Below are 115,343 nucleotides of genomic sequence, written 5' to 3'. Positions count from 1 at the left end.
CCACTCCTGCAGGTTCTAGATCAGAAATTGTAAGAGCCGAAGAAGTAGGTCAAAACGTAAAGTCTGCTGTAAATACAGTAACTACCGTTGTCAATGTGCCAAGTGCGAGTGCTCTTTATGCGCAACCTATTACAAATGGTTTTCAATTAGTAGATAGTACACCAAGTGTTGTAATGAAAATACAAAAAACAGCTAAAGTAGATTATTTTCTTGCGCAGAAAGGGAATACAAATGGTGTAATGTATAAAAAGGATAACGATTGGTTTTTTGAATATTACCAAGGAGAAACTTTAATGTCTGAAAAAGTAGATGTAAAGTTTTAAAAGTAATTTGTCATAAAGCAAAAGAGCAAGTACCATAAGTGCTTGCTCTTTTTGTTTAATAATTATATTTGTTTCCCCATCGATTTTTAAGGAACTCTCTTGTGGTGTTTTCTCTCGAATTGTTGCCAGGTATGTAAATTGGGGTGTCTTTCAAAGCATCGGGTAGATATTCCTGCTCAGCAAAATTATTTTGATAATCGTGTGAGTATTTATATTCTTCACCGTAACCTAGCTCTTTCATGAGTTTTGTAGGTGCGTTTCTTAAATGAATAGGTACAGATAAATCACCTGTTTGTTTCACTAATTGCTGTGCTGTACCTATCGCTAGGTAGGAAGCATTACTTTTAGGTGATGTAGCTAAATAGATAGCACATTGACTTAGAATAATTCGGCTTTCAGGATATCCTATGGTAGCTACCGCCTGAAAAGTATTGTTAGCCATAATAAAAGCCGTAGGGTTTGAATTGCCAATATCCTCACTCGACAAAATAAGCATTCTGCGTGCAATAAACTTAACATCTTCTCCTCCTTCAATCATTCGTGCTAACCAATAAACCGCTCCATTAGGGTCACTTCCTCTTATCGATTTTATAAATGCGGAAACAATGTCATAATGTTGCTCTCCACTTTTGTCATATAAAACCGTATTTTGTTGTACTAGCGATAAAACGCGGTCATTTGTTATAATAATTTGGTCATCAATGGATGCATTGATTACAAGTTCAAATAAATTCAACAGTTTACGACCGTCTCCACCTGATAATCGTAGCAAAGCCTCTGTTTCTCTAAGTTCAATAGATTTATTTTGTAGGTATAAATCTTTTGTCATTGCCCTTTCTAATAATGATTCTAAATCTGCTTTTGTAAAAGCATTCAAAACGTAAACTTGACACCTTGATAGCAAAGCAGGGATTACTTCAAAACTGGGGTTCTCTGTGGTAGCACCTATCAAAGTTATCCAACCTTTCTCAACGGCAGCTAGTAATGAATCTTGTTGTGATTTACTAAAGCGGTGAATCTCATCAATAAATAAAATAGGGTTTTTAGTAGTAAACATGCCACCACTTTGTTTCGCCTTATCAATTACCTCTCGTATGTCCTTTACACCAGAGTTAATAGCACTTAGGATAAAAAACGGACGTTCTGATTCTTGTGCAATAATTTGTGCTAAAGTTGTTTTGCCTGTTCCTGGTGGTCCCCAAAATATAAGCGAAGGAATGATTCCCTTTGCTATTTGATTAGTCAATGATCCTTTAGGACCTACCAAGTGGGATTGACTTATGTAATCAGTAAGTTTTTGTGGTCGTATACGCTCTGCTAATGGTGCTTCCATAGTGCAAAATTACTCTTTTTTATTTGAAGCTATTCCAGCTCTCCACTATATCTTTAAGGATTTATCTCGTTTTTTCAAACGAGCCAATTCCTTAAAGGATGCCGTTTCGATCTGGGCTAAAAAAGGAATACGATATTTAATCATGTGTAGGGGATTATCAATAGCTGACAAATTAGCATTATCTTGGCTTTGGTCAAATAATTGAGTCTTCTATTCAAAATCAAAGCAATGGACAAACATTTTAGATTCACGAACGCACTGCTTGCACTTCCACTTTTTTTTGTGCTGCTATTATGGTTCGTTTATTGGTTAGAAATACGATTTGATTACGACTTCGTAGAAAACGGAATTTATCCAAGAACCTTAAATGGTTTGCAAGGCGTGCTGTTTAGTCCTTTTATTCACAGTGATTTGGATCATCTTTATAATAATTCGGTTCCTCTGTTAATTCTACTGGCAGCATTGCAATTTTTTTATCCTAAGCAAACCATTGGTGTATTAGGTTTCGGAATACTACTTTCAGGAAGTATAACATGGTTAATAGGTAGGCCTAGTTTTCATATTGGTGCAAGTGGACTAATTTATGTGTTGTTTAGCTTTATTTTTTTTAAAGGATTGCTCACTAAATATTTCAGACTAATAGCCTTATCGCTAACCGTTATTATGATTTATGGAGGTATGGTTTGGTATGTTTTTCCAAAAGTTGACGAAGCTATTTCTTGGGAAGGGCATTTAGGAGGTTTTATTACGGGATGCTTCTTAGCTGTTATGTATAAAACAGAAGAATATAAGAAGGTGTATAAGTATGAATGGGAGCATCCAAATTATGATGCAACACACGACCGCTTTATGCAGCGTTTTGATGTTCATGGTAATTTCGTCAATTTACCCGTAGAAGACGAGGATGAAGTTGCCTATTTTTCAAGTGATACATCAGTTAATTATGAATATATCGAAAATAAAAAAACGAACTAGAGCACACGCTTTAGTTCGTTTTTTAGTAATGATAGAATTTGCTTCCTATTTATTTTCTTGAGCTAAAATTAGGCACAATTTAACTCATCTTATAGAGATAAAAAAAACCGTCTAAAATTTAATTTAGACGGTTTTTATACTATTTAACGAATCAATTTAATAGCCAGGATTTTGTTGGGCTCTTAAAGTTGGGTTTGAATTAGTTTCTAATATCGGTATTGGCCATATAAATTTAAAATCTGTATAAGGAATTGCATTAACAGTTAATGCACCAGTGTAAGGTGTTCCTAATGCATAAGCAGGTGTAGCAAGAGCTAGACTTGAAAAACCACCATTTGCTACCTTTGCAGGTATACCAACAATAGGGGCAAGGTTGTCATTTTGCAACCTGCTAATATCTGCCCATCTGCGTCCCTCCATTACAAATTCAATTCTTCTTTCAGTCAGAACTGATCTTAATAATGCAACATTGTCTGTAAGTCCGAATGTTGCTAAAGTGTAAGCTTGTGTCGCTGGTAATGCTAGTGAACGGTTACGCACTGAATTTAATCTTGCTAAACCATTAATCATGTCATTTTCTCTTGCGTATGCTTCAGCCATGTTTAATGCTACTTCAGCATATCTGATAATCGGTGAAGCGTCAGTCTTATTTACAGCATCTTTATACTTTTTAGTAAATTTAGTTCCAGGATAGTAACCAGTTACTCCTGTTACAACCATAGTTCCTTCTTCTCTACGTTTATCATCAGATAACCAGCTTGAGTTTCTCCAAATTATTGGGCTAATGGCTACTAGACCTCTACCATTTGTGGCAGCTGGAACTGGAGGATGATACATATTTGCTAATGCACCGTTTGCTCCAGGATTGTTAACTGCACTTTGAGCTAGAGAGAAAATTGACTCAGAGTTGCCTAAGTTATTTGAGAAAGGAGTATTTGGACTAGCCTCCATTGCATACAGTCCATTTAGTTTAACTCCTTCTGAGATTACCTTGTCCCATCTGCGCATATGCAAGTATACTCTAGTTTTGTATGCGATCGCAGCTTCTTTTGTTATTCTCTCAATTTTAGCTGTACCCGCTCTAGCGCTTTTAGATGCAGTTAAAGTTTCCGCATCATCAAGGTCTTTTAAAATTTTAGTATAACATTCAGCTACCGTATTTCTACCTTGCGCCAAGCTTAAATCAATATTGGGTTTTGTATTATTAGGAATTTCTCTGTAAGGAATCCCAGGATTATTACCTCCATTATCTTGAAACGGTCTAGCATGGTGAATTAAGATTTCGTGGTGTGCAATAGCTCTAAAAAACTTGGCCTGCCCAAGGTAATCATTTGCAACCGCTTGAGTAATCGTACCAGCTTGTAGTGCGGCTGTCACTCCTTCAATAATAATATTGGCTCTGTTTATTAAACGATATCCATCTGCCCAATAATAAGTATTGTTGGCAGTAGTAGTGTCATAAGTCCCTGTGTAGGTTAATTGATAAAAAGTAGCTAAGTTAAGCGCATCTTCACCTCTATTGTCTCCTTGTTGCACGAATGCAGCACCAAAGATATAGCCTCGGGGATTTCCGCCATTATAGTCTCCTAATGCGGCCGCGTTGTACATACCAGTTACTGATAATTGTACTAACTCAGGTGTAGTAAATGCAACTCCCTCTGCTATGCTGTTAAAAGGCTCAAGTTCTATTGTTTTTTCTTCACTACATGAAGTGAGCAGTATTGTAGTTAAAAAAATGGAAGCAATTAATCTTGGACTCCATTTGTTTATGAATTTATTTTTATTTTTCATTTTTTTTAATTTTAAATTAGAAACTAACATTAAGTCCCATCGTAAATATTGTCGATCTTGGAGTTCCGTTTAAATCCACTCCTAGAATTTCCATCTCTGGATCTAAACCTTTATACTTGGTAATAACCAGTAGATTTTGACCTTGTACGTACAATCTAAATTTATCAATTTTTAATTTGTCTGTAAAGTTTCTTGCGAAACTGTAACCAAGCGTTATGTTGTCTAATTTTATAAAGTCACCATTCTCTAAGAATCTTGTTGAAGCTTGATTTATATTAATAAAAGTCTCTCTGTCATCTCTAAGCCTTGGTGTCCATCCATCTCCAGGATTTGCAGCACTTTGCCATCTACCTAGTATTTCAGTACTGTTATTGTTAAAGTTTTGTCCTAAACCTTCTCTTCTTGTAGAGTTGAAAATTTTGTTTCCACCACTAAAACGGAACATAAATGTGAAATCTAAATTTTTATATTTCATTGTATTAATAATCGATCCAAAGTATGTAGGTAATACATTTCCTAATACACTTTTATCTGCTGCCGTTAACGATGATGCAACAGAGATATCAGCTGGAGTAGCTGGGTTGTAAACCCTGTAGGATTGAGTATCGATATTTCCTTGAACTAAAGATCCATCACTTTTATAATATACGGGGTTTCCGTTTGCAGGATTCACTCCGAAATAATTATATCCAAAAATCGCATTTGGAGATTCACCTTCTCTAAGTAAATTATCTCCAGTTAAAATATCTTGTCCATTAACCAATGTCACTACTTTACTTTTGACAAATGATACATTTGCGTTGATATTCCAAGTGAATTTTTCTCCTCTAACAGCATCAAAATCTGCTGATATTTCATGCCCAGTGTTTTTAAGAGCTCCTATGTTTTGAGATATTGAGTTTCCTGGTACACCTAGAGAAATTGGTTGTGGTACTGCTAAAATTAAGCCATTCTGATTATTTATGAAATAGTCATAAGTTAATTTTAAGCGACTATTAAATAAACTTAAATCAACTCCGTAATCTGTCTTTAAAGATGTTTCCCATCTTAACTGTGCATTTTGTGCTTGAGAGTAAGCGATACCGTTGTAGTCTGCATATTTTGCATTATTGTACAATCCTAGATAAGGGTAGTTACCTATGTTAACATTACCAACTTCAGCATACGAAGCTCTCAATTTAAAGTCAGATACTACATTCTCTATATCTTTCATAAATGATTCTTTGCTTACAGTCCATCCTGCAGATACCCCTGGGAAAGTTCCCCATTTATTTGCTGTAGGTAATGAAGAAATTCCATCTGTACGAATCGATCCTTGTATGAAATATTTCTCTTTAAAGTTGTAGTTTAATCTAGCAGCATAAGATATAATACCATTTTCTGACAATGAACCTCCTGAAATAGGAGTAGTGTAAGAACCAGATATCACATTTTGATTAAAGAAAGTTGATGATAATCCATTACCACCTGCAAAAAAGTTACTTACTCTTTGTTGTTGTGCTTCGTAAATTCCTGTTGCTGAAACGTTATGAGATTCTCCAAATGTTTTATTGTAAGATAAAACGTTTTGTACATTCCAACGAGTTAAATTAGAAAAGTCATTACGAATTAATCCCGCTACTCCAACTCCGTCTCCATTGATCGGGTTTAAGTATGTAAATCCTTCAGTTCCAATTGCATCTACACTTGCCTGTGTCTTAAAGTTTAAGCTGTTCGATAATCTAAAATTAGCGTATACGCTTGCTAGAGTTCTATCTATTTTAGAACGCAAAACATTATTGTCTAAAACATATCTAATGTTTGGGATGTTATTTGCAATTATTGAAAAATTTTCTGCTTGTCCAACAGATGGTCCACTTATGTTGTAACCAGTTGGATTTGCTGCATCATAAATAGGTGTGTTTGGTAATTGTCTTGCGGCATTAAACATCAATCCTGACAAACTGTTTGTACCTACATTTAGTCCTGTGTTTGTAGTTCTAGAAACGGCAATATTTGTTCCTATTGTTAACCAAGGTTTGATCTTTTGATCAACATTAGCTCTTACATTATATCTCGTTTGCTCATTAGCTAATGCAACACCTTCTTGATTGTTGTAACCTAACGAGAAGTAGTAACTCGTTTTATCTGTAGATCCAGATAATGATAAGTTGTGATCTATTTGCAACGCACTTGATCTAAGAACAGCTTTTTGCCAATCCGTATCAAATGCAGTTCCGTTAGCCCATGCTGAAACCCCTCTGTTACTTCTTTTCTCGTTTGAAATTGTAATGAAATCCGGTGTTTTAAGTAAATCTAGGAATTTTATTGGTTGCAAAGAACCAATGTAGGTGTTGTAGTTTGCTGTAAATCTACCACCTTTACCTTTTTTTGTTGTAATTAAAATTACCCCGTTTGCAGCTCTAGATCCGTAGATAGCTGTTGCTGATCCATCTTTTAAAACTTCTGTTGATTCGATATCAGCAGGATTAATATCTCCTAATGCATTTGTATTAGCATATCCTCCTACATCACCAGTGAAAATAGGTACTCCGTCAACCACAACTAAAGGGAAAGTTCCAGAAGAGATAGACCCAACTCCACGTATACGAATAACAGGTGCTTGACCTAAAACTCCCGAGTTAGTTGTAACCTGCACTCCCGCAGCTCTACCAGCAAGTTGAGATTCAAAACTTGGCGTAGCTAAATTAGCAATAGCACTTCCTTTAATGGATGTGATGGAACCTGTTACATCTTTTTTCTTTTGTGTTCCATAACCCACGACCACAACTTCATCGAGTGATTGTGAAGAATTCTTCATTTTAACATTAGCCACTGTATTTGTGGCTTTAACTTCTTGTGTTTCTGTCCCCACGAAACTAAAAACTAGAATGTCAGATGCTGACGCCTTAATAGCGTATTTTCCATCAAAATCAGTCTGAGTTCCTTTTTGTGTTCCCTTAATAAGGACACTTGCTCCCGGAAGCGGTAAGCCTGAATTGTCGGTGACAGTTCCGCTCACTGTCCTTTCTTGCGCGATGGTGAATTGCGCTACCAGTGCTACTAATAGCACTAAAATTTGTTTAAATCTTAGTTTCATTGATAGTTAAATTAAATTAGGGTGTAAATATCTTAATTAAAAGTTAAATATAATCATGCGTGAACTGTTGTTTATTAATAATTTTTTTCATATCAGTCAGTAATTTTGTGAATATTATAATTTTGATGTTAATAGTTTGTCTAAAATGAGATGCCATACTCTGTGCTTTCTAGTAAGTACGTTATTTTTTAGCTCCGTATTACTCCGTTTTTAGATATGACGACAAAAAAAAGGGGAAGCAATATTTAAATTGTTTCCCCTTTTTTAATTTTTATGATTAGTAACCTAATTGCGCTGTCTTACTGCTTCATACAAAAAAGCTCCACAGGCTACTGATACGTTTAGCGATCCTATAGTCCCAAACATAGGAAGTTTAGCTTTTTCGTCTACAATTTTTAGAACAGATGGATTAACTCCTCGGTCTTCAGATCCCATAATGATGGCCACGGGTTCATTAAGGGAAATATCATAAATATTTTGGTCTGTTTTTTCTGTTGCTGCTACCGTTTTGATGCCGCTTGCTTGTAGTAAAAAAATAGCATCTTTTATATGTTCTACTTTGCAAATAGGAATGTTAAATACTGCTCCGGCAGAAGTTTTTACGGTGTCGCCATTGACAGGAGCTGAGCCAGCTTTTTGAACAATTATACCATTAACTCCAGTGCACTCTGCTGTTCTTATGATAGCTCCAAAATTTCTTGCATCAGATATTTGGTCTAATACCAAGAATAATGGTTTTTTACCGTTTTCAACTACCGCATTTATTAAAGTTTCTAAGTCGAAAAATGAAATAGGAGAGATGCTCGCTACAGCACCTTGATGGTTATTAGGAGTAAGGCGATTTAGTTTTTCAACAGGAACGTAGGAGAAGTTAATGTTGGCTCTTTTCATGACTTTCATCAAGTCTTTCATTAATTCACCACTTGCTTCTTTTTGTATGTACACTTTGTCCACAGTGCTTCCTGCTTGGATTGCTTCAATTATAGCTCTAATCCCAAAAATTTGATGTTCTTTTTCCATGCCGCAAAGATATAAAAAAAAACCATCAGTGTTAACTGATGGTTTTAATTTTGATACGAATATTAACTAGTTATGTACTGATGTTTTTACCGTTATTTTTGGTATCGGGTTTGGTGTATTTGGATTGGCATTCACTTCTACCTGCGGATAAAGTAATCTTTGCGGCGTACCTGCATATCCGGGCTTTAATTGAATGTTAGCCATGTTATTTGATCTTCCAAAATCGTTTAACGTTTCATAAGTCCCCATGAAGTAGATGTATCTTTCTTGAAATATTTCTCTTAATAGTGCATTTTGCTGAGAAATACTTGGCGAAGGATTCTCTATGCCGCCTGCAAGGAAGTCATCTGCTATATATGCTTCATATTTAAATGGCTGTACCACTTCAACATCTAAGTCATAGTTAAAAAGAGCATAGCCTGAATTATTTATACCTATTGAGTATCCAGTATTCAATAATGCTCTATAATTGTTATATGAAGCTAAACCAGTATTGAAAGAAACTCTTCCATCTACTTCAGCAATAATTAAAAGCATTTCTCCGTAAGTAATAAGTGGTATTGCGGAATCACTTCCGAATTTCCCATTAGAAAAAGCATAATCAGAACCATAAATATTTAGCCCATAAGGAGAAAAATACTCTGCGTTATCATCACCTAAGTACGTAAAAGCAAATCGTGCAGATTCATTCGTTTTAGCATTTCCTCTGTATAGTGTGGCAGTCGGATCTAATAGACGCGCTGCATAGCTATCTCCTGACATATACGAATCTCTGTCATAAACCAAGAAAGAATAAAAAGGATTAAAACTTTGAAGGTAAGAATTTTGAAATTTTGCTTTGAAATCATCCTCAGCATTGTTTATGCCTAGTATTGCATTATCTTTTGCAAGGGGATATTCCTTGGTATGCAGATAATATCTAGCTTTCAATGAGTAAGCAAGCTTGATCCATTTTGAAGCATCTCCATTGTAGTATATATCCTTGTCCGCAGGTATTACCGGTCCAGTTGTTTTTTGAAGGTTTAAGATTGCTTTATCAAGTAAAAGTTGAATACTAGTGTATACGGATGCTTGAGGATCAAATTTAGGTGTTAAATTGTTTCCTGTTATGTCTAGTTCAGAGTAGGGAACATCTCCCCAAAGAGAAGTAACCGTTCCTATACAATGCGCCTCAATAACTTGTGCGGCTCCTGCTAATCTCGGGCTACCTTCAACTAGTGCTTTAGAAGAGGTGATTTTTGCCTGTGTTATAGTATTAACATAGGCATTATTCCAGCTATCATCAAAAGAAGAGGCTGCTGAATTGTTCCAGTTGTTTAATGCAACATACTGCCTGTCTTCTCCATTAGCTTGGTTCAACCAAATCATTACGTCTCTAGTGTTAGAGCTAGTTTGAAAAAATTGATTTGCTAGTAAAACCCCTTGAAAAAGGTTTTTTGCATCAGAATCGAGTAAATTGTCAGGATCAACATTCAAGTCATCCACATAACTTGTGCAACCAACTATTGTAGCAAGTACTGTACAGAGTGCTACTAATTTTATATTAATATTTTTCATTTGCTTAGAATTTTAAATTTACACTAAAGATTAGAGACTTAGAGTTTGGACTATTAAAGTATTGCAGCCCTCTTCCGTTTGATCCTCCTGTAAGATTTGTTTCAGGATCTTGTCCTAAAGTTTTGTCTTCAGTCCATAACCATAAATTTCTTCCTGTCCCGGTAAAAGTTATGCTCTCAATTCCGATGTTCTCTTTTTTAAATTTTAAAAGATAGGATAAGCTTAATTCTCTCCACTTAACCCATGAAGCTGATTTTACGAATTGTTCACTAACCGGTCCAAATCCTCCTCCTAATTGTGTGTACCAAGATTCATCTAGTAATACGTTTCCAGCACCAAAATCTCTTAAGTTACCTCTTACAGTTCCTGCAGGAATGACAGCTCCGTTGTAGTTTGTAGTTGGACTTGTAAGTGTAACTTCGTTTGCTGATTCTAAGGTTTTACCGAAGTTATTTAAAGCTCCATTTGTACCATCCCAAAGTTGACCTCCTATAGAAGCGTCGAAAAGGGTACTAAGAGTTACGTTTTTGAAACTAATTGATGTTCCAATGGCACCTCTCCAATTTGGATTAGGATCCCCTATAACGCCTTCAATTGGTGCTACTGTTGGAAACCCATTTGAGTCAAGAATTAGTGTTCCATTAGTATCTGTTGCAAATTTACCACCCCACAAGACTCCTAGTGGTTGTCCTAAAACTGCACGTGATGATGATCCCGCAAAACCATCTAGGAATAGTGATTCTGTTCCTTGTAGTTCAGTTACTTTATTTCTGTTTCTGCTCCAGTTACCAAATACATTCCATTTGATAGGAGAGTTAGAAGATAGTAAGTTAGCGTCAAATTCAATTTCAAATCCTTTATTTTCGATTGTAGCGAAATTTCCATAAAGACTACCGAATGTTGATGAGCCATTTAAAGGTACGTCAACAAGTAAATCTTTTGTCTCATTTGAGTAAAAGGTTGCGTTAATTGTAATTCTATTAAAGAATTCTAAATCTGCTCCAAATTCTACTTCCGTTTTGATTTCTGGTTTTAGGTTTGGATTTCCTCTACTTGCTGATCTTTGAAAAGAACCATTATAAGCTCCTGAGTCATAAGCTGGGCCATAACCCTCTAAGCCTGCTGCAGAATTGAAATAAGTGCTTCCTGCATATGCTCTAGGGATAGACGCGATTTGACCAAAAGTAGCTCTTAATTTACCGTTAGTCAATATCTCACTACTCATGTTATTTGTGAACTTATACGCTACCTCTGCAGTAGGATAAAAATAAGACTTTAAGGAAGGGCTATAAGTCGAAGAAGTTTCTAGTCGTCCTCCAACAGTTAAATATAAATAGTTCTTGTAATCAAATGCTGTAGAGAAATAAGCTCCACTGAGTTTAGAGTATCTTCTGTCTAAAAATGTTGTTTTGTCAAGGATTAATGCATTGTCGTAAGAAAAAGCGTTGTTGTCAATCAAGAAATTTTTATAAGTTCCTCCTCTTTGATCGTATTCACTTGATGAAAAGTTAATACCCGTAAGGTAATTCAATCCTATATCGTCATTGATTTGTAAATCGCCCAATGCAATAATGTCAACGTTGTACGATTTAAAGTCGGTAACACTTTCAGTAGCGAATCCATTTCCTCCATTTTCCGATGAATTCATTGGGAACATACTGATTCTTTTATCAGAGTATCCATCTAATCCAAGTCTCCCAAGTAGTGTCATCCAATTTGTTACCTCTTGCTTTATTTCGAATCCTGCAATATATCTTTCAACTGTATTTGGATTTTTTTGAACGTCTGTAGTCCACAAAGGGTTATTGTAGCTAGGATTTCTGTCTGCTGCGGTGGTCCCTACTGCTTGTCTATATGCTCTGTGGCTATTTAGCGAAGGAACTCCATTAACGAAGCTTGTACCTTTGTAGTCGGTGATGTCAAAATCAGCAGGATTACGGTAAAGTCCTAAAAACAATCCTGATAAATTAGACCCTGTCTGTACTCTGTTTGAATTGCTTGAAGAGTAACTAAACTTGCTTTTAAATGAAAGTTTATCACCTATTTTTGAGTCAGATGTAAAATCAACACTCGTTCTTTCGTAATCAGACCCTCTGACAATTCCTTCTTGAACATTACTACCTAATCCTAAGTAGAAACTTGTGGTTTCGCTACCACCACTTATAGCTACGTGGTTATTCAATGATTGCCCGTTATTTATCACTGCATCGTAATTTGAATCATTAAAATTAGCAGTGCTGTTTTTAGTTGTTATTGGGAAAATTGTATTTCCTCTGTCAGAAACAAAAGATTGCCCCGATGTATTGAATACGTCGGAAGCACCTGACCTTGTGGAGATTTTATCCCCAAACGAACCTGCTCTGTTTGAAGCTCCGCTCCAAACACCACCTGTACCTTGGCCATAGATATCCTGAGTTTTGAATTTGATATTAACTTTGTCAAAAGACACACTAGAGTTAATGTCTACAGATATTTTTCCTTTTTTTCCTTTTTTAGTAGTTATTAAAACCACCCCATTTGATGCTCTGTATCCCCATAACGCTGCAGCAGAAGCTCCTTTGAGCACTTTTACGGATTCGATATCATTAGGGTTGATGTCATTCATTCTACTTTGTTGACCTACACCATCTACTCCGCTTCCAATCTCATCGCTAGATACTGGAATACCATCTATAACATATAAAGGTTGTGTAGAGCCTGTAATAGAGTTTTGACCTCTAATTTGTACATAAGCTCCTGATCCTGGATCTCCAGAGTTAGAGACAATACTTACTCCTGATGCTTTAGCAGACAATCCTTTTAATAAAGATGTTTCACCTGAATTGGTAAGTACATCACCCTTTACTTTTGAGAATGCTGAGGCTGCTTCATTTTTCTTAACTTCAATACCTAAAACGTTAATAGTAACTCCTTCAAGTTCCAACGCGCTACTTATCATTTTGATGTTTATTAATGAAGAAGTAGCTTTTACTTCCTGTGTCTTTAGCCCTATATAGCTAAAAAGTAAAACTTGTGTTGGAGATGCTTTAATAGCAAATTTACCATCAAAATCAGTTTGTGTTCCTGAAGTAGTTCCTTTCAATAATACACTTACGCCGGGTATTGGCATGCCTGATTCATCAGAAACAACACCAGTAACGGTTCTTTCTTGCGCAAATGTTAATTGCGCTACAAGTACTAGTAATAGCACTAAGATTCCATTGAACTTTAGTTTCATTTTTTAATGTTTTTAATTAGTAAAACAAAAATCTTAATAATTTGTTAAAAAACCTAATAATGTTTGTTAATTTTTAAGTTTTTGTTAAAACTTAACATTATAACTAAAATTAATAATTGTGTTGTAAAAATTCGTTTTCACTTCATTGTTGTAATTATTTACTGCGGAAAACCGTAAAAGTCCATTTTGTGTTTGTAGTGAAAATCCTAAGCCGTAGCTGAGTTCATTAGTGTTATAAGCTGTTGTATTTGAAACTTTTGGCAGACTAAAACTCGCGAAATCAATTACGGTATTTACATAAAAATTCTCGTTAAGTAAGTATCTGTATTCTGTCGCTAGAACAAAAAAAGTTTTAGCTTGGAGACTATTCTCTAGAAAGCCTCTAATAGAATTATTTCCACCAAAACGATAAAGTTCATTTGTACTGTAGTTAGTGCTGTTGAGATTTTGAAAAATACCCTTTAAATTGAAGTGGTTTTTTTTGGATAAATAGAAGGTGTAGTTGGATGTTAGTTCGATGTAGTTTTGTGTATCTAAATTATCAGTTATTTGAGTACTTGTGTTTTCTCTTGTTCCAAATCCAAGTTTCATGGTGGTGCTTGCTTTGTTAGGATTGATGTTGTTGTTGTCTCTTTTGTTGTATGTGAATGTTGCGGTAATAAAATTACTTTTATAATCACTCACGATGTTGTTGTTTGTTTTTTGTATATCACTTGAGGTGGTTGATTCGTAGCCTAAGTAGAGTCGTGTGTTGTATTTTATGAAATAACTCAGTTCGATGCCTGTTTTTGTATTTTGGAAGGTGCTGTCTTGTTTAAATATATTAATTTGTCCTTTTAGTCCAATTGGACTTTTGAAAAGGTAGGGAAGTTCGAGGCCTATATTGAATATTCTTTGGTCATTGCCGTCGCTTTTCCAAATCAATTTAAATTCTTCTCCTGTATTTAGGATGTTCTGTAGTTTAAGATCTAGGTAGCCGCTTAATGTTATTTTTTGACTTTCGTTGTTATTGAAACCTATGAATCCATCAAAACTGTTTGCGTTTTGTTTTTCGAGATAAACATAAACTTTTGTTGAGTCAGTTGTAAAAAGTGTTTCAGGAGATTTTATTTGTTGTATGAAATTGTATTTATGAAATTCTTCACTGATTTTATTTAGATTGTTTTGCGAAACAATCATACTTTTAAATTGTCTGTTAATTTGTTTTAGATGGCCTTGAGGAAATTTTGCTTGCTTATTACTGTTCTCGACAACTTGTATTTTATCAATTATTTTTTGCTTATTTTCGGTTATTTCTAAATCTGCGAACAATGTACCTTCTTTTTTTGAAATGTTGCTTAATTTAAAAACCGAAAGTGCGAAGCCTGCGTTTTCCAGCTTTGTCTTTTGTTCGTTTAAAAATGATTCTACAAGAGGGTAAGGTACGGTTATGGAATCTTTATTGTTTGAAATCAATTTTTTAACCGCTTGATTTGAGTGAATCAATAATTTTATTGTTTTTGTTTTGGAACCTAAGCTAATGATCGAAACGAAAGAGCTGTCGTTGACTTGATTGTTTGAAACCTCTTTGTTTTCTAAATATCCTTGTTTCGATAGTGATTTTTGGATACGTGCTGTTTCTTGAATTAAAGATAATTTGTCGCGGTGTGTTTTATCATACTGAATTGAGTCTATTATTTGTGTTTCAGTTTTTGTGAGGCCTTCAAATTTCAGGTGGTAATTCTGAGCGTAGCAACTCACACTTGTTATTGTTATGAGAAGTATAAGGAGTAGCTTTTTCAATCAAGTTTAGGTATAAGTAAATGGAATACAAATATCTAATCTTTGTGGTTAAAATCAAATAGCTAAATAATCTTATTGAAAATTAATGAATTAACATTTGTAGAGTAAAAAATAATTTATACATTTGCAACCCCGTAAAAAGCGGGAATTAAATATACATAATAAATTTTTAGTATTAATTATGCCAACAATTCAACAATTAGTAAGAACAGGAAGAACTCAGATAACTAAGAAGAGTAAATCGGTTGCTTTAGATTCTTGTCCTCAAAGAAGAGGGGTTTGTACGCGTGTTTACACTACAACACCAAAAAAACCAAACTCTGCAATGCGTAAAGTAGCGCGTGTACGTTTGACAAATGGTAATGAAGTGAATGCTTACATCCCTGGTGAAGGACACAATTTACAAGAGCACTCGATAGTATTAGTTAGGGGTGGAAGGGTAAAAGATTTACCAGGAGTTAGATATCACATCGTTCGTGGTGCACTTGATACGTCAGGAGTAGCAGGAAGAACGCAAAGGAGATCTAAGTATGGTGCTAAACGCCCAAAAGAAGCAAAAAAGTAATTTAAAAGGAAATTTTTGTAGAGGCGCAATTTATTGTGACTAGATAATTATGAAATTTTATTAAAAAAAAGACATGAGAAAAAGAGCGGCAAAGAAAAGACCACTTTTACCAGATCCAAGGTTTAGTGACCAACTGGTAACACGTTTTGTGAACAACTTAATGTGGGATGGAAAAAAATCGACAGCGTTTAAAGTATTTTATGATGCTATTGACATCATTGAGTCTAAAAAACAAGATGCTGAAAAGCCATCGTTAGAGATTTGGAAAGATGCGTTGACAAACGTTATGCCTCACGTAGAAGTACGTAGTCGTAGAGTAGGTGGAGCGACATTTCAAATCCCGATGCAAATTCGTCCAGACAGAAAAATTTCTATGGCAATGAAATGGTTAATTCTTTATTCAAGAAGAAGAAACGAAAAATCAATGGCTCAGAGATTGGCAAACGAATGTTTAGCTGCGGCTAAAGAAGAAGGTGCTGCTGTTAAGAAAAGAATGGATACTCACAAAATGGCAGAAGCTAACAAAGCATTCTCTCACTTTAGATTTTAATTCTTAAGAAATGGCTAGAGAACTTAAATATACAAGAAATATAGGAATTGCTGCTCACATTGATGCTGGTAAAACAACAACAACGGAGCGCATATTATTCTATACAGGAAAATCACATAAAATTGGTGAAGTACATGATGGTGCTGCAACAATGGACTGGATGGCACAAGAGCAAGAAAGAGGTATTACAATTACTTCTGCTGCTACAACTTGTGAATGGAATTTCCCAACTACTCAAGGTAAAATTTTACCTGAAACATTACCTTATCACTTCAATATTATTGATACTCCGGGACACGTTGACTTTACAGTTGAAGTAAACCGTTCTTTACGTGTACTTGATGGTTTGGTTTTCTTATTTAGTGCTGTTGATGGTGTTGAGCCGCAATCAGAAACTAACTGGAGACTTGCTGATCAATATAGAGTGCCTCGTATTGGGTTTGTTAATAAGATGGACAGACAAGGATCTAACTTTTTGATGGTATGTCAGCAAGTAAGAGATATGTTGAAATCAAATGCAGTTGCGATCACTTTACCAATTGGTGAAGAAAATGATTTCAAAGGTGTTGTAGATTTAGTAAGAAACCAAGCTATTGTTTGGGATGATGCAGGAATGGGAGCAACGTATGAAGTTGTAGAAATCCCTGCTGATATGGTTGAAGAAGTTAAAGAGTACAGAGATATTCTTATCGAGGCTGTAGCTGATTACGATGAGAATTTGCTTGACAAGTATATGGAAAATCCAGATTCTATTACAGAAGAGGAAATCAATACTGCTTTAAGAGCTGCTGTGATGGATATGGCTATCATTCCTATGATTGCTGGTTCTTCTTTTAAAAACAAAGGTGTTCAGTTCATGTTAGATGCAGTATGTAAGTACTTGCCATCTCCAATGGATAAAGAAGGAATTGAAGGAATTCATCCTGATGATGCTGAATTGTTAGAAGAAGATCAAACTAAAATCTTGCGTAAGCCAGACGTAAAAGAGCCGTTTGCTGCTCTTGCGTTTAAGATTGCTACAGACCCATTTGTTGGTCGTTTAGCTTTCTTCCGTGCTTATTCAGGAAGATTAGATGCTGGTTCTTATGTCTTGAACACACGTTCAGGAAACAAAGAAAGAATTTCTCGTATCTACCAAATGCATGCTAACAAACAAAATCCAATCGATTACATCGAAGCTGGAGATATTGGAGCAGCGGTTGGATTTAAAGATATCAAAACAGGAGATACATTGTGTGATGAGAAACACCCAATTATTCTTGAGTCTATGAAATTCCCTGCGCCAGTAATTGGTATTGCTATTGAGCCTAAAACTAAGGCTGACGTAGATAAAATGGGTATGGCTTTGGCTAAATTAGCTGAGGAAGATCCAACGTTTACAGTTAGAACAGATGAGGCTTCGGGTCAAACTATTATCTCTGGTATGGGTGAGCTTCACTTAGATATCTTAGTTGATAGAATGAGACGTGAATTTAAAGTTGAAGTGAACCAAGGTGAGCCTCAAGTTGAATACAAGGAAGCTTTTACAAGAAGTGCTCAGCACAGAGAAACTTACAAGAAACAATCTGGAGGTCGTGGTAAATTCGGTGATATCGTATTTGTATTAGAGCCTGCTGATGAAGTAGATGGTAAAGCTCCAGTTGGACTACAGTTCGTTAACTCTGTAAAAGGGGGTAACGTTCCTAAAGAATATATTCCTTCTGTTGAGAAAGGATTTAGAGAAGCAATGAAAACGGGTCCTTTAGCAGGATACCAAGTAGATAGTTTAAAAGTTACACTTTTAGATGGATCTTTCCACCCTGTGGATTCAGATGCTTTGTCTTTTGAATTAGCTGCAAGAATGGGGTACAGAGAAGTAGCAAAAGCTGCTGGTGCTGTAATCCTTGAGCCTATCATGAAAATGGAAGTTATTACACCTGAAGAAAACATGGGAGATATCGTTGGTGATATTAACCGTCGTAGAGGTCAAGTAAATGATATGGGTGATAGAAATGGAGCTAAAACTATTAAAGCGGATGTGCCATTATCTGAAATGTTTGGATATGTTACAACTTTAAGAACCTTATCTTCAGGTCGTGCAACTTCAACTATGGAATTTTCACACTACGCAGAAACACCTTCAAACATCTCTGAAGCAGTAATCAAAAAAGCAAAAGGAAACGCTTAATTTTAAGAAAATGAGTCAAAAAATCAGAATAAAACTAAAATCTTACGATCACATGTTGGTAGATAAGTCTGCTGAAAAGATTGTAAAGACGGTTAAGAGTACCGGTGCAGTAGTAACAGGACCAATTCCATTACCTACTCACAAGAAACTTTTTACAGTATTGCGTTCTCCGCACGTTAACAAAAAAGCAAGAGAACAATTTGAAGTAATGTCATATAAGAGATTAATTGATATTTATTCATCTTCATCTAAAACTATTGATGCTTTAATGAAATTAGAATTGCCTAGTGGAGTTGAAGTAGAGATCAAAGTTTAAGTATCTTTCAAGAGTAAAAAGAGCACTTCATTTAAGTGAAAAGTTTTTTTTGGTTTGTGTGTAAATAAGTTATACTTTTGCACCACTAAAAAAAATAGGTCACTTAAATGATTGTGTTCTATTTTTATATTTAATAATTAATAATTAATATTTATGTCTGGGTTAATTGGTAGAAAAATCGGCATGACTAGTCTTTTTGATGAGAACGGGAAAAACATTCCTTGTACTGTAATTGAGGCTGGACCATGTGTTGTTACCCAAGTCAGAACCAAAGGTGTTGACGGGTACGAAGCGTTGCAGTTGGGTTTCGATGACAAAAACGAGAAACATTCCACAAAAGCGGCTTTAGGTCACTTTAAAAAAGCGGGAACTGTAGCTAAGAAAAAAGTCGTTGAATTTCAAAATTTTGCAACAGAACAAAAATTAGGAGATCTTGTAGATGTTTCTATGTTTGTTGAAGGAGAATTTGTAGATGTACAAGGTGTATCTAAAGGTAAAGGTTTTCAGGGGGTTGTAAAACGTCACGGTTTTGGTGGTGTTGGTCAAGCAACTCACGGTCAACACAACCGTTTAAGAGCTCCAGGTTCTGTAGGAGCTTCTTCTTATCCATCTAGAGTATTCAAAGGAATGCGTATGGCTGGACGTATGGGAGGAGAAAATGTAAACATTCAAAACCTTAGAGTTTTAAAAGTAGTTGCTGAGAAGAATCTACTAGTTATCAAAGGATGTGTTCCTGGGCATAACAACTCTTATGTAATCATTCACAAGTAATGGAAGCAAAAGTATTAGATTTCAACGGAAAAGATACTGGAAGAAAAGTTCAACTTTCTGATTCAGTATTTGGTATAGAGCCAAACAATCACGCGGTATATCTTGATGTTAAGCAATATCTTGCTAATCAACGCCAAGGGACGCACAAAGCTAAAGAAAGAGCTGAAGTAGCGGGAAGTACACGTAAGATTAAAAAACAAAAAGGAACAGGTACTGCTCGTGCGGGTAGTGCAAAAAATCCTTTGTTTAAAGGAGGAGGAACAGTTTTTGGACCAAGACCAAGAAGTTATTCATTCAAATTGAATAAAAGCTTGAAAAGATTGGCAAGAAAATCTGCTTTCTCGATCAAAGCAAAAGAATCAAACATTATCGTTCTTGAAGACTTTAATTTTGAAACTCCAAACACTAAAAATTTCATTAATGTTTTGAAAGCTTTAGAGTTAGAAAATAAAAAATCACTATTTGTATTGGGTGCTTCAAATAAAAATGTATATTTGTCGTCACGCAATTTAAAGGCAGCTAGCGTTGTAAGTAGCTTAGAATTAAGTACTTATGCTATATTAAATGCTAATAATTTAGTGCTTTTGGAGAGTTCTTTGGAAGTAATTGAAGAAAATTTAAGTAAATAATAGGATATGAGCATCATAATTAAACCTATAGTAACGGAAAAAGTAACCAAAGAAAGTGAAGTTTTAAACCGCTTCGGATTCGTTGTTAACAAAAAAGCAAATAAAGTTGAGATTAAGAAAGCTATTGAAGCTGCTTATGGTGTGACTATTTTGAGTGTTAACACGATGAACGTAAGACCGGATAGAACTACAAAATACACTAAAAGTGGTTTAATCAGTGGAAAGACGAATGCAATTAAGAAAGCAATTGTTCAAGTACAAGAAGGAGAAACAATTGATTTTTACAACAATATCTAAGATAGAAAAATGTCAGTAAGAAAATTAAAACCTATTACCCCAGGTCAGCGATTTAGAGTTGTGAATGGTTATGACGCTATTACAACTGATAAGCCGGAACGCTCTTTGATAGCGCCGATAAAAAACTCTGGAGGTAGAAATAGTCAAGGAAAGATGACCATGCGTTATACGGGTGGTGGTCACAAGCAGAGATATCGTATCATTGATTTCAAACGTACCAAGGAAGGAATTCCTGCTACAGTGAAATCTATTGAATATGATCCAAATCGTACTGCATTTATCGCTTTATTAGCTTATGCTGATGGAGAGAAAACGTATATTATCGCTCAAAATGGATTGAAAGTTGGTCAGAAATTAGTTTCTGGTCCTGAGGCTCAGCCAGAGATTGGTAATACTATGCCTTTAAGTAAAGTTCCGTTAGGAACTGTTATTTCTTGTATCGAATTGAGACCAGGACAAGGAGCTGTAATTGCTCGTTCTGCTGGAACATTTGCTCAATTAATGGCAAGAGATGGAAAATATGCTACAATTAAAATGCCGTCTGGTGAAACAAGATTGATCTTGCTAACTTGTTCTGCTACTATTGGAGCGGTATCTAATTCTGACCACCAATTAGTTGTATCTGGTAAAGCAGGTAGAACAAGATGGTTAGGTAGAAGACCTAGAACAAGACCTGTTGCAATGAACCCTGTCGATCACCCAATGGGTGGTGGTGAAGGACGTTCTTCTGGTGGACATCCACGTTCAAGAAATGGAATACCAGCAAAAGGTTATAGAACTCGTTCTAAGAAAAACCCGAGTAACAAGTATATCGTAGAACGTAGAAAGAAATAATAAGATATGGCACGTTCATTAAAAAAAGGACCTTTCGTTCATTATAAGTTAGACAAGAAAGTACAAGAAAACATCGCTGGTGGAAATAAAGGAGTAGTAAAGACTTGGTCTAGAGCTTCTATGATTACTCCAGACTTCGTTGGACAGACTATCGCAGTTCATAACGGTCGTCAATTTGTACCAGTTTACGTAACAGAAAACATGGTAGGTCACAAATTAGGAGAATTTTCACCAACTAGATCTTTTAGAGGTCATGCTGGAGCAAAAAATAAAGGTAAAAAATAAGAAGCAATGGGAGTTCGTAAAAGAGAAACAGCAGATGCGAGAAAAGAGGCTAATAAGTCTATTGCTTTCGCAAAATTGAATAACTGCCCTACTTCACCTAGAAAAATGCGCTTAGTAGCGGACTTGGTAAGAGGTCAGAAGGTAGAGAGAGCATTAAACATCCTTAGATTTAGTTCTAAAGAAGCTTCAAGAAAATTAGAAAAATTGGTTTTATCTGCAATCAACAATTGGGAGCAAAAAAATCCTGAAGCTAGTTTAGAAGAAGCAGGTTTATTTGTTAAAACGATTACAGTAGATGGTGGAATGATGTTGAAAAGACTTCGTCCAGCTCCACAGGGTCGTGCACACAGAATCAGAAAACGTTCAAATCACGTAACAATCGTGTTAGGAGCTATTAATAACACACAAGCAATTTAATACAAGATGGGACAAAAGACAAATCCAATTGGAAATAGACTTGGTATCATCAGAGGATGGGACTCAAACTGGTATGGTGGAAATGATTATGGTGATAAACTTGCCGAAGATCACAAAATCAGAAAGTATATCCATGCTCGTTTATCAAAAGCTAGTGTATCAAAAGTAATCATCGAGAGAACTTTAAAACTTGTAACCGTTACTATCACTACTGCAAGACCTGGTATCATTATCGGAAAAGGTGGACAAGAGGTAGACAAGTTGAAAGAAGAACTTAAGAAAATTACTGACAAAGAGGTTCAAATCAACATCTTTGAAATTAAAAGACCGGAGCTTGACGCGTATCTAGTTGCTACAAGCATCTGTCGTCAAATCGAAAGCCGTATTTCTTACAGACGTGCAATCAAAATGGCTATTGCTGCTTCTATGCGTATGAACGCTGAAGGTATCAAAGTTTTGATTTCTGGTCGTTTGAATGGTGCTGAGATGGCACGTTCGGAAGGTTTCAAAGAAGGAAGAGTTCCTTTATCAACTTTCAGAGCCGATATTGATTATGCATTAGCTGAGGCGCATACTACTTATGGTAGAATGGGTATCAAAGTGTGGATCATGAAAGGTGAAGTTTACGGAAAGAGAGATCTTTCTCCGCTTGCTGGAATGGACAAGAAACAATCTGGCGGAAAAGGTGGAGATTCTCCTCGTGGAAAATCTAACTTTAATAAAGGTGGAAAACCAGACGCTCGTAAAAGAAAGTAATTTTTAAATTAAAGAAAAATGTTACAGCCTAAAAGAACAAAATACCGTAAGGTACAAAAAGGTAAAATGAAAGGGAACTCTGGAAGAGGACATGAACTTTCTAATGGAATGTTTGGTATTAAATCTGTACATGAAGATGGTATGTTTCTAACTTCTCGTCAAATCGAAGCTGCACGTATCGCTGCAACTCGTTTCATGAAAAGAGAGGGACAATTATGGATCAAAATATTTCCAGACAAACCAATTACTAAGAAGCCTCTTGAGGTACGTATGGGTAAAGGTAAAGGTGCAGTTGAGTATTGGGCTGCCGTTGTTAAACCCGGAAGAATTATGTTTGAAGTTGGAGGAGTTCCTTTGTCAGTTGCAAAAGAGGCGTTACGTCTTGCGGCTCAAAAGCTTCCAGTAAAAACTAAGTTCGTCGTTGCTAGAGATTTCGAAGCATAATCTATATTATATTATGAAACAATCAGAAATAAAAGATCTTTCTGCAGCTGAGTTGCAAGAAAAGCTTAGCCAGACTAAGAAAACATATGCTGACCTAAAAATGGCTCATGCTATATCTCCAATTGAGAATCCACTTCAAATTAGAAGTGTAAGAAGAACAGTTGCAAGATTAGCTTCAGAGCTTACAAAAAGAGAGTTGCAATAATTGTAATCTGCCGAAAGATGGAAGAAAAAAGAAATTTAAGAAAAGAGAGAATAGGTGTTGTAACTTCAGACAAAATGGATAAATCTATTGTTGTTGCTGAAGTTCGTAAAGTAAAACACCCGTTATACGGTAAGTTCGTGTTAAAAACAAAGAAATACGTTGCACACGACGAAACAAACGACTGTAACATTGGAGATACTGTAAGAATTAGCGAAACGCGTCCTTTAAGTAAATCAAAATGTTGGAGATTAGTTGAAATCCTAGAAAGAGCTAAATAATTATGGTACAACAAGAATCAAGACTAAAAGTAGCAGATAACACTGGAGCAAAGGAAGTTTTAACTATCCGTGTTTTAGGAGGTACCAAAAGAAGGTATGCCTCTGTTGGTGACAAGATTGTAGTTTCTATCAAAGATACAACTCCAAACGGAAGCGTTAAAAAAGGAGCTGTTTCAACTGCAGTTGTTGTACGTACCAGAAAAGAAGTGAGAAGAGCCGATGGTTCTTATATCCGTTTCGATGATAATGCATGTGTTCTTTTGAACGCTGCAGGGGAAATGAGAGGAACTCGTGTTTTTGGACCGGTAGCAAGAGAACTTCGTGAAAAACAATTCATGAAAATTGTATCATTAGCACCAGAAGTGCTTTAATTCGTTTTAAGATGATAAAGCTAAAAATAAAAACAGGAGACATCGTAAGAGTAATTGCTGGAGACCATAAAGGTTCTGAAGGTAAGGTATTACGTGTTGACCGTGAGAAAAACAAAGCTATTGTAGAAGGTGTAAACATGGTATCGAAACATACGAAACCAAGTGCAAAAAGCCCTCAAGGTGGTATTGTAAAGAAAGAAGCTCTTATTCAAATATCTAACATCTCTTTAATTGATCCTAAAACTAAGGAAGCAACTAGAGTAGGAGTTAGAATTGAGGGAGATAAGAAAGTAAGATTTTCAAAAAAATCTAATCAAGTACTATAGTAATGGCGTATATACCTAGACTAAAAGAGGAATACAAGAACAGAGTAATCTCTGCTCTTAAAGAGGAGTACGGATACATAAACGTAATGCAAGTTCCAAAATTGGAAAAAATCGTTTTGAGCCGTGGAGTTGGAGCAGCAGTTTCTGATAAAAAATTAATTGACTATGCAGTTGATGAATTAACTAAGATTACTGGACAAAAAGCAGTTTCTACTATTTCAAAAAAGGACGTTGCGTCTTTCAAATTGAGAAAAGGAATGCCTATTGGGGCTAAAGTGACTTTACGTGGAGAAAGAATGTATGAGTTTTTAGATAGACTTATTACTTCAGCTTTACCACGTGTTAGAGACTTTAGTGGGATTAAAGCTACAGGTTTTGACGGAAGAGGAAATTATAACCTTGGAGTGTTAGAGCAAATCATTTTTCCTGAAATAGACATTGATAAAGTAAACAAAATTTCAGGAATGGATATCACTTTTGTTACTACTGCTCAGACAGATAAGGAAGCAAAATCGTTGTTGACTGAATTAGGATTACCTTTTAAAAAGAATTAAGATATGGCTAAAGAATCAATGAAAGCCCGTGAGGTGAAGAGAGAAAAAACGGTAGCAAAGTATGCTGAGAAAAGAAAAGCTTTGTTAGAGGCTGGAGATTTCGTAGGTTTGCAGAAATTACCTAAAAATGCTTCACCAGTTCGTTTGCATAACAGATGTAAATTAACAGGTAGACCAAGAGGGTACATGCGTCAATTCGGAATTTCTCGTGTTACATTTCGTGAAATGGCAAACAACGGATTGATACCAGGAGTTAAAAAAGCCAGCTGGTAAAAAATTGAATTTTAATTGGTTAAAGGTTCGATGGAGAGTCCAGAGAAAACCATAATCGCAAAATTATACATATGTATACAGATCCTATTGCGGATTATTTAACAAGAGTTAGAAACGCTGTGGCTGCAAACCACAAAGTTGTCGAAATTCCTGCATCTAATCTAAAGAAAGAAATAACTAAGATCTTATTTGATCAAGGTTATATCTTAAGTTACAAATTTGAAGACAACGCTGTTCAGGGTTCAATCAAAATTGCTTTGAAGTATGATAAAGATACTAAAGAGTCAGTAATTAAAGATATCCAAAGAATTAGTAAACCAGGTTTGCGTAAATACTCAAGTTCAGCTTCTATTCCAAGAATCCTTAACGGATTAGGAATTGCTATCGTTTCTACATCAAAAGGTTTGATGACTGGAAAGAAAGCCAAACAACTTAACGTTGGTGGAGAAGTAATTTGTTACGTATACTAATAAAAAGACTATAAGATGTCAAGAATAGGTAAAAATCCAATTGTAATCCCTGCTGGTGTAACTGTAGAAGTTAAAGACGGTATTATTACAGTTAAAGGAAAAAATGGTCAACTTACACAGGAGTTTTCGGACGTTACTGTTACAGTTGAAGATGGGATAGTTCAAGTAGACAGATCATCTGATCATAAAGACCAAAGAGCAAAACACGGTTTGTATAGATCTTTAATCAATAATATGATTTTAGGAGTAACAGATGGTTTTACTAAATCATTAGAGTTGGTTGGAGTTGGTTACAGAGCTTCAAATCAAGGTCAAAAATTAGATTTAGCTTTAGGTTTTTCTCACAATATTGTTTTAGAAGTTGCTCCAGAAGTAACATTGGAAACTATATCTGAAAAAGGTAAAAACCCAATTGTAAAGTTAACATCATTTGACAAACAACTTTTAGGTCAAGTTGCGGCAAAAATTAGAGGTTTCCGTAAACCTGAGCCGTACAAAGGAAAAGGTGTTAAATTTGTAGGTGAAGTATTAAGAAGAAAAGCAGGTAAATCAGCTTAAAAAATAACATTATGTCATTAACAAAACCTGAAAGAAGACAGAGAATTAGATTCAGAATTAGAAAGACAATTAGTGGTACTGCTACTAATCCAAGACTATCTGTGTTTAGAAGTAACAAAGAAATTTATGCTCAACTTATTGATGACGTAAACGGAGTTACTTTATTAGCTGCTTCTTCAAGAGAAAAGGAAATAGGAAAAGGTACAAACGTAGAGGTTGCAACAGCAGTTGGAAAACTTGTTGCAGAGAAAGCGTTAAAAGCTGGGATAGAGGTAGTAACATTCGATAGAGGAGGTTACTTATATCACGGTCGTATTAAATCATTAGCGGAAGGCGCGAGAGCGGCTGGACTTAAATTCTAATAAAGTATGTCTAATAGTAAATACAAGAATGTAGAGTTAGTAAAACCAAGTGGTCTTGAATTAAAAGATCGTTTGGTGAGTGTTAATCGTGTTACTAAAGTTACAAAAGGTGGTAGAGCTTTCGGTTTTTCTGCTATTGTAGTTGTAGGTGATGAAAATGGAGTAGTTGGACATGGACTAGGAAAGTCTAAAGATGTTTCTGAAGCAATTGCGAAAGCAGTAGAAGATGCTAAGAAAAATTTAGTAAAAATTCCTTTGAATGGTCAGTCTGTTCCTCACGAACAAAAAGGTAAATTTGGTGGTGCACGTGTATTCTTAATTCCTGCCTCTCATGGTACTGGAGTTATTGCTGGTGGAGCTGTTCGTTCAGTTTTAGAGTCAGTAGGTATTCACGATGTATTATCTAAATCTCAAGGATCATCAAATCCTCACAACGTAGTAAAAGCAACTTTTGATGCTTTATTACAAATGAGAAGTGCTCACACTGTTGCAAAACAAAGAGGGGTTTCTTTAGAAAAAGTTTTTAAAGGTTAATTCAAGGAAATTATGGCTAAATTATTAGTAAAACAAGTTAGAAGTAAAATCAACTGTCCACTTGATCAAAAAAGAGGATTAGAGGCTTTAGGTCTACGTAAAATGGGTCAAGTTGTAGAACATGATTCAAACCCTGCAATCCTTGGGATGATAAACAAAGTTAAACACTTAGTTTCTGTTGAAGAAACTAAATAACAAATACTGTTATGAATTTAAGTAACTTACAACCAGCTGAAGGGTCAACACACAATCAAAATAAAAGATTAGGTAGAGGAGAAGGTTCTGGAAAAGGTGGTACTTCTGCAAGAGGTCACAAAGGAGCAAAATCTCGTTCTGGTTATTCTAAAAAGATTGGTTTTGAGGGAGGGCAAATGCCACTTCAAAGACGTGTACCTAAGTTTGGTTTCACAAACATCAATCGTAAAGAATACGAAGGTGTTAATCTTGATACACTTCAATTATTGGTGGACAACGGAATCGTAACTGATTCTATCGATATGACAACTTACGTTGCTAATCGTTTGGCTACTAAAAACGAGATCGTTAAGATTTTAGGAAGAGGAGAATTGAAAGCAAAATTAAAAGTAACTGCTCACAAATTTACTGCTACTGCTAAAGCTGCTATTGAAGCTGCTGGTGGAGAAGCTGTAACAATATAATTTTTCAATTTATGAAGAAATTTATTGAATCAATAAGTAATGTTTGGAAAATCGAGGAACTAAAAAACAGAATCCTAATCACATTGGGTCTGCTTTTAGTTTATCGTTTTGGAGCACACGTTACGCTTCCAGGAATTGATGCTACTCAGTTAAATTCTTTAGCAGGTCAGACCAAAAGTGGTATAGGATCTATTTTAGATATGTTTACTGGTGGTGCTTTTTCTAAAGCGTCTGTTTTTGCTCTAGGAATCATGCCTTACATTTCAGCATCTATTGTAGTTCAGTTGATGGGAATTGCTATTCCTTATTTACAAAAATTACAAAGTGATGGTGAGAGTGGTAGAAAAAAGATCAATCAGATTACACGTTGGTTAACAATTGTTATAACCTTGTTTCAAGGTCCAACTTACATCTATAATCTTTACAGAACTTTGCCTAGTAGTGCATTTTTATTAGGGTTTAATTCTTTTGAATTCTTATTTTCTTCAGTAATTATTCTAGTTACAGGCACAATTTTTGCTATGTGGCTAGGTGAAAAGATAACTGATAAGGGAATTGGAAACGGTATCTCATTATTAATTATGGTGGGTATACTTGCTAGATTTCCTCAAGCATTTATTCAAGAGTTTACAACTAGAGTTACAAATAACAACGGTGGACCAATGTTATTGGTTATCGAAATTATTATATGGCTTTTAGTTATTATTGCTTGTGTTCTTTTAACCATGGCTATTCGAAAAATACCAGTTCAGTATGCGCGTCGTACAGCTTCAGGTGATTTTGAACAAGACATGATGGGTGGTAATAGACAATGGATTCCATTAAAGCTGAATGCTTCTGGAGTTATGCCTATTATCTTTGCTCAAGCAATTATGTTTATACCTGCTGCTGTAGCAGGATTATCAAAGTCTGATACTTCGCAATCAATCGTTGGAGCATTTAGTAATATATTTGGATTGTGGTATAATTTAGTTTTTGCAACTTTAATCGTTGTTTTTACGTACTTTTACACCGCGATTACGGTTCCTACTAATAAAATGTCTGATGATTTGAAGAGAAGTGGTGGTTTTATACCTGGTGTTAGGCCTGGTATTGAAACTAGCGATTATTTAGACAAGGTAATGTCTTTGATTACTTTTCCTGGATCTTTATTTCTTGCGTTGATTGCTGTGTTCCCAGCGATTGTAGTGAGTCTGATGGATGTTCAGCAATCATGGGCAATGTTTTTTGGGGGTACCTCATTAATCATTATGGTTGGTGTAGCAATAGACACAATTCAGCAAATCAACTCATACTTGCTTAATAAGCATTATGATGGTTTAATGAAAAGTGGTAAAAATAGAAAGGCAGTAGCTTAATTTTATGGCAAAACAATCAGCAATAGAACAAGACGGATCAATCATCGAAGCATTATCAAATGCGATGTTCCGTGTAGAATTAGAGAATGGACATATTGTTATTGCTCATATATCTGGAAAAATGCGTATGCATTACATCAAATTATTACCTGGTGATAAAGTGAAGCTAGAAATGAGCCCTTACGATTTGTCAAAAGCAAGAATTACTTATAGATATTAAAGGATATTCACAATGAAAGTTAGAGCATCAGTAAAAAAGAGAAGTCCCGAGTGCATTATTGTGCGTAGAAAAGGGAGATTATACGTTATAAACAAAAAGAATCCTAGATTTAAACAAAGACAAGGATAGTTATGGCAAGAATAGCAGGGGTAGATATCCCAAAAAATAAGAGAGGTGTTATAGCACTTACCTATATCTTTGGATTAGGAAAAAGTAGAGCTGTTGAGATTTTAGAAAAAGCTCAAGTAAGCCAAGACAAAAAAGTTCAAGATTGGAATGATGATGAGATCGGAGCAATTCGTGAGGCAGTATCTGTTTTCAAAATTGAAGGAGAATTGCGTTCTGAAGTTTCTTTAAACATCAAGCGTTTAATGGATATTGGTTGTTACAGAGGTATTCGTCACAGAACTGGTCTTCCTTTAAGAGGACAAAGAACTAAGAACAACTCTAGAACTAGAAAAGGTAAAAGAAAAACTGTTGCTAACAAGAAGAAAGCAACTAAATAATAAGTAATATGGCTAAAGCAACTGCAAAAAAACGTAAAGTTATCGTTGAATCAACGGGAGAAGCTCATATTTCTGCTACCTTCAATAACATCATCATTTCTTTGACAAACAAAAAAGGTGAAGTTATTTCTTGGTCTTCAGCTGGTAAAATGGGTTTTAGAGGTTCTAAAAAGAATACTCCATACGCAGCCCAAATGGCAGCAGAAGATTGTAGTAAAGTAGCTCTTGAAGCTGGATTGAAAAAAGTTAAGGTTTATGTTAAAGGACCAGGAAACGGACGTGAGTCTGCTATCCGTTCTTTGCATAATGGTGGAATCGAAGTAACTGAGATTATCGATGTTACTCCTATGCCACACAACGGATGTCGTCCTCCAAAGAGACGTAGAGTTTAATAATATATTTTAAGTATAACTAGGTAGAATTAACGATTATCGAAGGATATGACCTGAATTCATAGTCTCTACCTTATAAAAATTTTTAGAAATGGCAAGATATACTGGTCCAAAAACTAGAATTGCTCGTAAATTTGGCGAAGCAATATTCGGAGATGATAAAGCTTTCGAAAGAAGAAGTTACCCACCTGGACAACACGGGATGGCAAAAAAAAGAGGTAAAAAATCTGAATATGCAATCCAGTTAATGGAAAAGCAAAAAGCTAAATATTCTTACGGAATATTAGAAAAACAATTTAGAGGTTTATTCAAAAAAGCATCAGCTACTAAAGGTGTTACTGGTGAAGTTCTTTTACAATTATGTGAGGCTAGATTAGACAATGTAGTATTCAGAATGGGTATTGCTCCATCTCGTAGAGGTGCTAGACAATTAGTTTCTCACAGACATATCACTGTTAATGGTGATGTTGTAAATATTGCTTCTTACCACCTTAAACCTGGTGATAAGGTTGCAGTTCGTGAAAAATCTAAATCATTAGAGGCCATCGAACGTTCTTTATCTAATTCAAGTCATGTTTATGAATGGATTACTTGGAACAATGACGTTAAAGAAGGTACTTTTGTTACTGTACCAGCTAGACTTCAAATTCCAGAAAACATTAAAGAGCAATTAATCGTAGAGTTGTACAACAAATAATAATTGACTTAGTCGAAATTTATGGCAATATTTAATTTTCAGAAGCCCGATAAAGTTATCATGATCGATTCAACCGATTTTGAAGGTAAGTTTGAATTCAGACCTTTAGAACCTGGTTACGGATTGACCGTTGGTAATGCACTTAGAAGAGTCTTGCTTTCAGCATTAGAAGGTTATGCAATAACATCTGTTCGTATCGAAGGTGTGGATCATGAGTTTTCTACTATTGCAGGAGTTGTTGAAGATGTTACCGAAATTATCCTTAATCTTAAACAAGTACGTTTCAAACGTCAAATTGAAGATATTGATAACGAAGCAGTTACTATTTCTGTTTCAGGTAAAGATCAGTTAACCGCTGGTGATTTTCAAAAATTTATTTCAGGTTTCCAAGTTTTGAATCCAGAACTAGTTATTTGTAATTTAGATTCTAAAATCAAACTGAACTTCGATTTAACTATCGAAAAAGGTAGAGGATATGTTCCTGCTGAGGAGAACAAAAAACAAAATGCTGCAATTGGAACCATTTTTACGGATTCTATTTTTACTCCGGTAAAAAACGTAAAATATGCTATCGAAAACTTCCGTGTAGAGCAAAAAACAGATTATGAAAAATTAGTTTTTGAAATTAAAACTGATGGTTCTATTAATCCAAAAGATGCACTAACTGAAGCTGCTAAGGTTTTAATTCACCACTTCATGTTGTTCTCTGACGAAAGGATTACACTCGAGGCTGATGAGATCGCACAAACAGAATCGTATGATGAGGAATCATTGCACATGAGACAATTGCTTAAGACTAAGCTTGTTGATATGGACTTATCTGTTAGGGCATTAAATTGTTTGAAAGCGGCTGAAGTTGATACACTTGGTGATTTAGTATCGTTCAATAAAAATGACCTAATGAAATTCCGTAATTTTGGTAAAAAATCTTTAACAGAGCTAGATGAACTTGTAGCAGTTAAAAATTTAAACTTCGGTATGGATTTAGCAAAATACAAACTAGATAAAGAATAAATTACTCATATTTTGCTCTCCATAGAGGATAGTAGCAAGATGAGGGTTTAAAAAAAAACGTCATGAGACACGGAAAAAAATTCAATCACTTAAGCAGACAGACAGCACATAGAAAATCTATGTTAGCTAATATGGCTTGTTCTCTTATAGAGCACAAACGTATTAATACTACTGTTGCTAAAGCAAAAGCGCTTAAACAATTTGTTGAGCCTTTAATAACAAAATCAAAAGTAGATACTACGCACAATCGTCGTATCTGTTTTTCTTACCTACGTAGCAAATATGCGGTAACTGACCTGTTCAGAGATGTAGCTGCTAAAGTTGGTGATCGTCCAGGTGGATACACTCGTATCATTAAAGTTGGAAATCGTTTAGGAGATAATGCTGATATGGCAATGATCGAATTAGTAGATTTCAACGAAATTTACAACGGTGGTAAAAAAGAAGTTAAGAAAGCAAAAAGCCGTCGTGGTGGAAAGGCAAAAAAAGCAGATGAAGCTACTGATGCTCCTGCTGATGAAGCTGAAACTACAACTGATGCTGCTGAGTAATTATGAAAATAATCATTCAATAATATTAAAGGATAAACTATTTATAGTTTATCCTTTTTTTTTGATTTTTTGTATAATTACTTCAGCTTATTTTAGTATTCTCTAGATAAGTCTATTTTAAAACATTTTTTTTTAAAATTTGTTTTCACTCTTATTATAATTTAAATTTGCAAAATATTTAACTACACATGAAATACACAACAAGACAAAGTGCAATTTTACTACTAAGTGACGGAACTATCTTTCACGGTAAATCTATTGGGATCAGTGGTACTACTTTTGGAGAAGTATGCTTTAATACTGGTATGACTGGATATCAAGAGATATTTACAGATCCTTCTTATTTTGGTCAAATTATGGTTGCAACTAATCCTCATATTGGTAACTATGGTGTGAATGATAATGATGTTGAGTCAGATAGTATAAAAATTTCTGGTTTAGTATGTAAAAATTTTAGTTTTAATTATTCACGTGCCGATGCTTCAGGAAGCCTAGAAGATTATTTTACAAAGCAAAACCTGATCTGTATCTCAGACGTAGACACGAGAGCTTTAGTAAGTTACATTAGAGATAATGGTGCTATGAATGCCGTTATTTGTACTGATGGTACTTCAATTGAAGATTTGAAAGTAGCTCTTTCGAATGTTCCTGATATGAAAGGTTTAGAGTTGGCTTCTAAAGTTTCAACAGCAGTTCCTTATTTTTTCGGCGATGAAAATGCTACTTATAAGATAGCAGCATTAGACTTAGGAATTAAAACTAATATCTTAAGAAATTTAGCAAAAAGAGATTGTTACATAAAGGTATTTCCTTATAATGCTAGCTATAGTGACCTAAGTGAATTTAATCCAGATGGTTACTTTTTATCTAATGGTCCTGGTGATCCAGAGCCTCTCGCTAGTGCTGTACAAGTTGCCAAGGATATACTATCTAATAACAAACCTTTATTTGGAATTTGTTTAGGTCACCAAATAATAGGTTTAGCAAATGGTATATCTACTTACAAAATGTTTAATGGTCATAGAGGGATCAATCATCCCGTTAAGAATTTGTTATCAGGAAAAGGTGAGATTACCTCTCAAAATCATGGTTTTGCTGTGAATAAAGAAGAATTGGAACTAAATCCTGATTTAGAAATTACTCATTTGCATTTAAATGATGAAACAGTTGCTGGAATGCGTATGGTAAATAAGAATTGTTTTTCAGTCCAATATCATCCTGAGGCTAGTCCAGGTCCTCATGACTCTTCTTATTTGTTTGATCAATTTATTGAAAATATTAAAAAATAAAGTACATTTTTTTTATCCTTGATAGGCAGGCTTTTAGTCTGCCTATTTTTTTTTAAAAGTTTTTGATTTCGTCCTTTATCTTTGCTCTATCTCTAATTTATTCTTTGTTTGTCTCATTTGATTTACTGCATTTTGATTCTATGACTTTATTTTACAAAATTAATAACGGTAGTTTTTTTAATGTTTTTGTTTTTAACAGGTACATATAACGTTTTCGTTAATAACATTCATTATTTTCACAATATGATAACAAAAGATAGAATATATTTGTGTTATTAAATTTAAAACAAAGTAACATGAGTATTATCATTAAAATTCACGCAAGACAAATTTTTGATTCAAGAGGAAATCCGACTATCGAGGTAGATGTGATTACTGACAATGGAGTTTTAGGTAGAGCAGCAGTGCCTTCTGGAGCATCAACAGGAGAGCATGAAGCAGTTGAGTTACGTGATGGCGGAAAAGCTTTTCTAGGAAAAGGAGTTTTAAACGCGGTGAAAAATGTTAATACTATTATTGCTGACGAATTATTAGGTACATCAGTTTTCGAACAAAACTTGATAGACCAAACTATGATTAGTTTAGATGGAACTGCTAATAAATCTAACTTAGGTGCTAATGCTATTTTAGGTGTTTCTCTTGCTGTAGCAAAAGCAGCTGCAAACGAGTTAGGTTTGCCATTGTATAGATATGTTGGTGGAGTTTCTGCTAATACATTACCTGTTCCAATGATGAATATTATAAATGGTGGTTCGCATTCAGATGCGCCAATTGCTTTTCAAGAATTTATGATTTTCCCTGTTAAGGCGACTTCATTTTCTCATTCAATGCAAATGGGTACTGAAATTTTTCATAGCTTGAAAAAAGTATTACATGATAGAGGCTTGAGTACAGCAGTGGGTGATGAAGGTGGTTTTGCGCCTAATTTAGCTGGAGGTACCGAAGATGCTTTGGATACTATCAAAAAAGCAGTTGAAAATGCTGGTTACACTTTTGGTGATGAAATTATGATTGCCTTGGATTGTGCTGCTGCTGAATTTTATGTAGACGGTAAGTACGACTACTCAAAATTTGAAGGAGAAACTGGAAAAGTGAGAACTTCTGCTGAACAAGTAGAGTATTTAGCTGAATTAGCAGCTAAGTATCCTATCATCTCTATTGAAGATGGTATGGATGAAAATGACTGGGACGGTTGGAAAATGTTAACAGACAAAATAGGGGATAAAGTCCAATTAGTTGGTGATGATTTATTTGTTACTAATGTAGAGCGTTTGTCTACAGGTATCGAAAAAGGAATTGCTAATTCTATCTTGATTAAAGTAAATCAAATTGGAACCTTATCAGAGACTATTGCAGCTGTAAATATGGCTAAAAATGCAGGTTACACCTCAGTAATGTCGCATAGATCTGGAGAAACGGAAGATAACACTATTGCTGATCTTGCTGTGGCTCTAAATTGTGGTCAAATTAAGACTGGTTCTGCATCACGTTCAGATCGTATGGCAAAATACAATCAACTCTTGAGAATAGAGGAAGAATTAGGAGATACTGCTTATTTTCCAGGTATGAAAGCATTCAAAATTAAATAATTACTAAGGTTTCGATCCTTGAGCAAGCCATCCATTTAATTTGGGTGGCTTTTTTTGCTTAAATTTAACAACTTCATTGTAGATTTCTCTTTTTAATTCATGTTTTAATTCTTAGATTTGATAAATTATTAAATATTAAGATTTATTACCAAAATATTATGTCAAAAACAGCTATACTAGAAATTGATGGCAAAAAGTATGAATTTCCTATGGTTAAAGGAAGTGAAAACGAAGAAGCTATTGATATTAACAAATTAAGAGATTTATCAGGTGTAATTACTTTAGATCCAGGATATAAAAATTCTGGTTCTTGTACAAGTAAAATTACTTTTTTGGATGGGGAGTTAGGAATATTGCGCTACCGTGGATACGCGATTGAAGACTTAGCAGATAAAGCTGATTTTCTAGAAGTGTCATTTCTTTTAATCTTTGGAGAACTTCCTACTGCAACGCAGTTAGAACAGTTCGAAAACGATATTAGAAAACATACATTAGTAAATGAGGAAATGAAAAACATCATTGATGGTTTTCCTCGAACTGCGCATCCTATGGGTGTATTGGCAGCTTTGACTAGTGCGCTTACCGCATTCAATCCTAAATCAGTTAATGTTGATAATGAGAAAGAGATGTACCACGCCGTTTGTAAAACAATGGGTAAATTTCTTGTCATCGCAACTTGGACTTACAGAAAGAGTATGGGGTATCCGTTGAATTATTACGATAATACTAAAGGATACGTAGAAAACTTCATGAAATTGATGTTTGAGCTTCCTACAGGGCCATACAGCGCTAATCCTATTGTGATTGATGCCTTAGATAAATTATTTATTCTTCATGCTGATCATGAGCAAAATTGTTCGACGTCTACTGTAAGAATGGTAGGTTCGTCTCATGCCGGTCTTTTTGCATCTATTTCTGCCGGAGTGTCAGCACTTTGGGGTCCATTGCACGGAGGAGCTAATCAAGCAGTTCTTGAGATGCTTGAAGAAATCCACCAAAATGGAGGTGATGCAGATGTTTACATGGCAAAAGCAAAAGATAAGAACGATCCTTTCCGTTTGATGGGATTTGGTCACAGAGTGTATAAAAATTTTGATCCGCGTGCTAAAATCATTAAAAAAGCTGCTGACGAAGTTTTAAAAACATTAGGAGTTGATGATCCTATTCTTGCGATAGCTAAAAAGTTAGAAGCATTAGCATTAGAAGATGAATATTTCAAATCTAGAAGTTTGTATCCAAACGTAGATTTTTATTCTGGTATTATTTACAGAGCACTAGGAATTCCTACTGATATGTTTACTGTAATGTTTGCAATTGGTAGATTACCAGGTTGGATCGCTCAATGGAAAGAAATGAGAGAAAATAAAGAACCTATAGGTAGACCAAGACAAGTTTATACTGGCTCTCCATTAAGAGAGTTTCAAACTGCTGATAAAAGATAGTTTTCAAATTGTAAAAGCTTCACAACGTAGTGAAGCTTTTTTTTTACCTTTGCTTTATAAGCCAATAAAAATAATATGTTAGAATTAAATGTAAAAAATGAGTCTTCTAGGCTACGAGCAGTAGTCCTAGGAACAGCTACTAGTAGCGGTCCAGTACCAACTGTTGAAGAAGCTTACGACCCTAAATCGTTAGAACATATTGTAGCAGGAACCTATCCTGAAGAGTCAGATATGGTTGTAGAGATGGATGCATTTGAGAAAGTGCTTACTAAATACGACGTAACTGTTTATAGACCACAGCTGATAGAAAATTGCAATCAAATATTTACTAGAGATATCGGTTTTGTAATAGATGACATATTTGTAAAGTCAAATATATTACCAGAAAGAGAGTTAGAACTTGATGCTATACAATATGTTATTGATCAAATTGATCCTATGAAGGTGGTACGTCCACCGGCAGAAGTTCATATAGAAGGAGGAGACGTAATGCTTTGGAATGACTACATTTTTATTGGAACCTATAAAGGAAGCGATTATAAAGATTATATAACCGCTAGAACTAATCTAGAAGGTGTTCAATTTATAAAAGAGTTGTTTCCAAATAAAATTGTCAAAGAATTTGATCTGGTAAAATCAAAGTTAGAAGCTAGAGACAATGCATTGCATCTCGATTGTTGTTTTCAACCAGTAGGGAATGACAAAGCTATTATTTACAAAAATGGTTTTAGAGAAGAGGCGGATTATAGCTATTTAGTTAATCTTTTTGGGAAGGATAACTTATTTCATATCACAAGAGACGAAATGTATCATATGAATTCTAATGTTTTTTCTATTGATACCAATGTAGTTGTGTCAGAAAGAAATTTCACAAGATTGAACAACTGGTTGCGTGCGAATGGTTTTACCGTTGAAGAAATTCCATACGCAGAAATTTCTAAGCAAGAAGGCTTACTTCGTTGTTCGACATTACCCTTAATAAGAGACTAAAACTATTTATGGTTTAAGGTAAACTATTTTTTAAAAGTATTCTTCAAACTTATAAGCTTTAATTAAAATGATATGAAACAAACTACTAATTCTATAGTAATGATTCGTCCTGTTGCATTTAGGATGAATGAACAAACAGCTATTAATAACTATTATCAAAAAGTTTTAGATGGACTTTTGCCAGAGTCTGTTAATGCTAAGGCGCAACAAGAATTTGATGCTTTTGTCGAAAAATTGAGAGCTGTAGGTGTTCATGTGACGGTTGTTAATGATACCTTAGATCCCGATACTCCTGACAGTATTTTTCCTAATAATTGGATTTCTTTTCATGAAAATGGAGATGTGGCTTTGTTTCCTATGTTTGCTGAAAATAGAAGAGCAGAGCGTCGTGAAGAAATTTTAGATCTTTTAGAGGATGAAGGTTTTAAGATAGAAAATATCATGGATTACACTGCGGCAGAAGAGGATGGTGTTTTTTTGGAAGGAACAGGGAGCTTGTTGTTAGATAGAGCGAATGAAAAAGCATATTGTGCTCTTTCTCCTAGAGCAGATGAAGAACTTTTTATTGAGTTTTGTGAAGATTTTGATTTTGCACCAGTTTTATTCGAAGCGTTTCAAACCGTAAATGGTGAACGAAAATTAATATATCATACGAATGTTATGATGTGCTTAGGAGAAACTTTCGCTGTAATTTGTGCCGATTGCATCGATGATAAAAAAGAGCGAAAAATGGTTCTTGATAATCTAAAAAGTGATAACAAAGAAATTATTTTGATCACAGAAGATCAAGTAAATAATTTTGCAGGCAATATGTTAGAAGTTCGTGGAACTGATGATAAAAGATATTTGGTTATGAGTGAATCGGCACATCAAAGTTTAAATCCGAAACAAATAGCACAACTTGAAAAGCATGCTACTATATTAAGTTCTAGTTTAGATACTATTGAAGCTTGCGGTGGCGGAAGCGCTCGATGTATGATGGCCGAGATATTTTTGCCTAAATCGGAATAAAAAAGAAGACCTTCAAATGCTGAAGGTCTTTTTTTATAAAATATTTGTTTTCACAATTGTGATGATAGAACTTATAATGTACTGTACTCCAATTGCGATAACAATAAAACCGACGATTCTTGAAATAGCAACAATTCCCGATGCGCCAAGCATTCTTGCTAAATAATGCGCGCTTTTTAAGACGATAAAAATGGACACTGCTACTGCAAATATAGCTAGAATTGCAAATAAAATATCGCTGATACTATGGTGCTCGTGATAAAAAGCAATAAGCAGTGATATTGATCCAGGTCCTGCTAGCATAGGTATCGCTAAGGGAGTTAACGCGATATCGTTTCTTTTCTGTGCATCGTTTTCTACTTTTTTATTTACGCCCCTTTTCTTGTTGAAATTACCTGTTAGGAGAGAAAAACCAGATGTTGCAATTACAATACCCCCAGCAATTCGTAGTGCTTCGATACTGATTCCAAAAAAGGATAACACGTATTCTCCTAAAAAGAAAGAAATTATCAATATGATAAATACGTTGATAGCGGTCCACAAGGAAATTCTGGATCTTTCTTTAGCATCGTCGTCCATGGTGAGCCCAACAAAAATAGGAACTGTTCCAATGGGATTTAGAACAGAAAATAAAGCGGCAAATAAATAAATAAAAATTTCCATGTTTTTTAGGCGAAATTATAAGTTTGTTTGAGACATAGAGTCTTGTTAAGGATTAAGAAATAGTTAAAATAAATTTGTTTTTCAACCGTTAATTAAAGGTAACCTAATCGAAAGATATTAATTTTAAATGAAAACTGACTACACTATTTTATTACTTTTGTAAAAAATAAAAAATATAATGAGAAATAAAAAAACTTTAGTTTTAGGAGCAAGCACGAAACCAGATAGATATGCGTTTAAAGCGATTAATATGCTAGTTGGAAAAGGGCATTCAGTCCTTGCAATTGGTCAGAATTCTGGAGAGGTAGCAGGGATCAAAATCCAAACTAAAGCTATTCCCTTAAAAAATATCGATACCATAACACTTTACCTTAACCCGGCACGTCAGCGAGATTATTATAATTATATTATTGAAGCAAAGCCAAAACGTGTTATTTTTAATCCAGGAACAGAGAATCCTGAATTTTATCAATTGTTAGAGTTAAATGATATTAAGTCTGAAATAGCTTGTACCTTGGTTTTATTAAGTACCAATCAATATTAAATTTGGTATAGTAATTTTTCTTACTAGTGCAGTTCTAAAGTAGTTGTTTTGTGTTAAGCGCCTCTTCCTGTTATGTAGAAGTTAGTCTTGTGAATGTGATTCTTTCTTTTTTCTTTTTTTTAGCGGATAGATCTCAAATTATGTAGATGGTGTAGTGTTAATCAACTGCTTCACTTTAATCACTTTTAAGTTTGCTACAATCAAGTAATAGTTGTCTTGGATACTCTTTTGCTACTGCTTAAAATGATTCACGATATAAATGTATTGGTAAGTGCCTTAAAAGGAAAGTAAATAAATAAGTATAGTTCTCATTATGGAATTTTCTTCAAAATTATTGGAAAAAGCAGTTGCTGAAATAGCGCAGCTGCCTGGAATAGGCAAAAGGTCCGCTTTGCGATTAGCGCTGCATTTATTAAAGCAACCCAAGGATCAAATAAGTTTTTTGACGCAGGCATTATTGGATATGAGATCAGATATTAAATATTGTACAAGTTGTCATAATATTTCGGACACTGAAATTTGCGAAATTTGTGCTAACCTAAATAGAAATCATCAGTTGGTATGCGTAGTAGAAGACATTCGGGATGTAATGGCTATCGAAAATACAGGACAATTTAGAGGTATTTACCATGTTTTAGGTGGAAAAATATCTCCTATTGATGGTATAGGCCCCAGTCAGTTAAAAATAGCAAGCTTAGTAGATAAAGTGAACCAAGGTTCAGTTAGCGAAGTTATTTTTGCATTGAGCTCCACCATGGAAGGAGATACAACGAATTTTTTTATCTACAAACAAATCTCAAATGCGGCCGTTGTTATTTCAACAATAGCTAGGGGTATTGCAGTTGGTGATGAGCTAGAATATGCAGATGAAGTTACTTTGGGTAGGAGTATTTTACAAAGAGTTCCTTTCGAAAATTCTTTCAAGAATAATTAATTTACATTAAAAATTGGTATCCTTTTAATATCGTAAATGAAAAGCTATATTTGTCACCTAAAATAGAAAAATGAACAGAGGGATAATTTATTTATTGCTTATAACTAGCGCTTTAATGACGTCATGTATTTCGACGCGAGACTTAATATATTTGCAAAATAAAGATAATTCAACAGTTGAAAGTACGATTTCTCAAGTGGTAACTAAGCCATATCGTTTACAAACTAACGATGTTTTAAGTATCACTATCAAAGCAAGTGATTCTAAACTCGTAGAGATTTTTAATACCACAAACAGTGCCGAAGTTGGTAAGTCAGAGGCAGGATTGTATTTTGATGGATTTACTGTTGATGATCATGGTAATATTAGGTTTCCAGTTTTGGGAGAGCTAAATGTTTTGGGTTATACATTAGAGGAAGTCAGGATTCGTATCGAAAAGCAATTGTTAGAAGAATATTTCAAAAAAGAGGCTAATATTTTTGTAACTGCAAAATTAGCTGGTTTTAAATATACAATAAACGGAGAAATAGGAGGTACAGGAACCAAGGTATTGTTTCAGGAGCACGTTACTATTTTAGAGGCTATTGCTAATGCAGGAGATATTACGATTACTGGAGATCGAAAAGCCGTAACCATTATCAGAAAAACACCTACGGGGACTGAAATGCATGATATCGACTTAACAGATAAAAATGTTATAAAGTCTCCTTATTTTTATTTACAACCCAATGACTATGTTTATATCAAGCCACTTAAGCAAAAAACATGGGGTACTGGTAAGACAGGTATAGAATCACTAACTACATTAGTTTCTTTATTGTCACTTGCTACGACTACTTATTTTTTATTGTTTAAAAACTAAAATCCTTATCAAAGAATGTTAGATATTAAAGATTTTTCAATTTTTGAGAACCAAGTTAGTTTCGACTTTAAGGGGTTTTTAATAAAGATAGGGAGTTACTGGAAGTGGTTTTTAGTTAGTTTGTTAATTACGTATACGATTGCTTATCAGGTTAATATTCGAAAAGAAAAAATATACGCAATGGAAACGCTTATTTCTGTAAAAGAAGAAAGTAATCCCTTGTTTACATCTAATACGAGTCTAACTTTTAATTGGGGAGGGACCTCGGATCAAGTTCAAACCATCTCGACCACCCTGCAATCTCGTTCTCACAATGAGCTGGTTGTAGATAAACTACAATACTACATAGACTATCTAGCACAAGGAAAATATAATATGGTAGATGCCTATGGAGCAGTACCCTTTTATGTTACTATTGATAAAAGTAGAGGGCAAATTGCAGGTAATTTAATCAGTATCACTTTTGTTAGTGATTCAGAATATGAACTTAAGATACCTTTTGCAGGAAACTCAGTATCGCTGATCACCTATGCAGACAATTCATATAGTACTACAGCAGTTGTTTCAGGTGATTTTGTAAAGAGATATAAAGTAGGTCAACAAGTAGCCTTACCATTTCTTAACTTGAAGTTAGAGATTAAGGACAATCCCGGGACTTATAAAGGGAATGAATATTTTATTAAATTTAATGATTTTGATGGTACAGTAGGGCGTTACAAAGGAATAAATGTTAGTTCAGACGATCGAGGTGCTTCCATCATAACCCTTGGAATGCAAGGAACAAATAAGGCGCGAATGGTAGAGTACTTAAACGCTACTGTTAAGATGCTTATCAAAAGACAATTAGATAGTAAAAATCAATTTGCAACAAATACTATTAGTTTTATAGATAGTACTCTTGTTGCTATGGAGTCCCAACTGAGAGAAACAGGTGATGAATTGAAATCATTCCGAAAGGATAAAAAAATTATAGATGTCGAAGACGGAGGATCTAAATACTCTGAAAAGATTTCAGAATACGATCTTCAAAAAGATGAAATCGTTCGAAAAATAGCCTATTGTAATTCTTTAAAAGCATATTTAAAAAACACGGTCGATTATTCAAGGTTACCTGCTCCATCTGTTGCGGGAATCGATGATCCTAACATTGCAGGCAATGTGTCCAAGCTAATTGCTTTGTCTGCGCAACGATCAGAGATGGCCTACGCAGTTAAGAGCGAAAAGATTTTTAGAGACTTTGACAATCAAATGGAAGCTGTTAAAAGTGTTCTGCTAGAAAATATCGCTTCTTCAAAGGCTTCTTTACAATATGATTTAGGTATAATTAGTAGTAAGTTAAATCAAGCAGAAGGTGCTATCAGAAAATTACCAGATGATCAGCAGGAATTAATTAAAATAAAACGTAAGTATGATCTTAGTGATAATATTTACAATACATTTTTACAAAAAAGGAGTGAAGCCGACATTGTTAAGGCTGCAAATCTATCAGATATTCATTTTATTGATCCAGCCAAGGATGTGGGAGGTGGATTAATTGGGCCTAAAACCTCTGTTAATTACATATTAGCGCTATTCTTAGGTATATTGATTCCTCTTGTTTTTGTTTTTACGATTTTCTTTATCAATAATGCAATTCAAAATACCGAAGATATTTCTAAGCTTACGCAGATTCCTTTAATAGGTGTTGTAGGTCTGAGTAAGGAGTTAACGGAGTTAGCTGTTTACAATAGGCCTAAATCGGCACTATCAGAGTCCTTCAGAGCGATACGTTCTTCCTTGCAATTTCTCTATAAAAAACAAAAAGTTGATGGTGGAAAAACATTGATGATTACTTCCTCAGTGAGTGGAGAGGGTAAAACATTTTGTTCAATTAATATCGCCACAGTATTTGCTTTAAGTGAGAAAAAAACTGTGATTGTTGGTTTAGATTTACGTAAGCCAAAATTATTTAATGAATTTGATTTAACCAATGATGTAGGAATTGTGAATTACCTGATTGGTCAAAAAGAATTAGAAGATATTGTAAACCATACTCATATTCCTTATTTGGATGTAATTCTTTCTGGTCCTGTTCCTCCAAATCCTTCTGAGCTAATTTTGACCGATTCGATGAATGAGTTAATGGAGAAATTGAAGAAAGAATATGATTATATTATTTTAGATACTCCGCCCGTTGGTTTAGTTTCTGATGCCTTAGAGTTGTCTCAATTTGCAGATGTTACCTTGTATATTGTGAGACAAAATTTCTCTAAGAAAGAAATGATCACTTTATTGAACAATAGAGTTAGAAGAGGAGAGATGGCTAATACTAGCATTATATTCAATGGTTTTGAAAATAAAGCAAAATATGGCGCGGGTTATGGATACGGGTATGGCTATGGCTACGGCTACGGTCCGTATTCAAATGGATATAACGATGACGAAAAACCAAAGTCGCTATATCAAAGACTTCGAAAAGAAGTGATTAAGAGGTGGAAAAACGCTTAAAATTTAATAGATAAACTACTATGCTAACAGATACAAAAAGTACAATTTTGGTTACTGGCGGAGCGGGATTTATAGGATCCAACCTCTGTGAGTATTTTTTGTTGAAAGGAAATAATGTACTATGTCTCGATAATTTTGCAACCGGACACAAGCACAATCTAAAAGATTTTATAAATAATCCCAATTTTAAATTGATCGAAGGGGATATTCGGAATATAGACGATTGTAATAAAGCAGTAACTGGTGTCGATTATGTGTTGCATCAAGCGGCCCTTGGTTCAGTACCACGATCTATAAAAGATCCAATTACTACCAATGATGTCAATGTAAGTGGATTTTTGAATATGTTAACGGCCGCTCGTGATGCTAATGTAAAACGTTTTGTTTACGCTGCTAGTTCATCTACTTACGGAGATTCAGTGGGTCTACCTAAGGTAGAAGAAGTGATTGGCAAGCCGCTTTCTCCTTACGCTATTACAAAATATGTAAATGAGTTGTATGCCGATATTTTTAGTAGGACCTACGGTTTAGAAACGATTGGACTTCGTTATTTTAATGTTTTTGGTCGCAAGCAAGATCCTCTAGGAGCCTATGCTGCTGTGATACCAAAATTTGTAATGCAATTAATGCAACTCGAAAGTCCGCAAATAAATGGGGACGGTAACTATTCTCGCGATTTTACCTATATCGATAATGTTATTCAAATGAATGAACTAGCAATTGGTACGACGAATAAAGAAGCAGTAAATACGGTTTACAATACCGCTTTTGGTGATCGCAATACACTAAATGATTTAGTGTCTTATTTAAAAGAGTATTTGGGGACTTATGATCCAAGAATTAAAGATGTCCAAATTGTTTACGGTGCAAACAGAGAGGGAGATATTCCGCACTCATTAGCCAGTATCGACAAAGCAAAAAAAGCATTAGGATATAGCCCAAAGTTTTCGCTTCAAGAAGGTTTAAAGGAAGCTATTGATTGGTATTGGAATAATCTAAAATAAACAAGCTAGTCTAGCTACATAATAATTGAAAATTTTAATCAAATGAAAATTACTAATATCTGTTGTATTGGTGCAGGATATGTTGGAGGTCCTACTATGGCAATCATCGCACAAAAATGTCCTCACATCAATGTAACTGTTGTCGATTTGAATACAGAGCGCATAGCGGCCTGGAATGATAAAGACGTTAATAATATTCCTATATATGAGCCAGGGTTGGCAGAAGTAGTAGCTGAGGCTAGAGGAAGAAACTTATTTTTCTCTACTGAAGTTGAAAAAGCTATTGATGAGGCTCAAGTTATTTTTATTTCAGTCAATACGCCAACGAAGACTTATGGAAAAGGGAAGGGCATGGCTGCAGATTTAAAATTTATCGAATTGTGTGCTCGCCAAATTGCTAGAGTTGCCAAAGATGATAAAATTGTTGTAGAAAAATCGACTTTACCCGTTCGTACAGCCGAGGCTATCAAAAGTATTTTAGACAACACCGGAAATGGTGTTCAGTTTCAGATACTTTCTAATCCTGAATTCCTTGCTGAAGGTACTGCTGTTCAAGACTTGTTAAACCCTGATCGTATTTTGATAGGTGGTGATAGTTCTCCAGAAGGGCAAAACGCAATGCAGTTACTTGTTGATGTTTATGCAAATTGGGTTGCTAAGGATAAAATATTGACAACCAATGTATGGTCATCTGAACTTTCAAAGTTAACGGCTAATGCTTTCTTGGCGCAAAGGATATCATCTATTAATGCGATGTCTGAACTTTGTGAAAAAACAGGTGCGGATGTTAATGAAGTAGCAAGAGCTATTGGAATGGATAGTAGGATAGGTTCCAAGTTTTTAAAAGCTTCGGTAGGTTTTGGAGGGTCTTGTTTTCAAAAAGATATTTTAAATCTGGTGTACATTGCTAAATCCTATGGCCTAAATGAAGTTGCAGATTATTGGGAGCAAGTAATTATTATGAACGATTACCAAAAAAGGCGTTTTTCTAGTAATATTGTGCAAACCTTGTATAATACAGTGTCTGGAAAAAAAATAACTTTTTTGGGTTGGGCATTTAAGAAGGACACTAATGATACTAGAGAGTCAGCTGCGATTTATGTGGCAGATGATTTAATTAATGAAAATGCACATATTGCAGTGTATGACCCTAAAGTTTCTAGGAAAAAAGTATTAGCTGATTTAGATGGCCTACAAACGAGAAACGCTGCTGCAAACGAATCGAGCATTCAATCCTTTGCCGCACCTTATGAGGCCTGTAAGGATGCATACGCTATAGCTGTTTTGACAGAATGGGATGAGTTTACGGATTACGATTGGCAATCGATATATGATTCGATGCAAAAGCCTGCTTTTATTTTTGACGGTAGAAACGTTTTAGATGGTCCGGCTTTAAGAGCAATTGGTTTTGTGTATCAAGCAATTGGTTCGTAATAATGCGCAGCATGCAAAAGCGAAATTATTACAATTAGTCACAATTTTATTTTAATAAAAAGATCAAGATGAATTGGTACGTACTATATACAAAACCAAAGTGGGAAAAGAAAGTAGCAGAACAATTGAGTAAAAACGGAATTGAATGCTACTGTCCTCTGGTTGTCCAAGTGCGACAGTGGTCCGATAGGAAAAAAAAGGTGGAAGTGCCACTTTTTAATTCCTATATTTTTGTTCAATTATCTGAAGCAGACAGAAATGTGGTTTTCGATTCACCTGGGGTTGTTCGTTATCTTTTTTGGTTAGGCAAACCAGCGATTGTTAGAGATGAAGAAATTAAAGTGATAAAAAAATGGCTTAATAATACTGTTGATACTGATATCTCAGTATCTCATTATAAAGTGGGTGACAGTGTAGAAATTGAGTCAGGTCCTTTCTTGTCTCAAAAAGCAATTGTCCAGCAAGTGAATAGTAATAATTATATACTCGTCTTAGAATCCCTAGGTTGCATATTAAAGATGAAAATAAATAAAGAATAGAAGTACAGATGCTAAAGAAAAGTAATTCTTGCTTTTAGACGTTTTGGATACTCACTAAATATAGTGATTTTAAGATTCGATAATTATTCATTTATTTTGAATGAGTATTGATGTCTAGTTAGTTAAGACTTGGTGCTGTTGTGGTACCCTCTGATCTTCATTTTGTTTAACAAAAAATTAAGGATGTATGGCTTATTGTAGCTATATTTGCCTCGAAATAAATGCAATTTGAGCTCCTTTTATGTGAGTTTGAGTTGCGAAGCTGTGTAAAATTGTGAGTTATTTCTAGATTACAAAAAAATACTATGTTCAATAATTCAAAAATTGCTGTTGTAGGTCTTGGTTATGTGGGTTTGCCATTGGCTAGACTATTTGCAACCAATTATACTGTTGTTGGTTTTGATATTAATGAGGTTAGAGTAGCTGAATTAAAAACGGGTTTAGATGCTACTTTAGAAATTGATGCTATATCTTTAAATAAGGTTTTGCTTCAAGAGCTAAGTACAAGTAACGGTCTTTATGTTACAAATGAAATCGATCACATAAAGGACTGTAATTGTTATATCATCACAGTACCCACGCCAGTTGATAAAAACAATAGGCCAGATTTGACCCCTTTATTTAAAGCGAGTGAGACGGTAGGTCAAGTGTTGAAAAAAGGAGATGTTGTAATTTATGAATCTACTGTTTACCCTGGTGCTACAGAAGAGGAATGTGTTCCTGTTTTAGAAAAAATATCAGGCTTGTCTTTTAATATTGATTTTTTTGTGGGGTATTCTCCTGAAAGAATCAATCCAGGTGACAAAGAACATACGGTAGATAAAATTTTGAAAGTTACTTCTGGTTCTACGCCTGAAGTAGGATTAAAAGTAGATGCATTGTACCGCTCCGTGATTACGGCAGGTACTCATTTAGCACCCTCTATCAAAGTAGCCGAGGCAGCTAAAGTTATTGAAAATTCGCAACGGGATATCAATATCGCCTTTGTAAATGAATTAGCAAAGATATTCAACCTAATGAATATTGATACTCAAGCTGTGTTAGAAGCCGCAAGTACAAAATGGAATTTTTTACCTTTTAAACCCGGTTTGGTTGGAGGTCACTGCATTGGTGTCGATCCTTATTATTTGGCTCAAAGAGCGCAAGAATTTGGTTACCATCCAGAAATCATTTTAGCGGGAAGACGTTTGAACGATAGTATGGCGGATTATGTCGCTTCGCAAATTGTAAAATTGATGATCAAAAAAGGTATTTCTGTAAAAGGAGCCTCTTTATTGATGTTGGGTATTACTTTTAAAGAAAATTGTCCAGACGTTCGAAATACTAAAGTAATTAATGTCATCGAAGCTTTAGTCGATTATGGGATTGTAATTACAACTCATGATCCTGTTGCTGACCCAGAAGCTGTATTAAAGGAATACGGAATTACTACTTGCACTGTATTGCCAAGCGCTGCATTTGATGCAGTAGTTTTGGGAGTGTCACACCAGGCATTTTTATCGCTCGACTTTGAAGCTTTACAAAAACCTTTAAGTATTTTGTACGACGTAAAAGGTGTTTTGGGTAGTAGAGCAGACGGTCGTTTATAGTAATTAATTTTATAGATTAATAAGAGTTTTAAATTATTATGGAAAGTAAATCCATTACACATGTAATATTAACGGGAGGTGTGGGCAGTAGGTTATGGCCATTGTCTCGTAAAAGTCAACCCAAACAATATCTCGATATTTTTGATGGCAAGTCGTTATTTGAAATGACCGTAGATCGTAATAAAAATATTGCTGATAAAGTGATGGTTGTGGGTAATATAGATAATCGTCATTTAAGCGAAAAAGTATTAGAGAAATCGAATACGTCTTATATTGATATAATTGAGTCAACTCCAAGAAATACAGCTGCAGCGATTGCATTTGCTGCATTTGCCTCAGACCCTGACGAAATATTAATAGTAACGCCATCTGATCATATCATTGGCAATGCTGATTTATATGAGCAGTCTATCCAAGAAGCGATTGAAAAAGCTAATAATGGTTTTATAGTCACCTTCGGTATCGTGCCAACGAAACCAGAAACGGGTTATGGGTACATTGAACGAAAGGGAGATAGCGTAATCTCATTCAGAGAAAAACCAAACCAAGTAACGGCCACTGATTTTATAGAAAAAGGAAACTTTTTATGGAACAGCGGGATGTTTTGTTTCAAAGCAAGTGTCTTTTTAGAAGAGTTAAAAAAATACACTCCTGAAGTCTACGAGAAATCAAAAATTGTTTGGGAGAGTAATATAGAGGGTAATCTAGATTTAGTACTTTCGTTAGAGATTCCATCTATAAGTATCGATTATGCAGTGATGGAGCGCAGTAAAAAGATAAAAGTAGTTTCGGCGCAGTTCACTTGGTCTGATTTAGGTTCTTTTGAATCGGTTTATGACTATTTAAAAACAATTGGTCATCCAGTGGATAAACATGGTAATATGGTTATTGGAACGAACAATTTTACTGCATTTGTGGGAGTAAAGGACACCATTTTTGTCTATACACCCACTGCTAACTTGATATTACAAAAACAATCTTCGCAGGATGTAAAAAATGTTTACTCGGCATTAGAGAGACAACATTCTGAATTGTTAAATTAGTATGTAAAAACGCTGATTTAAATTTCTAATCACAAATAAAATATACTTCACTTATGTAACCCTATTAAGGTTGCCACTAAGTGATAAAAAATAATCCCATGAAAAAAATATTAGTGACCGGTGGAGCGGGATTCGTAGGGTCACATTTGTGTCCGCGTTTAATCAACGAAGGTCATGATGTGATTTGCTTGGATAATTATTTTACAGGGGATAAAAAAAATATTTTACACTTGATGGGTAATCCTCGTTTCGAATTGGTTCGTCACGATATTACAGAGCCTTTTTATGCCGAAGTTGATGAAATATACAATTTGGCATGCCCAGCTAGCCCGGTGCACTACCAATACAATCCTATAAAAACGATTAAGACTTCGGTTATGGGAGCGATTAACACCTTAGGATTGGCGAAGCGTGTCAAAGCTAAAATTCTGCAAGCAAGTACAAGTGAGGTGTATGGTGATCCAACCGTTCATCCGCAACCAGAAACCTATTGGGGGAATGTAAACCCTATCGGAATTCGTTCCTGCTATGACGAAGGGAAACGATGTGCAGAGACGTTATTCATGGATTACCACAATCAAAATCAGGTCAATATTAAAATCATCCGTATTTTTAATACGTACGGTCCTAATATGAACCCCGCCGATGGTCGTGTGGTTTCTAATTTTATTGTACAGGCGTTAAAAGGAGAAGACATTACTATTTTTGGAGACGGTTTACAAACTCGTTCTTTCCAGTATGTGGATGATTTAGTAGAGGGAATGATCCGCATGATGAACTCAGCCGATGGTTTTCTAGGTCCAGTAAATATTGGAAACCCAAATGAATTTACAATGCTCGAACTGGCAGAAGCAGTTATAGCTTTAACGGATTCTAAGTCTAAAATTGTTCACCTGCCTTTACCCCAAGACGATCCCAAACAACGTCAGCCCGATATTACATTAGCAAAAGCGAATCTTAATGGTTGGGAGCCTCAAATACAACTCAATGAAGGATTGATTAAAACCATAGCCTATTTTAGAGCGATAGTTTAAAAATAGTCAAGCGCGAATATGGCGCAATGCAGTTTCACTAATTACTTTTAAATAAACACAATCTTAACTCCATACATGCAAGAGCCTAATACGAGTACCGCTAGACCAGAACAAAACTGGACAGAAGAAATTAAGTCTAAGGATTCACTGTTTTCGGTTAATTTAAATGAAGTTTGGCAATATAGAGATTTGCTATTGCTACTTATAAAAAGAGATTTCATTACTTTTTATAAGCAAACCATATTAGGGCCACTTTGGTTTATCTTTCAACCATTGATAACAATGGTCATGTACGTGATTCTTTTTGGACAAATTGCTAAGTTATCTACTGACGGATTACCACAGGTTGCTTTTTACTTAGCAGGAATTACTATTTGGGGGTACTTTGCTGAGGCCTTAACTAAAACTTCCACCGTTTTTAGAGACAATGCTTCAGTTTTTGGCAAGGTGTATTTTCCAAGATTAATAATTCCATTGTCTGTTGTCTGTTCAGCTTTATTGAAATTCGCAGTTCAGTTCAGTTTGTTTGTTGTCGTGGTATTGTATTATACGTTTGTTGTCGGTTCGATTCAGCCTAATATTTGGGTTTTAGCTACTCCTTTTTTAATTTTATTGATGGCTGCTTTTGCCTTGGGATTAGGGATGATTTTTTCGGCATTGACCACCAAATATAAGGATTTAAGTTTTTTACTTGCCTTTGGGGTACAGTTAGCAATGTATGCTACTCCTGTAGTCTATCCTATTTCGGCTATGCCTGAAAAATACATGTGGATCATTAATGCGAATCCGTTAACGGGTATATTCGAATGTTTTAGATATGGATATTTGGGATCTGGTAGTTTTGAAGTATTTAACTTAGGAATGAGTACGCTACTTATTGCGATAATACTAACTATTGGGATTATCATATTTAATAAAGTAGAGAAAAGTTTCATGGATACAGTTTAAATCTGATGGAAGCAACTTACATGAAAATTATCTCAAAATCGAAAAAATTATAATGAAACAATTAGCCATTCAAGCAGAAAACATATCAAAGCAGTACCGACTTGGAGAAGTAGGGACAGGCACATTAACGCATGATTTAAATCGATTTTGGAGTAAAATCAGAGGTAAAGAGGACCCGTATTTAAAAATTGGGGATTCCAATGACCGCACAGTCAGTGGTGGTAGTGATTATGTGTGGTCTTTAAAAGATATTAATTTTGAAATAGAGCAAGGTGATGCGGTGGGTATTATTGGTCGCAACGGTGCAGGAAAGAGTACATTACTTAAGCTATTAAGCAAGGTAACTAAACCTACAACGGGTAATTTTAAAGTGAACGGTCGTATAGCATCTTTGTTAGAAGTAGGTACAGGTTTTAACCCAGAGATGACAGGTAGAGAAAATATCTATATGAACGGTGCTATTCTTGGAATGCGTCGTCATGAAATCACTCGTAAGTTTGATGAAATCGTGGCCTTCTCAGGGGTAGAGAAATACATTGACACTCCTGTAAAACGGTATTCGTCAGGGATGTTTGTTCGATTGGCTTTTGCAGTAGCAGCACATCTTGAATCTGAAATTCTAATTATTGATGAAGTTTTAGCTGTTGGAGATGCTGAATTTCAGAAGAAATGCTTAGGAAAAATGGGCGATGTTTCGAAAGGCGAAGGACGAACGGTGCTTTTTGTAAGTCATAATTTAGCCGCGGTAAAAACATTATGTAATAACGGAATTTTGCTTCAAAATGGCGGATTAAATTTTGCGGGAAATATTGACGCTACTTTAGATTCCTATTTATTGAATAATGCAGATAATGAAAATTCATCAAAATTAATTTTTGAAGTTAATGATAAAAAAGAAGCTCAAATTTTAGAAGTAGAACTTAAAGATGCCGAAGGAAACAATTGTACCGAGTATTTCACCAATCAAGAAATTTTTATTCACATTACCCTAAATAACAACTGCAAAGTAGAAGGTGCAAGACTGAACTTTTCTATTTTAGACAAATATGAAAATCTTATATTTATTACAAGGCGCGATCTTGACTTTAAGGGTGTTACAACTTGGATTGTTAAAATACCAAAAGATAATTTAATTGCAAACAACTACATCTTAGGATTAGCATTAGATATACCAAAAATTAAAGTATTAGATTTCCCTGATAAAAAGATGACTTTAAGCATAGTAGATATAGGGCAAGAAGAGTTTAAATATGGTGACACTGAAAATGGCATTTTTAAAATACCGGTAATATGGAACATGTAAATAAGAAAATTTTATTGCTTTCAACAGGTGATGTTAATGGTGCGTATGAAGCAATTTATAAGCTCAGTTTTTTTCTTAAACAAGAAGGCTTTCAAGTTGCCATGGTTGTAAAAGATAAAACCAGGTCAGATGATTTTATAAAAGCCTATAAACCGATCGAGCCTAAAGTAGATAGTTTAGTTTTTAGAATATTTCAAAAAGTAAAATATAAACTTATTAAGAGTAAACAGGCGCCTCGAATTATTCTAGAGCCTAAATATGGTTTTTTTAGTACCGACGAAACCAGTAATAACATTTCTGCTTCGTCTTTAATCGATCAAATTGGTTTCGCTCCTGATTTTATAATTACAGGAATGACCATTAATTTTATTAATTCTACTGATTTGCTGGCGCTTCAGCAGTATACTAAAGCTCAGGTTTATAATATTACTGTAGATATGAATCATTTTACAGGGGGTTGCCATTTTGCCTGGGATTGTACTGGTTATATTACAGGTTGTACAGATAATTGTCCAGCAATTCTATCAGCAGTTGCTAACGATAAAGCAAAAATCAATTTTGAAACTAAACTTAAAAATGCACAAACAGGAAATTTTAATATTATAGCTGGTTCGGGTTGGACTTTAGATCAAGCTAGAAAATCTAAAATTTATAAAGATCAGAAAACAATAATAAATATTAATAGTTTAATTGACACTACAATTTTAAATAATAAATCGCGTCATTTTGCTAAAGCCATTTTTAATTTAGAAGAGAATAAATTTTATATTTTAATGGGTTGTCAAAATGCTAATGAAGCTAGAAAAGGTTTTGATTATTTATTAGAATCTTTGAATATTTTAGATAAAAAATTATCTGTAGCACAAAAGGAAAGAATAGAAGTTTTGATTGTTTCAAGAACTAACTCTGACAACTTCTCCAAAATACCATTTGCTAAAAGACATATTGATTTTATAAAGGATTACCGTTTGTTGTCTCTGTTGTATCAGGCATCTGATGTTTTTGTTAATTCGTCTATTGAAGATTCTGGGCCGATGATGGTGTCTGAAGCTTTAGCTTGTGGGACTCCGGTTGTGGGATTTGACATGGGCGTGGTCTCAAATATGGTTATAAATGATTACAACGGATATAAAGCTGTTTTAAAAGACAGTCAAGATTTAGCAGTAGGAATTGAAAAGATTATAAGTTTATCAAAAGAGTCTTATAGCGAGTATTCGTACAATGCTGTTAAACAAGTTGAAAATTTCTCTTCAATGAATTATGCAAAAGAAGAGTTCAAAAAAATATTAAATGTTTAAATAATTCTTGCCGAGTAAGATGCAAGCCATTATGTAGATAGCACGTTTAAAAACTTAAATCTCATAAATGAATACAGCTATATTTTATCTAAATTTACAGTATTCGCAAATTTAATTTATAGTAAGTAGATAGTAATTAAAAATAAAACTAATAAAAATTAATTTAAAGCATTATGAACAAAGAACAATTTTTAATAAACTTCACAGAGCAATTTGATGAAACTGATTCAAGCTTAATAAAATTAGAATCAAAATTCAGAGATTTAGATGAGTGGAGTTCTATGATGGCACTTATAGTTATTGCCATGGTAGATCAGGAATATAATGTAAAACTTACCGGTGATGACATACGAACTTCAGAAACAGTAAGTGATTTATATGATAAAATAAGTGAAAAGTAATAATGGTAGGAATGGACTTTTCTAAGTTTGGAATAACATTCAAACCATTAAATCATGATAATTTAGAAATGGTACGGGTTTGGAGGAATTCCGATGATGTTCGTATTTTTATGCAGTTTCAGGAAATCATTACTGCAGAGCAGCAAGTAAATTGGTTCATCAACTTGGATAAAACAAAAAATTTCTACTTTGTTGCCTATAAGGATGGCAAGTCATTTGGCGTATTCAACATAAAAGATGTTGATTTTGAGAAAATGACTGGTGAGTCCGGTGTTTTTTTAAAAAATAAAGATTCATGGGAAGGTGATGCCGGGATGCGAGGAGCTCTAGTATTAATTAATTTTGCTTTCGAAAATCTAAAATTAGAAAAATTGATTTGTCATGTTCTGAAAACAAATTTGAAGGTGTTGACCTTCAATAAATATTTGGGGTTTAATATATCTAAAAGCGATTCAGAATCAATAAGTTATGAGCTAATTCTAAACCGGTTAGACTTTTACAACAACAAAAAAATAATTAAGCTTTTAAAATATTTAGCAATTAACTAAAATCTACGTAATGGGCAATTTTACAATTCAAAATGTAGTTTTAACTGGAATATCAGCTGCAGTTCCTTCCATGATCAGAAAAAATATTGATAACAATTTTTTCTCAAAAGAAGATTTGCAAAAATTCATTGACAATACGGGTGTTAAAGAGTTTAGGGTTGCCAACAAAGAAACTACTACTGCAGATTTAGGATTGGAAGCGGCAGAAAAGTTAATTGCAGAAATGCATATTGATAAAAATGAAATTGATGTTTTAATTTTTGTTTCGCAAACGCCGGATTATCTCAATATTCCCAATACTGCGCCCATATTACAACATAAATTAGGATTGCCCACATCTTGTTTAGCTTTCGACATTCCTTTAGGCTGTTCTGGATTTGTATATGGTTTAAGCGTTTTAGGAACTTTTATGCAAAATCCTAGCTTTAGAAAAGGATTGTTAATTTGTGGAGATACTTTGAGTAAAATTGTTAGTCAAGAAGACAAGAGTACCTCATTATTATTTGGGGATTGTGCAGCGGCAGCTATCTTAGAAAGGAAAAATACTAAAAATAGTATTTCATTCAATATGGGTTCGGACGGTTCTGGGCACAAAGCTATAATTATTAATGAAGGCGGTTCTAGAAATGCTATGAATAAAGAATCTCTTGAACTCGTTGCGTACGATAAAGAAATAAAAAGACGAGGTTGCGACTTATCACTAGATGGAATGGATGTCTTTAGTTTTGGAATTAATCAAGCACCAAAATCTGTAAAGGACTTAATGCAATTTGCAAGTTTTGCCACAGATGATATCGATTTTGCAATATTTCATCAAGCGAATAAAATGATGAATGAAATGATTAGAAAAAAATTAAAGTTAGTTCCTGAAAAAGTACCTTATTCATTAGAGAAATTTGGCAATACTAGTTCTGCATCAATTCCAATAACCCTAGTTACACAAGTGAAATCACAATTAGAATCTGGTAAAAAAAGACTTTTATTGTGTGGATTTGGAGTTGGTTTGTCTTGGGGAACTTGTTATTTAGAAACTGAAAATTTAACGGTATTAGATTTAATTGAAATATAAATTTTATGAGTTATAATCCATATACTTTATTAAATAAAACAATTTTAATTACTGGTGCTTCATCAGGAATAGGTAAAGCAACTGCAATTGCTTGTTCTAAAATGGGTGCCAAAATAATTATTACAGGAAGAAATGCGCAACGATTACAAGAAACATTCGATGAATTAGAGAACGGAGCGCATGCTATTATAGTTGCTGATTTATTAAGTAAATCTGACTTAGAACTACTCATTAATAGCATTGACAAATTAGACGGAATTGTCCATTCGGCTGGCATAGCTAGACATATGTTGTTTAATTTTTTAAAAGAAGAACAGTTTGATGAGATGATGGAAATAAATTTTAAAATACCAACTATTTTAACACAACAATTATTAAAACAAAAAAAAATAAACAATAAAAGTTCGATAGTTTTTCTTACTTCAATATCTGGTATCATATTCTCTTACATAGGTGGTTCTATTTATTCAGCTTCAAAAGGAGCTTTAAATGGTTTAATTAAAGGTCTTGCATTAGAATATGCGTCAAAAAACATCAGGTTCAATGGTGTTATGCCAGCAATGGTTGAAACTCATTTGATAGATGAATCTGACATCACAGATGAACAACTAAAAATGGATAGACAAAAATATCCATTAAAAAGATATGGAAGACCAGAAGAAGTAGCTTACGCAGTAATTTATTTATTATCTGATGCCTCAGCTTGGACCACAGGAACAAATATTCTTCTAGATGGAGGAAGAACAATATCTCTATAATATGAAAGCATTTATCAAAGCAATTTCTTACTATTTACCTACAAATGTGTTAAGTAATGAGGTAATTGAGAAAGATTTTCCAGAATGGAGTATTGAGAAAATTTCTGAAAAAATAGGTATAAAAAATAGATATATTGCTGCGGATGACGAAACTTCAGGTGATATGGCAGTTAAAGCTGCTACTAAACTTTTTGAAGAACATAACATTGATAAAGCAGATATAGATTTTATTATTTTATGTACTCAAAGTCCTGATTATTTTTTACCAACAACAGCATGTATAGTTCAAGATCGTTTAGGATTGTCAAATAGTGTTGGTGCATTCGATATGAATTTGGGATGTTCAGGATATGTTTATGGACTCGGATTGGCAAAAGGATTGGTCGTATCAGGACAAGCTAAAAACATATTGTTACTAACTTCTGAAACTTATTCAAAATTTATACATCCTAAAGATAAAAGTAATAAAACTATTTTTGGAGACGCAGCAGCAGCAACTTTAATTACGGCCAATGATGGATTTGCCGAAATTTTAAATTTTGAATATGGTACCGATGGAAAAGGTGCAGAAAACTTAATAGTTAAAAATGGAGGGCTTCGAAATTTTAAAAAGCAATCCACAGAAACTATCGATGAATATGACAACTATCATTCTGATGATAATTTATATATGAATGGATCTGAAATTTTTCTATTTACATTATCTGCAGTTCCTAAATTAATAACAAACACGTTATTAAAAAATCATATGGAGAAAGATAGTATTGATCTATTTATTTTACATCAAGCTAATAAGTTTATGTTAGATAATTTAAAAAAGAAAGCAAAGATTGAAGACGAAAAATTTTACATTCATCTTGAAGATTGCGGTAATACTGTATCATCAACAATTCCAATAGCATTATATCATGCGAAAAAAGAAAATAGGCTTAAAATAGAAAACAATATTTTGTTAGCAGGTTTTGGCGTTGGATATTCTTGGGGCGGCAGCGTGTTGAAAATTTTAAAATAATATCTTCTTAATATTCCGTTCAGCAAACCTTTCCTAATCGGAAGTGAACTTAAATACACAGCGGAAGCGGTCCATTTATCATTTTAGAAATAATAACTTAAATTAAAAATTTCAATATTTTGATGGGCTAAATTACTATTTTCTATTACTGCTATCTATCACTACAGTTTCAATATTTCTAGCTTCATTATCTTATTATGTGTTGGAAAAAAAATTCATATTACTAAAAAACCGTTTTTCAAAAGTTATCAGCGGTGAAAACGCCAAATAAAAAATTTATGATTCCATTCAACAAACCTTTTTTGATAGGGAGTGAACTAAAATATATAGAGGAAGCTGTGCTATCGGGTAAGATTTCGGGTAACGGTATTTTTACGCAGAAATGCCAAGCCTTTTTTGAAAATGAATATGGTTTTAAAAAAGCTTTGCTTACTACCTCATGTACTGATGCATTAGAAATGTGCGCAATTTTAGCCAATATTCAAGAAGGCGATGAAGTTATTGTACCAAGTTATACTTTTGTTTCTACAGCTATTGCATTTATTCGACAAGGTGCAAAAGTGATTTTTGCAGATTCATACGCAGACAATCCAAATATTGATGCAGATAAAATTGAAGCTTTAATCACATCTAAAACCAAAGCTATCGTTCCTGTTCACTACGCTGGCATAGCTTGTGATATGGATAAAATTATGCAGTTGGCAGCAAAGTATGATTTAATTGTAATCGAAGATGCTGCACAAGCAATAGACTCTTTCTACAATGGTAAGCCATTAGGGAGTATTGGTCATCTAGCTGCTTTTTCTTTTCATGAGACCAAGAATATTATTGCCGGAGAAGGTGGAATGTTAGCTATAAATGACTCTAACTATTGTGATAGAGCCGAAATAATTTGGGAAAAAGGTACCAACAGATCACGATTTTTTAGAGGTGAAGTCGATAAATACGGTTGGGTTGATACAGGTTCTTCCTTTTTACCATCAGAAATAATTGCAGCTTTTCTTTGGGCACAAATTGAAAATTTAAAAACCATTCAAGATAAGAGAAAAGAATTATGGCAATATTACTATGATAGTTTGGATTTAATTAAACATGATTTAAATATAAAACTTCCGGTCTTGCCGGACTATGCGACCAATAATGGCCATATGTTTTTTATATTGTTTTCAAGTATTGAGGAAAGGACGAAAGCAATTCAACGCTTAAAAGACAACGGTATTTTAGCGGTTTTTCATTACATTTCATTGCACTCAAGTCCATATTATATGGAAAAATACACTGGCGAGCCCTTGCCAAACACAGATAATTTCACTGATTGTTTGTTAAGATTACCGATGTATTATGAGTTGACTTACAAACAAATAGATACTATAGTTGCCCATTTAAAAAATAGTTGATAAACCCGTATTAATTAAAGTGTTTATTAAAATGAGATTGTTGTAAATATATGCTATCTATTATTTTATCTTCATACCAAAATGATCTTTTCGATCAATTTGAGAGCAATGTAAAAGCTACCATTGGTCTTGGTTTTCAATACGAAATTATTAGAATAGAGAATCCAGGCATCATGGGGATTTGTGAAGCTTACAATATAGGTGCTAGTAAAGCACAATATCCTTATTTATTGTTTGTTCATGAAGATGTACAATTTGAAACTCAAAATTGGGGAACTATTTTAATGGAGTATTTACAACGTCCTGAAATAGGAGTAGTTGGTTTAGCTGGTGCAACGAGAAAGTCAAAAATGCTATCCAGTTGGTATCAAATAGTAACTTCAAGTAAGGATGCTAATAGATATCATTACAAGCAAACCTATAAATTTGTAACTAGAGACACTAAATTGCAATTAAATAACCCTTTCCAAGAAAAAAGCTCATGTGTCTTAACTTTGGATGGTTTATTTTTAGCGATCGAGTCTTCAAAATTTAAGCAGTTTAGGTTTGATGAAGCATTACTAAAAAGGTTTCATGGGTACGATTTAGATTTTAGTTTAAGTGTGTCAACAAAATATCAAAATATTGTAGTTTATGATATATTAGTTCTGCATTCTTCTGAAGGAAAAACCGATGAAAGCTGGGTAAAGGAATTACTATTGGTACATAAAAAATGGATGGATTTACTTCCAAAGTATAATAATGAGCTAACTATTGAAGAGCAAACAGCATTAGAAAATAATCTTTTTTATGGAGCTATAGATGGCATTTTTAGTTATGATATAAGCAAATTGGCGAAGCTAACCCTTGTATGGCAGCTCTTAAACGCTTACAAAATGAAATCAAAACTTTTTGAACGTACTTTAGTAGTGGAACTTTTTTATAAAATATTCAAGGAATAGAAAATTGTTTTTTAAGTGTTTTAAAAATTATTTAGATTTTGATTTGACAAAATAAATAATAAGTTCTAGGCAACTAGGCTTACCTAAAATAATAAGAAGTAAGCACGAGGAGATGAAACCGCATGTTTTTTATTATCATTTCTTTAATTACAAAAAAAAGGTAATGTTGCTTAAAATCCGATGTGAAAATAATTATTTTTTGAAAACGTACGCACTAAAGTAAACTTGGTTCTACAAATATCGTTAGTATACATACTAGCACACTGAAAACAAAATGAATAATCAACTAGCAATAATAATCCCCTTTTTTAAGCTCACTTTCTTCGAAGATACTTTAGTTTCTTTAGCTAATCAAACGTCTAAAGAGTTTACGGTTTACATAGGCGATGATTCTAGCCCGGAAGATTGTTCTTTACTAATTGCTAAATACAAAGATAGGTTCAACTTGAAGTACCATCGTTTTGCTACTAATTTGGGAGGTACTGCTCTGACTCAGCAATGGGATCGATGTATTAGTTTGATGGCTATGGAGGAATGGTTCATGATCTTGGGTGATGATGATTATTTAGGTGATACTGTTGTTGAGGAATTTTATAATGCTATTGCAGTTGACACTAACGATACTTCTGTAATTCGTAATGCCAGCCTTTTAATAAATCAAGAGGGTGATCCTATCTCTCCTGTATACAAACATCCGCAATACGAGGAGGCAATTGCTTCTTATTGCAGAAAATTGAATAATGAAACGAGAAGTTCGTTGTCTGAACATATTTTCAGAACAAGTGCTTACAAAAAATATGGTTTTAAAGATTACAAATTAGCTTGGAGCAGTGATGATCGAGCCATTATCGATTTCTCTAGTGGAAAACCGATATTTTCGACGGATGCTATCGTATATGTAAGAATGTCAGATCTTAATATATCTGGTGGGAAAGACAATATTCAAGAAAAAATAAGCGGACGCCTTGCAGGAACTCATGATTTACTTAAGGATTACAGCTATAAAATGAATATAGAGCAAATCAAGCTTTTCATTGCACTTTATGAAAACTTGATTTATAGATCAGCTTCATTACAATTAAAACATAGTAACTATTTATTGCAGTTATCGATTAAGTATTTTGGAATTCATTATGTTGTTAAACAGTTGCAGTCTTTAGTTCACAAATTAGTTTCAAAACCAGAATAAAGCTACTGTTGTCTTTTATGAAAAATTACCTCTACTTAATTTATTGGATATACAGGACATTACCGTTGCGATGGAACTTTCCTAAGTATAAAGTCATGACTTTTGAGGAAACAGTGAATGATTTAGTAAACAATAAAAAAAGTATCGCCCGTTTTGGTGATGGAGAATTTATTTTGTTGTTAAAAGAAAGAGATCTTGGTTTTCAAAAACTAGATATACAATTAGCAGATAAATTAGCAGTAGTTTTAAATAATCGCAATCCTAAATTACTGGTAGCTGTGCCTCACAGTATTGTTACAACTAAAAATCATAAGCGATTTGCCAAAGTACATTGGTTGATGTTCATAAACACCTACGGTGATAGGCTTTCAAAGTTTCTGAGTGTAGATTATCACTATGGCAACGCTAATATGACTAGGCCTTACGCAGGTGCCGTAGACCAATCGCAAGCGCAACTGCTTTTTGATAAATTGAGAGCGATTTGGAATAAACAAGATATTTTAATCGTTGAGGGTGATTTATCACGATTAGGAGTAGGGAATGATTTATTTGACAACGCTAATAGTTTAAAAAGAATTATTTGTCCAGGAAAAAATACTTTTGATAGATACGATCAAATTAAAAACGCAACATTAAAATTAGGAGAGAATAATTTAATTCTGTGCGCCTTAGGACCAACAGCTACTGTACTTTGTTCAGATCTTTGTGATTTAGGCTATTGGGCGATTGACATTGGTCATATTGATATAGAATACATGTGGATGTTGATGGACTCCAAAGGAAGAACCTCAGTAAAAGGCAGGTACGTGCACGAATCACATAACACCGAAGGATACGAACTCGATCCTGAGTTTGTGGCTCCTTACAAAGAATCAATACTATTAGATTTATCGCTCTAATTAATGCTTTTATACTAAATTATGATTAACGTAACTAAAACATTTTTGCCCCCAATAGATGAGTACACAGCTCAAATACAGCGTGTATACGACAACGAGTGGCTAACAAATAGAGGCGAGTTAGTAAGGGAATTAGAAGATAAGTTAACAACGTATCTCGAACTCGAAAACAGTAAGATCTTAATAACTAATAACGGTACGATTCCACTGCAAATAGCACTAAAATTGTTAGGAAAAGGAGGCGAGATTATAACCACTCCGTTTAGTTATGTGGCTACTACTGCTGCTATTGTATGGGAAAATTGTACGCCTGTATTTGTAGATATTCATCCCGATTATCTTACAATTGATGAAAGTAAAATTGAAGCGGCTATCACTAGTAAAACAACCTGTATTTTAGCAACTCATGTTTTTGGCAATCCTTGTAATATTGAAGCCATTGAAAAAATTGCTCAAAAGCATCAATTAAAAGTAATTTATGATGCTGCTCATTGTTTTGGGATGCAATACAAGGGCAAGTCTATTTTTGAATATGGTGATATAAGTACCTGTAGTTTTCATGCTACTAAGTTGTTTCATACTGGAGAAGGTGGAGCTGTTTTTTGTAAGGATAATGATTTATTTCATCAAATTTATTACAGCCACAATTTTGGACATAACGGGCCGGTTGATTTTTTTGGTTTAGGTATTAATGGTAAAATATCAGAGCTACAAGCAGCAATGGGATTGGCGGTTTTTCCTTATATGGCAGAAATCATTAAAGGACGGAAAAAAGCAGCTGATTTTTATGATGATCATCTTGATTTTACTACCCTTTCAAAATTAAAATTACGCAGCAGTACAGTATGGAATTACAGCTATTATCCTGTTGTATTTGCAACAGAGGAAGCTTTAGTACAAGCACAGAAAGTACTAAATGAAGCGAAAATTTTCCCTAGGCGTTATTTTTATCCTTCTTTAAACACTGTTAATTATGTAGCCGCAATTGAAATGCCCGTTTCAGAAACTATTGCAACTAGGGTTTTGTGTTTACCCTTATATGTAGGCTTAGAAGAAGTGGAAACACAACTGATTTGTAAAATTATAAATAAAATATTATGTTAGTAGTTGGAGCAAAGGGATTTGCTAAAGAGGTTTTAGAAATCTTGCATCAAAACCAGGATTTGGATGATCTAGTTTTTTACGACGATGTTAATAAAGATATTTCTTCTCATTTATATAATGTGTTTCCTATTTTAACAAATAAGTTCCAAGCAGAACGTTACTTTAAAACTGTCGATAATAGATTTACAATTGGAATTGGAGATCCAATACTTAGAACTAAATTATATAAAGATTTTGTGGCAATTGGAGGGGTTTTTACTTCAACAATTAGTAAAAGTTTAATTATCGGTAGTTACGGGACAAGACTTGGTGATGGAGTTAATATTATGCAAAATGTTGTAATTACTAACGATGTTCTTATTGGTACAGGAGTTATTTTAAATCAGCTTACTTCTATCGGTCATGACGTAATAATAGGTGATTTTTCTGAAATTAGTCCTAATGTTTCCATATCTGGAAATTGTACTTTAGGATTTAATGTTATTCTAGGAACGGGTGCAATTGTTTTACCTAAAATTCTTATTGGGAACAATGTGATTGTTGGTGCTGGTGCAGTAGTTCACAAAGATCTTCCAGACAACTGTGTAGCTGTAGGTGTTCCTGCTAAAATCATTAAGTATACAATTTAGAAAGATGGGGTATCCAAAGTCGTTCAATAAATATAATAATTAATTGTATCGTTGTTAATTCTTTAAATTTTAGTAATATTTAATTCAATTTAAATGGAATACTATGAGGATTTCTCATTAAAACCTAAATAAAAATAATTGTTATACTAATTTTTGTAAATAGTTTATCGAAATAAACCAAAATAATAAAAAGCTTGATGTGTTTTTGTTAGATAAGAAAAGTAAGAAAATATTAATTTCAAACTTTGAAGAAAGTACTACGTATCGGAAAGTACAAAAAGATAAATAAAAGCTGAAATAAGTAGACATAATTAAAATTAATGTTTTTAGAATCTTAAATTCTAATAGTACCAAAAATAAATATAGATTAAATAAAAGTACACCAAAATTGACTTCAGTTAAAATTTAGAGGGTAATTTGCATTGTATTTACAATATTACTTTACGTATTCCATAAATGGAGAAAAAAAAATTAATTAGTGTTTGTATGATTACATATAATCACGAGCATTTTGTTGGAGAAGCTATATTTGGTGTATTAAATCAAGAATGCAGCTATGATATTGAGTTAGTCATAACAGATGATTGTTCTACAGATAACACTGAAGCTGTGATCAATTCTTTTAAATCGCATCCAAAAGGAAACACAATTAAATACATCAGGCAATATGAAAATATAGGTATTTTAAATAATTTAATAGGAAATCTAGAAAATTGTCAAGGCGATTATCTTGCTTTTTGTGAGGGAGATGATTATTGGACAGATCCATTAAAGTTAGAAAAGCAAATAGGTATTATGGAAGCTAATCAGGACGTTGTATTAACTTTTACCTCTCGAATTATTCAGGACGCTAATTTTGTTGAAACTAGCAGCATTTGTCAGAACAGATTTTGGACTAAAAATGATATCTATGCTTATGGCTCTGTTTTTCCAACACAAACCAAGGTCGGTAGGAATTATCAAAAGGAACTGATTACGTTCATTAGTTTATTTCCGGATAGTTTTGGTTTTGATAAAATAATTGGCTACTTCTATTGCCTAAAAGGTCAGGTGCAATCTATAGAGGATATAACAGCGGTATACAGACACAATGGTCTTGGTGTGTGGTCTCAATTCTCAAACGAGGAAAAAGTAGTATTGCACATCGATCAATCCCTACAATTTTTAACGACTATCTCTAGGGAGAAAATTGATCAAAGTGTTAGTCTAGAGGAACTAAAAGAGTTATTGTTTGTAAGAATCATAAATAACAACTTAGGCGATGCTAAATTCTTGAAACTGTTGTTCAAGAAGTATAATTTATCGAACAAGCTAAAGCTAATACTGATTCGACAAAAAGGAAAGCTAGCTATTAAAACAGCAATTAAAACATTATATAAATAGTTCTCAATGATTCCATTTAATAAGGTGTTTAGCACCGGGAAAGAATTACAATATATCGATCAAGCAATTGCTTCTGGTAAGATAGCAGGAAACGGAAAATTTTCGAAATTGTGTCAGTCTTTTTTTGAAAATAAATACGGTTTTAAAAAGACCTTATTAACCACTTCCTGCACTGATGCGCTCGAAATGTGTGCCATGTTAATCAATATAGAGCCAGGTGACGAAGTGATTGTACCTAGTTATACCTTTGTGTCTACGGCAATCGCTTTTGTAAGGCAAGGAGCTACCATCGTTTTTGCAGATTCCTGTGCTGATAACCCCAATATAGATGCTGATAAAATAGAAGCTCTTATCACCTCCAAAACCAAAGCCATTGTTCCGGTTCATTATGCTGGTGTTGCCTGCGACATGGATAAAATTATGGAAATAGCTCAGAAACACAATTTATATGTGATTGAAGATGCCGCACAAGCAATAGATAGTTTTTATATAGATAAGGCAGGTATTAGAAAACCTTTGGGATCCATAGGTCATTTAGCTGCATTTTCTTTTCATGAGACTAAAAATATTGTCGCAGGTGAAGGCGGATTACTCGCAATAAACGAGGAGAAATTCATCAAACGATCTGAAATTATTTGGGAAAAAGGGACGAATAGAGCAAGCTTTTTTAGAGGAGAAGTCAATAAGTACGGTTGGGTTGACACGGGGTCCTCGTTTTTACCATCCGATTTAATTGCCGCTTTTTTATGGGCGCAATTAGAGCAGTTAGATCAAATTCAAACCAAGAGAATTGCCCTGTGGAATACCTATTACGACTGCTTAAGTATGCTCGATTTAAAGGGGACACAATTACCTGTCATCCCATCCTACGCTACAAACAACGGTCATATGTTTTATGTGGTTACTAAAGATCTAGAAAGTAGAGATCTACTCATTCAAAAACTAAAGCAAAATGGGTTTTACGCTGTTTTCCATTATTTGTCGTTGCACAACAGCGACTATTTTATAGATAAACGCGACGACAGAGTACTTGAAAATAGTGATCGTTACACCGACTGTTTGCTAAGATTACCTCTTTTTTATGATTTAGAAGTAGCAGATGTGCAACGACTAGTAGCCACCTGCTTTTAAGAAAAAAACAAATCATGGAGAGGCCACAAATTAGTGTAATTGTACCAGTTTATAATGTCGAGAAATACATCGAAGACTGTGTAAACTCTCTGCTTAATCAAACTTTTAAGCAATGCGAGTTTATATTTGTTAATGATGGATCTACAGATAAATCAGCAGTACTAATTGCATCTTTTGCAGAAAAAGATAGTAGGATAATTCTCTTAAATCAACAAAATAAAGGAGTTAGTGTTGCCAGGAATCAAGGCCTAGCAATCGCTAGAGGAAAATACATCGGCTTTGTTGATGCTGATGATTGGGTCGAACATGATCTGTATCAAAAGTTATTTGATAACATGGAGACGCATCAGGTTGATTTAGTTCTGTACAATATGTTCAGCTATGTTGATGGTAAACAATATGATACTGCTTATGACTTTCCGGCAGCTACAGTTTTAGGTCTCGATTTTATCCAAAATGAATTATGGAGACATTTAATAGAAAAAGATGATTTGTACTCCTCTTGCAACAAGTTGTTTAAAGCTTCGATTATCAATGAAAACAAAATAATTTTTCCTCCAGGCAATGCGCTATCAGAAGATAATGTATTCAACCTGAAGTATTTCAATAAAATCAAGCAATTTTTATATTTAGATTACACAGGGTACCATTACAGGGAAGTTGCCGGTAGCGCTATGAGAAGTGTGTTGAAGAAAGATTACTTTGACAATATTATAAAATTATATCAGGTTGATTTTAAAGTGTTTCTAGATCTAAAATTATCAGAGGTAGAAATCAAAGAAATTCAATCCGAAAAATTAATTAACAATACGCTATCACTAATCCACTTCTATTTGATACCCACAACTGAGCTTTCGCTTAGAAAACGACTGTTGATTGTAAAAAAAATGGTATCAAATGAACAGGTAACTATGGTACTAGATAAACAGTATCAAAAATTGTATGCTAAAAAAGGGCGTTTTGATAAATTTATTTTAAAAGCAGTCAAAAACCAAAATATACTTCAAATTTATATAGCTACTTCATATAGTAGGCATAGAAATAAATAAAATTATGAAAATACTAATGTTCTTCCATGGAGGAAGTAAAAATAGGGGTTGTGAGGCCATAGTTCGTTCTAGTGTTGCTTTAATAAAAAAGCAAGACCCTAGTGTAACAGTTGATTTAATTTCATTAGACGCTGAATCAGATAAAATAATTCCACTAATTGATACCCTATATTCCGAAAAAAGAAGAACTATCAGGAAATTCACTTTTAATTGGTTCCTAAGTTTTATCTCTTTAAGAGTTTTTAAAGATGAAAATTTTGCCTATCGCATCATCCATAAAGATATCATTGATAAAATACCCAATTATGATTTGTTTTTATCTATAGGAGGCGATAACTATTGTTATGGTGAGCAACCAGGATTTTATGAGATCAATCGTTGTATAAAAAAAGCAGGTAAGAAATTAGTACTTTGGGGTGCTTCAATAGGTACCGAAGATTTATCAATACCAAAAATTAAAGATCTAAAGAATTTTGATTTGGTCTTAGCGAGGGAAAGCGTGACAGAGTCAATTTTAAAAAATAGTGGCATCCAAAATGTAAAGCTTTGCGCCGATGGAGCATTTACAATGAATAAAGAAGAACTACCGTTACCTGAAGGATGGCAGGAGGGTAATACAATTGGTTTCAATTACAGTCCTCTAGTATGGAAAAAGAACGAAGCTTCTCATGAAGCTGCCCTGAATTTAGTGCAGCATATTTTGAATACTACTTCAATGACTATTGCGTTTACCCCGCATGTAATAGATGAAGGGAATGACGATTATTCTTGCTTATTGGAGTTTTACAACAAATTTAAAGATACGGGAAGAGTATTAATTTTGCCTAATACTTGTAATGCCATCCAGTACAAAGGATATATTGCTAGAATGCGCTATTTTATTGGTGCAAGAACTCATGCAACGATAGCCGCTTACTCTAGTTGCGTACCTACGATGGTTTTGGGGTACAGTGTCAAATCAAAAGGTATTGCTACCGATATTTTTGGAACCGAAAAATTAGTTTTAAGTCTTGAGGAGATTGCTAATAGTGAAAAATTGATTGCGAAGTTTAACGAAATGGTTGCCGAAGAGACCCAATTAAAGACGCTATTGGAAAAGAGAATTCCAGCAGTACAAGAAATGTCATTTTTGTCTGCTAAATATCTTTTTGAGGTAAAGTAATGAAGAAAAAAATAGTCTTTGTCATACCGAGCTTGGATGCAGGTGGAGGAGAAAAGAGTTTGGTGAATCTTTTAAATTGTTTAGACTTTACGCTATACGATGTAGATTTGATTTTGTTTAAAAAACAAGGTATTTTCCTAAATTCAGTTCCAAAAGAAGTTACCATAATCTCTATTCAAGACGATTATATTCATTTCACAAAAAATGTTTTTCGATCTATTCTTGCTTTTACAATCCGGCTAAAAATCGTTTTGGCCCTGCATAGGATTTTATTTTTTTTAAAAAGTAGACGAATTAAGAATAGTGCACAAGCAGAACAATATACGTGGAACAACCTGAGTAAGTCGATAGCTCCCTTTCCAAACAAATACGATCAAGCCATTGCTTTTTTAGAAAAATCGTCTATTTATTTGACGGTCGACAAGTTAAATGCTACTAGCAAGATAGGTTGGATTCATACCAATTATGCGAGTTCAGGAATGAATTCTGATTTTGACACTAACTACTTTAGCCAACTTAATGCGTTGGTTACAGTTTCTCCCGAGTGCCATGCTAATTTGCTGTCTGTTTTCCCACAGTTTTCTGGTAAAATAAAAACGATTTATAATATTGTTTCACCATCAATTATTGAATCTTTATCATTAAAAACAGCTACTACCGACAAAAGGTTTAGCAGTTTTGAAAATACGATAGTAACAGTTGCGCGTTTAAGCTATGAAAAAGGATGTGATCTAGCCATTGATGCCAGTAGAATCATGAAGGGAAATAATATCAATTTTAAATGGTTTATCATTGGTGAAGGCAGCGAACGTTTAATTTTAGAGAAGCAGATTCAAAAATATCAATTAGAAGAAAATGTTTTCCTGATAGGACTAAAAGAAAATCCGTATCCCTATATGAAACAATGTACAGTGTATGTGCAACCTTCTCGGTATGAAGGTAAATCCATTGCAATAGAGGAAGCTAAAATTTTACAAAAACCTATAGTAGTGACTGATTTTTCTACGGCAAAAGATCAAATAATAGCTGGTAAAACGGGTGTTATTGCTGATATGACAGCTGACGGTCTTGCCTTTGCAATTTCAGATGTATTAAAAAACAGCAGTCTTCAAGTACTACTTTCTTCTAATTTAGCTAAAGAGGATTTAGGGACTGAAAATGAAATTAATAAATTATACAACATATTGAACTGCTAAAAGACATGTTTGCTTTTAAAAAAAATATCATTTAATGCATAAAATCTCAGTTATTATTCCAGTTTATAATGTTGAGTCTTACATTTCAAAATGTTTAGATACAGTCATTAATCAAGTTTATTGTAATTTAGAAATTATTATAGTTAATGATGGATCTACAGATAATAGCTCAAAAGTTATATCTGGATTTGCCGAAAAGGATAGTAGAATAAAAGTATTGAACCAAGAAAATAAAGGTGTCTCTGCAGCTAGAAATTTGGGGTTGAATAATGCTACAGGCGACTTGATTGGATTTGTTGATCCAGACGATTGGATCGACCTAAAAATGTATAAGGTTCTGACCGATTTAATGTTACAATATGAGGCGGATGTTAGTAGCTGTCACTTGAGAGGTTGTGTTTCCAGAGACTACGTAGAGGTGCCTCGTGATGATATAAAAATAGAAGTTTTTAATCACATTGAAACACTTGAAAAATTTCTCAACTCTGAATATGCTTTTAATGGATTAAATTCTGTAGTCTATAATAGAATTTACAAAAAAGAAATTTTTAGAAATTTAAGATTTAATGAAAATTTAATAAAAGGTGAGGATACTGAATTAACGCATAAATTATTTTTTGACAGTAAAAAATTAGTGTATACAGATGAGAGACTTTACTTTTATTTTAGAAGAGATGATGGACTTTCTCATTCAGAAATATCTGCAATAGAAAAGCTTAATGTCGATTTTATTATGCTTGAAATGTTTGTAAACAAAATTCAGAAAACAAAAGGTATCCTGTTATACGAAAATATTTTTAAACAATCTATTAGTAATTTATTAAGTTACAATATAGAATTATATTACAATCATACTGACTTAGAATGCAAAAGACATCTCAAAACGAAGTATAGTGAAAACTATTTGAATCTAATGTGGTTGGCTTTAAAATACTTGACACTTGGTAGGAATTTAAGATTTTTTTTATTTTTACTTTCACCGAAAGTTTATAAAAAGTTAATTTAAGGAGTAAATGAATAATTTAAGTCAGAAGAATCTATTGAGAGAGTTTTACGTACAAATCATCGTTCAATCGGAGCTCTGGAGAGCGATTATCTAATAATTATCAGATTGATGAGTTTTACACTATTTTAAATGAATAACGACAAGAAAAATATTTTGTTCATTTCACATGAACTGCAGTGCGGTGGTGCCGAAAAAGCACTTGTGTCCTTACTTCAAGTGATTGATTACGATCAGTACAATGTCTATTTACAACTTTTTTGGAATCGAGGATTATTTTTAAATCAGCTCCATGAAAAAGTGGTGCTATTACCTGCTCCTATAGAATTTCAGTATTTTGACATGCCCATCAAAAGCGCTATTGTACAATGTTTGAAATCGGGTAGAATTGATGTTATTTATAATCGAATTATGTCCAGCGTTAGACTGAAATTTGAAGATAATGTATACCGTAAGGAGCAACGCAATTGGAAATATATGAGTAGATGTATTCCTAAATTGGCCAAGAAATTTGATTATGCTGTGGGCTGTATTGAAAAAGGACCTAATTATTATTGCGTTGAAAAAGTAGATGCGGTCAAGAAATTAGGTTGGATCCATAATGATTACGACAAAATGCAAATGTCAACTAAAATTGATTTGCCTTTTTTCGAGAAAATCGATTATATATTTACCGATGCAGAAGAATGTAAATTGGTTTTAGAAAAAAATTTCCAAATGTTTGAGGGGAAATTTCAAGTGTTAAAGAACATTGTTTCTCCAAAACTGATTAACAAATTAGCTCAAGAAGCAATAGAACCTCCTTTTGCTGGCTTCAAATTGATTTCAGTAGGTCGTTTTAGTGCTCAAAAAGGCTACGATATGGCCATAGATGCTATGAGGATAGTGAAGGATAAAGGATTTGATTTTAATTGGATTATACTAGGTGATGGTGAATTAAGAGAAGAAATCAAAGGACAGATTGTAGCTAATAATTTAAGTGAGAATATCCAATTATTAGGAATTAAAGAAAATCATTATCCGTATGTGAAACAGGCTGATTTATTTATGCAAACTTCTCGTTTTGAAGGGAAGTCAATCTCCATTGATGAGGCTAAAATTTTGAATAAACCGATTCTAGTAACCAATTTTAGCACGGTAAAAGATCAAATAACGGATAACGAAACAGGAATTATTGCCGATATGAACGCAAACTCCATAGCAGATAAAGTAATTGAACTGATTACTAATAAAAATTTAAGAGATAGGTTGTCACATAATTTATCTTTAGAGAACAATGGAACTGAAGACGAAATAGAAAAGTTTTATCAATTTTTAAATTAATAAGGTGACTTTTACAGTTTTTACTCCTGCGTTTAATAGAAAAAGTTTTTTAACTCCAATTTATCAAAGTTTGTTAAGTCAAAAAAACCGCGATTTTGAGTGGTTAATAGTTGATGATGGCAGTGAAGACGATACAGCAACGACTGTTCAAGAATTGATTAATCGAAAAGAAATCGATATTCAGTATTATAATAAAGAGAATGGTGGAAAACATACTGCCATTAATCTAGGAGTTCAAAAAGCTAAGGGTAATTTGTTTGTTATTGTAGATTCTGATGATGTCTTAGTTAATAATGCACTAGAGTTACTACACGAGCAATGGGTTGCAATTAAAGACGACCAAGCAATAGGAGGGATTGTTGGTTTATCAAGCTATAAAACTGGTGAAATTGTTGGTAGTGAATTTCCAGATAAAATTTGGGATGTCTATTTTCCTGACATCTATTATAAGCATCATTTAACAGGAGACAAATCGGTAGCCTTTAAAACTACTGTTATGAAACAATTTCCTTTCCCCGAAAAACAAGGTGTCAATTTTGTCTTTGAAGCTGTAGTTTGGCATGAAATGGCAAAAAAACACAAAGTAAGATGCATTAATTCGGTGACCCAAATCGTAGAATACCAACAAGCTGGTCTTTCAGATAGTTCATATAAAACGTGGTATATCAAAGGATTGGCTTTTTCATATTTCCAGTTAATTACGAATAATACACATCCGTTTTTAAAATATCCAAAAGTGTATGTCTGGGATTACATCTATTTAGTTTTGTATGACTTACTACTAGAAGGTAAATATTTTAGTCAACTAAATAATTTTCCTGAAAAACTACTCTATCTATTGGTATATCCCAGAGCATACTTCTCGTATCGAAACATGAAAAAACTAATAAAAAATTAATTGATTTAAACTGATTAAGTAGATATGATTAAAAGAATATTAAAATCGGTCAAATTTCGTTTGGGGATGATTTCCTCGGGTGAATTAAACGTGGAAGCCTGTTTAAAGATGGGGATGAAATTGGGTAAGAACAACCATGGTGTTGCTGCCTGTATGCTTGATTATGCGCATTGCTGGTTGATAGAAATTGGTGATAATGTCACCTTTGCACCCGAGGTATATTTACTAGCGCATGATGCAAGTACTCAAAAATTAGTAGATTACACAAAAATTGCCAAAGTTATCATCGAAGACAATGTATTTATTGGCGCTAGAGCATTAATCATGCCTGGGGTAAGAGTGGGTAAAAATGCGATTGTCGCTGCAGGAAGTATAGTCACTAAATCGGTGCCAGAAAACACGGTAGTGGGTGGGAATCCCGCAAGATTCATTACTACAGTTGCCGATTACAAAAACAAACATGAAGCCATCATGAAAACGGCTCCAATTTATGATAAGTCATGGTTAATGCAGGAAGGTATTACAGAAGAAATGAGAGAGAAAATGAGTAATGATTTAGAAAACACCCTTGGCTACATCGTATAAAACGACTTTTTACTATATTCTCTACTAATAGATTAACGGTTTATAAAACGGTAGACCGCAATACTTCTAAATAATGATATTTTTTTTCATCCTACTTTTTATCTTGCTGGCAGTCATAGCTATTGATTTTGTGCCACAGTGCTACACTTGGCAAAGCCGAATTCATATTGGAAGATATGATACACTTGACAAATGGAATCTTAAAATTGTGGATAAGGCACTTGAGTGGTTACAAAAAACACCAACTATTACGCTTACTGATAATAAAAGATTAATTATTATCGATATGCTAAAGGGTGATTATAAAAGAGCAGCGATACAGCACTGGCAGGAAGCGGCACTACTTTTAGGATTAGATCAAGCCTATAGAAAAACACAAGATCCTACAGTTAAAAAAAATATAGACCAATATATTGCGCGCAAAATAGGTTCCAATGGTCATTGGAAAGAAATTCCACTGGAAGCAGATGGTGTGATACTGGCGTATGCAATTATCAACAGTGAAGCTGTAGATCATGATGCAATTAAGCCGAGCTATGACGCAATCTATAATCTAATTTTAGCTTTAAAGGGAGCAGATGGTACTGTGGCGTATAAAAAATACAGCACGAATTATCGGTATGTTGATACTATTGGTTTTATTTGCCCATTTTTAGTGAGTTATGGAGTTAAATTCCAGATCGAAGAAGCAATTTCTTTAGGATTAAAACAAATATCCGAATTTAATAAGCACGGGATGTTACAAGACAAATTTGTTCCTTGTCATGCTTATTTAGTAGACTCTAAGATCCCAGTTGGTTTATTTGGCTGGGGCAGGGGATTAGGATGGTATGCCATTGGTTTAATAGATTCTTGGACCGCATTATCCGATTCACATCCCGATAAAGAAATGCTAACAGCATCTGTGATTTCTTTTGCCAAGATGGCTATTTCATTTCAAAATGAAAATGGAAGTTGGAACTGGATCGTATCCGTAAAAGAATCAAGATCGGATTCTTCTACAACAGCAACATTAGCGTGGTTTTTAACTAACGCAGCTACATTAAAAGCGATAACGGAAGAAAGTTTAAATGCTAAAACAAAAGCATTATCGTACTTAATGATGGTAACAAGAAGAGATGGTGCAATTGATTTTTCACAAGGGGACACAAAAGGAATTGGAGTACACTCACAGGAATTTGGCATCCTACCTTTTGCTCAAGGATTTGCTCTAAGAACCACCAATTATTAATACTAATTTTAACAATGATTTATTTTCTATTTCTTTACAATGCAGTTCGTGTTTTTATTTTGAAAGTAAGGTATCGCACTTTTAAAGCCTCTATTTTACAACGAATAAGCCCTTCTGTAGAAATAAAAATTTTGGGGAATGGAAGTATGGTCTTGGGAAAGAGTACCTGTATATCAAGAAATTCTAGTCTTGTTGTTACCAATTCGGGTAGTTTGTCAATCGGGGATAAGGTGTTTATGAATCAAAATTGTATGATAAGCGCTAAATCTAAAATAAGTATTGGTGCTAATTGTAATTTTGGACCTAATGTATGTGTGTTTGACAACGATCACCAATACAATGCAGCAAATGGAGTAAGTGCTTCGGATTATTCGATTGGGGAAATACATATAGGCTCAGGTACATGGGTAGCTAGCAATGTCGTGATTTTAAGAAATACAACTATCGGCAAAAATTGTGTTATAGGTGCGGGTTGCGTAATTAAAGGTGCTATTCCGGACAATACTTTAGTGTTTATGGAAAGAAATCTTATCTATAAGAAAATTTTATAAATGAGAATCTTATACATTACTAACCAGATATCGGGTGCAGGTGGCTTAGAAAGAGTTTTGTCTATCAAAGCTACCTATTTAGCAGATAAGATGGGGTACGATGTACATATCGTTACGTTAAATCATGCTACTGATACTTTGTTTTTTGAATTTAGTAAAAATATTAAGTTTCATAACATTACTGTGCAAGGGGCTTTCTTTACTTATATAAAACAGTACTCAGTAGGATTAAGAGCTATTGTCAAATTAGTAAATCCTGATCTAATTTGTGTTTGTGATGATGGATTAAAAGCTTTTTTTCTACCATTAATTTTAAATAAGCCATGTCCAATGGTTTATGAACGCCATGTGTCGAAACAAATTGAGATTAAAACAGAAACACAACAGTTTTTCGAGCAAATAAAATCAAAATTGACTTTCGGACTGATGGAGGTTTTAGCAAAATCTTACAATCATTTTGTTGTATTAACTCACGGAAATACGTTAGAATGGCAATTGAATAATCTAGCAATCATTCCTAATCCATTATCGTTTTATCCTGAAGAAGTTTCTAGCTTAGAAAATAAGACTGTCATTGCTGTCGGGAAACAAGGCTTTCAAAAAGGCTATGACCGCTTGCTACAATCTTGGCAGCTAGTCAATCAGAAAAATCCAGATTGGAAACTTGCTATTTACGGTACTATTGATGATAGTCAAGGATTACTTGACTTAGCAAAAAATCTAAACGTACAAAATACGGTGGTTTTCTATCCTCCTGCGAGAGACATACAAAAGTATTATTTAGAGTCCTCTATTTTTGTGTTGTCTTCACGTTACGAAGGTTTTGGCATGGTATTAATCGAGGCGATGGCCTGCGGTGTTCCTTGTGTTTCCTTTGATTGTCCGCATGGTCCAAAAGACATTATTAGCCAAGGACATGATGGGTTTTTAGTCCAAAATGGAGATATATTGGCCTTTGCCAATAGTATCAATCAACTAATTGAAGACAGCAGTTTACGTAAAATAATGGGCGGTAATGCAAGAGAAAACGTGAAACGCTTTTTGCCGGAAAGGGTCTTAAGCCAGTGGAACGACTTGTTTAAAAATAGTGCCTTATGAGAATTCTATATTGTACCAATCAGCTGTATATCCATGGTGGTATAGAACGGATTTTATCTCAAAAAATAAACCATTTACTTGATGAGGGGCATGAGATTTTCTTGACGACTTTCGAACAATGCGATAGGCCTGATGTATATCCGTTAGATCATAAATTGTCCCGTTTTGATTTGCAAATTAAGTATCAAACTGGATATAGTTATTTTCATCCTAAGAATTTAAGTAAGGTCATAAAGCATTTTTTTAGACTACGCCAATTAATAAAAAAAATAAAACCAGATCTGATTATTTCAATAAGTTATACGCCAGATCAATTTTTTTTGCCATTCCTCTCCAGATCAATTCCGAAAGTAAAAGAATTGCATTCCTCAGGAGTGGTAGTGGGGATTTCAGGAAAGGAGGGGAGACAATCTATAAAAGGAAAGTTGACTTCTGTTTTTAAAAAATACAATGCGTTGGTCGTGTTAAACAAAGATGAAATTCCGTACTTTTCAGGATGTAATACGTTTGTAATACCTAATTTTACTGATTTCGAGCCTAGCTCAGATTCACTAGAATTAAAAGAAAAAACGGTTATAGCAGCGGGACGAATTGCGCCTGTTAAACAATTTCACGAATTGATTTATATTTGGAAAATGATTCATCTTGATTTTCCAGATTGGAAATTCAAATTGTTCGGAGATGGAGATGAAAAGTTGACAGCTGAACTTGAAAATTTAATTCACAGTTTAGATTTAAGCGATAGTTTCCTTCTGTTACCCTCAATTAATAATTTGGAACAAGAAATGGAAAAGGCTTCCATATATGCTATGACTTCTCAGACCGAATGCTTTCCGATGGTTCTATTAGAAGCAAAAGCATCGGCTATTCCGATCGTGAGTTACGATTGTCCTTATGGGCCTAGAAATATTATTAAAAATGATTTAGATGGCTATTTAATAGCTCCAAATGATCGTGTTTCATTTGTTTATAAGCTCACGGAACTTATGAGAAACTCGACTCTAAGAACTACCATGGCACTAAATGCAAAAAAAAACGTCAGTGATTTTTCTAAAGAGAAAGTGATGATGCAATGGAATAATCTATTTACTCAAATAAAATAAAAATTGAATACCTTAGTTCCTATACAATTTTATACGTCAGCCTATTTTAATTTACTGCTGTGCATAGTGTTATTTACTTATTTTAGAGCATCTTCACTATCAATTGATGCCACAAGAAATAAGGGTAGTATTCAAACAATAGAAAGATTTTTACTTATTATTACGGCTGTATATATTGGTTTGAGACCAATAAGCTGGCGTTTTGGAGATATGATTGTTTACAATCAATCTTTTGAGAAATATCAGTACGGGCTTCCAATGGTTCAATCTAGTGATTACATCTTTGAACTTTTTATGTTCTCAGCCTCTCAAGTAATGTCGGCTTCCATGTTTTTTTTAGTCTGTGCGTTATTGTATGTAGTGCCTTTATGGGCAGCTTGTAAAAAGTGGTTTAAGGAATACAGTTATTATGCTTTTGTGGCGTTGGTTGGTTCTTTTTCGTTTTGGGCTTATGGTACAAATGGTATTCGAAACGGTATAGCTACTTCATTATTTTTATTTGCGTTGAGTCGCGATAAAATAGTTTTTAAAGTTCTATTTATTTTCTTGGCATTGGGTTTTCATAAGTCACTTGTTATACCCACCTCGGCCTTAGTTTTAACTTATTTTTATTCAGATGTAAAAAAGTATTTTTACGGCTGGTTAGCTTGTATTCCTTTGTCATTAGTCTCAGGAGGATTTTGGGAAGGACTTTTTGCGGGATTGATGGCCGATGAACGTGTGAGCTATTTAACAGGTACCAATGAGCAAGGAGAGTTTTCTAGTACTGGTTTTCGTTGGGATTTTTTATTATACAGTGCTTTCGCCGTTTACATCGCCTATTTTTTTATTTTCAAGAAAAAATTTCAAAACACTATCTACAATCGTTTGGTTTGCGTCTACTTAGCTTCTAATGGGTTCTGGATTTTAGTTATTCGAGCTAACTTTTCCAACCGCTTTGCCTACCTCTCTTGGTTTATGATGGGGATAATAATTGTGTATCCTTTCTTAACTAAAATTCAGATCAAAAAACAACATCAAGTTTTAGCTTCTGTATTACTGGCTTATTTTTCTTTTACCTACTTAATGAATGTTATCTTAACTCAATAATTAATGAACCATTTAATTAGTGTGATAGTTCCGGTGTATAATGTTGCCTCTTACTTAAAGCAATGTTTAGACAGTATTATCAATCAAACTTATGATCAACTAGAGATCATTTTAATTAATGACGGCTCTACAGATAATAGTCTTGAAATTTGCAAAGAGTATCAACAATTGGATAGTAGAATAAAATTAATAAATCAAGAAAATAAAGGGCTGTCTGGCGCAAGAAATACTGGAATAGATTACGCAAAAGGACAATATATTCTTTTTGTAGATAGTGATGATTGGATTGATTTGGATACCTGCAAGTTTTTAATAGAGAATGTAAAAAGTACGCATGCAGATGTCGTTTTGTTCTCTTATCGTAAAGAATTTTCAAATTATACTGAAGAAAAATTTATTTTAAAAAATAATTTATTTTTTAACGAAAGTGAATCAAGAAAAATACATAGAAGAATACTTGGTTTGTTCCAATATGAATTAGCTCGTCCTGAAAATGCAGATTCAATAGTTACTGCTTGGGGAAAATTGTACAAAGCAACAATCATAAAGGATAATAAGATATATTTTACCGATTGTAAGCAAATTGGGACCGAGGACCTATTATTTAATGCTTTTGTTTTTAAATACGTGAAATCAATTTCGAACATACATCAATGTCTTTATCACTATAGAAAAAATAATTTAAGTTCCTTGACCTCTGTTTACAAGTCTAGATTAGTTGTTCAGTGGGACAGATTGTACTCAATTCTAGAGGAATTTTTAAAAAATGAACGATTGGATGAAAGCTATCAGGAAGCTTTACAAAACAGAATTTCATTAAGTATAATAGGATTGGGATTAAATGAGTTGTATTCTGCTAACTCGTTTTTTAAAAAATATAGTAATATAAAACATATACTTAATTCTAAAAGATATCGTGATGCTATAAAAAACCTTAAATTGGTTTATTTTCCGCTTCATTGGAAACTATTTTTCTTTTTCGCTAAGTATGACATGCCCCTACCCTTGTTTTTAATGTTGATGGCAATCAAAAAAATGATTAAAAAATAATTCTATGCAAGAGCCTATTCGCGTCTTACAACTTTTTACCATCTTAAATCGTGGTGGTGCTGAAACTAACGTAATGAACTATTACAGGAAGTTAGATCGTACTAAGTTTCAATTCGATTTTGCTGTGCATAGGCAGGAAAAAGGAGCTTATGATGATGAAGTAATTTCATTAGGTGGCAAAATTTTTCAGTTTTCAGCATTAGGATTAAATACGATAAAAACATATCAGTCTGAAATCACTCAGTTTTTTAATAACAACAGCTACTTGATCATTCATGGTCAATGCTCTGAATTAGGCTATTTTTTTTACAAAGAAGCACACAAGCGCGGTGTTCCAGTTATTATTGCTCATGGACACAATGCCAATCCTAAATGGGATTTCAAAACGCCTTTTAGATGGTGGCTCAAAAAAAGTATGAAGCCTTATGTTAATGCCTTTTTTACTTGTGGTGATGAGGCTAGTATTTGGCTTTTTGGTAAGAAAAATGCAGCGAAGGCGTTTACAATGACTAATGCTATCGCTGCGGACTCCTTCGCTTACAATCAAAAGAAAGCTTTAGAAACGCGAGAAAAATTAAAAGCATCCCAAACTAAAAACTTCATTCATGTAGGTCGTTTTAATGTTCAAAAAAATCATGAGTTTTTAATAGCTATTTTTAAAGAACTTATACAGCTTGATGCCAATCAAAGATTGTTTTTGGTAGGTGACGGAGAATTGAAGTCAAATGTTCAAGAACAAGTAGCTTTAATGGGAATCGAGCAGCAAGTAGTGTTTTTGGGGTTGAGAGATGATGTAAATCAGCTGCTTCAAGGTATGGATGTTTTCCTTTTTCCTTCTTTATTTGAAGGTTTACCCGTCTCTCTAGTTGAGGCACAAGCCTCAGGTATTTATTCGGTAATCTCTGATGGTATTCCAAAAGAAGCTATTTTAATTCCAGAGCAGGTTACCGTTATTTCTTTAAAAGAATCCGCTACTGCATGGGCCAATAAAATTCATGATTTAAAACAACTCCAGAAAATAGATGTTTCATCTTTGATTGTTGCGAAGGGATATGATATTGCTAATAATGTGAAGACTTTGGAAGCTAAATATACCGCACTTTTACAAAAAACAAAATGACAAAATTAACCGTTTTTACTCCTGCTTACAATCGAGCGCATTTACTACCACGATTATACAATAGTTTGTGTGAGCAAACCAATACAAATTTTGATTGGTTGATTGTTGATGATGGTTCTGTTGATGGTACAGCAGCATTGGTGTCAGCATGGATAAAAGAGCAGAAAATAGCAATTCGTTATATTTATCAAAATAATCAAGGCATGCATGGGGCACACAATACAGCCTATAAGAACATAACTGCCGAGTTAAATACATGCATCGACTCAGATGATTTTATGCCAAATAATGCAGTAGAACTTATTCTAGCAAAATGGGAAACTACTAATGATGATAAAATTGCGGGTCTTATCGGTTTGGATGCCGTTCCTACAGGACAAATTATTGGTTCTAAGTTTAATACTGCGTATACTACACTTGAAGATTTTTATCTAAACGGAGGGACGGGAGATAAAAAATTAGTGTATCGTACAGCTATTATTAATCTCTATCCTGATTATCCCGTGTTTGAAGGTGAAAAATACGTTGGACTTGGTACCAAATATTTGTTTATCGACAAAGAATACCAATTAGCAACGCTAAATGAAGTATTAGTAATTGTCGAATATCAGGAAACGGGTTCAAGTAATACCATGTTCGCTCAGTACTTAAAATATCCCAAGGGGTTTATCTACAACCGTATCACTACGATGAAGTACTCTAAATCTACTAAACGTAAGTTTATAGAGGCCGTACATTATATTTCTAGTTGTATTATTTTGAAGAAAAGAAATTTTTTGAAAGATTCGCCAGAAAAAGTATTGACACTAATGGCTATTCCTTTCGGATTTATGCTTTATCTATTAATTCAATATAAAGTAAGATTTCAATAACTTTGACAAAAATAATTCGAACATCTACAATCTCCCTATCGCTCGACTTTTTACTGAAAGGACAATTGGCTTTTTTGCAACAGCAGTATGAAGTTGTGGCTGTTTCTGGTGAGGACGATCACCTGAGAACGGTTGCTAAAAGGGAACAGGTACGAACGGTCAATATTCCAATGCAGCGTAATATCAGTCCGATCCAAGATTTGGTTTCTTTGTGGCAATTGTATGTTTTGTTCATAAAAGAAAAACCACAAATAGTACATTCTATTACGCCAAAAGCAGGGTTGTTATCTATGCTAGCCGCAAAACTAGCGGGTGTGCCGGTCAGAATGCACACCTTTACGGGGCTTGTTTTCCCAACTAAAAAAGGGTTTTTACAGCAGCTTTTAATTTCGATGGATCGGTTACTATGTTCGGCTGCCACAAATATTTATCCTGAAGGTTTGGGAGTTAAAAATGATTTGCTGGCATATAATATTACTAATAAACCGTTGAAAATACTAGCCAACGGTAATGTGAATGGTATTGATACAGCATATTTTACAAAAGAGCAAGTTTCAAATACAGAGCAGGAAGCATTGCGAAACGAGCTTGGAATTTGTAAAAATGATTTTGTTTTTATTTTTGTGGGTCGTTTAGTGGGCGATAAGGGTATTAATGAATTAGTTCATGCTTTTTCGCAACTCAATATCAGTTCGAGCGAAGTCGAGAATACTTCAACTAATGGAGAACTAAAGCTATTGCTTGTTGGGCCATTAGAATCCCAGCTAGATCCTTTGCTGCCTGAAACGCTACAAACGATGGCGAAAAATAAAAATATTATCTCGGTGGGTTTTCAATTAGAGGTGCGTTCCTACTATGCTATTGCCAATGCTTTAGTATTTCCTAGTTATCGCGAAGGTTTTCCGAATGTGGTTTTGCAAGCCGGAGCAATGGGTTTACCGTCTATCGTTACGGATATTAATGGCAGTAATGAAATTATAGTAAACGGAAAAAACGGGCTTATAATTCCAGTAAAAGATGAAGTTGCCATTTGCGAGGCAATGCAAAAAATAGTTGAGGATAGTAATTTGTACACTGAATTAAAAAGGAATAGTCGTGAAATGATAGTTTTTAGATACGAACAGCAACTGGTTTGGGATGCAATCGCAATGGAATATAAAATCGCAATGAAAAATGTATAAATCTTTTTTTAAACGAATACTAGATGTAATTCTTGCACTGACAGGATTCCTTTTGCTAAGCCCTTTGTTTTTGTTAATTACAATAGGGTTGTTTGTAGCTAATCAAGGGAAACCGTTTTTTTTTCAGTTGCGTCCTGGGAAAAGAGGGATTATTTTTAAAATCATTAAGTTCAAAACGATGAATGATAAAACGGACAGTCACGGAAATTTGCTTTCTGATGCAGTCCGTTTAACCAAAATTGGTAGTTTTGTACGCAAGACTTCCTTAGATGAGATTCCGCAATTAGTAAATGTAATAAAAGGAGATATGAGTTTGATAGGGCCTCGTCCTTTATTAGTGCAGTACTTGCATCTCTATTCAGAAACTCAAAAAAGGCGTCATGATGTAAAACCTGGAATAACGGGTTGGGCTCAAGTTAATGGCCGTAATGCGATTAGTTGGGACAAAAAGTTTGAGTTGGATGTGTGGTATGTAGATCATATTTCGTTTCTTTTGGATATGAAAATTATATTTAAAACGATTTTAAAAGTGATAAAAAGCGAAGGGATAACTGCAGCCGATGCTGCAACAATTGAGCCGTTCAATGGACAGTAGTACTTATTTATACGGAGCTAGTGGGCATTGTAAAGTGGTTATCGATATTTTGCAGGAAAATAATCAAAATATCAGCGCAATCATTGATGATGATCCTGCTAAAAAGGAACTTTTAGGGATCGCTGTTCTGCATTCTTCCGATTTAATTGCTATCGGTTCGCAAAAAATGATAATTGCTATTGGTGATAACGCGATACGCAAAAATATAGTAGAAAGAATGAGTCTACGTTTTTGTACTGCAATACATCCCTCAGCTGTTATTTCTCGCTACGCGGTCATAGAGGAAGGAACAGTTGTTATGTCGAGTGCTGTTATTAATGCCAGCGCTACTATTGGTAAACATTGCATTATCAACACCGCTGCTATCATAGAACATGACTGCCAGCTTGCTGACTTTGTTCATATTTCTCCAAATGCTACACTAAGCGGAGCAGTTCTTGTAAAAGAAGGTGCACACATAGGGGTAGGAGCCTGTGTTATTCAAGGAGTTACAATTGGTAAATGGGCTACAGTTGGAGCAGGTGCTGTAATACTAAGTGACGTTCCTGATTATGCTACAGTGGTGGGCAATCCGGGACGAATTATAAAAAATATAAAAAATGAGTAACTCAAAAATATGGCTCTCTTCACCGCATATGGGAGGAAGTGAGCAAAAGTTTGTTCAAGAAGCATTCGATACCAATTGGGTGGCTCCTTTAGGACCTAATGTAAACGGACTGGAAAAGGATTTAGAAACTTATTTAGGCAGTGACTGCCATGTGGGTGCTTTGAGTTCGGGTACGGCGGCCATACATTTAGGGCTTGTGTTATTAGGAGTGCAAAGCGGAGATGAGGTGATTTGCCAAAGTATGACCTTTAGCGCTTCAGCGAATCCTATTTTATATTTAGGTGCTACTCCTGTATTTCTAGATAGTGAAATAGATACCTGGAATTTATGTCCTACTGCATTGGAAGAAGCTATACAAGATCGAATTTTAAAGGGCAAAAAGCCAAAAGCAATTATTGCAGTGCACTTATACGGTATGCCTTATCAAGTAGAAGCGGTGCGATCCATTGCAAATAAATATGAAATTCCAATTTTAGAGGATAGTGCAGAGGCTTTAGGAAGTACCTATAAAGGGCAAAAATGTGGCAACTTTGGAGATATAGGCGTTTTGTCTTTTAATGGTAACAAGATTATAACTACTTCAGGGGGAGGAGCCATTGTAAGTCCTAACAAAGTTGTAAAGGATAAAGCTATTTTTCTAGCGACCCAAGCTAGAGACAATGCTCCCCACTACGAACATTCCGAGATAGGATATAATTACAGAATGAGCAATGTATGTGCAGGCATTGGTCGCGGTCAAATGGAAGTACTAGATAAACATATTGACCTGCGCAGGGAAATGCATGCTTTTTACAAAGAATTATTCCATGATTATGACGGGATCACCGTTTTTAATCCCATTAACGATGACTATTATTCTAATCATTGGTTGACGGCTATTTTAATAGATCCAGAAAAAAGTAACGGACTTACTGCGGAATCGATCCGTTTGGCTTTGGAACAGGAAAATATCGAATCGAGACCCTTGTGGAAACCGATGCATCTACAACCTGTTTTTAAGAAGTATCCCTATTATGGTGGTACTGTTGCTGAAACACTTTTTAACACAGGTTTATGCCTCCCTTCAGGGTCTAACCTCTCAGATAATGATCGCGAAAGAATAAAAAAGGCTTTCATAACTATCATTACTTAAAATAGAGGGGCTACATTCTTACTTAGTAATTTATTTTTAGTGAAATGCAGGTAAAACTATTTCAACTAGCAGGAGAGCAAAAAATGAGATCACTTACTAAAAAAATAGCTACAATTAAGGAGTTAATACCTATATTTGCGCGACGTTAGCCAATCAGTAGTGAAAAACACTAGTGTTTTAATGTCCAATAAAACTTTAGGAAAACAGATAACATGTCTTCAATAAACAATACAATTATTCTATGAAATATTTATTCTTATCAAAAAAATCCTTGGTACTTTTTTTGATTCCTTTTATTTTTTCTTGTACTCCGAAGAAAGATATTTTGTACTATCAAAACATTGAAACGATGGCTCAAGAAAAGTTGAATTCTTATGAAATAAGAATTCAACCGGATGACTTACTCAAAATAAATATTTCTGCTGAAGATCCAACGATTACAGCTCCTTTTAACTTGAATCCTTCCAACGTTGGTGCAACAGGTGGAGGGTCAGCTAGTAGTTCTGGGATTACTAATTATTTAGTAGATGCTGATGGTTATATTGATTTTCCAGAATTAGGAAGATTGAAATTAAGTGGTCTGACACGTTCTGAGGTTTTAGCCCTTTTCAAAAAGAAAATTTCCGCTTATATTAAAAACCCAATCATTACCATTCGTCTAGAAAATTTTAAGGTGGTAGTTCAAGGTGAAGTTGGTGGTCCCGGCGTTTTTCAAGTGAGTTCAGATCGTTTTACCTTAATTGAAGCTTTAACAATGGCAGGTGATTTAAGGCCTACTTCTAGGAGGGATAATATTTTAGTAATACGTGATATCGATGGTGTAAAATCCTACCATAGGGTAGACGTGACCAAGGCTGATTTTATCAATTCTCCTTATTACTATATGGCCCAGAATGATGTAGTATATGTGGAGCCTAAATACCGCACGATAAGTCCAGATGTCACATTGGTAACCACTTTTACCTCGTTGGCACTCACCCTACTGTCCTTTATTTTGATATTTACACGATAATTATATGGAAAAGAGTAATTTGACCGAAGAGTTTGAACAAGAATTTGACTTCAAGGCAGAAATAGGTAAATATACAATACATTGGAAATGGTTTGTTCTCAGTGTCCTAATAGCGCTTTGTTTTGCTTATTTCAAAGTGAGGTACTTTGTGCCTGTTTACAGCGCATCAGCAACAATATTAATGAAAGACACTAAAAAAGGAGGGAGGCTCTCAGAGGCTGCTGCTTTTTCCGATCTAGGTATTAATAGCGGTGCAAGGAATGTCGATGATGAAATTGAAATCATGCGTTCACGAACCTTACTAGAGGAAGTAGTTAAAAGACTCAATTTTAACATTTCGGTGATAGCAAAGGGAAACGTATTGGAAAAAGAACTTTTTTCAGATTCTCCTGTCAAAATTCAATTTATCAATCAAGTTCCTGGATTTGATCAGCAGTATATGGTGTTTAATTTTTCTGAACTTTCGTCGGGACTGTTTACGCTTGCGAACACGGAAGGTGTAATAGTATCAAAAGGGAAGTCTTTTAAATATGGGCAAAACATAAAAACGAAGTATGGTGATTTGATTATCACAAAGGTTAGTAATGTAACTATGTCTATTGATAATGCTTTGACAATCGTTGTGAGTCCTGTGCAAAGCGTTGCTGGAAGTTTTAGAGGTCGATTGAGCATAGCACCTTTATCGAAGGGAAGTGGTGTTATAGTATTAAGTTTAGTTGATCAAGTAGAGCAAAAATCGGTCTTGTTCATAGATGAATTAGTGCAAACGTATAATGAAAATGCTGTCAGTGACAAGGAATTTATTTCAAAGAATACTTCTGTTTTTGTTTCTAATAGATTGCAATTAATTAACAAAGAACTGGAAGGAGTTGAGAAAGATGTTGAAAATTTTAAAGTAAGTAACAAATTAACAGATATAGAATCTGAGGGACAGCGATATGTTACTGGATCAACTGAATTTACGAGTAAAGGAATCGACCTTCAAGTGCAATTGAATATACTAAATTCTATTGTGGAGTATGTGAAGAAGAGCACAAATGAAAATTCATTACCAGCTAACCTTTTTTCGGATGTTTCTGGGGATGCTTCTTCATTGATAGGTACGTACAATTCGATGATCATAGATAGGAACCGAATGTTGAAATCGGCAACTATTTCTAATCCAAGTCTAGTTAAATTGGATCAGCAAATTACCAGTTTAAGACAAACATTGCTTAGCAGTTTGGAAAAAAACCGTTCGGTTTTAAAAATCCAACAAAGAAATATTGAGCAAAACGAAAATTTGTTTAACAGCAAAATCCAAAAGATACCTTCTCAAGAACGTCAATTTAGAGTAATTGAGCGTCAACAAAAAGTGAAAGAAGAATTGTATTTATATTTACTGCAAAAAAGGGAAGAGACTGCTTTAGCGCTATCTTCAACGGAGCCCAACGCAAAGGTTATTGATGCTGCTCTGTCGACAGGTCCAGTTTCTACTAAACCAAGTATATTTTATCTAGGAGCTTTATTGATTGGGTTACTTATTCCTGCTGGAATTATATTTTTATTAGACTTCTTAGACACAAAAATAAAAAGTAGACTGGATTTAGAAGGGAAAACAGTAATCCCGTTTATTGGTGATGTCCCTACTTCTGTAACGCCAAATCAAATTATCCAGTCAGAGAGTAGAACAAGTTCGGCTGAGGCATTAAGAATTATAAGGACTAACTTAGAATTTATGCTAACTAAAGTGCCAGAAGGCATTGCTAAAACTATTTTTCTAACCTCTACGTTCCCTAAGGAAGGCAAAACATTTGTGTCTGTAAATTTAGCAGCCACTTTTGCTTTATCAGGAAAAAAAGTTTTGTTGATTGGTATGGATATCAGAAATCCAAAGCTGGATGAATATGTTACCTTGCCAGAGCGCGGATTTACGAATTATCTGTCGTCTAATGATCTGAAAATAGAGGATCTTATTGTTAAATATGAAGGATATGAAAATTTTCATATTTTACCTGCCGGGGTTATTCCGCCTAATCCAGCAGAGCTATTGATGAACAAAAAAGTAGACTCTTTATTCGAAAAATTGAAAAAAGAGTACGATTATATTATTGTAGATACAGCCCCAGTAAGTCTAGTGACCGATACGTTGCTAATTGCTAAAAATGCAGACACCTTTATATACGTTGCGAGAGCCAATTTCTTAGAAAAGAAAATGCTAGACATACCTAATGGTTTATATAAAGAAAACAAATTACCAAATATGTGTATCTTACTTAATGATACTGATTCTACTAAGGGTTATGGCTATGGTTATGGGTACGGTATGAACGTTGGAAATGAACCATGGTACAAGAGTATATTTAAAAAGAAATAATTTATTTGTTTATCCACTATTGTGTTAGTATTTAGTAAATTAAAAGTAAAGAATGATATTTGAAAAAACAGCTATAGCAGATCTTATTGTAGTAGAACCCTCAGTCTATAAAGATGATCGGGGTTATTTTTTTGAAGCTTTTAATAAGGAGCAGTTTGAAAAAAATGGTTTGCACTATGATTTCATTCAAGATAATCAATCATTCTCAAAACGTGGCGTAATTAGAGGCTTGCATTTTCAAATCGGAAGCTTTGCTCAAACCAAGTTAGTACGTGTGCTAGAAGGCGAAATTTTGGATGTAGCCGTAGATTTACGCGCTGACTCTGCAACCTACGGGCAGCACTTTAGTATCGTGCTAAGTGCCGAAAATAAAAAACAATTACTAGTACCAGCCGGTTTCGCCCATGGATTTTCAGTTTTAAGTGAATCGGCTTCTGTTTTATATAAAGTAGACCAATTGTACCACAAAGATAGTGAACGAGGGATACGGTACGATGACCCTACGCTTAATATCGATTGGCAGGTCGATTCAGATGAAATTATTGTATCTGAAAAGGATTTAATTTTACCTTATTTATAATTCTAGTTCTGAAATTTGAATTCTAGCCTAAAAAACAATTTTCTCAAAAGGTATTTTAAATAATGAAAAAAATAGTAGTAAGTGGTGCAAATGGTCAACTAGGATCTGAATTAAGAGAATTGTCAGTATCTTATCCTAATTATGAATGGTTCTTTGCAGATCGAACGCAGCTTAGTTTAGATAATTTAGTGGGACTAGAAGCACAATTACAATTGTTAAAGCCCGATATTCTATTTAATTGTGCCGCATACACAGCAGTAGATAAAGCTGAAAAGGAGCAAGATCTTGCTAATACAATCAATCATTTAGCTGTTGCTGCTTTAGCTAAGTACGCTCATGCAAATGACGTTTTATTTATTCATGTTTCTACTGATTACGTATTTGATGGTAGTCAAGATAAACCGCTATTAGAAGATGAGCCTACTGCCCCAATCAATGTATATGGGCATACTAAATTAGCAGGGGAAAAGGCTGCAATGTACCATAATCCTGATACTATTATAATTAGGACATCTTGGGTTTATTCAGAATTTGGAAATAACTTTGTAAAAACAATGATGCGGTTAATGGCGGAACGTGAGGAAATTAGTGTAGTCGATGATCAATTTGGTAGTCCGACTTATGCCGCTGACTTGGCCGATGTAATGATGAAAATAGTTGAGTTTCCATCATGGAAACCAGGTATCTATCATTATTCTAATGAAGGGAGAGTGAGTTGGTTTGAGTTTGCTAAAGCGATTCAGTTGATTGGTGGTTTTGAGTGTCAAATAAATGGAATTGCTACATTGAATTATCCCACTCCCGCTGCAAGACCTTCGTTCTCGCTCTTAAATAAAAGTAAAATAAAATCTACTTTTAATATAGAAATCCCGAACTACGTCACTAGTTTACAAAAATGTATGAGTAAGTTAAGGAGTAGATAGTATTAGTTTCTCATTTCAAACTAAGATGTAGTCACGATTTAAAATATGCAGTAAATTACTTTTACTCTTCAAAATATAAAAATATTTAAATGTTTTTTTAAATGAAAAAAATTATCATAACGGGAGGTGCTGGATTTATTGGATCGCACGTTGTCAGACGTTTTGTCAACAATTATCCAGATTACCAGATATTCAATTTAGACGCTTTGACCTATGCTGGAAACCTAGAAAATATTGCTGATATCGAGCAAGCACCTAATTATACTTTCATTAAGGGAGATATTGTAGATGCTGCTTTTATAGATGCCTTATTTTTAGAGCATCAGTTTGAAGGAGTGGTCCACCTAGCAGCTGAATCGCACGTAGACCGTTCGATCACTGATCCGCTAGCTTTTGTAAAAACAAATGTAATTGGTACGATGAACTTATTAAACGCCGCCAAAATGATTTGGAAAGAGAATATGGAGGGTAAGCGTTTTTATCATATTAGCACAGATGAGGTGTATGGTAGTTTAGGAGCAGAAGGATTGTTTACCGAGACCACAGCTTACGATCCTAATTCGCCTTACTCTGCCTCTAAAGCAAGTTCAGATCATTTTGTTAGAGCCTATGGAGAAACCTATGGTTTGCCGTACGTATTAACAAATTGTTCCAATAATTACGGGCCTTTTCATTTTCCAGAGAAATTAATTCCCTTATTTATTAATAATATCATACAAAATAAACCTTTACCTGTTTACGGAGATGGGAAATATACCCGCGATTGGCTGTTTGTAGAAGACCATGCCGTTGCTATTGATTTGGTTTTTCACGAAGGAATCAATCATGATACTTATAACATTGGTGGTTTCAATGAATGGCAGAATATTGATTTGGTTAAGTTGCTTTGTAAGATCATGGATGAGAAATTGGGTCGTGCAGAAGGAACATCTGAAAAATTAATAGCGTATGTTAAAGATCGCCCAGGACATGATTTGCGTTACGCCATTGATGCTAGTAAAATAAATACAGAATTAGGTTGGAAGCCATCTGTTACTTTTGAGCAAGGATTAGAGAAAACCGTCAATTGGTATTTAGATAATCAAACATGGCTCAATAATATTACATCAGGAGCCTATGCAACGTACTACGAAAAGCAGTATATGTAATGGGTGAGAGGTGAATGGTGAGAAGTGAGAAGTGAGTTGTTAGAAGTGAAGAGTGAAAAGTGAAGAGTGAAAAGTGAATGGTGAGAAGTGAGAAGTTGATAGTTAGATGTGATTAGTATCTTGTGATTTGAAAATTGATTAGTATGAAGAAGGGTTAGGGTGCAAATGGTAATTATTGAAATTAAGATATTTATAGTAACCTATTTAGCAGTAAATCAATTACAATTGTTTTGGGGGTAAAAATGCGTAACATTTTCGAGATAAACAAGCGGATGAAATTCACTAAAGAATAAATCATAAAGATTTAGCTGTATGGAAAGAATCTATGTTACTTGCAGAAAATATTTATGAACTAGCAAAACATTTTTCCTCGGATGAAAAATACGGATTATTTAGTCAGATTAAAAGAGCACTAGTATCCATTCCTAGTACTATTGCTGAAGGAGCAGCTAGAAAAGACGACAAAGAATTTGTATAATATTTATACATTGCCATGGGCTCAATTTCTGAAATAGAAACACAACTTATACTTGCAGAGCGATTACATTTTATAGATTCAATTTAAGTTTATCTACTATAAATTGAAAAAATTAAAAAAAAATGCTTTTTAGAGTAATACGATATATAAATAGTAAATAAAAATTGATTCGAAGCGCGCAATTCGCATCACAATCACGAAATAAAACATGAAAGGAATTATATTAGCCGGAGGTTCAGGAACACGTTTGCATCCATTGACGCTAGCCATGAGTAAGCAAATGATGCCAGTATACGATAAACCTATGATTTATTACCCACTGTCGACACTTATGACTGCGGGTATTAATGAAATTTTAATTATTTCGACTCCACATGATCTGCCTAATTTCAAAAAACTTTTGGGAGACGGTACTAATCTCGGTTGCACTTTTAGTTATGCTGAGCAAGCGATTCCTAACGGACTCGCACAAGCATTTGTTATCGGTGCTGATTTTATAGGACAAGATAGTGTAGCTTTAGTCCTTGGAGATAATATTTTCTTTGGTTCGAATATGGATGAGTTATTACAATCCAATACGAATCCAGAGGGAGGTGTTGTTTTTGCTTACCACGTATCGGATCCAGAAAGATACGGTGTGGTAGAATTTGATCAAGACTTGAATGCGGTATCTATTGAAGAAAAACCAGTAGCGCCTAAATCAAATTTTGCGGTACCTGGGTTATATTTTTATGATAATTCTGTAGTTTCCATCGCAAAAAACATCAAACCAAGTGCGAGGGGGGAATACGAGATCACTGATGTGAATAAAGCCTATTTAGAGCAAGGGAAGTTAAAGGTTGGTATACTAAGTCGTGGAACTGCTTGGTTAGATACGGGAACATTTAATAGCCTTATGCAAGCAGGACAATTTGTGCAAGTGATTGAAGAACGACAAGGTTTAAAAGTAGGTTGCATCGAAGAGATCGCTTGGCGACAAGGTTTTATTACTGACGAACAATTAAAACAATTATCTGAGCCGCTTAGAAAGTCTGGTTACGGCGAATATTTATTAGGATTGCTTAAATTTAGCTTGTAGTCTATATAACTAAAGGTTTTATTAATGGTATAGCTTGAAAGATGCTGGTTTTAAACTATTAAAATTTAATTAGCTTTGTTTTTTCTAGCTTTGAGTGTCTAGAACTTATTACAGATTTGTAGTTGGTCCTACATTCGTTGTTAATAATAAAGGTTGTTTTTTAACAAGAATTTAAGAAATTTAGTTTAATATTGCATTCATTAAATTTTTTTATACTTCAATTACTACTTTTTGTTTCAGTTGAAAAAATAGAATTGGTTTTGAGATACGTTTCTGATCTGTTAGTTGCACTACGCTCAATCATGGTAGTGGTAGAATTTTATCTCTGCTTTTTGGTGTTAAAAGGAAGGGTTGACTGTCAGGGTATTAGTCAATTAGATTTTTTAAATTTTACAATAAAAACATAAGATGGGCCTAAGAACATTTACTTCTCAATTTTTTTCTCACGAAAATTTAAGATTTAATATTCGGAATCTAAGCTATTTACCGCGTTGGATAATCGTCCTTTTCGATATGTCGGTACTCGTTTTAGCTTTTTTTGGTACCTATATTATCTTTCAGGGTACTGGCTTAGACTATATTATAACCAATAGAAGTTTCACCTTTGTTTCTATTTTATTTGGTGTTAACGTTTTCTTTTTTTGGCTTTTTAGAACCTATTCAGGTATTATAAGGCACTCGTCATACATCGATGCTTTAAAATTGTTGTTTTCTCAAATAGGAGTTCTCATAACGTTTATTCTGCTCAACTTTGGTCATCAAATTATGTTTGGGACTAAAATATTTTTAAATACAGCATTGTTTATAAACATGGTGCTTGCTTTTTGTGGTTTGTTCCTTTATCGAGTAGCCGTAAAGCAGGTTTTTGAGTATTATTTTGCCGAAAAAAGTAATATTAATTTAACCAGAATGATCATTTTTGGAACAGATGCTAATGCTATTTCTGTTGCTAAAGCACTTAAGTTAGAGGTGCCTAGTCGTTTTAAAATCGTAGCTTTTGTTGATAAAAACAATCAAAACGGATCGAAGCGAATGCTTGATTTACCTATTTTAACTCAAAAGAAAAAGCTACCCACTATCATGCGCTCTATTGGTGCTGAAGGTGTAATTATTGCTGATAAAAGTTTGTCTAAAGAAGAGCGATTAGTAATTGTTGAACAATGTTTAGAGTTCAATTATAAAGTCTACATCGTTCCTCTAATTACAGACTGGGAAAATCAAAAAGAGATTTCTCAAAAGGTAAAGAAATTACAAATTGAAGATTTACTCGAACGAAAACCAATTGTTTTAGATAGTAAGTCGATTTCTAAGCAGCTCAAAGATAAAACGATATTAGTCACTGGTGCGGCTGGTTCAATTGGTAGTGAGATCGTTAGACAGGTATTGCTTTTTAATCCCAAAAGAATCATTGTTTTAGACCAAGCAGAAACACCCTTGCATCATTTGTTTTTAGAATTGAATGCTTCTGAAACTAAAACGAAAATGAAGTTTGTTGTAGCCGACATAAGAAATGTAGAGGCAATGAATCATGTTTTTAAAGTGCATCAGCCTCAAGTGGTATTTCATGCAGCAGCTTACAAGCATGTTCCTTTAATGGAGGAAAATCCATCTCAAGCGATCTTAACAAATATTCAAGGTACTAAAAATATTGCTGACTTGTCCTGTCATTATAAGGTCAAGAAATTTGTTATGGTCTCTACAGATAAAGCGGTGAACCCAAGTAATGTGATGGGAGCTAGTAAAAGAATCGCAGAGAAATACGTTCAATCCTTGCATCTAATTAGTTCTAATAATAAGGACGGTCATAATACAAAATTCATCACTACTCGTTTCGGAAACGTTTTGGGTTCGAATGGTTCTGTTGTACCCTTGTTTACCAAGCAAATTGCCGCTGGTGGCCCCATCACGATTACGCATCCCGATATTATTAGGTATTTCATGACCATTCAGGAGGCTTGCCAACTTGTTTTAGAGGCAGGTGTTATGGGTAAAGGAGGCGAAATATATATATTTGACATGGGGAAACCAGTTAAAATTATCGATCTCGCTCTTAAAATGATCAAATTAGCTGGGTTTCTTCCGGAAGTAGATATTAAGATTAAAGTAGTGGGTTTGCGACCAGGCGAGAAATTATATGAAGAATTACTAAATGATACTTCAAAAACTAAACCTACTTACCACGAGAAAATCATGATTGCTGAGGAGATTGTCGAGGAATATCTAAATCTACATTGTGATATCGAAAAGCTGTTGCAATCTGCAGCGCACTATAATAATGAGGATACGGTCAGGATTATGAAAAGAATTGTGCCGGAATTCAAAAGTATGAATTCTAGTTACGAGTTATTAGATAAAGTACACAGTTCATAAAATGCAACCTCTACCTTCAGAATAAAAACTATTCTTTAAAAAACTGATTATTGCTTATTATTTCTTTTAAAGGTAAAGTATCTTTTATACTAACCTTTTGACTAAATGCGGCGATGTGATTGTCATGATGAACATCAGATCCAACATAATCATATAAGCCTTGTGATAATAGCTTTTCGGCTGTTTTATTAATTTGAGCTCCATAATAGCCTACAACTGATAGCAGATTTAGCTGAAACAAACATCCTGCTCTTTTAAGTTTTTTGTATTCGTCAAAATTATTTTGATAAAACAAATAACGCTCTGGGTGTGCTAAAATAGGAGTATAACCAGCAACCTGCAAGTCAAAAAGTATCGTGTACAACTGTATAGGAGCGTTGATGTAGGACATCTCAACCAATACATAGTTGTCTTTTAGTGTTAACAGATTTTTGGATTGAAAAAGACGTACAAACTGGTCATCCATTAGATATTCTGCAGCTGCCTTAAATGGAATTAATATGTTTTCGGTCTCTAAATTGGATTTGGTAATTGTCGAAAGCGCTTCAATATCTTCCTGACTGTTATCCCACACGTGTTGTATAATATGAGGAGTCGTGATAATTTGGGTTACCCCAAAACTTTGTAAGGCTTTGGTGAGTCTAAGACTATCCGCAAATGTTCTGGCGCCATCATCAATACCAGGCAATAAATGCGAATGTATGTCTACGTGATTATCAGGAATCAAATCCTTTAAAACTGATTTATTTTTAGAAAAGAAAAGCACAAATTACATTTTAAAGTTAGCCTACAAAGTAAGGGAATATTTGTGAGTTAATTCATTTTTACTTCATTTTAGCGTTGTTCCATTTGCCTTTTTTAGTGGTAAATGGAACGATGCTTTTTTTTGCTGGTTTGAAACGTTCTAATTGTAGGGTCTATTGCTGTCTTTCTGTTTCTATTCCGTTTATTTTGGATACTAGTTTTGGGGAGATAATGAGATGGTATTCCAAGAAATTTGCTAGTTTAATTTTTAGGAAGCGTATAGTTTAGTATCAGTTTTTTAGATGCGTCGTTACCGTCTGCTCATGCGAATTTACTAGTTTAGAAATTTACTGTTTTTATAAGATGTAATTGTTACGTCATTTCTTTTTGGATAATCAAATTAGATGCATTTTTACATAAAAAAATCGCAGTTCGAAACGCAGTGTAAGGGCATTTATCATAAATTAACTTAATTTGTTTGTAAGTAAAAAACTAAAAGCACAAAATTTTAAAATAGTATCCCCTGTTTGTTCTTTTTTGTGATTCAATTCATTTTCTTATTTGCTACTTTTTTGTGTTTCAATAAATTTATAGATTGCTAATTATCAGTTTAGTGGAGGTTGTCTGTTTCACTGATTTCAGTTGAATTGATATAGGTGCAAATTGCATCAGACGATCAAGCCAGATGTCACCTAAAAAAGGTATGTTCTTAAAAGGCCTTTTTACCTTTAAATTATTATATTTGGCTTCGGCCTCGCTTCCTATGGGAGGTAGAGGGCGTGAGCATTTATAGTAAGTGAAATCTAAACTAGATTAAGTACTTTACCATCAAAAGAATCTTCTTTTTCTTCCGATAATGAATCAATCCTCAGATAAAAATACCAATTGGCTGTTTGAAATTACACCAAAAAACAACTTTTTCTCCCTAAATTTCCGGGAGGTATGGCAATACCGGGATTTACTAACTCTTTTTGTAAAACGAGATGTGGTAACCGCATACAAGCAAACGGTTCTAGGACCGTTGTGGTATTTAATTCAACCTCTTTTTACCTCCATTACTTTTACGATTATCTTTAATAATTTGGCCGGAATTAATACCGGTGCAGTGCCTCCGTTTCTGTTTAATCTAGCGGGGATCACCATTTGGAATTATTTCACCTCTTGTCTCACAGGGACTTCTAATACTTTTGGAGCTAATGCCGGTATTTTTGGTAAAGTATATTTTCCTCGTATTATTGTTCCCATATCGATTGTGGTTTCTAATTTATTAAAGTTCGGAATTCAGTTTTTAATTTTCATTGCTTTCTATCTGTATTTTTATTTTCAGGGCGCACAGATTAGTTTCAATAGTTGGAGCCTATTATTTCCGGTTTTAATTGTTTTAATGGGAGTACTGGGATTAGGCTTAGGGATGATAATCTCATCATTAGTAACGAAATACAGAGACTTTAGTTATTTGATAAGTTTTGGAGTACAACTCTTAATGTATGTTTCGGCAGTGGTTTACCCAATCGCTTTGGTGCAAGAAAAAATGCCAGAATATGCCTGGTTGGTAAAATACAATCCACTCGCTTACATTATCGAGAGCACCCGCTATATGTTATTGAATGTAGGGGAAATTTCACTACAAGGTTTAGTTTATACGATAGTGGTTGCGATAGTTTTATTTTTATTGGGTGTGCTGCTTTTTAACAAAACAGAAAAAATTTTTATTGATACAGTTTAAGGTGGTGAGGATAGTGAGAAGTGAATAGTGAGAAGTTAATAGTGAGGAGTGAGAAGTGAGGAGGGAATAGTTAGAATAGTGAGGAGTGAGAAGTGAATAGTGAGAGGTGAATGGTGAGAATGGTGAGAAGAGAATAGTTTAATATAAAAATTAAGTAATGAACCATAAAGATTTAGATGTTTGGAAAAAAAGCATGGACTTAGTGGAGGTTATTTATAAATTGACACAACAATTTCCTGATTCCGAAAAGTTTGGCCTAAGCAGTCAGATGCGAAGAGCTGCGGTTTCGATTCCTTCGAACATAGCTGAGGGTTCCGCAAGAAAAGGGGATAAAGAATTAATTCACTTTCTTCATATAGCGCTGGGTTCTGTTGCTGAATTGGAAACACAGTATTTAATTGCCATACGACTACATTTCACAGTGAATGACGAGGCTATTGAGAACGTACTAAATGAAGTTAAGAAATTGCTTCTGGGCTTTAGAAACTATATTGATGGTAAGAAGTGAGGAGTAAGAAGTGAATAGTGAGGAGTGAATAGTTAGAATAATTTGCCTACTCACCATTCACTTCTCACCACTCACTAAAAGAGTTACAACAACAATGAGTAAAGACATTATACTAAAAGCCGAAAATATTTCTAAGCAATACCGCTTAGGTCAGGTAGGTACTGGCACCTTGAGTCATGATTTGAACCGTTGGTGGCATAAAATACGTGGTAAAGAGAACCCATATTTAAAGATAGGTGATACCAACGACCGCTCTACTAAAGGTGAAAGTGACTATGTTTGGGCTTTGCAAGACATTAATTTTGAAGTTGAGCGCGGAGAAGTATTAGGTATCATTGGTAAAAATGGTGCAGGTAAATCTACGCTCTTAAAAATATTATCACGGGTTACCGCTCCTACAACGGGCAGTATCAAGTTTGGTGGTCGTGTGGCATCCTTACTTGAAGTAGGAACGGGCTTTAATGGTGAAATGACAGGAAGAGAAAACATATTCATAAACGGCGCTATACTGGGTATGACCAAGAAAGAAATAGCCTCAAAAATTGCTGAGATTATTGAATTTTCTGGTTGTGAGCGTTATATTGACACGCCAGTAAAGCGTTATAGTTCTGGAATGACGGTGCGATTGGCTTTTGCCGTTGCCGCATTCCTTGAGCCCGAAATTCTGATCATCGATGAGGTTTTGGCAGTTGGTGATGCTGAGTTCCAGAAAAAAGCGATTGGCAAGATGCAGGATATCTCTAGACAAGGAGGTAGAACTGTTTTGTTTGTGAGTCATAATATGGCGGCGGTAAAAAGCTTGTGTACTAGAGGTATTGTATTGGAGCATGGTGGAGTTGTTTTTGAAGGAGGGATTGATGATGTAGTTGATTATTATTTAAGATTAAATATTGATCGAAAAATATTTGGTTTTAAAGAACCAGGATTTTATGATATTAGCAATCATCCTAATAAAAGTGTCAAAAACGAAGGGATAATATCTGTTGAAATACTTTGTGATAGCAGAAGAACAAGTACTTTAATTACAGGAAGCCTCGTTGAGTTCAAATTTAGATATAAAACAAATTACAAGTTTAAAGAAGGTGTTTTAGGTATTGTTATTAAAGATACCAACGATTTAGAAATTGTGGGGTTGAACAATCGAAATACAAATGATCAATTGAATTTGAAACATACAGAAGGTGTGATCACGATGACTTTTCCAGTTTTTAGATTAATTAAATCAAATCAATATAGTGTTGATATTTATTTTGGGGATGAAGAGAATAATGAAGATACTATTTTAGATGCTTTTAGTTTCGACGTTTTAAAAACGATGGACGGTAGGAAGCCGATACAAGAAAAGTTAAATTTTTTTTATGATTCTGAAATTAAATTTCAATAAAATGCAGCAAGAAGGCGTCAGATACATTCATGATGAAAGTGTTCATAATTTTACTGCCGCAAGAGAGATGGTCCCTTTTATTATGGATTTAGTAAAACCTAATTCTGTTGTAGATGTTGGATGCGGTACTGGTACTTGGTTGAAAGTATTTGAGGATAATAAAATTGCTGATTTTGTAGGTATAGATGGTGCTTATGTAGACAAAGCATCACTAAAAATTAAACTTGATTCATTTGTAGAACATGATTTAGAAACTTTCTATACGTCAAGTAGAAATTTTGATTTGGTTATTTCATTAGAAGTGGCTGAACATTTAAAAGAGCAAAGTGCTGAAGTTTTTATTAAAACGTTGGTTGGTTTAGGTGATACAGTAATTTTTTCGGCTGCAATACCTAATCAAGGGGGGCAAAACCATCTTAATGAAAGAGAACCTGCCTACTGGATATCGAAATTTGAAAAGGAACGTTATAAATGTTACGACGTTTTAAGGCCTGTTTTTTGGGATAATGAAAAAGTAGATTGTTGGTACAGACAAAATATTTTATTATTTACAAAAAACACTCAGTTGGAACAAAAGTTAAAGACCATGAAATCTTTTTTAAATGCTCATTTGGTTCATCCTGAGTTATTAAGAATAAAAGAAGGCGGATTAGAAGTGGTGAAAAGTAATTATAATAGAATTTTAGATTCAAAAGAAGCTATTAAGTTTTACCGAAATTTGATTATAAATGCAATCGAATTTAAAATAAAGAAAAGATTAAGTAGATAATTTAATGCTTAAAATGCCTCTAATATCTGTATTGTTACCAGTATATAATTGTGAATTGTATATTCAGCAAGCTATTGAAAGTGTTTTAAATCAAACTTTTGTAGATTTTGAACTCATTATTATTGATGATTGTTCTACAGATAGTACATTGCAATTGTGTAATTTATTTACAGATGAAAGGATCATAATAATTGAGAAGGATAAAAATTCGGGTTATACCAATAGTTTAAATTATGGTCTATATATTGCCAAAGGCAAGTATATTGCAAGGATGGACGGCGATGATATCTGTATGCCGGAGCGTTTTGAGAAGCAAGCTGTGTTTTTAGAAGCAAATCCAGATATTATTTTGTGTGGAGCATCATACGCTGTAATAGGTGAGAAAGGGATGTATGAATTGCCAGAAACACATGAAGAAATTAAAATTAAGTTGTTATCTGGTAACTGTATCGTTCATCCTAGTGTAATGTTCAGAAAGGATATCCTAGTTGCAAATAATTTGATGTATGACATACTAATGGAGCCAGCAGAAGATTATGATTTATGGGTTAGATTATCCAGTATGGGAAAGCTTCATAATCTTCAAGAATGTTTAGTACACTATCGGGTTCATGATGGTCAAGTATCAGCAATTAGAAATAAAAAACAAATTCAAGTAGCAAATCAAGTGCGATTAAAACTACTGCAATTATTGGGTGTTGCGTTTTCTCCCTATGAAAACGGAGTGTATTTAAAGGCTATAGAAAAGAAAGAACAATTAAGCTTTGAAGAATTTGAAATACTAGTAAATTTAAAAATAAAATTAGTCGATGCAAATCTTAATAAATTCTTTAACTCAGTTGGTTTTATTGAATATTGGAGTCAGATTGAAGACAAATTTGTAGGGCTTTTATTTAAGAATAGAACTGCCTACAATTTTACGATTTTTAAACAATATGTCATGATTTTCAGTAAATTAACTTGTAGGTTAAGTTTCAAGGAAACAGCAAAATTATTTTTAAAGTCGTTAATAAATTATAAAGTAAAGTGAATAAACTCGTCTCTATAATAGTTCCCTGTTACAACCAAGCGCAATATTTGCCTGAGGCTTTACAGTCTGTATTGGATCAAACGTATAGCGATTGGGAATGTATTATTGTCAATGATGGTAGCCCAGATGATACTGATATAGTTGCGAAAGAATGGCTGATTAAAGATATTCGTTTTAAATACATTTACAAAGAAAACGGTGGTTTGAGTAGTGCTCGAAATGCAGGGATTGAAATTGCTATAGGTGATTATATTCAGTTTTTGGATGCTGATGATTTTTTAAATAATAAAAAATTAGAATTGTCTCTCGAAGCATTGCTAACAGATCCTCAAAATAATATAGTCATTACTAATTTTCAAATGTTTGATAATCTATCAAAAAAATCAAAAGAACCATATTGTAAATTAGGTATTAATCAATTTTGTTTTGACAGCTTTTTGTATCAGTGGGGTAAAACTTTTTCAATTCCAATACATTGTGCTTTGTTTAAAAAAAGGTTATTCATAGATTTTCAGTTTCCTGAAAAGCTGCAGGCAAGAGAAGACTGGATAATGTGGGTTTATTTATTTCAACAAGAAGTGAAAGTTTTATTTATAGATAATGCTCTAGTATATTATAGACAGCATAATAAAAGCATGACTAATAACGAAAAATGGATGTCTGATTGTCATGTAGAGGCAATTTTGTATCTTAAAAATGTTGTGCCTGACGATATTTATATAGACTTTCTGCAAAATGAGGTTAAGGATAGATATCAGGAATCAACTAATTTAAAAAGGAGGATTTTTGACTATCAAAATACAGCTAGTTTCAAAATGGCTAATGCTATGAAAAATTCATTCTTAATAAGAATGATTTATAATAAAATGAAATGCTAAAAAGTTTAGCAATAGTAATTCCTTACTTTAAAATTACTTTCTTCGAGAAAACACTTGATTCATTAGCAAATCAATCGGATAAAAGTTTCCATGTCTATATAGGTAATGATGCTAGTGAACATAACCCTTTGCCTTTGTTAGCTAAATATGAAGGAATATTTAATTTTAGCTATTTCTATTTTAGAGAAAATTTAGGGAGTTCCAGTTTAGTTAAGCAATGGAACCGTTGCATTGATTTGACTGATAAAGAAGAGTGGCTAATGATTTTAGGTGATGATGACGAATTAGGGGCGGACTGTGTGGCTCATTTTTACGATAATCTAGAAGAAATTAATTTGAATAAATGTAAAGTTGTCCGTTTTGCAACTAAAATTTATTACGATGAAAACCAAAAAAAATCTAATGTTTATGTGCACCCGAAGTTAGAATTAGCAACTGATTTTTTATATCGAAAAATAACTGATAGAACTAGAAGTTCTTTATCGGAATATATATTTAAGAAAACAGCTTTTGAAAAATTTGGATTTGAAGATTATAACTTAGGTTGGTATACTGATGACAGAGCTTGGTTGGAATTTTCTGAGAATCTTCCTATTTTTAGTATTAATTCTTCCATAGTAAGTTTTAGAATAAGCAATGAAAACATTTCAAGAGCAAATTATAGAGCAAAAGAAAAATTAGAAGCTAAAGTGTCTTTCTATAAATTTGTGATAGAACACTATTTTATAAATTTTAATAAAGATCAAAAAAAAGAATTTTTGTTGCAGTATGAGCAATTAGTATATGGTAGTAATTTGGTTACCATGAATTTTATAATTTTACTCTCGAAGTTGTTTTTACTTAATAACGGTGTAATCCAAAGTGCGAAGTTTTTAAGGAGATTATTAATCAATATATTAAGTAATGGTAAATAAGCCTTTGGTATCGGTTATTATTCCAGTTTATAATTGTGAAGACTTTATATCTGAGACTTTAGATAGTATTATTAACCAAACTTATGATAATTGGGAGTGTGTTTTAATTGATGATGAAAGCACTGATAATGTATATTTGATTTTAGAAAATTACAAAAGAAAGGATAATAGATTTAGAGTATTTCGTAGACCATGCGAGCTGAAAAAGGGAGCTAATTCGTGTCGTAATTTTGGTTTAAAAATTTCAAACGGGCAATATATAAAATGGTTTGATTGTGATGATATAATGTTGCCTTCACACTTGCAGCTTTCTTACTCTACACTTATTAGTAATAATTATGATTTTGTAGTAACTGATTCTATAAACTTTGATCATGATACTGGAGATTTTTTAAAATCACCATACGACTTTGATAAAACTAATGTCTGCATAACGGCAGAAAATTTAGCTTTTAGTACAATAGGTTGGATTACTAATGATTTTTTTGCAAATAGAAAATTCATTAGTAATTTTAAATTTAATGAGGATATCACTACTTTAGGTGATGAGGTGAATTTTTTTTTAAGGTTAGTGCATCAACCTCATAAATCTTTTTTTATTAATAGTATACAAACTTTTAGAAGGGTCCATAGTAATTCAATTACTAACATAAATAATATTAAATCTGATAAGTATATTTATCATATCACGATTTTTAAAATTCAAACAGCTATTGATTTAGTTCAGTTTAACAACAAAAAATTGATTCGATGGTATTTATCCGGATACATGCAATATGGGTTTAAACTAGCGTTAAGTAAACAGAATGTTCCTTGCATTAAAAAAGCGAGTAAGTTAATATTGAAATATTATTCAATAAATAATGCACTTGCTTTTTTAATAGCAATTGTTGCTGCTAAGTATTTAGGTAAAGGCTATAATATTTTGAAATATTCAAGGTCATAAAAAAAATTTAAAGTCATAAAATTCAAAATATGAAACAATTATTAAAAAAGTGCTTTAGGAATTTAGGTTATAATATTATTAAAATAAGCCAAACCCCACTTTTAAATGATAATATTTATTTAGCTCTTAAACACAAAGTAAATCATGAAGGTGTTTTTTTTGACATTGGCGCTAATAGTGGCCAAACGATTACTAAAATTAAACAGTTCTATCCTAATTGCGATTTACATAGTTTCGAACCAAGTAAAATATGTTTTTCGTATTTAAGTCAAAATTTCGGGGAGTCAAAAAGGTTAAAATTAAACAACGTAGCCATGGGAGCTAAAAAGGAATTGTTAGATTTTAACGAATATTCATGGAGCGCCTTAAATTCGTTTTTAACTAGAGCATACACTAAGTCTAAGATAATTGATAATTATAAAGTAGAAGTTACTACTATTGATGACTATTGTTTTAACAATAAAATAAAAAGTATTTCATTATTAAAAACGGATACAGAAGGATTTGAATTAAATGTACTGAAAGGGGCAACCAATATGATGATGCAAAACCATATTCAATTTGTGTATGTTGAAATATTTTTTGATTTAAACTATGTTGGGCAGTCTTCTTTTGGGGATATTTATAATTATTTATTAGAAAAAGGCTTTGACCTCGTGCGTTTTTATGACGTAGGTTATACAGAAAGTGGTCTAGCATCAAAGACTGATGCATTATTCATCAACCAAAATTTTAATCCTGAATAGATCAAAAATGTTTTAATGAGTAGAAAATCAATACTTATAGTTTCCTATAAAATTCCTTATCCTGTCATTCAGGGAGGAGCAATAGCACAGTTCTTTTTTTTAGAGGAGTTAGTACTGCAGTTATTCATGCAATCCTAATGATAAATATTTAACGGACGGAATTCACTCATAAATAATCAAGATGGTAAAAATAATAATAGTACAGTTATGAAATCATTAGTTTCGATTATTATTCCTTGTTACAACCAAGATAAATTTTTGGATGAAACTTTGCAATCTGTTTTTAATCAATCCTGTACAAATTGGGAATGTATTATTGTAAATGATGGCAGTATAGATCGTACTGAAATTATCGCAACGGAATGGGTTGCTAAAGACAATAGGTTTATATATACTCATCAGGTAAATAAAGGCGTTAGTGCAGCAAGAAACATTGGGTTAATGCTCGCAGAAGGAGAATATATTCAGTTTTTAGATGCGGATGATGTACTAGCAGTAGATAAAATACAAGTTTCTCTTGAGGCGATATTTAAAAATAATGTTCAAGTTTGCTGTTGTAACTATTCAATGTTTACAAATTCGACGATACATGTATTACCTCCTTTCTCTAAGTTAGCCTCTTTTGAATTTAATTTTGAGAATCTTGCACGGTATTGGAATGATGGTTTTACAATTCCTATACATTGTTGGCTTTTTAAGACAGATTTATTTGCTGATGTTGCATTTCCTGATGGTCTAAATGCTCAGGAAGATTGGATAGTTTGGCTGAGAATATTTAAGAAATCCCCAAAAACATTCTATATTGACAAACATTTAGCTTTTTACCGCTTAAACCCCAATGGCAGAACCCAAACGGGAGGTTTCTTTAATGAAACTCTGGAAGCCATTCATTATTTAAAAGAGTTTTTAAATGAAACTGATTTTCGGTTATTATATGAATCCGCAATTGTTAGAAATAATATAGGTATGCTGTATTGGCGAAAACGGGAGGTAGACTTGAAAAAATCAAATACCTATCAGTTTGGTTTACTGTGTAAAAAAATAATTAAAAAAATAGGGCTGTTAAAGTCGGCTAAAGCAGTGTTTGAATTCTTGAATCCTTTAAAGTGATTAGTTGATGCTCGCAATTGTCATACCCTATTATAAAATCCGTTTTTTTAAAGCGACCTTACAATCTCTAGCGCTTCAAACAGACAAACGATTTAAAGTGTATATTGGAAATGATGCTAGTAATGAGGATCCGACTCAAATTTTAGAACAATTTCAAAATCAATTTGATTTTGAATATCAGTATTACGATACTAACTTAGGCTCCATATCGTTAACACAACAATGGGAACGTTGTATGGCTAAAGTCCAAGAAGAGGATTGGTTAATGATTTTGGGTGATGATGATACAATTGATTCCAATTGCGTGGGTCTTTTTTATGAAAATAGTGACCTAATTGAAAGTAAGAATTGCAAAGTGATTCGCTACGCAACACAAGTAATCGATCACAACAATGCAGCATTATCTGGGATATATACACATCCTAAATATGAGAATTCGACTGATTTTTTGATGCGTAAGTTTAAGGGTGGCACCCGCTCTTCGTTGAGTGAATTTATTTTTAATAAAGATGCTTTGCTCAAGCATAAATTTAAGAATCTTCCGTTGGCTTGGTTTTCGGATATTTTAGCGGTGCTAGAGGTATCAAATTTTGGATTAATTTATACGATTAATGAGGCCGTTGTGCAATTTAGGTTAAGTGGTGATAATATCACATCCAGAGTTGATAATTTAGTTTTGAAAAACGAAGGTACTTTTAAGTTTCTATATTATCTATTAGATAAAAAAGGTTCTTTTTTTGATAGTGAGCAAATTGTCGTTATTCATAGTAAGCTTGAAAAAACATTTTTAGATAATAAAAAAAACAGTCGATTTTGGGTACTTTTTACGAAGTTGTACTGGAGTAAAGGCTACTTTAAAAATTATATGAAATTCATGGGTAAAGCGGGACTAATGGTTATAAAAGGATTACAATGAAATTTTTAGTAATAGAACAAGATTTAAGAGTATCGGGTACCAGTCAAGGAGTTATTTCTCGATCTTTTTTAGCAAAATTAAGAATAGCTTATCCAGACGCTACAATTGATGTCGTTTATTTAAAACAATACGCAAGTGATGACCAATTGGATTTATTACCTGTTAATGCTATTGTAGAAAAAGTAGTAAACTTAAAAATTCCACTTTGGACGTTGTGGCGTAATAAACTCCATTGGCGATTGTTTCATGTTTCACTCAAAGAACGCCACATACAGAAAGCCTATGCAGCCGAAATCGCAAAAATTGATTATAAAAAATACGATCATATTTTTATAAGAAGTGCAGGTTTAAATCATGAAATACTATTAGCGTCGAAAGATTTACCGATTTTGAAACATGCGATTGTTAACTTTCACGAACCTTTTCCTTTTTTTTGGTGTAGTGGAGGAAAAAAAGAGCTTGCTACTTTAGAACTTTTTAGGTTGAAAGAAATGCACGAGGTTGTACAACAGGCTAAAACGTGCATGGCAACAGATTTGTTAGCAGCGGACATGCAATTTTTATATGGTTCAAGGAAAAAGTTTTACAGTTTACCGCATCAATATGTCGAAAATGTATTTGATTTATCAGATAAAGATCAGGTAATTAAAAAAAATAAAAAAGTAGCGATTAGTTACCATGGTGCCGTACAATTTGGTAGAAATATAAATATTCTTTTAGATTGTTACGAGGCGTTAGTAAATGCAAATGAACAGTATAGAGAGAATACAGAGTTTGTTCTTAGGGTGAAAGGAGTAAATTTGAATGAATTAAGAATAAGATATGCTTCAACTCCTAATATAATTGTTTTAGATTGTTTGAATTTCTCTAATTCCGCTAATGAGCAAATACATGAGACCGATATCACTATTATTCTCGAAAACGGACCTTTGTACTGTAATATTTTGGTTGGAAAAGCACCGTTTCTTGCGGCTTATAATAAACCAGTTTTGTCCATTTCTCCGTTTCGAAGTGAATTAAGAGGAATAATTAAGGATGAAAAGTATATTGCTGATTGTAATAATAAAGAAGAAATCAAGCAAAAATTGGAAACTTTAATGAGTGACAGATTAAATTCTGAAAAAGAAGTCTACCCATTTGGGGATTATTTTAGTGATGAGAATTTTAAACAGATGTTAGATTTAATATTGTACAATTAAAAATTTATGGGCATAAAAAAGAATAAATGGACAGGTGAAAGAATAGAGACTACTATTTATGGAGATGTAACAGTTGAACACCTACATAGGTATTCTTTAGCAAGATTCTTTATAAAAGATAAAATAGTTCTAGATATAGCATCAGGAGAGGGATATGGTAGTTATTTAATGGCTAAATCAGCAAAAAAAGTAATTGGTGTAGATATAGATCAAGAAGTAATTGATTTATCTAGTACAAAATATAAAAATGAAAATTTATCCTTTTTAAGAGGAAGTACTGATTTAATACCCTTAGATGATAATTCTGTTGATGTTTTAATTAGTTTTGAAACAATTGAACATCATGACAAACATCATGAGATGTTTATTGAAATAAAAAGAGTTTTAAAACCAGATGGTATTTTAATTATGTCGTCCCCCGATAAAAAGTATTATTCAGATCTGAATAAAAACAATCCATTTCACGTAAAAGAATTGTATTTAGAAGAGTTTACAAATTTAGCAAATGAATATTTTCAAACTACGACTGTTTATTTTCAAAATTGTATCAATGGTAATTCTATTATTGCTAAAACAGATGACTTTCTAAAACTAAATATCGTTACAGGAGATTATAACCATATTATTGAAAAACAATTACCTGCACTATACAATATTATAGTTGCAAGTGATAAAACATTTGATCAACCAGATCTTAGTATTTTTGATGGGCGAATTATTACGGACCAAATTATAAAGGATAAAGAAAATTATATTCTTAATTCCACAACTTTTAAGTTGGGCAAGTTGTTGTTAAAACCTTTTATAGTGGTAAAAAATAATTTCTTTAGTTAAGAAATACAATGAGTAAAGCGAGAATCATAGCGTACTATTTACCACAATTTCATCCTATAGCTGAAAATGATATCTGGTGGGGAAAGGGTTTTACCGAATGGACAAATGTTACCAAAGCCAAACCACTGTTTAAAGGTCATGATCAACCTAAACTGCCCGCAGATTTAGGGTACTATGATTTACGACTACCAGAAGTCAGAATGGAGCAAGCTAGAATGGCTAAAGAACATGGCATTGAGGGGTTTTGTTACTGGCATTATTGGTTTGGAGATGGCAAAAGATTACTCGAGAAACCATTTGAAGAAGTACTGAAAACGAAAGAGCTTGATTTCGGTTTTTGTTTAGCATGGGCTAATATTAAATGGGGAGGTTTAGATTACGGAGATCAGTACAATAGGTTACTGATGGAACAAACATATCCAGGAATTGAAGATTACACAAAACATTTTTACGAACTATTACCTGCTTTTAAAGACCCTAGGTATTTAAAAGTTGATAATAAGCCGATTTTTACAGTTTATAATCCTTTCGGTCTACCAAATTCAAAAGAGTTTATTGGGCTTTGGAATGTATTAGCTAAAGAAAATGGATTAGAAGGCATTTATTTTATTGCTTATCAGCATTTTAATTTTCCTTATAGGGAGTACGGGTTTGATGCGCTGACACCACCAAGTCCAAGTCATCTTTTTAATAGAGTTAAATTTTCATTTTTGGATCAATTACTTAATAAGTTTACAGGTTATAAGCTAAATCAATTAAGATATAGAACTTTGAAACTGAGAAATATTTATACTCACAAACAAATTGTTGAAGCGAGTGACTACAGTGATGTCGCAACCGAAATCAAGTTTTTTCCTAGTTGCAGTCCCAATTGGGATCACACACCCCGTAGTGGGAACAAAGGACAGGTTATTGTAGAAACAAATCCTGCATTGTTTTATCAAAACTTATTGAACTGTTATAAGAGAATAGAAAATTACAAAGCAGATGAAAAAATTATTTTTGTAAAAGCTTGGAATGAATGGGCAGAAGGGAATTATCTTGAGCCCGATCATAAAACAGGTTTTGATAATTTAAATCAAATTAAATTATTTCAAGAAACTTAATTTTCAATGAGAGTCGGTCATAACCCGCATAAAGATCAGCTGTTAAGTGCGCCAGATTATCTTCATCAGGTGGTTATTCCTGTGTATATTCCGCATCAAGAAGGTTATTTTAGAGATAGTTTTAAGATCTTACAATTGTGCATCAATTCGTTAGTGGCAACGGTACACGCTAAAACATGTATTAGTATTGTTAATAATGGGAGTTGTGATGAGGTAAAATTCTATCTCAATGAATTATACGAACAAAATATAATTCAGGAATTGATACACACCGAGAACATCGGTAAACTAAATGCTGTTTTAAAAGGAATTGCAGGCAATAAAATTCCGTTAGTCACTATTACAGATGCCGATGTTTTGTTTTTAAATAGTTGGCAAAGTGAAACGACCAAGATTTTTAATCAGGTACCGCAAGCGGGCGTAGTGGGTATTGTGCCTCAATTTAAAATGTACGAGAGTAATTGTGGTAATGTGCTTTTGGCAAATCTATTCAATAAAAAAATGCACTTTAGTTTAGTAAAAAATAAACAAGCCTTAATTCGTTTTTATGACAGTATAGGATGGGATAGAAATTACAATCAAGATTATTTAAAATACAATTTGGCATTAACCATTAATCCAGAACTGAAAGTATTGATAGGATCAGGACATTTTGTGGCTACTTATAAAAAAGATATTTTTGAACATATAGTGAGTTATATAGGTTACAAAATGGGAGGAGACAGCGAAGGTTATCTGGATAAATTACCTTTAAAAAAAGACTATTGGCGCTTAACAACTCAGGATAATTATGCTTTTCATATGGGTAATGTGTATGAAGATTGGATGGTCGTACCTGCAAAAAACGAGCTAAGAATAGCTGTTTCTTCCCTCAATTTTACAAAAAGAAAACCCATCAATGCAGTAGTGTATTTTGCTAAAAATAGATTGTTTGTAAAATTCTTATCGTTTGGTTGGATGAATACACTTTTTTTATGTTGGAAAAAATTACCCAAGCACATGATTAAAAGGTATTAAGAATGGAGTCGACAAAACCTTCTTTTACGATTCTAATAACTACGAAAAATAGAATTAAAGATCTTAAGATTACTTTAGCTAAATGTACCAATTTGTTTAGCTATGATCAAGTGGACTATATAATTTGTGATGATGGCTCGACTGATGGAAGCTCAGATTTTATTTCAAAACAATATCCTTTTATTCAACTAATTCAAAATAAAGAAAGTAAAGGATTAATATACAGTAGGAATAGATTACTTGATTTAGTTACAACACCATTCGCCATTTCTTTAGATGATGATGCCCACTTTATTACCCAAAATCCTTTGCAAATAATTAGCGCCTATTTCGATACCAATCCAGCCTGCGGTTTGCTTGCGTTTCGCATTTTTTGGGGACTCGAAGAACCTATTAATACCAGGACAAACGAGAAAAATCAGTTAGTTCAAAGTTTTGTAGGTTGCGGACATGTGTGGCGAATGGAGGCATGGCGTAGTATTGCAAATTACCCAGAATGGTTCGAGTTTTACGGCGAAGAGGATTTTGCTTCTTATTTATTGTTTCAGAACAATTGGTCCATTCAGTACGTACCCGATATTCTAGTTCAACATCGCGTAAGTTTAAAAGGTAGAAAAAATGATCCTGATTACAAGCCGCGTTTGAGGCGATCTTTGCGTTCAGGTTGGTATTTGCTCTTTATGTTTACTCCACTGTACCTAGTGCCTAGAAAGTTTCTGTACTCTATATGGATGCAATTGAAACTAAAAGTGTTTAAAGGGGAATTATATGTTTTGCAAGTTTTGGTTTTAGCATTAAAAGATGTTCTAATTAATTTTCCTAAACTGATCAAAGATTCCAATAGGTTAAGTCCTAAACAATGGAAAGCCTATTCTCAAATCAGTCGAGCAAAAATATACTGGCAACCCGAAAAAAATAATCCAGTACAATAATCAGTAGGATATGAAAAACATTGTCATCATACCAGCAAGAGGTGGTTCCAAACGCTTACCAAACAAAAATATCATGTTGTTGGGAGGTATTCCACTTTTGATACATTCTATCGCTTACGCCAAAAAAAATCAGAATATTGTAGATGAAATATATGTAAGTACAGATGATCTTTTGATAAAAAAAATAGCACTAGAACAAGGAGTTCTAGTAATCGACAGGCCGGTAAATATTGCGGGAGATTTAGAACCTACAATAACTGCCTTGCAACATGTTTTAGAGTCCATTGAGCATGAGGTTGCGAATGTTATCGTATTGCAGCCCACAAACCCATTACGTCCCGAAAACTTATTGAAAGAAGCCTTTGCCAAATTCAGCAACAATCAGTCGAGTAGCTTATTTACTGTAAGCCGCAACGAGCATAAACTAGGAGATATTGTTCAGGATCGTTTTATTTCAATGAATTACAAAGCGGGTCAGCGTAGTCAAGACTTAGACCCTCTTTATTTTGAAAATGGGCTATTGTATATTTGCGAAGCAAAACAAATAGTAAACGGCGAAATTATAAACGAAGACAGCTACCCTTATTTAGTAAATCATATTTTTTCTAATGTGGATATTGATACCCAAGATGATTTTGATTACGCTGAATATTTATTTCAAAAATTCCTAAAAACTCATTGATTAACACAATTATGAATCCATATATAGAAATAGCAGGAAGAAAAATAGGGCCCGATTTTCCACCTTTAGTAATAGCCGAAATTGGAATTAATCACGAAGGTTCTTTGGCTGTTGCCAAAGAAATGGTTGATGCCGCTCAGCGAGCAGGAGTGGAGGTAGTAAAACACCAAACACATATTGTAGCAGATGAAATGAGCGGTGCTGCCAAAAAAGTAATTCCAGGCAATGCTGATGTTTCTATTTATGAAATCATGGAACGTTGTTCCTTAAATGAAGCAGACGAATTAAGCCTAAAAGAGTACGTTGAAAGTAAAGGGATGCTCTTTATTTCAACACCATTTTCAAGAGCAGCGGCAAACAGATTAGAGAAATTTAATGTACCGGCTTATAAAATAGGTTCGGGAGAATGCAATAACTATCCTTTGTTAGAACACATTGCTTCGTTTGGCAAGCCCGTTATCCTGAGTACAGGAATGAATACCATAGAAAGTGTGGCAAAGGCAGTTGCCATTTTTGATAAACATAAAGTTCCCGTAGCGTTATTGCATACTACTAATTTGTATCCTACACCCATTCATTTGGTTCGTTTTGGCGCCATGACAGAACTACACAAATCTTTCCCGGATAAAGTTTTTGGTTTGTCAGATCATACTTTAAATAACAATGCCTGTTTGGGAGCAGTGGCTTTAGGTGCAAGTATCCTAGAGCGTCATTTTACGGATACCATGCAACGCACAGGTCCAGATATTGTATGTAGTATGGATGAGAGGGCAACAGAGGATTTAATTGTAAATTCCAATGAAATCTGGCAAATGCGAGGGGGCACTAAAGAACCAGCCAAAGAAGAACAAGTAACTATAGATTTTGCTTTTGCAACCGTATGTTCTATTAAACCAATAAAAAAGGGAGAACCGTTTACCATGGATAACATTTGGGTAAAACGCCCCGGAACGGGTGAAATTTTAGCCGAACGATTTAATGAGTTGTTAGGAAAAATTGCTGTGAGGGATATAGAGAATGATGAACAGTTGAAAGTGGAAGATTTTTAATAAAGGTTTTGACTCCGCCGAGAAATATCGTTTGTCAATTCGAGCGGAGTCGAGAATCTAGTTAATTGAAAACTTAATTTGATAAAATAGCTTCGACTCCGCTCAGCCTGACAATTGATAGGTTGATGAGAAATATCGTTTGTCAATTCGAGCGGAGTCGAGAATCACTTTAAGACAAAGCATGAATTTATAAGGTAGAGCTTCGACTCCGCTCAGCCTGACAATCGTGATTGAAAAATCGCATGTCAATTCGAGCGGAGTCGAGAATCTTTTTACTACAAAACATAAAAGTAGAAACAAAGGCTTCGACTCCGCTCAGCCTGACAATTGGGAGCTTGATGAAAAGTACGATGTCAATTCGAGCGGATTCGAGAATCATTTTAACACAAAGCATGAATTTATAAGGAAGGGCTTCGACTCCGCTCAGCCTGACAGTGGTGCATGAAACAATAGATGTCAATTCGAGCGGAGTCGAGAATCTAGTTTAGATGAAACGTGATTTGATAAAAGGGCTTCGACTCCGCTCAGCTTGACAATTGAGAGGTTGATAAGAAATATCGTTTGTCAATTCGAGCGGAGTCGAGAATCTAGCTAAAATAAAAAAGTACCCAAATGAAATTTTACTATGTGTATTTGTTAAAGTGCAAAGATGCCTCTTATTACGTAGGCGTCACATCAAATGTTGATAGGCGAGTTACAGAGCACAACGCAGGTAAATATCCAGATGCGTACACTTATAAACTTAGACCGGTAGAATTAGTGTGGTATCAAGATTTTCTAGATCCAAATCAGGCAATAGAATTTGAGAAGAAAATTAAAAAATGGAGTAGAGCTAAGAAAGAAGCGTTAATCAGCGGGGATTACGATCTTTTGCCTATTTTATCAGAGTGTAAAAATGAGTCACATGCCAAAAATAAGGGCTTCGACTCCGCTCAGCCTGACAATCGTGATTGAAATATCGCATTTCAATGCGAGCGGAGTCGAGAATCTTTTTACTACAAAACATAAATGTAGAAACAAAGGCTTCGACTCCACTCAGCCTGACAATTGGGAACTTGATGAAATATACGATGTCAATTCGAGCAGAGTCGAGAATCTTTTTACTACAAAACATAAATGTAGAAACAAAGGCTTCGACTCCACTCAGCCTGACAATTGGGAAC

General features: G+C 34.0%; 122 protein-coding genes (1 of these 122 running past the window's edge). 113 read left to right on the top strand and 9 right to left on the bottom strand.

What is annotated here, in order from left to right; all coding sequences use genetic code 11:
• Positions 1-323 carry the final stretch of a hypothetical protein gene (locus H8R22_RS09020; protein ID WP_187010111.1) on the top strand. Its footprint begins 436 nt before the window's first position, so 323 of the gene's 759 nt are visible here — the last part of the coding sequence; its start codon lies off the left edge, out of view; it ends in the stop codon at positions 321-323.
• Between the two features lie 55 nt (positions 324-378).
• On the opposite strand, the gene H8R22_RS09015 is transcribed toward H8R22_RS09020, so the two are convergent.
• Entirely contained in the window at positions 379-1,656 is a 1,278-nt protein-coding gene (locus H8R22_RS09015; RefSeq protein ID WP_187010110.1) for a replication-associated recombination protein A, read from the bottom strand.
• Between the two features lie 228 nt (positions 1,657-1,884).
• Between H8R22_RS09015 and H8R22_RS09010 the strand changes: the two genes are divergently transcribed.
• Complete coding sequence (locus H8R22_RS09010) at positions 1,885-2,631, top strand: rhomboid family intramembrane serine protease (RefSeq protein ID WP_187010109.1); 747 nt, start codon at positions 1,885-1,887, stop codon at positions 2,629-2,631.
• 156 nt (positions 2,632-2,787) lie between these two features.
• Here the strand turns inward: H8R22_RS09010 and H8R22_RS09005 are convergent, their stop codons facing one another.
• The 6 genes from H8R22_RS09005 to H8R22_RS08980 form a co-directional block, all read right to left on the bottom strand.
• Positions 2,788-4,422, bottom strand: a complete 1,635-nt coding sequence (locus H8R22_RS09005; protein ID WP_187010108.1) for a RagB/SusD family nutrient uptake outer membrane protein — start codon at positions 4,420-4,422, stop codon at positions 2,788-2,790.
• A 16-nt stretch (positions 4,423-4,438) separates the two neighbouring features.
• Complete coding sequence (locus tag H8R22_RS09000) at positions 4,439-7,501, bottom strand: SusC/RagA family TonB-linked outer membrane protein (protein ID WP_187010107.1); 3,063 nt, start codon at positions 7,499-7,501, stop codon at positions 4,439-4,441.
• Between the two features lie 285 nt (positions 7,502-7,786).
• The gene (gene rlmB / locus H8R22_RS08995) at positions 7,787-8,521 is read right to left on the bottom strand and encodes a 23S rRNA (guanosine(2251)-2'-O)-methyltransferase RlmB (protein WP_187010106.1); all 735 of its coding nucleotides are present in this window, start codon (positions 8,519-8,521) and stop codon (positions 7,787-7,789) included.
• Positions 8,522-8,587: 66 nt separating this feature from the next.
• Entirely contained in the window at positions 8,588-10,078 is a 1,491-nt protein-coding gene (locus tag H8R22_RS08990; RefSeq protein WP_187010105.1) for a SusD/RagB family nutrient-binding outer membrane lipoprotein, read from the bottom strand.
• Positions 10,079-10,082: 4 nt separating this feature from the next.
• Positions 10,083-13,295, bottom strand: a complete 3,213-nt coding sequence (locus H8R22_RS08985) for a SusC/RagA family TonB-linked outer membrane protein (RefSeq protein ID WP_187010104.1) — start codon at positions 13,293-13,295, stop codon at positions 10,083-10,085.
• Positions 13,296-13,379: 84 nt separating this feature from the next.
• Positions 13,380-15,035: a BamA/TamA family outer membrane protein gene (locus tag H8R22_RS08980; protein ID WP_187010103.1), complete on the bottom strand. Its 1,656-nt coding sequence runs from the start codon at positions 15,033-15,035 to the stop codon at positions 13,380-13,382.
• Between the two features lie 223 nt (positions 15,036-15,258).
• Here H8R22_RS08980 and rpsL point away from each other — a divergent pair, with 223 nt between their 5' ends.
• The 37 genes from rpsL to ctlX all read left to right on the top strand — a co-directional run bounded on the left by rpsL (position 15,259) and on the right by ctlX (position 38,757).
• Positions 15,259-15,642: a 30S ribosomal protein S12 gene (rpsL, locus tag H8R22_RS08975; RefSeq protein WP_007136570.1), complete on the top strand. Its 384-nt coding sequence runs from the start codon at positions 15,259-15,261 to the stop codon at positions 15,640-15,642.
• Positions 15,643-15,715: 73 nt separating this feature from the next.
• On the top strand, positions 15,716-16,192 hold the full coding sequence (gene rpsG, locus H8R22_RS08970) for a 30S ribosomal protein S7 (RefSeq protein ID WP_187010102.1): 477 nt from the start codon (positions 15,716-15,718) through the stop codon (positions 16,190-16,192).
• Between the two features lie 10 nt (positions 16,193-16,202).
• The gene (fusA, locus tag H8R22_RS08965) at positions 16,203-18,359 is read left to right on the top strand and encodes an elongation factor G (RefSeq protein ID WP_187010101.1); all 2,157 of its coding nucleotides are present in this window, start codon (positions 16,203-16,205) and stop codon (positions 18,357-18,359) included.
• 10 nt (positions 18,360-18,369) lie between these two features.
• Positions 18,370-18,675 carry a 30S ribosomal protein S10 gene (gene rpsJ / locus H8R22_RS08960; RefSeq protein ID WP_011963470.1) on the top strand — a complete coding sequence of 102 codons (306 nt, stop codon included), beginning with the start codon at positions 18,370-18,372 and terminating at the stop codon, positions 18,673-18,675.
• Positions 18,676-18,828: 153 nt separating this feature from the next.
• Positions 18,829-19,446 (top strand): 50S ribosomal protein L3, encoded by a 618-nt coding sequence (gene rplC / locus H8R22_RS08955; protein WP_187010100.1) that lies wholly within the window; start codon positions 18,829-18,831, stop codon positions 19,444-19,446.
• On the top strand, positions 19,446-20,075 hold the full coding sequence (gene rplD / locus H8R22_RS08950; RefSeq protein ID WP_187010099.1) for a 50S ribosomal protein L4: 630 nt from the start codon (positions 19,446-19,448) through the stop codon (positions 20,073-20,075). The genes rplC and rplD overlap by 1 nt, the downstream gene beginning before the upstream one ends.
• Positions 20,076-20,081: 6 nt before the next feature.
• Positions 20,082-20,372 carry a 50S ribosomal protein L23 gene (rplW, locus tag H8R22_RS08945; RefSeq protein WP_007136564.1) on the top strand — a complete coding sequence of 97 codons (291 nt, stop codon included), beginning with the start codon at positions 20,082-20,084 and terminating at the stop codon, positions 20,370-20,372.
• Between the two features lie 9 nt (positions 20,373-20,381).
• Positions 20,382-21,206: a 50S ribosomal protein L2 gene (gene rplB, locus H8R22_RS08940; RefSeq protein ID WP_187010098.1), complete on the top strand. Its 825-nt coding sequence runs from the start codon at positions 20,382-20,384 to the stop codon at positions 21,204-21,206.
• Positions 21,207-21,212: 6 nt separating this feature from the next.
• On the top strand, positions 21,213-21,491 hold the full coding sequence (gene rpsS, locus H8R22_RS08935) for a 30S ribosomal protein S19 (RefSeq protein WP_007136562.1): 279 nt from the start codon (positions 21,213-21,215) through the stop codon (positions 21,489-21,491).
• A 6-nt stretch (positions 21,492-21,497) separates the two neighbouring features.
• Complete coding sequence (gene rplV, locus H8R22_RS08930; protein ID WP_187010097.1) at positions 21,498-21,908, top strand: 50S ribosomal protein L22; 411 nt, start codon at positions 21,498-21,500, stop codon at positions 21,906-21,908.
• Between the two features lie 6 nt (positions 21,909-21,914).
• A complete protein-coding gene (rpsC, locus tag H8R22_RS08925; RefSeq protein WP_026707012.1) occupies positions 21,915-22,664 on the top strand; it encodes a 30S ribosomal protein S3 in 750 nt (249 codons plus the stop codon).
• Between the two features lie 18 nt (positions 22,665-22,682).
• Positions 22,683-23,108, top strand: a complete 426-nt coding sequence (rplP, locus tag H8R22_RS08920; protein WP_016989325.1) for a 50S ribosomal protein L16 — start codon at positions 22,683-22,685, stop codon at positions 23,106-23,108.
• A 13-nt stretch (positions 23,109-23,121) separates the two neighbouring features.
• Positions 23,122-23,313 carry a 50S ribosomal protein L29 gene (gene rpmC / locus H8R22_RS08915; protein WP_187010096.1) on the top strand — a complete coding sequence of 64 codons (192 nt, stop codon included), beginning with the start codon at positions 23,122-23,124 and terminating at the stop codon, positions 23,311-23,313.
• Between the two features lie 17 nt (positions 23,314-23,330).
• Positions 23,331-23,591 (top strand): 30S ribosomal protein S17, encoded by a 261-nt coding sequence (gene rpsQ / locus H8R22_RS08910; protein ID WP_072945395.1) that lies wholly within the window; start codon positions 23,331-23,333, stop codon positions 23,589-23,591.
• Between the two features lie 2 nt (positions 23,592-23,593).
• On the top strand, positions 23,594-23,962 hold the full coding sequence (gene rplN, locus H8R22_RS08905) for a 50S ribosomal protein L14 (RefSeq protein WP_007136556.1): 369 nt from the start codon (positions 23,594-23,596) through the stop codon (positions 23,960-23,962).
• Positions 23,963-23,973: 11 nt separating this feature from the next.
• Positions 23,974-24,288 carry a 50S ribosomal protein L24 gene (gene rplX / locus H8R22_RS08900; RefSeq protein ID WP_187010095.1) on the top strand — a complete coding sequence of 105 codons (315 nt, stop codon included), beginning with the start codon at positions 23,974-23,976 and terminating at the stop codon, positions 24,286-24,288.
• Between the two features lie 2 nt (positions 24,289-24,290).
• Positions 24,291-24,842, top strand: a complete 552-nt coding sequence (gene rplE, locus H8R22_RS08895; RefSeq protein WP_187010094.1) for a 50S ribosomal protein L5 — start codon at positions 24,291-24,293, stop codon at positions 24,840-24,842.
• Between the two features lie 3 nt (positions 24,843-24,845).
• Positions 24,846-25,115, top strand: a complete 270-nt coding sequence (gene rpsN / locus H8R22_RS08890) for a 30S ribosomal protein S14 (RefSeq protein WP_026707007.1) — start codon at positions 24,846-24,848, stop codon at positions 25,113-25,115.
• A 71-nt stretch (positions 25,116-25,186) separates the two neighbouring features.
• Positions 25,187-25,585, top strand: coding sequence for a 30S ribosomal protein S8 (rpsH, locus tag H8R22_RS08885; protein ID WP_072945389.1), 399 nt, complete (start codon positions 25,187-25,189; stop codon positions 25,583-25,585).
• Positions 25,586-25,600: 15 nt separating this feature from the next.
• Positions 25,601-26,143: a 50S ribosomal protein L6 gene (rplF, locus tag H8R22_RS08880; RefSeq protein WP_187010093.1), complete on the top strand. Its 543-nt coding sequence runs from the start codon at positions 25,601-25,603 to the stop codon at positions 26,141-26,143.
• A gap of 11 nt (positions 26,144-26,154) precedes the next feature.
• Positions 26,155-26,505 (top strand): 50S ribosomal protein L18, encoded by a 351-nt coding sequence (gene rplR / locus H8R22_RS08875; protein ID WP_026707004.1) that lies wholly within the window; start codon positions 26,155-26,157, stop codon positions 26,503-26,505.
• Positions 26,506-26,511: 6 nt separating this feature from the next.
• Positions 26,512-27,039 (top strand): 30S ribosomal protein S5, encoded by a 528-nt coding sequence (rpsE, locus tag H8R22_RS08870; protein ID WP_144256165.1) that lies wholly within the window; start codon positions 26,512-26,514, stop codon positions 27,037-27,039.
• A 12-nt stretch (positions 27,040-27,051) separates the two neighbouring features.
• Entirely contained in the window at positions 27,052-27,234 is a 183-nt protein-coding gene (rpmD, locus tag H8R22_RS08865; protein ID WP_187010092.1) for a 50S ribosomal protein L30, read from the top strand.
• Between the two features lie 11 nt (positions 27,235-27,245).
• Entirely contained in the window at positions 27,246-27,698 is a 453-nt protein-coding gene (gene rplO, locus H8R22_RS08860; RefSeq protein WP_187010091.1) for a 50S ribosomal protein L15, read from the top strand.
• Between the two features lie 11 nt (positions 27,699-27,709).
• On the top strand, positions 27,710-29,056 hold the full coding sequence (gene secY, locus H8R22_RS08855; protein ID WP_187010090.1) for a preprotein translocase subunit SecY: 1,347 nt from the start codon (positions 27,710-27,712) through the stop codon (positions 29,054-29,056).
• A gap of 4 nt (positions 29,057-29,060) precedes the next feature.
• Positions 29,061-29,276 (top strand): translation initiation factor IF-1, encoded by a 216-nt coding sequence (gene infA, locus H8R22_RS08850; RefSeq protein WP_007136545.1) that lies wholly within the window; start codon positions 29,061-29,063, stop codon positions 29,274-29,276.
• A gap of 12 nt (positions 29,277-29,288) precedes the next feature.
• The gene (gene ykgO, locus H8R22_RS08845; protein WP_072945378.1) at positions 29,289-29,405 is read left to right on the top strand and encodes a type B 50S ribosomal protein L36; all 117 of its coding nucleotides are present in this window, start codon (positions 29,289-29,291) and stop codon (positions 29,403-29,405) included.
• Between the two features lie 2 nt (positions 29,406-29,407).
• Positions 29,408-29,782 carry a 30S ribosomal protein S13 gene (gene rpsM / locus H8R22_RS08840; protein WP_187010089.1) on the top strand — a complete coding sequence of 125 codons (375 nt, stop codon included), beginning with the start codon at positions 29,408-29,410 and terminating at the stop codon, positions 29,780-29,782.
• An 8-nt stretch (positions 29,783-29,790) separates the two neighbouring features.
• The gene (rpsK, locus tag H8R22_RS08835; protein ID WP_024981527.1) at positions 29,791-30,174 is read left to right on the top strand and encodes a 30S ribosomal protein S11; all 384 of its coding nucleotides are present in this window, start codon (positions 29,791-29,793) and stop codon (positions 30,172-30,174) included.
• A 91-nt stretch (positions 30,175-30,265) separates the two neighbouring features.
• On the top strand, positions 30,266-30,871 hold the full coding sequence (rpsD, locus tag H8R22_RS08830) for a 30S ribosomal protein S4 (RefSeq protein ID WP_007136542.1): 606 nt from the start codon (positions 30,266-30,268) through the stop codon (positions 30,869-30,871).
• A gap of 21 nt (positions 30,872-30,892) precedes the next feature.
• Complete coding sequence (locus H8R22_RS08825) at positions 30,893-31,885, top strand: DNA-directed RNA polymerase subunit alpha (protein WP_187010088.1); 993 nt, start codon at positions 30,893-30,895, stop codon at positions 31,883-31,885.
• A gap of 62 nt (positions 31,886-31,947) precedes the next feature.
• The gene (gene rplQ / locus H8R22_RS08820; protein WP_187010087.1) at positions 31,948-32,436 is read left to right on the top strand and encodes a 50S ribosomal protein L17; all 489 of its coding nucleotides are present in this window, start codon (positions 31,948-31,950) and stop codon (positions 32,434-32,436) included.
• 188 nt (positions 32,437-32,624) lie between these two features.
• On the top strand, positions 32,625-33,725 hold the full coding sequence (carA, locus tag H8R22_RS08815) for a glutamine-hydrolyzing carbamoyl-phosphate synthase small subunit (protein WP_187010086.1): 1,101 nt from the start codon (positions 32,625-32,627) through the stop codon (positions 33,723-33,725).
• A 296-nt stretch (positions 33,726-34,021) separates the two neighbouring features.
• Complete coding sequence (gene eno, locus H8R22_RS08810) at positions 34,022-35,314, top strand: phosphopyruvate hydratase (RefSeq protein ID WP_187010085.1); 1,293 nt, start codon at positions 34,022-34,024, stop codon at positions 35,312-35,314.
• Positions 35,315-35,472: 158 nt separating this feature from the next.
• Positions 35,473-36,756 carry a citrate synthase gene (locus H8R22_RS08805; protein ID WP_187010084.1) on the top strand — a complete coding sequence of 428 codons (1,284 nt, stop codon included), beginning with the start codon at positions 35,473-35,475 and terminating at the stop codon, positions 36,754-36,756.
• Between the two features lie 75 nt (positions 36,757-36,831).
• On the top strand, positions 36,832-37,746 hold the full coding sequence (locus H8R22_RS08800; RefSeq protein ID WP_187010083.1) for a dimethylarginine dimethylaminohydrolase family protein: 915 nt from the start codon (positions 36,832-36,834) through the stop codon (positions 37,744-37,746).
• Between the two features lie 72 nt (positions 37,747-37,818).
• Entirely contained in the window at positions 37,819-38,757 is a 939-nt protein-coding gene (gene ctlX / locus H8R22_RS08795; protein ID WP_187010082.1) for a citrulline utilization hydrolase CtlX, read from the top strand.
• Between the two features lie 33 nt (positions 38,758-38,790).
• Here ctlX and H8R22_RS08790 read toward each other — a convergent pair whose 3' ends face one another.
• On the bottom strand, positions 38,791-39,420 hold the full coding sequence (locus tag H8R22_RS08790; protein WP_187010081.1) for a MarC family NAAT transporter: 630 nt from the start codon (positions 39,418-39,420) through the stop codon (positions 38,791-38,793).
• Positions 39,421-39,598: 178 nt separating this feature from the next.
• Between H8R22_RS08790 and H8R22_RS08785 the strand changes: the two genes are divergently transcribed.
• From H8R22_RS08785 to H8R22_RS08525, 53 genes are all read left to right on the top strand, one after another.
• On the top strand, positions 39,599-39,964 hold the full coding sequence (locus H8R22_RS08785) for a CoA-binding protein (protein WP_187010080.1): 366 nt from the start codon (positions 39,599-39,601) through the stop codon (positions 39,962-39,964).
• Between the two features lie 313 nt (positions 39,965-40,277).
• Entirely contained in the window at positions 40,278-40,898 is a 621-nt protein-coding gene (gene recR, locus H8R22_RS08780; RefSeq protein ID WP_187010079.1) for a recombination mediator RecR, read from the top strand.
• A 70-nt stretch (positions 40,899-40,968) separates the two neighbouring features.
• Positions 40,969-41,760: a polysaccharide biosynthesis/export family protein gene (locus tag H8R22_RS08775; protein WP_187010078.1), complete on the top strand. Its 792-nt coding sequence runs from the start codon at positions 40,969-40,971 to the stop codon at positions 41,758-41,760.
• Between the two features lie 15 nt (positions 41,761-41,775).
• On the top strand, positions 41,776-44,247 hold the full coding sequence (locus H8R22_RS08770) for a polysaccharide biosynthesis tyrosine autokinase (protein ID WP_187010077.1): 2,472 nt from the start codon (positions 41,776-41,778) through the stop codon (positions 44,245-44,247).
• Positions 44,248-44,267: 20 nt separating this feature from the next.
• Positions 44,268-45,251, top strand: coding sequence for an SDR family oxidoreductase (locus H8R22_RS08765; protein WP_187010076.1), 984 nt, complete (start codon positions 44,268-44,270; stop codon positions 45,249-45,251).
• 42 nt (positions 45,252-45,293) lie between these two features.
• Positions 45,294-46,685, top strand: coding sequence for a nucleotide sugar dehydrogenase (locus H8R22_RS08760; protein ID WP_187010075.1), 1,392 nt, complete (start codon positions 45,294-45,296; stop codon positions 46,683-46,685).
• 68 nt (positions 46,686-46,753) lie between these two features.
• Positions 46,754-47,224: a UpxY family transcription antiterminator gene (locus H8R22_RS08755; RefSeq protein WP_187010074.1), complete on the top strand. Its 471-nt coding sequence runs from the start codon at positions 46,754-46,756 to the stop codon at positions 47,222-47,224.
• Positions 47,225-47,529: 305 nt separating this feature from the next.
• Positions 47,530-48,813 (top strand): nucleotide sugar dehydrogenase, encoded by a 1,284-nt coding sequence (locus H8R22_RS08750; RefSeq protein ID WP_187010073.1) that lies wholly within the window; start codon positions 47,530-47,532, stop codon positions 48,811-48,813.
• A 38-nt stretch (positions 48,814-48,851) separates the two neighbouring features.
• Positions 48,852-49,856, top strand: coding sequence for a mannose-1-phosphate guanylyltransferase (locus H8R22_RS08745; RefSeq protein ID WP_187010072.1), 1,005 nt, complete (start codon positions 48,852-48,854; stop codon positions 49,854-49,856).
• A 98-nt stretch (positions 49,857-49,954) separates the two neighbouring features.
• Positions 49,955-50,890 (top strand): UDP-glucuronic acid decarboxylase family protein, encoded by a 936-nt coding sequence (locus H8R22_RS08740; RefSeq protein WP_187010071.1) that lies wholly within the window; start codon positions 49,955-49,957, stop codon positions 50,888-50,890.
• Positions 50,891-50,965: 75 nt separating this feature from the next.
• Positions 50,966-51,838, top strand: a complete 873-nt coding sequence (locus tag H8R22_RS08735) for an ABC transporter permease (RefSeq protein ID WP_187010070.1) — start codon at positions 50,966-50,968, stop codon at positions 51,836-51,838.
• A gap of 52 nt (positions 51,839-51,890) precedes the next feature.
• Positions 51,891-53,141: an ABC transporter ATP-binding protein gene (locus tag H8R22_RS08730; protein ID WP_187010069.1), complete on the top strand. Its 1,251-nt coding sequence runs from the start codon at positions 51,891-51,893 to the stop codon at positions 53,139-53,141.
• Positions 53,129-54,439, top strand: a complete 1,311-nt coding sequence (locus H8R22_RS08725; RefSeq protein WP_187010068.1) for a glycosyltransferase — start codon at positions 53,129-53,131, stop codon at positions 54,437-54,439. Before H8R22_RS08730 ends, H8R22_RS08725 begins: the two co-directional genes overlap by 13 nt.
• Before the next feature lie 173 nt (positions 54,440-54,612).
• Positions 54,613-54,840: a phosphopantetheine-binding protein gene (locus H8R22_RS08720; protein ID WP_187010067.1), complete on the top strand. Its 228-nt coding sequence runs from the start codon at positions 54,613-54,615 to the stop codon at positions 54,838-54,840.
• 11 nt (positions 54,841-54,851) lie between these two features.
• A complete protein-coding gene (locus tag H8R22_RS08715) occupies positions 54,852-55,388 on the top strand; it encodes a GNAT family N-acetyltransferase (RefSeq protein ID WP_187010066.1) in 537 nt (178 codons plus the stop codon).
• Positions 55,389-55,398: 10 nt separating this feature from the next.
• Positions 55,399-56,457, top strand: coding sequence for a 3-oxoacyl-ACP synthase III family protein (locus H8R22_RS08710; protein ID WP_187010065.1), 1,059 nt, complete (start codon positions 55,399-55,401; stop codon positions 56,455-56,457).
• A 5-nt stretch (positions 56,458-56,462) separates the two neighbouring features.
• Entirely contained in the window at positions 56,463-57,215 is a 753-nt protein-coding gene (locus H8R22_RS08705; protein WP_187010064.1) for an SDR family NAD(P)-dependent oxidoreductase, read from the top strand.
• Position 57,216: 1 nt separating this feature from the next.
• Positions 57,217-58,227: a ketoacyl-ACP synthase III gene (locus H8R22_RS08700; protein WP_187010063.1), complete on the top strand. Its 1,011-nt coding sequence runs from the start codon at positions 57,217-57,219 to the stop codon at positions 58,225-58,227.
• 278 nt (positions 58,228-58,505) lie between these two features.
• Complete coding sequence (gene rffA / locus H8R22_RS08695) at positions 58,506-59,624, top strand: dTDP-4-amino-4,6-dideoxygalactose transaminase (protein ID WP_187010062.1); 1,119 nt, start codon at positions 58,506-58,508, stop codon at positions 59,622-59,624.
• Between the two features lie 50 nt (positions 59,625-59,674).
• Positions 59,675-60,565 (top strand): glycosyltransferase, encoded by an 891-nt coding sequence (locus H8R22_RS08690; protein WP_187010061.1) that lies wholly within the window; start codon positions 59,675-59,677, stop codon positions 60,563-60,565.
• Positions 60,566-60,839: 274 nt separating this feature from the next.
• On the top strand, positions 60,840-61,754 hold the full coding sequence (locus tag H8R22_RS08685) for a glycosyltransferase (RefSeq protein ID WP_187010060.1): 915 nt from the start codon (positions 60,840-60,842) through the stop codon (positions 61,752-61,754).
• Positions 61,755-61,771: 17 nt separating this feature from the next.
• Positions 61,772-62,653: a GT-D fold domain-containing glycosyltransferase gene (locus H8R22_RS08680; protein WP_187010059.1), complete on the top strand. Its 882-nt coding sequence runs from the start codon at positions 61,772-61,774 to the stop codon at positions 62,651-62,653.
• 21 nt (positions 62,654-62,674) lie between these two features.
• A complete protein-coding gene (locus H8R22_RS08675; RefSeq protein WP_187010058.1) occupies positions 62,675-63,757 on the top strand; it encodes a DegT/DnrJ/EryC1/StrS family aminotransferase in 1,083 nt (360 codons plus the stop codon).
• Positions 63,751-64,386 (top strand): acetyltransferase, encoded by a 636-nt coding sequence (locus tag H8R22_RS08670; RefSeq protein ID WP_187010057.1) that lies wholly within the window; start codon positions 63,751-63,753, stop codon positions 64,384-64,386. Before H8R22_RS08675 ends, H8R22_RS08670 begins: the two co-directional genes overlap by 7 nt.
• 486 nt (positions 64,387-64,872) lie before the next feature.
• Complete coding sequence (locus H8R22_RS08665; protein WP_187010056.1) at positions 64,873-65,769, top strand: glycosyltransferase family 2 protein; 897 nt, start codon at positions 64,873-64,875, stop codon at positions 65,767-65,769.
• A 6-nt stretch (positions 65,770-65,775) separates the two neighbouring features.
• On the top strand, positions 65,776-66,900 hold the full coding sequence (rffA, locus tag H8R22_RS08660; RefSeq protein WP_187010055.1) for a dTDP-4-amino-4,6-dideoxygalactose transaminase: 1,125 nt from the start codon (positions 65,776-65,778) through the stop codon (positions 66,898-66,900).
• A 14-nt stretch (positions 66,901-66,914) separates the two neighbouring features.
• Positions 66,915-67,949, top strand: a complete 1,035-nt coding sequence (locus H8R22_RS08655) for a glycosyltransferase family 2 protein (RefSeq protein WP_187010054.1) — start codon at positions 66,915-66,917, stop codon at positions 67,947-67,949.
• 4 nt (positions 67,950-67,953) lie between these two features.
• Positions 67,954-69,111, top strand: a complete 1,158-nt coding sequence (locus H8R22_RS08650; RefSeq protein WP_187010053.1) for a polysaccharide pyruvyl transferase family protein — start codon at positions 67,954-67,956, stop codon at positions 69,109-69,111.
• Positions 69,111-70,307: a glycosyltransferase gene (locus tag H8R22_RS08645; RefSeq protein WP_187010052.1), complete on the top strand. Its 1,197-nt coding sequence runs from the start codon at positions 69,111-69,113 to the stop codon at positions 70,305-70,307. Before H8R22_RS08650 ends, H8R22_RS08645 begins: the two co-directional genes overlap by 1 nt.
• 34 nt (positions 70,308-70,341) lie before the next feature.
• Positions 70,342-71,313 carry a glycosyltransferase gene (locus H8R22_RS08640; protein WP_187010051.1) on the top strand — a complete coding sequence of 324 codons (972 nt, stop codon included), beginning with the start codon at positions 70,342-70,344 and terminating at the stop codon, positions 71,311-71,313.
• Between the two features lie 129 nt (positions 71,314-71,442).
• Positions 71,443-72,633 (top strand): glycosyltransferase, encoded by a 1,191-nt coding sequence (locus tag H8R22_RS08635; RefSeq protein WP_187010050.1) that lies wholly within the window; start codon positions 71,443-71,445, stop codon positions 72,631-72,633.
• A 4-nt stretch (positions 72,634-72,637) separates the two neighbouring features.
• Positions 72,638-73,531, top strand: a complete 894-nt coding sequence (locus H8R22_RS08630) for a glycosyltransferase family 2 protein (protein ID WP_187010049.1) — start codon at positions 72,638-72,640, stop codon at positions 73,529-73,531.
• A gap of 24 nt (positions 73,532-73,555) precedes the next feature.
• The gene (locus tag H8R22_RS08625; RefSeq protein ID WP_187010048.1) at positions 73,556-74,116 is read left to right on the top strand and encodes an acyltransferase; all 561 of its coding nucleotides are present in this window, start codon (positions 73,556-73,558) and stop codon (positions 74,114-74,116) included.
• Positions 74,117-74,189: 73 nt separating this feature from the next.
• Positions 74,190-75,347 carry a glycoside hydrolase family 88 protein gene (locus tag H8R22_RS08620; RefSeq protein WP_187010047.1) on the top strand — a complete coding sequence of 386 codons (1,158 nt, stop codon included), beginning with the start codon at positions 74,190-74,192 and terminating at the stop codon, positions 75,345-75,347.
• Between the two features lie 14 nt (positions 75,348-75,361).
• Positions 75,362-75,898, top strand: coding sequence for an acyltransferase (locus tag H8R22_RS08615; protein ID WP_187010046.1), 537 nt, complete (start codon positions 75,362-75,364; stop codon positions 75,896-75,898).
• Entirely contained in the window at positions 75,899-76,996 is a 1,098-nt protein-coding gene (locus H8R22_RS08610; protein ID WP_187010045.1) for a glycosyltransferase family 4 protein, read from the top strand.
• Positions 76,993-78,099, top strand: a complete 1,107-nt coding sequence (locus H8R22_RS08605) for a glycosyltransferase family 4 protein (protein WP_187010044.1) — start codon at positions 76,993-76,995, stop codon at positions 78,097-78,099. Before H8R22_RS08610 ends, H8R22_RS08605 begins: the two co-directional genes overlap by 4 nt.
• Positions 78,100-78,102: 3 nt before the next feature.
• A complete protein-coding gene (locus H8R22_RS08600) occupies positions 78,103-79,188 on the top strand; it encodes an EpsG family protein (protein WP_187010043.1) in 1,086 nt (361 codons plus the stop codon).
• A gap of 3 nt (positions 79,189-79,191) precedes the next feature.
• Entirely contained in the window at positions 79,192-80,238 is a 1,047-nt protein-coding gene (locus H8R22_RS08595; RefSeq protein WP_187010042.1) for a glycosyltransferase family 2 protein, read from the top strand.
• Between the two features lie 4 nt (positions 80,239-80,242).
• Positions 80,243-81,358 carry a glycosyltransferase gene (locus H8R22_RS08590; RefSeq protein WP_187010041.1) on the top strand — a complete coding sequence of 372 codons (1,116 nt, stop codon included), beginning with the start codon at positions 80,243-80,245 and terminating at the stop codon, positions 81,356-81,358.
• Positions 81,355-82,230: a glycosyltransferase family 2 protein gene (locus H8R22_RS08585; RefSeq protein WP_187010040.1), complete on the top strand. Its 876-nt coding sequence runs from the start codon at positions 81,355-81,357 to the stop codon at positions 82,228-82,230. Before H8R22_RS08590 ends, H8R22_RS08585 begins: the two co-directional genes overlap by 4 nt.
• A 2-nt stretch (positions 82,231-82,232) precedes the next feature.
• On the top strand, positions 82,233-83,411 hold the full coding sequence (locus tag H8R22_RS08580) for a glycosyltransferase family 4 protein (protein ID WP_225876008.1): 1,179 nt from the start codon (positions 82,233-82,235) through the stop codon (positions 83,409-83,411).
• Positions 83,404-84,006, top strand: a complete 603-nt coding sequence (locus tag H8R22_RS08575; protein ID WP_187010039.1) for a sugar transferase — start codon at positions 83,404-83,406, stop codon at positions 84,004-84,006. Before H8R22_RS08580 ends, H8R22_RS08575 begins: the two co-directional genes overlap by 8 nt.
• Positions 83,972-84,613 (top strand): acetyltransferase, encoded by a 642-nt coding sequence (locus tag H8R22_RS08570; RefSeq protein ID WP_225876007.1) that lies wholly within the window; start codon positions 83,972-83,974, stop codon positions 84,611-84,613. The genes H8R22_RS08575 and H8R22_RS08570 overlap by 35 nt, the downstream gene beginning before the upstream one ends.
• Positions 84,606-85,745, top strand: coding sequence for a DegT/DnrJ/EryC1/StrS family aminotransferase (locus tag H8R22_RS08565; protein WP_187010038.1), 1,140 nt, complete (start codon positions 84,606-84,608; stop codon positions 85,743-85,745). The genes H8R22_RS08570 and H8R22_RS08565 overlap by 8 nt, the downstream gene beginning before the upstream one ends.
• Positions 85,746-85,986: 241 nt before the next feature.
• On the top strand, positions 85,987-86,757 hold the full coding sequence (locus tag H8R22_RS08560) for a polysaccharide biosynthesis/export family protein (RefSeq protein WP_187010037.1): 771 nt from the start codon (positions 85,987-85,989) through the stop codon (positions 86,755-86,757).
• 4 nt (positions 86,758-86,761) lie between these two features.
• Positions 86,762-89,113 carry a GumC family protein gene (locus H8R22_RS08555; RefSeq protein ID WP_187010036.1) on the top strand — a complete coding sequence of 784 codons (2,352 nt, stop codon included), beginning with the start codon at positions 86,762-86,764 and terminating at the stop codon, positions 89,111-89,113.
• Between the two features lie 52 nt (positions 89,114-89,165).
• Entirely contained in the window at positions 89,166-89,693 is a 528-nt protein-coding gene (gene rfbC / locus H8R22_RS08550; RefSeq protein ID WP_187010035.1) for a dTDP-4-dehydrorhamnose 3,5-epimerase, read from the top strand.
• Between the two features lie 62 nt (positions 89,694-89,755).
• Positions 89,756-90,616 (top strand): dTDP-4-dehydrorhamnose reductase, encoded by an 861-nt coding sequence (gene rfbD / locus H8R22_RS08545; protein WP_187010034.1) that lies wholly within the window; start codon positions 89,756-89,758, stop codon positions 90,614-90,616.
• A 101-nt stretch (positions 90,617-90,717) separates the two neighbouring features.
• Positions 90,718-91,764 (top strand): dTDP-glucose 4,6-dehydratase, encoded by a 1,047-nt coding sequence (gene rfbB, locus H8R22_RS08540; protein ID WP_187010033.1) that lies wholly within the window; start codon positions 90,718-90,720, stop codon positions 91,762-91,764.
• A 289-nt stretch (positions 91,765-92,053) separates the two neighbouring features.
• Positions 92,054-92,242, top strand: coding sequence for a four helix bundle protein (locus tag H8R22_RS15600; RefSeq protein WP_394368136.1), 189 nt, complete (start codon positions 92,054-92,056; stop codon positions 92,240-92,242).
• Positions 92,243-92,450: 208 nt separating this feature from the next.
• On the top strand, positions 92,451-93,320 hold the full coding sequence (gene rfbA / locus H8R22_RS08530) for a glucose-1-phosphate thymidylyltransferase RfbA (protein ID WP_187010032.1): 870 nt from the start codon (positions 92,451-92,453) through the stop codon (positions 93,318-93,320).
• 408 nt (positions 93,321-93,728) lie between these two features.
• Positions 93,729-95,690, top strand: a complete 1,962-nt coding sequence (locus tag H8R22_RS08525; protein ID WP_187010031.1) for a polysaccharide biosynthesis protein — start codon at positions 93,729-93,731, stop codon at positions 95,688-95,690.
• A gap of 28 nt (positions 95,691-95,718) precedes the next feature.
• Here H8R22_RS08525 and H8R22_RS08520 read toward each other — a convergent pair whose 3' ends face one another.
• On the bottom strand, positions 95,719-96,456 hold the full coding sequence (locus H8R22_RS08520) for a tyrosine-protein phosphatase (protein WP_187010030.1): 738 nt from the start codon (positions 96,454-96,456) through the stop codon (positions 95,719-95,721).
• An 834-nt stretch (positions 96,457-97,290) separates the two neighbouring features.
• Here H8R22_RS08520 and H8R22_RS08515 point away from each other — a divergent pair.
• The 21 genes from H8R22_RS08515 to H8R22_RS15585 form a co-directional block, all read left to right on the top strand.
• Positions 97,291-98,160 (top strand): ABC transporter permease, encoded by an 870-nt coding sequence (locus tag H8R22_RS08515; RefSeq protein WP_187010029.1) that lies wholly within the window; start codon positions 97,291-97,293, stop codon positions 98,158-98,160.
• 157 nt (positions 98,161-98,317) lie between these two features.
• Positions 98,318-98,668 carry a four helix bundle protein gene (locus tag H8R22_RS08510; protein ID WP_187010028.1) on the top strand — a complete coding sequence of 117 codons (351 nt, stop codon included), beginning with the start codon at positions 98,318-98,320 and terminating at the stop codon, positions 98,666-98,668.
• 94 nt (positions 98,669-98,762) lie between these two features.
• On the top strand, positions 98,763-100,052 hold the full coding sequence (locus H8R22_RS08505; protein WP_187010027.1) for an ABC transporter ATP-binding protein: 1,290 nt from the start codon (positions 98,763-98,765) through the stop codon (positions 100,050-100,052).
• On the top strand, positions 100,027-100,821 hold the full coding sequence (locus tag H8R22_RS08500; RefSeq protein WP_187010026.1) for a class I SAM-dependent methyltransferase: 795 nt from the start codon (positions 100,027-100,029) through the stop codon (positions 100,819-100,821). Before H8R22_RS08505 ends, H8R22_RS08500 begins: the two co-directional genes overlap by 26 nt.
• Before the next feature lie 13 nt (positions 100,822-100,834).
• A complete protein-coding gene (locus H8R22_RS08495; RefSeq protein ID WP_187010025.1) occupies positions 100,835-101,851 on the top strand; it encodes a glycosyltransferase family 2 protein in 1,017 nt (338 codons plus the stop codon).
• Complete coding sequence (locus H8R22_RS08490) at positions 101,848-102,729, top strand: glycosyltransferase family 2 protein (RefSeq protein WP_187010024.1); 882 nt, start codon at positions 101,848-101,850, stop codon at positions 102,727-102,729. The genes H8R22_RS08495 and H8R22_RS08490 overlap by 4 nt, the downstream gene beginning before the upstream one ends.
• Complete coding sequence (locus H8R22_RS08485) at positions 102,723-103,643, top strand: glycosyltransferase family 2 protein (RefSeq protein ID WP_187010023.1); 921 nt, start codon at positions 102,723-102,725, stop codon at positions 103,641-103,643. The genes H8R22_RS08490 and H8R22_RS08485 overlap by 7 nt, the downstream gene beginning before the upstream one ends.
• Positions 103,633-104,589 (top strand): glycosyltransferase family 2 protein, encoded by a 957-nt coding sequence (locus H8R22_RS08480; protein WP_187010022.1) that lies wholly within the window; start codon positions 103,633-103,635, stop codon positions 104,587-104,589. The genes H8R22_RS08485 and H8R22_RS08480 overlap by 11 nt, the downstream gene beginning before the upstream one ends.
• Before the next feature lie 29 nt (positions 104,590-104,618).
• Entirely contained in the window at positions 104,619-105,335 is a 717-nt protein-coding gene (locus H8R22_RS08475) for an FkbM family methyltransferase (protein ID WP_187010021.1), read from the top strand.
• Positions 105,336-105,350: 15 nt separating this feature from the next.
• The gene (locus H8R22_RS15675) at positions 105,351-105,473 is read left to right on the top strand and encodes a hypothetical protein (RefSeq protein ID WP_262891047.1); all 123 of its coding nucleotides are present in this window, start codon (positions 105,351-105,353) and stop codon (positions 105,471-105,473) included.
• Between the two features lie 69 nt (positions 105,474-105,542).
• Entirely contained in the window at positions 105,543-106,445 is a 903-nt protein-coding gene (locus tag H8R22_RS08470) for a glycosyltransferase family 2 protein (RefSeq protein ID WP_187010020.1), read from the top strand.
• Between the two features lie 7 nt (positions 106,446-106,452).
• Complete coding sequence (locus tag H8R22_RS08465; protein ID WP_187010019.1) at positions 106,453-107,361, top strand: glycosyltransferase family A protein; 909 nt, start codon at positions 106,453-106,455, stop codon at positions 107,359-107,361.
• Positions 107,358-108,560 carry a hypothetical protein gene (locus tag H8R22_RS08460; RefSeq protein WP_187010018.1) on the top strand — a complete coding sequence of 401 codons (1,203 nt, stop codon included), beginning with the start codon at positions 107,358-107,360 and terminating at the stop codon, positions 108,558-108,560. The genes H8R22_RS08465 and H8R22_RS08460 overlap by 4 nt, the downstream gene beginning before the upstream one ends.
• A 6-nt stretch (positions 108,561-108,566) precedes the next feature.
• Positions 108,567-109,394, top strand: coding sequence for a class I SAM-dependent methyltransferase (locus H8R22_RS08455; RefSeq protein ID WP_187010017.1), 828 nt, complete (start codon positions 108,567-108,569; stop codon positions 109,392-109,394).
• 8 nt (positions 109,395-109,402) lie between these two features.
• Positions 109,403-110,500 (top strand): glycosyltransferase WbsX family protein, encoded by a 1,098-nt coding sequence (locus H8R22_RS08450; RefSeq protein ID WP_187010016.1) that lies wholly within the window; start codon positions 109,403-109,405, stop codon positions 110,498-110,500.
• Positions 110,501-110,506: 6 nt separating this feature from the next.
• Positions 110,507-111,517: a glycosyltransferase family A protein gene (locus tag H8R22_RS08445; protein WP_187010015.1), complete on the top strand. Its 1,011-nt coding sequence runs from the start codon at positions 110,507-110,509 to the stop codon at positions 111,515-111,517.
• Between the two features lie 2 nt (positions 111,518-111,519).
• Positions 111,520-112,449 carry a glycosyltransferase family 2 protein gene (locus tag H8R22_RS08440; protein ID WP_187010014.1) on the top strand — a complete coding sequence of 310 codons (930 nt, stop codon included), beginning with the start codon at positions 111,520-111,522 and terminating at the stop codon, positions 112,447-112,449.
• A gap of 10 nt (positions 112,450-112,459) precedes the next feature.
• Positions 112,460-113,131: an acylneuraminate cytidylyltransferase family protein gene (locus tag H8R22_RS08435; protein ID WP_187010013.1), complete on the top strand. Its 672-nt coding sequence runs from the start codon at positions 112,460-112,462 to the stop codon at positions 113,129-113,131.
• 11 nt (positions 113,132-113,142) lie between these two features.
• Complete coding sequence (locus H8R22_RS08430; RefSeq protein WP_187010012.1) at positions 113,143-114,180, top strand: N-acetylneuraminate synthase family protein; 1,038 nt, start codon at positions 113,143-113,145, stop codon at positions 114,178-114,180.
• 612 nt (positions 114,181-114,792) lie between these two features.
• Positions 114,793-115,134, top strand: a complete 342-nt coding sequence (locus tag H8R22_RS08425) for a GIY-YIG nuclease family protein (RefSeq protein ID WP_187010011.1) — start codon at positions 114,793-114,795, stop codon at positions 115,132-115,134.
• Positions 115,127-115,343, top strand: a 217-nt coding sequence (locus H8R22_RS15585; RefSeq protein WP_222616940.1) for a hypothetical protein, incomplete at its 3' end; no start/stop codon positions are given. The genes H8R22_RS08425 and H8R22_RS15585, both read left to right, overlap by 8 nt.

This window comes from Flavobacterium kayseriense (genome assembly GCF_014305095.1).
In the GTDB taxonomy this organism is placed as follows: domain Bacteria; phylum Bacteroidota; class Bacteroidia; order Flavobacteriales; family Flavobacteriaceae; genus Flavobacterium; species Flavobacterium kayseriense.
This window is presented reverse-complemented; position numbering and strand designations above follow the sequence as displayed.

Coding starts and splice junctions, on each gene's coding strand:
- H8R22_RS09015 (WP_187010110.1), bottom strand. CDS start 1,656: ATGGAAGCACCATTAGCAGAGCGTATACGACCACAAAAACTTACTGAT.
- H8R22_RS09010 (WP_187010109.1), top strand. CDS start 1,885: ATGGACAAACATTTTAGATTCACGAACGCACTGCTTGCACTTCCACTT.
- H8R22_RS09005 (WP_187010108.1), bottom strand. CDS start 4,422: ATGAAAAATAAAAATAAATTCATAAACAAATGGAGTCCAAGATTAATT.
- H8R22_RS09000 (WP_187010107.1), bottom strand. CDS start 7,501: ATGAAACTAAGATTTAAACAAATTTTAGTGCTATTAGTAGCACTGGTA.
- rlmB (WP_187010106.1), bottom strand. CDS start 8,521: ATGGAAAAAGAACATCAAATTTTTGGGATTAGAGCTATAATTGAAGCA.
- H8R22_RS08990 (WP_187010105.1), bottom strand. CDS start 10,078: ATGAAAAATATTAATATAAAATTAGTAGCACTCTGTACAGTACTTGCT.
- H8R22_RS08985 (WP_187010104.1), bottom strand. CDS start 13,295: ATGAAACTAAAGTTCAATGGAATCTTAGTGCTATTACTAGTACTTGTA.
- rpsL (WP_007136570.1), top strand. CDS start 15,259: ATGCCAACAATTCAACAATTAGTAAGAACAGGAAGAACTCAGATAACT.
- rpsG (WP_187010102.1), top strand. CDS start 15,716: ATGAGAAAAAGAGCGGCAAAGAAAAGACCACTTTTACCAGATCCAAGG.
- fusA (WP_187010101.1), top strand. CDS start 16,203: ATGGCTAGAGAACTTAAATATACAAGAAATATAGGAATTGCTGCTCAC.
- rpsJ (WP_011963470.1), top strand. CDS start 18,370: ATGAGTCAAAAAATCAGAATAAAACTAAAATCTTACGATCACATGTTG.
- rplC (WP_187010100.1), top strand. CDS start 18,829: ATGTCTGGGTTAATTGGTAGAAAAATCGGCATGACTAGTCTTTTTGAT.
- rplD (WP_187010099.1), top strand. CDS start 19,446: ATGGAAGCAAAAGTATTAGATTTCAACGGAAAAGATACTGGAAGAAAA.
- rplW (WP_007136564.1), top strand. CDS start 20,082: ATGAGCATCATAATTAAACCTATAGTAACGGAAAAAGTAACCAAAGAA.
- rplB (WP_187010098.1), top strand. CDS start 20,382: ATGTCAGTAAGAAAATTAAAACCTATTACCCCAGGTCAGCGATTTAGA.
- rpsS (WP_007136562.1), top strand. CDS start 21,213: ATGGCACGTTCATTAAAAAAAGGACCTTTCGTTCATTATAAGTTAGAC.
- rplV (WP_187010097.1), top strand. CDS start 21,498: ATGGGAGTTCGTAAAAGAGAAACAGCAGATGCGAGAAAAGAGGCTAAT.
- rpsC (WP_026707012.1), top strand. CDS start 21,915: ATGGGACAAAAGACAAATCCAATTGGAAATAGACTTGGTATCATCAGA.
- rplP (WP_016989325.1), top strand. CDS start 22,683: ATGTTACAGCCTAAAAGAACAAAATACCGTAAGGTACAAAAAGGTAAA.
- rpmC (WP_187010096.1), top strand. CDS start 23,122: ATGAAACAATCAGAAATAAAAGATCTTTCTGCAGCTGAGTTGCAAGAA.
- rpsQ (WP_072945395.1), top strand. CDS start 23,331: ATGGAAGAAAAAAGAAATTTAAGAAAAGAGAGAATAGGTGTTGTAACT.
- rplN (WP_007136556.1), top strand. CDS start 23,594: ATGGTACAACAAGAATCAAGACTAAAAGTAGCAGATAACACTGGAGCA.
- rplX (WP_187010095.1), top strand. CDS start 23,974: ATGATAAAGCTAAAAATAAAAACAGGAGACATCGTAAGAGTAATTGCT.
- rplE (WP_187010094.1), top strand. CDS start 24,291: ATGGCGTATATACCTAGACTAAAAGAGGAATACAAGAACAGAGTAATC.
- rpsN (WP_026707007.1), top strand. CDS start 24,846: ATGGCTAAAGAATCAATGAAAGCCCGTGAGGTGAAGAGAGAAAAAACG.
- rpsH (WP_072945389.1), top strand. CDS start 25,187: ATGTATACAGATCCTATTGCGGATTATTTAACAAGAGTTAGAAACGCT.
- rplF (WP_187010093.1), top strand. CDS start 25,601: ATGTCAAGAATAGGTAAAAATCCAATTGTAATCCCTGCTGGTGTAACT.
- rplR (WP_026707004.1), top strand. CDS start 26,155: ATGTCATTAACAAAACCTGAAAGAAGACAGAGAATTAGATTCAGAATT.
- rpsE (WP_144256165.1), top strand. CDS start 26,512: ATGTCTAATAGTAAATACAAGAATGTAGAGTTAGTAAAACCAAGTGGT.
- rpmD (WP_187010092.1), top strand. CDS start 27,052: ATGGCTAAATTATTAGTAAAACAAGTTAGAAGTAAAATCAACTGTCCA.
- rplO (WP_187010091.1), top strand. CDS start 27,246: ATGAATTTAAGTAACTTACAACCAGCTGAAGGGTCAACACACAATCAA.
- secY (WP_187010090.1), top strand. CDS start 27,710: ATGAAGAAATTTATTGAATCAATAAGTAATGTTTGGAAAATCGAGGAA.
- infA (WP_007136545.1), top strand. CDS start 29,061: ATGGCAAAACAATCAGCAATAGAACAAGACGGATCAATCATCGAAGCA.
- ykgO (WP_072945378.1), top strand. CDS start 29,289: ATGAAAGTTAGAGCATCAGTAAAAAAGAGAAGTCCCGAGTGCATTATT.
- rpsM (WP_187010089.1), top strand. CDS start 29,408: ATGGCAAGAATAGCAGGGGTAGATATCCCAAAAAATAAGAGAGGTGTT.
- rpsK (WP_024981527.1), top strand. CDS start 29,791: ATGGCTAAAGCAACTGCAAAAAAACGTAAAGTTATCGTTGAATCAACG.
- rpsD (WP_007136542.1), top strand. CDS start 30,266: ATGGCAAGATATACTGGTCCAAAAACTAGAATTGCTCGTAAATTTGGC.
- H8R22_RS08825 (WP_187010088.1), top strand. CDS start 30,893: ATGGCAATATTTAATTTTCAGAAGCCCGATAAAGTTATCATGATCGAT.
- rplQ (WP_187010087.1), top strand. CDS start 31,948: ATGAGACACGGAAAAAAATTCAATCACTTAAGCAGACAGACAGCACAT.
- carA (WP_187010086.1), top strand. CDS start 32,625: ATGAAATACACAACAAGACAAAGTGCAATTTTACTACTAAGTGACGGA.
- eno (WP_187010085.1), top strand. CDS start 34,022: ATGAGTATTATCATTAAAATTCACGCAAGACAAATTTTTGATTCAAGA.
- H8R22_RS08805 (WP_187010084.1), top strand. CDS start 35,473: ATGTCAAAAACAGCTATACTAGAAATTGATGGCAAAAAGTATGAATTT.
- H8R22_RS08800 (WP_187010083.1), top strand. CDS start 36,832: ATGTTAGAATTAAATGTAAAAAATGAGTCTTCTAGGCTACGAGCAGTA.
- ctlX (WP_187010082.1), top strand. CDS start 37,819: ATGAAACAAACTACTAATTCTATAGTAATGATTCGTCCTGTTGCATTT.
- H8R22_RS08790 (WP_187010081.1), bottom strand. CDS start 39,420: ATGGAAATTTTTATTTATTTATTTGCCGCTTTATTTTCTGTTCTAAAT.
- H8R22_RS08785 (WP_187010080.1), top strand. CDS start 39,599: ATGAGAAATAAAAAAACTTTAGTTTTAGGAGCAAGCACGAAACCAGAT.
- recR (WP_187010079.1), top strand. CDS start 40,278: ATGGAATTTTCTTCAAAATTATTGGAAAAAGCAGTTGCTGAAATAGCG.
- H8R22_RS08775 (WP_187010078.1), top strand. CDS start 40,969: ATGAACAGAGGGATAATTTATTTATTGCTTATAACTAGCGCTTTAATG.
- H8R22_RS08770 (WP_187010077.1), top strand. CDS start 41,776: ATGTTAGATATTAAAGATTTTTCAATTTTTGAGAACCAAGTTAGTTTC.
- H8R22_RS08765 (WP_187010076.1), top strand. CDS start 44,268: ATGCTAACAGATACAAAAAGTACAATTTTGGTTACTGGCGGAGCGGGA.
- H8R22_RS08760 (WP_187010075.1), top strand. CDS start 45,294: ATGAAAATTACTAATATCTGTTGTATTGGTGCAGGATATGTTGGAGGT.
- H8R22_RS08755 (WP_187010074.1), top strand. CDS start 46,754: ATGAATTGGTACGTACTATATACAAAACCAAAGTGGGAAAAGAAAGTA.
- H8R22_RS08750 (WP_187010073.1), top strand. CDS start 47,530: ATGTTCAATAATTCAAAAATTGCTGTTGTAGGTCTTGGTTATGTGGGT.
- H8R22_RS08745 (WP_187010072.1), top strand. CDS start 48,852: ATGGAAAGTAAATCCATTACACATGTAATATTAACGGGAGGTGTGGGC.
- H8R22_RS08740 (WP_187010071.1), top strand. CDS start 49,955: ATGAAAAAAATATTAGTGACCGGTGGAGCGGGATTCGTAGGGTCACAT.
- H8R22_RS08735 (WP_187010070.1), top strand. CDS start 50,966: ATGCAAGAGCCTAATACGAGTACCGCTAGACCAGAACAAAACTGGACA.
- H8R22_RS08730 (WP_187010069.1), top strand. CDS start 51,891: ATGAAACAATTAGCCATTCAAGCAGAAAACATATCAAAGCAGTACCGA.
- H8R22_RS08725 (WP_187010068.1), top strand. CDS start 53,129: ATGGAACATGTAAATAAGAAAATTTTATTGCTTTCAACAGGTGATGTT.
- H8R22_RS08720 (WP_187010067.1), top strand. CDS start 54,613: ATGAACAAAGAACAATTTTTAATAAACTTCACAGAGCAATTTGATGAA.
- H8R22_RS08715 (WP_187010066.1), top strand. CDS start 54,852: ATGGACTTTTCTAAGTTTGGAATAACATTCAAACCATTAAATCATGAT.
- H8R22_RS08710 (WP_187010065.1), top strand. CDS start 55,399: ATGGGCAATTTTACAATTCAAAATGTAGTTTTAACTGGAATATCAGCT.
- H8R22_RS08705 (WP_187010064.1), top strand. CDS start 56,463: ATGAGTTATAATCCATATACTTTATTAAATAAAACAATTTTAATTACT.
- H8R22_RS08700 (WP_187010063.1), top strand. CDS start 57,217: ATGAAAGCATTTATCAAAGCAATTTCTTACTATTTACCTACAAATGTG.
- rffA (WP_187010062.1), top strand. CDS start 58,506: ATGATTCCATTCAACAAACCTTTTTTGATAGGGAGTGAACTAAAATAT.
- H8R22_RS08690 (WP_187010061.1), top strand. CDS start 59,675: ATGCTATCTATTATTTTATCTTCATACCAAAATGATCTTTTCGATCAA.
- H8R22_RS08685 (WP_187010060.1), top strand. CDS start 60,840: ATGAATAATCAACTAGCAATAATAATCCCCTTTTTTAAGCTCACTTTC.
- H8R22_RS08680 (WP_187010059.1), top strand. CDS start 61,772: ATGAAAAATTACCTCTACTTAATTTATTGGATATACAGGACATTACCG.
- H8R22_RS08675 (WP_187010058.1), top strand. CDS start 62,675: ATGATTAACGTAACTAAAACATTTTTGCCCCCAATAGATGAGTACACA.
- H8R22_RS08670 (WP_187010057.1), top strand. CDS start 63,751: ATGTTAGTAGTTGGAGCAAAGGGATTTGCTAAAGAGGTTTTAGAAATC.
- H8R22_RS08665 (WP_187010056.1), top strand. CDS start 64,873: ATGATTACATATAATCACGAGCATTTTGTTGGAGAAGCTATATTTGGT.
- rffA (WP_187010055.1), top strand. CDS start 65,776: ATGATTCCATTTAATAAGGTGTTTAGCACCGGGAAAGAATTACAATAT.
- H8R22_RS08655 (WP_187010054.1), top strand. CDS start 66,915: ATGGAGAGGCCACAAATTAGTGTAATTGTACCAGTTTATAATGTCGAG.
- H8R22_RS08650 (WP_187010053.1), top strand. CDS start 67,954: ATGAAAATACTAATGTTCTTCCATGGAGGAAGTAAAAATAGGGGTTGT.
- H8R22_RS08645 (WP_187010052.1), top strand. CDS start 69,111: ATGAAGAAAAAAATAGTCTTTGTCATACCGAGCTTGGATGCAGGTGGA.
- H8R22_RS08640 (WP_187010051.1), top strand. CDS start 70,342: ATGCATAAAATCTCAGTTATTATTCCAGTTTATAATGTTGAGTCTTAC.
- H8R22_RS08635 (WP_187010050.1), top strand. CDS start 71,443: ATGAATAACGACAAGAAAAATATTTTGTTCATTTCACATGAACTGCAG.
- H8R22_RS08625 (WP_187010048.1), top strand. CDS start 73,556: ATGATTAAAAGAATATTAAAATCGGTCAAATTTCGTTTGGGGATGATT.
- H8R22_RS08620 (WP_187010047.1), top strand. CDS start 74,190: ATGATATTTTTTTTCATCCTACTTTTTATCTTGCTGGCAGTCATAGCT.
- H8R22_RS08615 (WP_187010046.1), top strand. CDS start 75,362: ATGATTTATTTTCTATTTCTTTACAATGCAGTTCGTGTTTTTATTTTG.
- H8R22_RS08610 (WP_187010045.1), top strand. CDS start 75,899: ATGAGAATCTTATACATTACTAACCAGATATCGGGTGCAGGTGGCTTA.
- H8R22_RS08605 (WP_187010044.1), top strand. CDS start 76,993: ATGAGAATTCTATATTGTACCAATCAGCTGTATATCCATGGTGGTATA.
- H8R22_RS08595 (WP_187010042.1), top strand. CDS start 79,192: ATGAACCATTTAATTAGTGTGATAGTTCCGGTGTATAATGTTGCCTCT.
- H8R22_RS08590 (WP_187010041.1), top strand. CDS start 80,243: ATGCAAGAGCCTATTCGCGTCTTACAACTTTTTACCATCTTAAATCGT.
- H8R22_RS08585 (WP_187010040.1), top strand. CDS start 81,355: ATGACAAAATTAACCGTTTTTACTCCTGCTTACAATCGAGCGCATTTA.
- H8R22_RS08575 (WP_187010039.1), top strand. CDS start 83,404: ATGTATAAATCTTTTTTTAAACGAATACTAGATGTAATTCTTGCACTG.
- H8R22_RS08570 (WP_225876007.1), top strand. CDS start 83,972: ATGCTGCAACAATTGAGCCGTTCAATGGACAGTAGTACTTATTTATAC.
- H8R22_RS08565 (WP_187010038.1), top strand. CDS start 84,606: ATGAGTAACTCAAAAATATGGCTCTCTTCACCGCATATGGGAGGAAGT.
- H8R22_RS08560 (WP_187010037.1), top strand. CDS start 85,987: ATGAAATATTTATTCTTATCAAAAAAATCCTTGGTACTTTTTTTGATT.
- H8R22_RS08555 (WP_187010036.1), top strand. CDS start 86,762: ATGGAAAAGAGTAATTTGACCGAAGAGTTTGAACAAGAATTTGACTTC.
- rfbC (WP_187010035.1), top strand. CDS start 89,166: ATGATATTTGAAAAAACAGCTATAGCAGATCTTATTGTAGTAGAACCC.
- rfbD (WP_187010034.1), top strand. CDS start 89,756: ATGAAAAAAATAGTAGTAAGTGGTGCAAATGGTCAACTAGGATCTGAA.
- rfbB (WP_187010033.1), top strand. CDS start 90,718: ATGAAAAAAATTATCATAACGGGAGGTGCTGGATTTATTGGATCGCAC.
- rfbA (WP_187010032.1), top strand. CDS start 92,451: ATGAAAGGAATTATATTAGCCGGAGGTTCAGGAACACGTTTGCATCCA.
- H8R22_RS08525 (WP_187010031.1), top strand. CDS start 93,729: ATGGGCCTAAGAACATTTACTTCTCAATTTTTTTCTCACGAAAATTTA.
- H8R22_RS08515 (WP_187010029.1), top strand. CDS start 97,291: ATGAATCAATCCTCAGATAAAAATACCAATTGGCTGTTTGAAATTACA.
- H8R22_RS08510 (WP_187010028.1), top strand. CDS start 98,318: ATGAACCATAAAGATTTAGATGTTTGGAAAAAAAGCATGGACTTAGTG.
- H8R22_RS08505 (WP_187010027.1), top strand. CDS start 98,763: ATGAGTAAAGACATTATACTAAAAGCCGAAAATATTTCTAAGCAATAC.
- H8R22_RS08500 (WP_187010026.1), top strand. CDS start 100,027: ATGATTCTGAAATTAAATTTCAATAAAATGCAGCAAGAAGGCGTCAGA.
- H8R22_RS08495 (WP_187010025.1), top strand. CDS start 100,835: ATGCCTCTAATATCTGTATTGTTACCAGTATATAATTGTGAATTGTAT.
- H8R22_RS08485 (WP_187010023.1), top strand. CDS start 102,723: ATGCTAAAAAGTTTAGCAATAGTAATTCCTTACTTTAAAATTACTTTC.
- H8R22_RS08480 (WP_187010022.1), top strand. CDS start 103,633: ATGGTAAATAAGCCTTTGGTATCGGTTATTATTCCAGTTTATAATTGT.
- H8R22_RS08475 (WP_187010021.1), top strand. CDS start 104,619: ATGAAACAATTATTAAAAAAGTGCTTTAGGAATTTAGGTTATAATATT.
- H8R22_RS15675 (WP_262891047.1), top strand. CDS start 105,351: ATGAGTAGAAAATCAATACTTATAGTTTCCTATAAAATTCCTTATCCT.
- H8R22_RS08470 (WP_187010020.1), top strand. CDS start 105,543: ATGAAATCATTAGTTTCGATTATTATTCCTTGTTACAACCAAGATAAA.
- H8R22_RS08465 (WP_187010019.1), top strand. CDS start 106,453: ATGCTCGCAATTGTCATACCCTATTATAAAATCCGTTTTTTTAAAGCG.
- H8R22_RS08460 (WP_187010018.1), top strand. CDS start 107,358: ATGAAATTTTTAGTAATAGAACAAGATTTAAGAGTATCGGGTACCAGT.
- H8R22_RS08455 (WP_187010017.1), top strand. CDS start 108,567: ATGGGCATAAAAAAGAATAAATGGACAGGTGAAAGAATAGAGACTACT.
- H8R22_RS08450 (WP_187010016.1), top strand. CDS start 109,403: ATGAGTAAAGCGAGAATCATAGCGTACTATTTACCACAATTTCATCCT.
- H8R22_RS08445 (WP_187010015.1), top strand. CDS start 110,507: ATGAGAGTCGGTCATAACCCGCATAAAGATCAGCTGTTAAGTGCGCCA.
- H8R22_RS08440 (WP_187010014.1), top strand. CDS start 111,520: ATGGAGTCGACAAAACCTTCTTTTACGATTCTAATAACTACGAAAAAT.
- H8R22_RS08435 (WP_187010013.1), top strand. CDS start 112,460: ATGAAAAACATTGTCATCATACCAGCAAGAGGTGGTTCCAAACGCTTA.
- H8R22_RS08430 (WP_187010012.1), top strand. CDS start 113,143: ATGAATCCATATATAGAAATAGCAGGAAGAAAAATAGGGCCCGATTTT.
- H8R22_RS08425 (WP_187010011.1), top strand. CDS start 114,793: ATGAAATTTTACTATGTGTATTTGTTAAAGTGCAAAGATGCCTCTTAT.